The sequence below is a fragment of the Xenorhabdus sp. KK7.4 genome (assembly GCF_963876465.1).
GTDB lineage: Bacteria > Pseudomonadota > Gammaproteobacteria > Enterobacterales > Enterobacteriaceae > Xenorhabdus > Xenorhabdus stockiae.
Genome location: NZ_CAWNQF010000133.1, coordinates 1 through 115343, shown reverse-complemented (window position 1 = coordinate 115343; position 115343 = coordinate 1). Strand labels below are relative to the sequence as shown.

Annotated in this window: 98 protein-coding genes, 1 tRNA gene, 1 other RNA gene and 1 pseudogene (1 of these 101 running past the window's edge); 58 read left to right on the top strand and 43 right to left on the bottom strand. The window is 42.7% G+C overall.

Going from position 1 to position 115343, the window contains the following annotated elements; genetic code table 11:
* The 20 genes from pgk to AACS90_RS21310 form a co-directional block, all read right to left on the bottom strand.
* A protein-coding gene (gene pgk / locus AACS90_RS21405; RefSeq protein ID WP_099121433.1) for a phosphoglycerate kinase crosses the window boundary here: on the bottom strand, positions 1–432 show its start. The gene continues 633 nt to the left of window position 1, outside the view; 432 of the gene's 1065 nt are visible here — the first part of the coding sequence; its start codon is at positions 430–432; the stop codon falls past the left edge of the window.
* Entirely contained in the window at positions 429–1730 is a 1302-nt protein-coding gene (locus AACS90_RS21400; RefSeq protein WP_099121432.1) for an aminotransferase class III-fold pyridoxal phosphate-dependent enzyme, read from the bottom strand. Before AACS90_RS21400 ends, pgk begins: the two co-directional genes overlap by 4 nt.
* Before the next feature lie 114 nt (positions 1731–1844).
* Positions 1845–4025, bottom strand: coding sequence for an FAD/NAD(P)-binding protein (locus AACS90_RS21395; RefSeq protein WP_193757166.1), 2181 nt, complete (start codon positions 4023–4025; stop codon positions 1845–1847).
* A 95-nt stretch (positions 4026–4120) separates the two neighbouring features.
* Positions 4121–4972: a phosphoenolpyruvate mutase gene (gene aepX / locus AACS90_RS21390; protein ID WP_099121430.1), complete on the bottom strand. Its 852-nt coding sequence runs from the start codon at positions 4970–4972 to the stop codon at positions 4121–4123.
* A 60-nt stretch (positions 4973–5032) separates the two neighbouring features.
* A complete protein-coding gene (locus AACS90_RS21385) occupies positions 5033–5962 on the bottom strand; it encodes an NAD(P)-dependent oxidoreductase (protein WP_099121429.1) in 930 nt (309 codons plus the stop codon).
* Positions 5952–7019: an N-acetyl-gamma-glutamyl-phosphate reductase gene (argC, locus tag AACS90_RS21380; protein ID WP_099121428.1), complete on the bottom strand. Its 1068-nt coding sequence runs from the start codon at positions 7017–7019 to the stop codon at positions 5952–5954. Before argC ends, AACS90_RS21385 begins: the two co-directional genes overlap by 11 nt.
* Positions 7019–8017, bottom strand: a complete 999-nt coding sequence (locus AACS90_RS21375; RefSeq protein WP_099121427.1) for a zinc-dependent alcohol dehydrogenase — start codon at positions 8015–8017, stop codon at positions 7019–7021. Before AACS90_RS21375 ends, argC begins: the two co-directional genes overlap by 1 nt.
* Complete coding sequence (locus tag AACS90_RS21370) at positions 8014–9174, bottom strand: iron-containing alcohol dehydrogenase family protein (protein WP_193757165.1); 1161 nt, start codon at positions 9172–9174, stop codon at positions 8014–8016. The genes AACS90_RS21375 and AACS90_RS21370 overlap by 4 nt, the downstream gene beginning before the upstream one ends.
* A gap of 402 nt (positions 9175–9576) precedes the next feature.
* The gene (gene hpaC / locus AACS90_RS21365) at positions 9577–10095 is read right to left on the bottom strand and encodes a 4-hydroxyphenylacetate 3-monooxygenase, reductase component (protein WP_099121425.1); all 519 of its coding nucleotides are present in this window, start codon (positions 10093–10095) and stop codon (positions 9577–9579) included.
* A 21-nt stretch (positions 10096–10116) separates the two neighbouring features.
* A complete protein-coding gene (hpaB, locus tag AACS90_RS21360) occupies positions 10117–11679 on the bottom strand; it encodes a 4-hydroxyphenylacetate 3-monooxygenase, oxygenase component (protein ID WP_099121424.1) in 1563 nt (520 codons plus the stop codon).
* A 264-nt stretch (positions 11680–11943) separates the two neighbouring features.
* Positions 11944–12843, bottom strand: a complete 900-nt coding sequence (gene hpaA / locus AACS90_RS21355) for a 4-hydroxyphenylacetate catabolism regulatory protein HpaA (RefSeq protein ID WP_099121423.1) — start codon at positions 12841–12843, stop codon at positions 11944–11946.
* A 63-nt stretch (positions 12844–12906) separates the two neighbouring features.
* Positions 12907–14256: a 4-hydroxyphenylacetate permease gene (gene hpaX / locus AACS90_RS21350; protein ID WP_099121422.1), complete on the bottom strand. Its 1350-nt coding sequence runs from the start codon at positions 14254–14256 to the stop codon at positions 12907–12909.
* Positions 14257–14276: 20 nt separating this feature from the next.
* The gene (gene hpaI, locus AACS90_RS21345) at positions 14277–15086 is read right to left on the bottom strand and encodes a 4-hydroxy-2-oxoheptanedioate aldolase (protein WP_099121421.1); all 810 of its coding nucleotides are present in this window, start codon (positions 15084–15086) and stop codon (positions 14277–14279) included.
* 53 nt (positions 15087–15139) lie between these two features.
* Positions 15140–15943 (bottom strand): 2-oxo-hept-4-ene-1,7-dioate hydratase, encoded by an 804-nt coding sequence (gene hpaH / locus AACS90_RS21340; RefSeq protein ID WP_099121420.1) that lies wholly within the window; start codon positions 15941–15943, stop codon positions 15140–15142.
* Positions 15944–15963: 20 nt separating this feature from the next.
* Positions 15964–17436: an NAD-dependent succinate-semialdehyde dehydrogenase gene (locus AACS90_RS21335; RefSeq protein WP_099121419.1), complete on the bottom strand. Its 1473-nt coding sequence runs from the start codon at positions 17434–17436 to the stop codon at positions 15964–15966.
* Positions 17437–17522: 86 nt separating this feature from the next.
* Positions 17523–17921, bottom strand: a complete 399-nt coding sequence (locus AACS90_RS21330) for a 5-carboxymethyl-2-hydroxymuconate Delta-isomerase (RefSeq protein WP_099121418.1) — start codon at positions 17919–17921, stop codon at positions 17523–17525.
* Between the two features lie 12 nt (positions 17922–17933).
* Positions 17934–18809: a 3,4-dihydroxyphenylacetate 2,3-dioxygenase gene (gene hpaD / locus AACS90_RS21325; protein WP_099121417.1), complete on the bottom strand. Its 876-nt coding sequence runs from the start codon at positions 18807–18809 to the stop codon at positions 17934–17936.
* 111 nt (positions 18810–18920) lie between these two features.
* A complete protein-coding gene (gene hpaE / locus AACS90_RS21320) occupies positions 18921–20387 on the bottom strand; it encodes a 5-carboxymethyl-2-hydroxymuconate semialdehyde dehydrogenase (protein WP_099121416.1) in 1467 nt (488 codons plus the stop codon).
* Positions 20384–21148, bottom strand: coding sequence for a fumarylacetoacetate hydrolase family protein (locus AACS90_RS21315; protein ID WP_099121415.1), 765 nt, complete (start codon positions 21146–21148; stop codon positions 20384–20386). The genes hpaE and AACS90_RS21315 overlap by 4 nt, the downstream gene beginning before the upstream one ends.
* A complete protein-coding gene (locus tag AACS90_RS21310) occupies positions 21145–21792 on the bottom strand; it encodes a fumarylacetoacetate hydrolase family protein (RefSeq protein WP_099121414.1) in 648 nt (215 codons plus the stop codon). Before AACS90_RS21310 ends, AACS90_RS21315 begins: the two co-directional genes overlap by 4 nt.
* A gap of 386 nt (positions 21793–22178) precedes the next feature.
* On the opposite strand from AACS90_RS21310, the gene hpaR reads away from it, so the two are divergent.
* Positions 22179–22625: a homoprotocatechuate degradation operon regulator HpaR gene (gene hpaR / locus AACS90_RS21305; RefSeq protein ID WP_099121413.1), complete on the top strand. Its 447-nt coding sequence runs from the start codon at positions 22179–22181 to the stop codon at positions 22623–22625.
* 298 nt (positions 22626–22923) lie between these two features.
* Here hpaR and AACS90_RS21300 read toward each other — a convergent pair whose 3' ends face one another.
* Positions 22924–23100 (bottom strand): hypothetical protein, encoded by a 177-nt coding sequence (locus AACS90_RS21300; protein WP_193757164.1) that lies wholly within the window; start codon positions 23098–23100, stop codon positions 22924–22926.
* Positions 23101–23175: 75 nt separating this feature from the next.
* A complete protein-coding gene (locus AACS90_RS21295) occupies positions 23176–24009 on the bottom strand; it encodes a MurR/RpiR family transcriptional regulator (RefSeq protein WP_099121412.1) in 834 nt (277 codons plus the stop codon).
* Positions 24010–24335: 326 nt separating this feature from the next.
* On the opposite strand from AACS90_RS21295, the gene AACS90_RS21290 reads away from it, so the two are divergent.
* The 8 genes and pseudogenes from AACS90_RS21290 to iolB all read left to right on the top strand — a co-directional run bounded on the left by AACS90_RS21290 (position 24336) and on the right by iolB (position 35961).
* Entirely contained in the window at positions 24336–25847 is a 1512-nt protein-coding gene (locus AACS90_RS21290) for a CoA-acylating methylmalonate-semialdehyde dehydrogenase (protein ID WP_099121411.1), read from the top strand.
* A gap of 49 nt (positions 25848–25896) precedes the next feature.
* Positions 25897–27861, top strand: a complete 1965-nt coding sequence (gene iolD / locus AACS90_RS21285; RefSeq protein ID WP_099121484.1) for a 3D-(3,5/4)-trihydroxycyclohexane-1,2-dione acylhydrolase (decyclizing) — start codon at positions 25897–25899, stop codon at positions 27859–27861.
* 435 nt (positions 27862–28296) lie between these two features.
* Entirely contained in the window at positions 28297–29283 is a 987-nt protein-coding gene (gene iolG, locus AACS90_RS21280) for an inositol 2-dehydrogenase (protein WP_099121410.1), read from the top strand.
* A gap of 26 nt (positions 29284–29309) precedes the next feature.
* Positions 29310–30998, top strand: a complete 1689-nt coding sequence (locus AACS90_RS21275; protein ID WP_099121409.1) for a solute:sodium symporter family transporter — start codon at positions 29310–29312, stop codon at positions 30996–30998.
* Positions 30999–31028: 30 nt separating this feature from the next.
* Positions 31029–32160 (top strand): annotated as a pseudogene (locus AACS90_RS21270) (Gfo/Idh/MocA family protein).
* A gap of 73 nt (positions 32161–32233) precedes the next feature.
* Positions 32234–34207: a bifunctional 5-dehydro-2-deoxygluconokinase/5-dehydro-2-deoxyphosphogluconate aldolase gene (locus AACS90_RS21265; protein ID WP_099121408.1), complete on the top strand. Its 1974-nt coding sequence runs from the start codon at positions 32234–32236 to the stop codon at positions 34205–34207.
* Positions 34204–35094, top strand: coding sequence for a myo-inosose-2 dehydratase (gene iolE / locus AACS90_RS21260; RefSeq protein ID WP_099121407.1), 891 nt, complete (start codon positions 34204–34206; stop codon positions 35092–35094). The genes AACS90_RS21265 and iolE overlap by 4 nt, the downstream gene beginning before the upstream one ends.
* 36 nt (positions 35095–35130) lie before the next feature.
* Entirely contained in the window at positions 35131–35961 is an 831-nt protein-coding gene (gene iolB, locus AACS90_RS21255) for a 5-deoxy-glucuronate isomerase (RefSeq protein ID WP_099121406.1), read from the top strand.
* Positions 35962–36074: 113 nt separating this feature from the next.
* Here iolB and AACS90_RS21250 read toward each other — a convergent pair whose 3' ends face one another.
* Both AACS90_RS21250 and AACS90_RS21245 read right to left on the bottom strand, forming a co-directional pair.
* Positions 36075–37358, bottom strand: coding sequence for a cytosine permease (locus tag AACS90_RS21250; protein WP_099121483.1), 1284 nt, complete (start codon positions 37356–37358; stop codon positions 36075–36077).
* A 23-nt stretch (positions 37359–37381) separates the two neighbouring features.
* A complete protein-coding gene (locus tag AACS90_RS21245; protein ID WP_099121405.1) occupies positions 37382–38077 on the bottom strand; it encodes a helix-turn-helix transcriptional regulator in 696 nt (231 codons plus the stop codon).
* Between the two features lie 410 nt (positions 38078–38487).
* On the opposite strand from AACS90_RS21245, the gene AACS90_RS21240 reads away from it, so the two are divergent.
* The 4 genes from AACS90_RS21240 (at position 38488) to AACS90_RS21225 (ending at position 45409) form a co-directional block, all read left to right on the top strand.
* The gene (locus tag AACS90_RS21240) at positions 38488–39102 is read left to right on the top strand and encodes a helix-turn-helix domain-containing protein (RefSeq protein WP_099121404.1); all 615 of its coding nucleotides are present in this window, start codon (positions 38488–38490) and stop codon (positions 39100–39102) included.
* Complete coding sequence (locus tag AACS90_RS21235) at positions 39086–39943, top strand: queuosine precursor transporter (protein ID WP_099121403.1); 858 nt, start codon at positions 39086–39088, stop codon at positions 39941–39943. Before AACS90_RS21240 ends, AACS90_RS21235 begins: the two co-directional genes overlap by 17 nt.
* Positions 39944–41260: 1317 nt before the next feature.
* Positions 41261–44221 carry an SEL1-like repeat protein gene (locus AACS90_RS21230; protein WP_099121402.1) on the top strand — a complete coding sequence of 987 codons (2961 nt, stop codon included), beginning with the start codon at positions 41261–41263 and terminating at the stop codon, positions 44219–44221.
* 36 nt (positions 44222–44257) lie between these two features.
* Positions 44258–45409 carry a tetratricopeptide repeat protein gene (locus AACS90_RS21225; RefSeq protein ID WP_099121401.1) on the top strand — a complete coding sequence of 384 codons (1152 nt, stop codon included), beginning with the start codon at positions 44258–44260 and terminating at the stop codon, positions 45407–45409.
* 90 nt (positions 45410–45499) lie between these two features.
* On the opposite strand, the gene yegD is transcribed toward AACS90_RS21225, so the two are convergent.
* The 3 genes from yegD to AACS90_RS21210 form a co-directional block, all read right to left on the bottom strand.
* Positions 45500–46852, bottom strand: a complete 1353-nt coding sequence (gene yegD, locus AACS90_RS21220) for a molecular chaperone (RefSeq protein ID WP_099121400.1) — start codon at positions 46850–46852, stop codon at positions 45500–45502.
* A gap of 214 nt (positions 46853–47066) precedes the next feature.
* Complete coding sequence (gene fghA / locus AACS90_RS21215; protein WP_099121399.1) at positions 47067–47918, bottom strand: S-formylglutathione hydrolase; 852 nt, start codon at positions 47916–47918, stop codon at positions 47067–47069.
* A gap of 41 nt (positions 47919–47959) precedes the next feature.
* A complete protein-coding gene (locus AACS90_RS21210) occupies positions 47960–49069 on the bottom strand; it encodes an S-(hydroxymethyl)glutathione dehydrogenase/class III alcohol dehydrogenase (protein ID WP_099121398.1) in 1110 nt (369 codons plus the stop codon).
* A 1124-nt stretch (positions 49070–50193) separates the two neighbouring features.
* On the opposite strand from AACS90_RS21210, the gene AACS90_RS21205 reads away from it, so the two are divergent.
* From AACS90_RS21205 to AACS90_RS21185, 5 genes are all read left to right on the top strand, one after another.
* Positions 50194–50985: a HisA/HisF-related TIM barrel protein gene (locus AACS90_RS21205; RefSeq protein ID WP_099121397.1), complete on the top strand. Its 792-nt coding sequence runs from the start codon at positions 50194–50196 to the stop codon at positions 50983–50985.
* Between the two features lie 2 nt (positions 50986–50987).
* Positions 50988–52256, top strand: coding sequence for a hypothetical protein (locus tag AACS90_RS21200; protein ID WP_099121396.1), 1269 nt, complete (start codon positions 50988–50990; stop codon positions 52254–52256).
* A gap of 2 nt (positions 52257–52258) precedes the next feature.
* Positions 52259–52918, top strand: a complete 660-nt coding sequence (locus AACS90_RS21195; protein WP_099111782.1) for an HAD family hydrolase — start codon at positions 52259–52261, stop codon at positions 52916–52918.
* 201 nt (positions 52919–53119) lie between these two features.
* Complete coding sequence (locus AACS90_RS21190) at positions 53120–54379, top strand: adenylosuccinate synthase (RefSeq protein ID WP_099121395.1); 1260 nt, start codon at positions 53120–53122, stop codon at positions 54377–54379.
* Positions 54380–54395: 16 nt separating this feature from the next.
* A complete protein-coding gene (locus tag AACS90_RS21185) occupies positions 54396–54830 on the top strand; it encodes an NUDIX domain-containing protein (RefSeq protein ID WP_099121394.1) in 435 nt (144 codons plus the stop codon).
* Positions 54831–54909: 79 nt separating this feature from the next.
* Here the strand turns inward: AACS90_RS21185 and AACS90_RS21180 are convergent, their stop codons facing one another.
* On the bottom strand, positions 54910–56109 hold the full coding sequence (locus tag AACS90_RS21180) for an MFS transporter (RefSeq protein ID WP_099121393.1): 1200 nt from the start codon (positions 56107–56109) through the stop codon (positions 54910–54912).
* A 135-nt stretch (positions 56110–56244) separates the two neighbouring features.
* On the opposite strand from AACS90_RS21180, the gene AACS90_RS21175 reads away from it, so the two are divergent.
* Positions 56245–56832: a TetR/AcrR family transcriptional regulator gene (locus AACS90_RS21175; RefSeq protein WP_099121392.1), complete on the top strand. Its 588-nt coding sequence runs from the start codon at positions 56245–56247 to the stop codon at positions 56830–56832.
* Positions 56833–56864: 32 nt separating this feature from the next.
* Positions 56865–57740, top strand: a complete 876-nt coding sequence (locus tag AACS90_RS21170) for an EamA family transporter (RefSeq protein WP_099121391.1) — start codon at positions 56865–56867, stop codon at positions 57738–57740.
* 134 nt (positions 57741–57874) lie between these two features.
* On the opposite strand, the gene AACS90_RS21165 is transcribed toward AACS90_RS21170, so the two are convergent.
* Complete coding sequence (locus AACS90_RS21165; protein WP_099121390.1) at positions 57875–59464, bottom strand: ATP-binding cassette domain-containing protein; 1590 nt, start codon at positions 59462–59464, stop codon at positions 57875–57877.
* Positions 59465–59882: 418 nt separating this feature from the next.
* Between AACS90_RS21165 and mutT the strand changes: the two genes are divergently transcribed.
* Positions 59883–60284, top strand: a complete 402-nt coding sequence (gene mutT, locus AACS90_RS21160) for an 8-oxo-dGTP diphosphatase MutT (protein ID WP_099111411.1) — start codon at positions 59883–59885, stop codon at positions 60282–60284.
* A gap of 227 nt (positions 60285–60511) precedes the next feature.
* Here mutT and yacG read toward each other — a convergent pair whose 3' ends face one another.
* The 6 genes from yacG to ppdD form a co-directional block, all read right to left on the bottom strand.
* Positions 60512–60709, bottom strand: coding sequence for a DNA gyrase inhibitor YacG (yacG, locus tag AACS90_RS21155; protein ID WP_086955899.1), 198 nt, complete (start codon positions 60707–60709; stop codon positions 60512–60514).
* Between the two features lie 31 nt (positions 60710–60740).
* Positions 60741–61499 (bottom strand): cell division protein ZapD, encoded by a 759-nt coding sequence (zapD, locus tag AACS90_RS21150; protein WP_099121389.1) that lies wholly within the window; start codon positions 61497–61499, stop codon positions 60741–60743.
* Positions 61492–62115, bottom strand: coding sequence for a dephospho-CoA kinase (gene coaE / locus AACS90_RS21145; protein WP_099121388.1), 624 nt, complete (start codon positions 62113–62115; stop codon positions 61492–61494). The genes zapD and coaE overlap by 8 nt, the downstream gene beginning before the upstream one ends.
* A gap of 188 nt (positions 62116–62303) precedes the next feature.
* Positions 62304–63503: a protein transport protein HofC gene (hofC, locus tag AACS90_RS21140; RefSeq protein WP_099121387.1), complete on the bottom strand. Its 1200-nt coding sequence runs from the start codon at positions 63501–63503 to the stop codon at positions 62304–62306.
* A gap of 29 nt (positions 63504–63532) precedes the next feature.
* Entirely contained in the window at positions 63533–65041 is a 1509-nt protein-coding gene (gene gspE, locus AACS90_RS21135) for a type II secretion system protein GspE (RefSeq protein ID WP_099121386.1), read from the bottom strand.
* A 123-nt stretch (positions 65042–65164) separates the two neighbouring features.
* Complete coding sequence (gene ppdD / locus AACS90_RS21130; RefSeq protein ID WP_099121385.1) at positions 65165–65587, bottom strand: prepilin peptidase-dependent pilin; 423 nt, start codon at positions 65585–65587, stop codon at positions 65165–65167.
* A 333-nt stretch (positions 65588–65920) separates the two neighbouring features.
* Between ppdD and ampD the strand changes: the two genes are divergently transcribed.
* The 9 genes from ampD (at position 65921) to mscS (ending at position 80100) form a co-directional block, all read left to right on the top strand.
* Positions 65921–66472, top strand: coding sequence for a 1,6-anhydro-N-acetylmuramyl-L-alanine amidase AmpD (gene ampD, locus AACS90_RS21125; protein ID WP_099121384.1), 552 nt, complete (start codon positions 65921–65923; stop codon positions 66470–66472).
* Positions 66469–67323 (top strand): beta-lactamase regulator AmpE, encoded by an 855-nt coding sequence (ampE, locus tag AACS90_RS21120; RefSeq protein ID WP_099121383.1) that lies wholly within the window; start codon positions 66469–66471, stop codon positions 67321–67323. Before ampD ends, ampE begins: the two co-directional genes overlap by 4 nt.
* Positions 67324–68407: 1084 nt before the next feature.
* Entirely contained in the window at positions 68408–69172 is a 765-nt protein-coding gene (pdhR, locus tag AACS90_RS21115; protein ID WP_099121382.1) for a pyruvate dehydrogenase complex transcriptional repressor PdhR, read from the top strand.
* Positions 69173–69412: 240 nt separating this feature from the next.
* Entirely contained in the window at positions 69413–72076 is a 2664-nt protein-coding gene (gene aceE, locus AACS90_RS21110; protein ID WP_099121381.1) for a pyruvate dehydrogenase (acetyl-transferring), homodimeric type, read from the top strand.
* 13 nt (positions 72077–72089) lie between these two features.
* The gene (gene aceF / locus AACS90_RS21105) at positions 72090–73937 is read left to right on the top strand and encodes a pyruvate dehydrogenase complex dihydrolipoyllysine-residue acetyltransferase (RefSeq protein ID WP_099121380.1); all 1848 of its coding nucleotides are present in this window, start codon (positions 72090–72092) and stop codon (positions 73935–73937) included.
* Positions 73938–74139: 202 nt separating this feature from the next.
* A complete protein-coding gene (gene lpdA / locus AACS90_RS21100) occupies positions 74140–75567 on the top strand; it encodes a dihydrolipoyl dehydrogenase (RefSeq protein ID WP_099121379.1) in 1428 nt (475 codons plus the stop codon).
* A gap of 428 nt (positions 75568–75995) precedes the next feature.
* Complete coding sequence (acnB, locus tag AACS90_RS21095; RefSeq protein WP_099121378.1) at positions 75996–78593, top strand: bifunctional aconitate hydratase 2/2-methylisocitrate dehydratase; 2598 nt, start codon at positions 75996–75998, stop codon at positions 78591–78593.
* A gap of 164 nt (positions 78594–78757) precedes the next feature.
* A complete protein-coding gene (locus AACS90_RS21090) occupies positions 78758–79129 on the top strand; it encodes a YacL family protein (protein WP_099121377.1) in 372 nt (123 codons plus the stop codon).
* 98 nt (positions 79130–79227) lie between these two features.
* The gene (mscS, locus tag AACS90_RS21085) at positions 79228–80100 is read left to right on the top strand and encodes a small-conductance mechanosensitive channel MscS (RefSeq protein ID WP_099121376.1); all 873 of its coding nucleotides are present in this window, start codon (positions 79228–79230) and stop codon (positions 80098–80100) included.
* A 126-nt stretch (positions 80101–80226) separates the two neighbouring features.
* Here mscS and AACS90_RS21080 read toward each other — a convergent pair whose 3' ends face one another.
* Positions 80227–82113, bottom strand: a complete 1887-nt coding sequence (locus AACS90_RS21080) for an enterotoxin (protein ID WP_099121375.1) — start codon at positions 82111–82113, stop codon at positions 80227–80229.
* A gap of 350 nt (positions 82114–82463) precedes the next feature.
* Between AACS90_RS21080 and argO the strand changes: the two genes are divergently transcribed.
* Both argO and AACS90_RS21070 read left to right on the top strand, forming a co-directional pair.
* On the top strand, positions 82464–83087 hold the full coding sequence (gene argO, locus AACS90_RS21075; protein WP_099121374.1) for an arginine exporter ArgO: 624 nt from the start codon (positions 82464–82466) through the stop codon (positions 83085–83087).
* A 218-nt stretch (positions 83088–83305) separates the two neighbouring features.
* Positions 83306–84034 (top strand): oxidative stress defense protein, encoded by a 729-nt coding sequence (locus AACS90_RS21070; protein ID WP_099121373.1) that lies wholly within the window; start codon positions 83306–83308, stop codon positions 84032–84034.
* Here the strand turns inward: AACS90_RS21070 and AACS90_RS21065 are convergent.
* The gene (locus tag AACS90_RS21065) at positions 84031–84936 is read right to left on the bottom strand and encodes a LysR family transcriptional regulator ArgP (protein ID WP_099121372.1); all 906 of its coding nucleotides are present in this window, start codon (positions 84934–84936) and stop codon (positions 84031–84033) included. The two genes, AACS90_RS21070 and AACS90_RS21065, sit on opposite strands and share 4 nt — an antisense overlap.
* 195 nt (positions 84937–85131) lie before the next feature.
* Between AACS90_RS21065 and rpiA the strand changes: the two genes are divergently transcribed.
* Positions 85132–85791, top strand: coding sequence for a ribose-5-phosphate isomerase RpiA (gene rpiA, locus AACS90_RS21060; protein WP_099121371.1), 660 nt, complete (start codon positions 85132–85134; stop codon positions 85789–85791).
* 270 nt (positions 85792–86061) lie between these two features.
* Positions 86062–87303, top strand: coding sequence for a phosphoglycerate dehydrogenase (gene serA / locus AACS90_RS21055; protein WP_099111390.1), 1242 nt, complete (start codon positions 86062–86064; stop codon positions 87301–87303).
* 70 nt (positions 87304–87373) lie between these two features.
* Here serA and AACS90_RS21050 read toward each other — a convergent pair whose 3' ends face one another.
* The 3 genes from AACS90_RS21050 to zapA all read right to left on the bottom strand — a co-directional run bounded on the left by AACS90_RS21050 (position 87374) and on the right by zapA (position 88720).
* Positions 87374–87970, bottom strand: a complete 597-nt coding sequence (locus tag AACS90_RS21050) for a 5-formyltetrahydrofolate cyclo-ligase (protein WP_099121370.1) — start codon at positions 87968–87970, stop codon at positions 87374–87376.
* Positions 87971–88020: 50 nt separating this feature from the next.
* A non-coding RNA gene (ssrS, locus tag AACS90_RS21045) (6S RNA) lies at positions 88021–88205 on the bottom strand.
* Positions 88206–88414: 209 nt separating this feature from the next.
* Positions 88415–88720 carry a cell division protein ZapA gene (gene zapA / locus AACS90_RS21040; RefSeq protein WP_086955933.1) on the bottom strand — a complete coding sequence of 102 codons (306 nt, stop codon included), beginning with the start codon at positions 88718–88720 and terminating at the stop codon, positions 88415–88417.
* 374 nt (positions 88721–89094) lie between these two features.
* Between zapA and AACS90_RS21035 the strand changes: the two genes are divergently transcribed.
* The 8 genes from AACS90_RS21035 to AACS90_RS21000 all read left to right on the top strand — a co-directional run bounded on the left by AACS90_RS21035 (position 89095) and on the right by AACS90_RS21000 (position 99292).
* Complete coding sequence (locus AACS90_RS21035; protein ID WP_099121369.1) at positions 89095–89670, top strand: YecA/YgfB family protein; 576 nt, start codon at positions 89095–89097, stop codon at positions 89668–89670.
* A 47-nt stretch (positions 89671–89717) separates the two neighbouring features.
* Positions 89718–91028 (top strand): Xaa-Pro aminopeptidase, encoded by a 1311-nt coding sequence (pepP, locus tag AACS90_RS21030; protein ID WP_099121368.1) that lies wholly within the window; start codon positions 89718–89720, stop codon positions 91026–91028.
* Between the two features lie 90 nt (positions 91029–91118).
* Positions 91119–92309: a 2-octaprenyl-6-methoxyphenyl hydroxylase gene (gene ubiH, locus AACS90_RS21025; RefSeq protein WP_099121367.1), complete on the top strand. Its 1191-nt coding sequence runs from the start codon at positions 91119–91121 to the stop codon at positions 92307–92309.
* Positions 92310–92333: 24 nt separating this feature from the next.
* Positions 92334–93566: an FAD-dependent 2-octaprenylphenol hydroxylase gene (ubiI, locus tag AACS90_RS21020; RefSeq protein ID WP_099121366.1), complete on the top strand. Its 1233-nt coding sequence runs from the start codon at positions 92334–92336 to the stop codon at positions 93564–93566.
* Between the two features lie 369 nt (positions 93567–93935).
* Positions 93936–95033 (top strand): glycine cleavage system aminomethyltransferase GcvT, encoded by a 1098-nt coding sequence (gene gcvT, locus AACS90_RS21015; protein WP_099121365.1) that lies wholly within the window; start codon positions 93936–93938, stop codon positions 95031–95033.
* A 47-nt stretch (positions 95034–95080) separates the two neighbouring features.
* Positions 95081–95473, top strand: a complete 393-nt coding sequence (gene gcvH, locus AACS90_RS21010) for a glycine cleavage system protein GcvH (protein WP_099121364.1) — start codon at positions 95081–95083, stop codon at positions 95471–95473.
* 91 nt (positions 95474–95564) lie between these two features.
* Entirely contained in the window at positions 95565–98441 is a 2877-nt protein-coding gene (gene gcvP / locus AACS90_RS21005) for an aminomethyl-transferring glycine dehydrogenase (protein ID WP_099121363.1), read from the top strand.
* A 128-nt stretch (positions 98442–98569) separates the two neighbouring features.
* The gene (locus AACS90_RS21000) at positions 98570–99292 is read left to right on the top strand and encodes a type 1 glutamine amidotransferase (RefSeq protein ID WP_099121362.1); all 723 of its coding nucleotides are present in this window, start codon (positions 98570–98572) and stop codon (positions 99290–99292) included.
* A 69-nt stretch (positions 99293–99361) separates the two neighbouring features.
* Here the strand turns inward: AACS90_RS21000 and AACS90_RS20995 are convergent, their stop codons facing one another.
* Both AACS90_RS20995 and ygfZ read right to left on the bottom strand, forming a co-directional pair.
* Complete coding sequence (locus tag AACS90_RS20995) at positions 99362–99970, bottom strand: HD domain-containing protein (protein WP_099121361.1); 609 nt, start codon at positions 99968–99970, stop codon at positions 99362–99364.
* A gap of 15 nt (positions 99971–99985) precedes the next feature.
* Positions 99986–100984 carry a tRNA-modifying protein YgfZ gene (ygfZ, locus tag AACS90_RS20990; protein WP_099121360.1) on the bottom strand — a complete coding sequence of 333 codons (999 nt, stop codon included), beginning with the start codon at positions 100982–100984 and terminating at the stop codon, positions 99986–99988.
* 395 nt (positions 100985–101379) lie between these two features.
* On the opposite strand from ygfZ, the gene sdhE reads away from it, so the two are divergent.
* Together sdhE and AACS90_RS20980 are read left to right on the top strand one after the other, a co-directional pair.
* Positions 101380–101646 (top strand): FAD assembly factor SdhE, encoded by a 267-nt coding sequence (gene sdhE, locus AACS90_RS20985; protein WP_099111378.1) that lies wholly within the window; start codon positions 101380–101382, stop codon positions 101644–101646.
* The gene (locus AACS90_RS20980; protein ID WP_193757163.1) at positions 101627–102067 is read left to right on the top strand and encodes a protein YgfX; all 441 of its coding nucleotides are present in this window, start codon (positions 101627–101629) and stop codon (positions 102065–102067) included. The genes sdhE and AACS90_RS20980 overlap by 20 nt, the downstream gene beginning before the upstream one ends.
* Before the next feature lie 43 nt (positions 102068–102110).
* Here the strand turns inward: AACS90_RS20980 and fldB are convergent, their stop codons facing one another.
* Positions 102111–102629 (bottom strand): flavodoxin FldB, encoded by a 519-nt coding sequence (gene fldB, locus AACS90_RS20975; protein ID WP_099111413.1) that lies wholly within the window; start codon positions 102627–102629, stop codon positions 102111–102113.
* A 169-nt stretch (positions 102630–102798) separates the two neighbouring features.
* On the opposite strand from fldB, the gene xerD reads away from it, so the two are divergent.
* From xerD to AACS90_RS20905, 14 genes are all read left to right on the top strand, one after another.
* Complete coding sequence (gene xerD / locus AACS90_RS20970) at positions 102799–103677, top strand: site-specific tyrosine recombinase XerD (RefSeq protein ID WP_099121481.1); 879 nt, start codon at positions 102799–102801, stop codon at positions 103675–103677.
* 74 nt (positions 103678–103751) lie between these two features.
* Positions 103752–104453 carry a bifunctional protein-disulfide isomerase/oxidoreductase DsbC gene (gene dsbC, locus AACS90_RS20965; protein ID WP_099121359.1) on the top strand — a complete coding sequence of 234 codons (702 nt, stop codon included), beginning with the start codon at positions 103752–103754 and terminating at the stop codon, positions 104451–104453.
* Positions 104454–104536: 83 nt separating this feature from the next.
* Complete coding sequence (gene recJ, locus AACS90_RS20960) at positions 104537–106270, top strand: single-stranded-DNA-specific exonuclease RecJ (protein WP_099121358.1); 1734 nt, start codon at positions 104537–104539, stop codon at positions 106268–106270.
* A 214-nt stretch (positions 106271–106484) separates the two neighbouring features.
* A protein-coding gene (prfB, locus tag AACS90_RS20955) for a peptide chain release factor 2 (RefSeq protein WP_099111375.1) occupies positions 106485–107583 on the top strand; the annotation gives its coding sequence in 2 pieces (ribosomal slippage) (positions 106485–106559 and positions 106561–107583; 1098 coding nt in all).
* A gap of 9 nt (positions 107584–107592) precedes the next feature.
* On the top strand, positions 107593–109107 hold the full coding sequence (lysS, locus tag AACS90_RS20950; protein ID WP_099111374.1) for a lysine--tRNA ligase: 1515 nt from the start codon (positions 107593–107595) through the stop codon (positions 109105–109107).
* A 171-nt stretch (positions 109108–109278) separates the two neighbouring features.
* A tRNA-Gly gene (locus tag AACS90_RS20945) sits at positions 109279–109352 on the top strand.
* A gap of 285 nt (positions 109353–109637) precedes the next feature.
* On the top strand, positions 109638–110333 hold the full coding sequence (locus AACS90_RS20940) for an aspartate/glutamate racemase family protein (RefSeq protein WP_099121357.1): 696 nt from the start codon (positions 109638–109640) through the stop codon (positions 110331–110333).
* A 496-nt stretch (positions 110334–110829) separates the two neighbouring features.
* The gene (locus AACS90_RS20935; RefSeq protein ID WP_099121356.1) at positions 110830–111618 is read left to right on the top strand and encodes a DUF2829 domain-containing protein; all 789 of its coding nucleotides are present in this window, start codon (positions 110830–110832) and stop codon (positions 111616–111618) included.
* 171 nt (positions 111619–111789) lie between these two features.
* Complete coding sequence (locus tag AACS90_RS20930) at positions 111790–112098, top strand: phage holin family protein (RefSeq protein WP_099121355.1); 309 nt, start codon at positions 111790–111792, stop codon at positions 112096–112098.
* Positions 112095–112322 carry a hypothetical protein gene (locus AACS90_RS20925; RefSeq protein ID WP_099121354.1) on the top strand — a complete coding sequence of 76 codons (228 nt, stop codon included), beginning with the start codon at positions 112095–112097 and terminating at the stop codon, positions 112320–112322. The genes AACS90_RS20930 and AACS90_RS20925 overlap by 4 nt, the downstream gene beginning before the upstream one ends.
* Positions 112322–112756 (top strand): lysozyme, encoded by a 435-nt coding sequence (locus AACS90_RS20920; protein ID WP_099121353.1) that lies wholly within the window; start codon positions 112322–112324, stop codon positions 112754–112756. The genes AACS90_RS20925 and AACS90_RS20920 overlap by 1 nt, the downstream gene beginning before the upstream one ends.
* Positions 112757–112957: 201 nt before the next feature.
* Complete coding sequence (locus tag AACS90_RS20915; protein ID WP_099121352.1) at positions 112958–113647, top strand: Rha family transcriptional regulator; 690 nt, start codon at positions 112958–112960, stop codon at positions 113645–113647.
* A 2-nt stretch (positions 113648–113649) separates the two neighbouring features.
* On the top strand, positions 113650–114099 hold the full coding sequence (locus tag AACS90_RS20910; protein ID WP_099121351.1) for a lysis protein: 450 nt from the start codon (positions 113650–113652) through the stop codon (positions 114097–114099).
* A gap of 461 nt (positions 114100–114560) precedes the next feature.
* Positions 114561–115343: phage major capsid protein (locus AACS90_RS20905; RefSeq protein WP_099121350.1), on the top strand; the 783-nt coding region annotated here is incomplete at its 3' end.

Sequence of the window (115343 nt, the reverse complement as noted above, 5' to 3'; positions counted from 1 at the left end):
GGCAGAATTTGATGCATTTTCACGGTGTAATTTACAAAAACCACCAATGATAAGTTCATTACCTAATCGGGATAATTGTTTTGCAAAATTGATATCATTATTTTGCTCTTCTGCATGTAACCGGGTATTACTGAATAGTACAATATCTCCCTCCTGCATTTGATGTGCACGTTCTACAGCTTTTTTACCAATGGAGTGCTCAAAATATTCAACTTTTTGTTTTAGTCGATGTGAAAGGATTTCAGCAATATAAGGTGTCTGTCTGGCACTATTTTTTTTGAAATCACCTTGATGATTAAGGATCGCAATAGCCCTATTATTCTTCAACAAAGGTAATAAAGAATTCACCTCTTCCTCAATACGAGGATGACACGTGACCCCTTCATCAATATTTATCCCTGCACTGTATAAAATTACATTTCTATTATTCATAAGTTATCTCTGAATACTTTTCTGATTCTGGATACCAGTTCGTGTAATTCATTTTGGGTAATAATTAATGGAGGAGTAAGCAGTAATGTGAGTGAATCTTTAGTTTTTCCGGAAGAGCGGCAGGCATAGAGGTTAATACCGTGTTTGTGCCCTGTTGGTATGAATTTTGTACTCATGCTTTGGTGGAGGGTTGTTTCAATCGCCCATAGTAACCCTTGTCCTCGGATGTCAACTATACAGGGGATATCGGATAGCATTTCTTTCAGTAATAATCCGAAATATTTTCCCTTTTTTTTGATGGTATTAAGGCCAATTTCATGTGTCAGTACATCTAAAACTGAGAGAGCGATCCCGGTTGAGAGTGGATTGCCTGAATAGGTATGACCAATAAAATGTGGTGGTGATTGAGGTGCTAATACTTTTCCGATTTCTTCTGAAACTAATAATCCGGAAATAGGGGTAAAACCAGCACCAAGGCCTTTCCCAATTATTGTAATATCTGATTCAACATCCCATGTTTTCATATTGAACCATTCACCAGTACGTCCGAGGCCAGTTACAATTTCATCGGCTATCAGGAGAATATTTCTTTCCCGAAGGCCATCTTTTAGTGTTTGCATATATTTTTGATGTGGAACCAGAGCACCGCCGGATGATGCTGTGATTGGTTCAATGAAAACACATGCAATACGCTCAGGTCCGAATTTATCAATGGTGTTTAGTGATTCAGTAACACACTCAAGCTGGCAGCTTTCAGGTGATTTATTCAAGGGGCACTGAAAACAATAACAGGGCGTTAATTTGACAGTACTTGTTGCAGGATCAAGAGGATTGCCTAATAAGTTATTCCTGCGAGCTCGGTCATCCCCATAACTGAGGGACTGGATTGTGTTCCCATGGTTGGTTATTTCTCTTCCCAGAGCATAGACTTTTCCTTCTTGTCCTTGATAGCGAAAATAATCCAGTGCAATACGATATGCTGCTTCTGAGGCTTCTGAACCACCATTGAGAAAAAATGCATACTGTTTATTATCATCTGATAGTTGAACCAGACGTACAGCCAGAGCTTCAGGCTCATTACTGCGAAAATGAAAGCGATATGCAAAATGTAGACGTTCAGCCTGATTTTTTATTGATTCAATTATTGTCGGATGGCAGTGTCCTAAATTTACGGTCATTGGGCCGGATGAAGAATCAATATATCCTTTTCCGTTTTCATCAAATAACCATATTCCTTTGCCTGAAATAACTTTAGGCAATTCTGGAGCATAGTCTTTAAATGGGTACATGTAGCTCATAAATACACCTCAGTATTCAATGTTCATTGCTCTGTTTTGGCAATGTAATGTTTAAAGCTGTAGCCCGGTCTATAAGGGCTCAGCTAGTTAAGATCACATCTATTTTTCGAATTCTTAGGTTGAATGTTGTATTTCTTGTTTATCAGGTCGGGTGTTTGTATCAGATGTATTGGTATGCTTATCTAGTTCTCGTTTTACTGCACCTATACAGGCCAGTACATCATTGGCTACATGATGGTTTACATTTGGGCGAATGGAACCATTTTGAAAGAACATGATCCCTTCTGAGGGCTGGCCGATACAGAACATCAGTTCTTTTTCTCCATGATGGTTAATAAACTGAAATTCACGTGTGATATTGAAACTAGTTATGGGATTTTCAACACCATCCTGATCTTTATGGATCCAACGAGATGTTATTCCTTCATTAAGCAGGTTAGAAAATAGCGGATTTTTGGCTTTTTTGGCATCGAAATGATGTAATTTAGCATCGATCATGGCGTCAAGAGTGGTAAAACTTCCTGGATCGCTCAGGCTATGGAGGTAAACGATATTATTATCGATTTGGATGTTTGATTTTGCATAAGTAACATCAACAATGTCAGCTTCAATAAGGGCTTCTATCTTTTCCATTAGCTCAATGCAGTTGCCGTTAGCAGCACGGTTATGTACAGCATAAAAATCTTTCAGCATCCTGTAATAAGAAGTTGGTGTAATTCCTCCAAAATCAACTGCATAAACCACAATTTGGCGTAAATCCCTAAAAACATCATCGCAGGCACCCTTATATGGATTATCCAGATTACCCTGCTCTGACTGTAGACGATCTAACTCCAAGAATTTAAGTAGTCTTTCTCTGTATGGTGTATCTGAAGCAAAATCCATATGTGTAATGGGATCGACAATGAAATCCCAATTGAACAGGTGTTTTTCAGGTTCAGGGCTATGGCCCCAGGGACTGCTTATTGAGGCGAGTTGTTGAACAACTTGAGCAATATTACCGCTTTCTGCAATATGTTGACCATAAACCACATGAACAAACCGTTTAACTACGGATTCTATAGGAATATGTTGAATAAAGGTGGTGACTTGATTGTTAAGATAGCACCTGATTTTGAAAATAGTTTCTCTGGCTAAGATATCGACGGTTTTAGTTAAAAACTCAATAGCTGTTTCTTTTTGCATGTTGTGTTGATTATGCCCGGAGCTGAAAGTACTCACTAATGGCCGGGTCTGTTCGATCATGAGTTCTAATACTTCCTGACCGAATAGAATGCGGTAATAACACAACTTAAGTTCCAATAGAATGACAGGAAAAATATGGCGATCAAAATCCAGTTGTTGTGAATGGTTAACAGGGGAACTATCTAGATGAGAAGGTGCACCTAATTGTTCACGCAGCTTGTCCACAAATGGGCGGGTATAAAAATAGCCACTGTGTTCATATTTTTTTAAATCAACTTCTTTGAAGTTATGGGGACGGCTATAAGTAAAGTACCCAGAACGACTCAATGCAAAGATTTTTTCTGGTTCTTCCCCGGATGGCTGATATATCAGTTTGTTATTTTCCCTGAGAAATACTCCTCCTTTATTCTCAGTATAATAAAGCATGACATCGATGGCAGTAAGTCCCATGCCTATAATGCCGATTCTTTTTTTCTGCCAATCTGGAATATCAAATAAAGGATAAGCAAAATTATAATACTCTGTATATTTTCGCAATTTTTCTGATAATACAAAGTTATTTTCTGCTTCCTGATGCCCGGTCGCGAGGATCACAAATGTAAAGCGGTCATCATCTAACCCGTTTTGTGTCGTGATTTTATATTTGTTATCAGATTCTTTTTTGATTCCATTTACTTCATCTTTTATTAGCCTTATATCTGCACCAGCAGATAATAGTTCATTAACTAAGGCATTAAAGATTTCTTTTAATGATTCTCCATATAATTCACGAGTAGGAAATTCATCGGCATTTTTGTTATATCTTTCATCTCGTGTAAGAGAATATTTTCTTTTACACCATTCAATAAAAGTAGTCCTTGTTGATTTGGGATGAAACTCACTAATATTATTTGAGTTATCTGGAGCATAGGCAAGTTGGCCAACGATACGATTAAGCATACTGGTTTTAGGTTGGTGAGGGGAGTGGGCCCAACCGGAACCAAAATCTCCATATTTATCGAATAATGTTATACTTAATTTTTGTTCTGGTTTTTCATTTAATATACTTAATATTCCATTGAGTAGATACATGCCATTAGGGCCACCGCCGATTATTGCAATGCTAGTCATTTCGTTCTCCATATTTTAGACATACATAGGGGTATATCCATAATTAAAAAGGATATATAGAATACTTAATCTTAAAATGTATGTTTTTTAAATTTTTACGAGTTATATAGTTTATTTAATTTTTTCATATTTCTTTCATTGGTCAAATTAAATAATTCGTCTAATGTTGAAATATTATGTTCCACATTAATGAGAGACTTATCATTGTAAATTGTTTCGGCTGTTTTTTTCATGCTATAAATAGAGCTTCTGATAAGATGGTTGGCCCAGATTAAATTGTTAATTCCATGATCAACGAATTCTGAATATTTTGTGTTGTAATATTTTGTTGGGACGGCAAAGAGTGGTAGCTTTTCTTTCCAGTGCTGAGAAAACTCAAATACTTCGATTGCTGTATTCTGTTTCGAATGAATAAGAATAGCATCAGCACCAGCCTGTTTATAGGCCTCTGCTCTGTCTAATGCTTCTGCCATTGTTTTACCAGAAATTAATGCTTCTACTCTGGCTATTAATGTGAAATTATCCCCACCGGTATCCTTAGCTGCTTTAATTTTGTTACAAAATTCTTCAACAGAAGCAAGTTCTTGATTTTCTCCGATAAAAGAGTTTATTTTTGGGAAAAGTTTATCCTCAATGCACATTGCATTGATAGAGATATTCTTCAGTTTTTTTACAAAACGAATGACATTCAGGTAATTACCAAATCCTGAGTCACCGTCAACTAATATTGGAATTTCGATATTATCCGACATTTGTTCAAGTATATTGATTACTTGTGTCCATGAAGCTTCATTGCGATCCGAAAGTCCCATTGAAGCACTGATGGAAAGTCCTGATGCCCAAATAGCCTCAAAACCAACTTGCTCAACAATTCTTGCACTTAGACCATTATGTGCTTCCATAAATTGGGTTTGTTTTTTATTTTTTAATCTTTCTTGAATAGACATTATTACGACTCCTGAATTATCGCTTATTTATTTACATTTAATTATGACTAACTAAGGGATTTAATCTGAAAATTCCTGCTTCAAAAACTGAATAATCAAATCAGCAATCTTTTCTTGCGATTCATTTGTCATAGCACCAATATGTGGTGTTCCAATGAAATTATTTAGAGTAAATAGAGGAGAAATTTTTCTCTCATGTTCGAATACGTCACTGGCTGCACCATAAATATTTTTATTAATCAAAGAATGATAAAGGTCTTGTTCGGAAACAACTCCCCCTCTGGCGACATTGATTAAAATTGATGTCGGATTTAAGTAACATAAATTATCTTTATTTATTAGATTTTTTGTTGAGTTAGTGTATGGGCAACAGACGACTAGTATGTCATTAAATGCCATTAACTCCTCAAGATGGTTAAATAAAGTGATATTTTTTGTATTCATATCTGCTGCTCGTTTTGTCGAATAATGAGCCACTGTACAAGAAACTAACATATTATAGCCTTTGGCAATATTAGCAATTTCTTGCCCTATGCTACCAAAACCGATTAACCCCAATTTTTTATTGGTTAATTCAAATCCCATCAGTGATTTTTTATTCCAAATATTAGTTTCTATTTCATTACTTGCCCGTTTTATATGGCGAAAAAGGCAATGCATCAAACCAATACTCAGTTCCGCGACAGCTCTGGAATTAGTATTCGGTGTGTTATAAAAAAGAATCTTTGCGTTATATAAAGCGTGTAAATCAATATTATCTGTTCCCGTACCCGCGCGTATAATCGCCCTCAGGTTTTTTCCGTGACTAAGTAACTCACTATCCACTTGTGCTCCGCTACGAAGTATTAAAATATCGTATTTATTAATACATTGTATAATTTCTTGTTGTGTAATAGGATGTTTTACTGTAACGGTAAATTTTTCTTCTATATAGTTTCTTAGTTTTATATGAATAGGGTCTACAACAAGTATTCTCAGTTTAGAGACCATAACGTGTTAATCCTGTTGATTCTTTGATATCCAGCATAAGATTCATATTTTGAATAGCAGTTCCCGCTGCGCCCTTGACTAAGTTGTCAATGATACTGACAATACGTAATTCACCTGTTTTTTGAACAATATCTATAGAGATATGGCAGGAATTTGAACCAATAACTTTAGATAGTTGAGGATAAATACCATAATCTTTTTCAATACCTTGAGAACCTTGATTTAATCCAACAATGGAAACAAATTCATTATTCTTATAATAATCTTGTAAATATTCGAGAATTTCGTTTCTGTTATAGGTTACTTTTGTATTTAATTTCATGGCTTGTATCATGAAAATGCCTCTGGCGAAATTACCATGTGAAGTAACTAATGAGATATTTGCCTGTCTACCTGTCGTCTCTTTAATGATGTTTTCTATTTCGTCAGTATGACGATGGCCATTGAGCGAATAAGCCAGAATATTCCCAAATTGATTGTAATGAAGTAGTTCTTTTTTATGCTGATTACCTGCTCCTGAAGTCCCATTAATGGCACTGATGAAAATCATGTCAGTATTTATGATATCTTTTTTAATCAAGGGAATTAAACCACATAGAGCGGCATTGACATAGCATCCAGGGTTAGCAATATAGTGGCTTTTTTTAATTGACTCCCGATATTCTTCAATATAACCGTAAGTGAATTTCCCCTGTAATTCCTTTGCACCGTGCGGTTTTCCATAAATTTCTTCAAACAGGGCAGATTCGGAAAAGCGGAAATCAGCACCTAAATCAATAATTCTGGCGTGAGTATGGCTGAAAGCAAGGGCTACTGTATGTGATTCACCGGATGGAAGGCAAAGAAATATAATATCAGGTGTTATATGCTGTATTTCTTCTAGCGTATATGTTTTTTTAACAATGCCGGTTAAATTCGGATGTAGAGATTCAAGGTCAATACCTGACTCCCGGGAAATGGGACAAATTTCTTTTATGTAGGGATGATTTTCTAATAATCGAATAACTTCACATCCGGTCCAACCTGTTGCGCCTATAACAAATGCTGTTATTTTCATTATAAATATCCTATTGATTCAATTAATACTTTTCCGTCTGAATTACCCGTAATCATGTGATTTTTAAGTTCTTTAAAGTGAATTTTTTTAGTAATTATTTTTTCCAGTTTTGAGTGTGTGGTTGTAGATAGGTGTAATATATCGATGGCCTGTTTTAAGTCATCAAGAGTACTCAGGAATGAACCACTGAATTTTAACTCTTTCCGTACAATTGTATTCATATCTAATTGACTAATAGTGTCAAAATAGGAAATGAATAAGAGTTCACCTCCAACAACCGTTAATTTGAGTATTTGGCTGAAGTTCAATTTATTTCCACCTGCGACAATCATTACATCAAATTTATTTTCCACTACTGCGACTTGTTCATCGACTACGGTAAAACCCAACTCAATTAAAAAATTTTTTCTGGATACATTTTTTTCTATAAATGTGATGTCACAGGCACCATAGGTTTCCTGACAGGTAATGGCACTGAGCAAACCCATTGCACCAGCTCCAATAATTAGTATTTTTGTTGTTGGTGTAATACTGATTTTATTGAGTGCATGTATAACAATACTAAGAGGTTCAGAAAGAACGAATAAATCTGAATTATCAGGGAGAAATGCTAATGAACTATGATGAACAATCATATGATTAGAAAATGCACCACCACTGCCGGCAGTGTTATAAGTGATTTTTTTGGAACAATGGTTGTAACGCTTAACTCTACAGTATTCACAATATCCACAATAGCCATAAGATAATGCCGTTACCCATTGCTGTTCTTTAAATATTGAAATACCATTATTATTTATTACCTTTCCGATAAACTCATGACCAAGAATAGCTGGATATTTTTTATAAGGATGGCTACCGTGGAGAACCATATAATCTGAACCACAAATAGTCGCTTTTTGAATTTCCAGTAATAAAAAACCAGATTCAAGTTTGGGAATCGATTCTTTTTGATAGAATTGGCAGCCTTTCGCTGTGCATATTAATGAGTAACTCATGGGTTTATCTCTAAGTAATGAATAATCAGCATATTTACTGCTTCTTTACCTATCTTATTTACTATGGGATCGTTGGTTATATTACCTTTGATTCTTTTTAATATATCTTCTTTGCTTGTGGGTAATGATTTTAATCTATCCTTAAAGTTAAATAACTTTAACTTTTTAAGTGTTATTGAAATATATTTATCAAGAGGCATGTGTTGTGTAATTTTTTCTGGTAATGGTGTATTTGCATTATATTTTATCAATAACTTTATCCATTCTGGATAAAAAGCAGCTAAACCAGCGCCATGAGAGAGTTTATATATGGGGGAAAAAGCTTGTTCAAACCTATGGGGTAAACAAGTACTATTATGGCAGACACAGATACCACCTAATAGAGCAGCATAGGCAATATCATCATAAAATTGCTCATCAATATCGCCCTTGGAATATTGATCTACAATCTTGTTAATTAAAGTTAATGCTTCTAACGCAATTAATTCAATAATTCTGTTTTTCTTGATGGCCTGAGTTGCTTCAAAGGCGTGCGTAAAGCTATCAAATATTGTTTCCCGTAATACGTTATCAGGTAAAGTATGGCCAAAATTAGCGTCAATTAAAGCAATATCAGGAAAAATGGCCATTCCCCGAACTCCATCTTTATTACCATTGCTATTATCCAGAATAATTGCACCTTTGGTGACTTCAGCGCCAGTGCCAAACGTGGTTGGAACCGCAATATGAAATAGTTTTTTATTTACATATTCAAAGGTATTACCAACAACTGTTTCAATTTGTACTGCATCGTCGAGGCAAATTGAGGCTACTTTTCCTAAATCCAGTATGTTGCCACCACCCACTGAAATCAGCGAATCAAAATTGTCATTGTATAAACGATTCTTTATTTTTTGTAACTCTTCAGTTGATGCTTTGACATTACTTTCAATAAAATAGGGAATTATTTTTGTTTCTGAATTTTTGTTGCTTTGGGTAAATATACCCCTCAAGCCGGCAGATCTTTTAAAGGCTCCTAGAGAAGTAATTAGCAATGTTTTGGTCAGTTTATTTTCACTAAGATAACGACAGATTTTTTCTAGTGAATTTCGCTCATAAATTATTTTTGTTGGTAAATTAAATGGGATATTTTCAATTTTTATTGATCTGATTACCATGCTAGCCCTCATGATTCTTAATAGTTATTTTTTATAAGCATAGGAACAAATAGCATTGTTTATTTTTCATGGTGGTTTTATTTTATTATCATAATTTCAATTTCCTAATTGTGTTCGGTTTGTTTTTGATTTGTTCTTTTTGTGTTATATCGCGTTGCTTTTATCGTTGCAATGTTGATTGCGTAAAAAATTAAATATTTTATTAATTATTTTTGTCTTTATATTGCAGTTTTTTATTTTATTTATTTTTGAAAAGGTGAAGTAGATATTTAATTTTTGAACCATTCTTATTGATGGATATTATTATGTATTAGGAGGGGGGTATTGAAACTGAGCTCAAAAATAACCCCCATTATTTTCAATGGGGGTACCAGTGATAGAATACTAATTTTTAGCTTCACTTCAAACTGCGGTAGCCAGAGTTTTGTTCATCACCTGATGAAAAGCACGCTTGAAATAAATCAGCCCGTGGCCTTCTTCCAGAACATGAAGCTGTTTTATTTCGACCAGATAAACATTGTGTGTGCCGATTTCCTGCACCTGTTCGATGCTTCCTTCCAGACTGGCGAGTGTTCCTTTCAGCATGGGTTGTCCTAATGAGCCTGTGTGCCAGATATCCCAGCTAAAGCGTTCTTCCATACTGGCTTCAGTCATACCCGCAAAATGGCGGGCCAGCAATTCCTGCTCATGATTCAGGATATTGACACATAGCTGGCCATTACCCTGAAATACCTGATTCATAGCACTGTTACGGTTTATGCACACCATCAAAGTTGGCGGAGTATCTGTCACGGAGCATACTGCCGTCGCTGTCATACCGCAACGCCCGGCCGGGCCGTCGGTTGTAATAATATTCACCGCCGCGGAAAGGCTTGCCATCGCATTTCTGAATAGCAAGCGATGTTCATTTTCTAAAGACATCATAAGTCTCCTGCTACTCATTTATTTCAGTAGCGTATCTAATAAATTAATATCATTGTTGTTGTGTAAATGGGGGCTTACCCAGCCATTTACATCATAATCAGAGAGACACTGATCCACCAGCTCAGTCATTTTTTTCATATTGCCAGAACCATACGCATGGCGCAGGCATTGTAGACGAATTTCATCCTGACTGCCGGCATAGTTGATTTCATACAATTCATGACGCCCACCAAATTCACTGCCAATGGCATCCCACATTAGTTTCAGGATTTTAATGCGTTCAACATGATCAATGCCATTTGAACCTCGGACATATTTTTCAAGGTATTGACTGATTTCAGGGTTATTCATATCCCGTACACTGGAGGGCAAATAAATTAATCCACTGGTTACATTACTTTCAATGATATTTTTAATTTTTGTATAAGCCATTGGTGCCATGACCCGATAAGTCTGTATTGCCTGAGTGTCTGGCAGGTAGGCTCCACCTTCCCATGGTTTTGCTTCTGCCCACATTGCATCTGTCAGCGACCAGAACAAATTGCGCCATGCCACGACTTCACCCAAATCAGCCTGAACCCCTCTAAAATCCACCACACCAGTACATTCCAGGCTCTTTTGCAGCAATCCGGTGATGAAGTCCAGTTTAACGGCCAGACGTACACAGGCCTGCATAGGAAACAGGCGGGCGAAACCACTTTGAACGGCCCAATTACGTGCGCGATCAAAGTCACGATAAATTAACACGTTTTCCCACGGAATTAACACTTTATCCATCACCAGAATGGCATCATTTTCATCAAACCGGCTGGAAAGTGGATAATCAAAAGGTGATCCGGTCGCACCTGCCGTCAGCTCATAAGAAGCTCGGGAGATTAATTTGACGCCGTCAGAATCCATTGGGGCGACAAACATCAGGGCAAAATCAGGGTTATCACCCATGACCTGCGCCGAGCCGAAACCAATAAAATTATAATGAGTTAAGGCGGAATTGGTTGCCACGACTTTGGCACCGCTGACAATAATTCCTGCATCTGTTTCTTTTTCTATCTGGATAAAAACATCTTTAACCTGATCGGCGGGTTTATGGCGATCAATCGGAGGGTTGACGATTGCATGGTTAAAATAAAGCGCATTTTCCTGAATGCGTTTATACCAACTGCGGGCATTATCGGCGAATTGCCCATAAAACTCTGGATAAGCCCCTAAAGCACAGCAAAATGCCGCTTTATAATCCGGTGTGCGTCCCATCCAGCCATAGCTCTGGCGTGACCATTCAGCAATGGCATCGCGTTGCTGGCGGATGTCATCTGGGCTGGTTGCGAAACGAAAGAATTTGTGAGTATAACCGCCGCTGCCAGTATCAGTATCCCAACAGAGAATGTCATGAGTCTTTGGGTCATGCAGAGCGTCATATAATTGGCTGATAGAGGCAGCAGCATTGCGAAAAGCAGGATGCGTCGTCACATCCTTGACCCGTTTACCATAGATATAAATTTCCCGCCCATCCTGTAATGACTGCATATATTCTTTACTGGTTAACGGACGTGTTTTATCGGCACGAAAATCTTCTGGTTTCATAGCTACCTCATCATCCGAAGCCTTCCATTCTGATTTGTTATCTTAATGGTAGGTTAAGTGTTAAATAAATGTTGACTTATATATTTAATTGAAGCGACTGAGGGAGAATATCTGAAGAGACTTTCAGAAGAACCGCAGGTACTTTTCGGTAAAAACGGGTGATTTGTTACGTAAATGTGATCAGCCTTGTGTTTTGATATAAGCGCGCCCGATCAGAAGTTATATCTGAATGTGATTGTATTTTATGATGAAGGTATTTTATGGTTATTTGACGTTATTTTCTCGCCAGATACTCGGTGAACACCCTTCCAGCCGATTAAAAAACCGGGCGAAATAAGCCGGGTCTTTGAATCCTAACTGGTATGCCACTTCAAATACCGGACTATCACTGAACAACAGTAACCGTTTTGCTTCCCTTAATTGACGGTAAAAAATCAATCTCTTAGGAGGACGATTTGCAAACCGGCGACACATATCTTTCAGGCGTGATTCTGTAATTCCCAGAATCTGAGCATACTCCGGTACAGTAAGATGTTGGCTGTAATGCTGATCGACCAGTTGGTTAAAGCGCTGGAAGAGTTTCAGTTCTCCTCTGACTCCACCAGCACGATGATCTTCAAGGGGAATGCTGCGTAAAAGAAAAGTAAACAGGGATTGTGCCAAGAAAGTCAGTGACTGTTCGCGACCGGCAAATTGATTGGCTGATTCACGACTAATTAATGCCCAGTAGTGATTGAATGTTTCCAGTTCGTCCGGTTTATCGGCAATGGAAAGGCAGAAAGCCGGAATATCAATCAGTTCCCGATGTGCAGGATAGAGCGAATTAAGTAGGGGAGTAATTAACTCCTGACGCACAGTCAGTACATAACCATCGGTGCCTTCCTGCGTAAAAAATGCATGGGGTACAGAAGGGGGAGTCAGGATAAACAGCGGGGCCTGTACCGAGTAACGGAGATCGTCCAATTGTAATTCAATCCGACCGGTGACCAGATAGTGCAGCTGAAAAAAGCCATCATGGCGATGGGCTTGCATATCACGACCAAAAAATGCGGCCATTCGACCAAAAGTCTGATAATGGACATCGTCTGATCCCTGAGTTTCATCATAATCTTTACTGATATCAATATTGCTAATAACTTCGCTGTTTATCTGGCTGGCTGACATCAATTTATTCCCTTCAAGGTGGTCATCAGGATATTTTTTGAGACGTCGTAAATTAGACAAGTTTTATGATCTTGCGTGTTTCATTGGGATCAGCAGAACCATCAGTGCCCCGATCACCAGCAGCCCGGCGACAAAATAGAGACCAGAGTTAAAACTTCCGGTCTGATCTTTCAGCCACCCGATCAACAAAGGGCTGACAGCCGAACCTACATTACCCGTGGCATTGATCACCGCGATCCCAATGGCTCGCGCTCGCAGGCTGATGGATTGATCGGGTGTTGTCCAGAATACTGCCATCGCAGTAAACGAGCCGGTTGAGGCCATGATGATGCCTAAAAGCTGTATCATGCTGTTGTCTGTCAGTGACGTCAGGAGCCAGCCCGCAGCTGCAAACAGAAAAGGCAGAGCTGTGTGCATTTTTCGTTCTTGCAGGCGGTCTGACCGACGGCTCCAGTAGATCATTCCCAAAATGGTACAGAACTGAGGTATAGCTGTTAGCAGGCCAATAACGGTGTGACTGCTTCCCTGATTGAAACTCTGCATAATTTGTGGCGTCCAGATATTAATGGCGCTCAGCGTATTGGTCAGGCAGAAATAAGCGAAGGTGTACATCAGGACAATCGGGGTAAAAATTTCACGCCACAGGCTGGTTTTTGCGTGTGAAGGTTCAGGGTGTGCTAAAGAAACTTTATCGTTCTCTATCATTTCCTGTAGGCATTTTTTATCTTCATTTGTCAGCCACTTTGCTTTTTCTGGTGAATCATCCAAATAAAACCAGACGACAAAACCCAGGAGAACAGAAGGGAAGCCTTCCAGAAAAAACAGCCACTGCCAGCCACGCAGATCCCAGATGCCGTCCATTTCCAGAATATAACCGGATGCCAGTGAACCAAATGCCATTGTGACAGGCATAGCAATCATAAACAGGGCATTGGCACGGGCACGGTAATAAGCCGGAAACCAATATGTCAGATAGACCAGAATACCCGGCAGGAAGCCGGCTTCTGCAATCCCGACCAGCATACGCAGGATATACAGGCTGGTGGGACCGGTAGCAAACATTGTCGCGGTGGAAGCAATCCCCCACAGCACCATAATCGTGGCAATCCAGCGTCTGGCTCCCACAATACCCAGCATGATATTACTGGGAATACCAAAAGCTACATAAGTCACATAAAACAGTGTTGCAGCTAACCCGAACATGGTCGATGTAAGACCCAGATCTTTTCCCATCGTTAAACCGGCAAAACCAATATTGATACGATCCAGAAAAGAAAATATGAACAGGACAAACAGAAACAGGATCAGGCGGCGAAATAATTTTTTGATAACACTTTGCTGCTGTGCCGTGAGGTTTTTATGTGAATAGTCTGGTGCATCATGCTTCTGTATGGCTTCAGGTGAGCTGCTCATGGTTGTGACCTTTTTATTGATTAATATGCAGCGTTGGATACAGACGATACGGTGTTTTCCTGTCCTTTACCGAAATGTGCCGCCAGCGAACTGGCTGCATTGGAGAGCAGTGTGGTATCAACACCAACGGCAATAAACTTCACACCGAGAGCCAGATAGTGCTCAGCCGCTTCAGTATTGGTCATTAATATCCCGGCAGCTTTGCCTGCTGTGTTGATTTGCCTGATGGCTTGTTCTATCGCCGCCTTGACTTCAGGGTGTTGGGGGTTGCCGCTGTGCCCCATATCAGCACTGAGATCTGCGGGGCCGATAAATACACCATCAACACCCTCAATCGTCAGCATCTCTGACAAATTATTCAGAGCCTCACGGGTTTCCACCTGAATCAGAACGCACATTTCTTCATTGGCACGCGCCAGATAATTAGGGATACGATTCCAGCGCGAAGCTCTTGCCAGCGCACTGCCTACACCCCGAATGCCTTCCGGCGGGTAGCGGGTAGCACGCACCGCTTCACGTGCCTGCTCAGCATTCTGAATCATCGGGATGAGTAGTGTCTGAGCACCGATATCCAGCAGTTGCTTGATAATAACCGGATCGTTCCACGGCGGACGAACAATCGGCTGGCTTGGATAGGCAGCAATAGCCTGTAACTGATTCAGGGTGGAAGAGATATCATTGGGGGCATGCTCGCCATCAATTAATAGCCAGTCAAAGCCGGTTCCCGCCAGAATTTCAGCACTGTATGAACTACAAAGCCCAAGCCATAATCCGATTTGTGGCTGCCCCGATTGCAGGGCCTGTTTGAATCTATTTGTCAGTTGATCCATGAGTGCACCTTATGCTCCGAATTTTTAATTCATGTTTTATACCAGACTGATTTTTAAGAAAAATAACAGCTCACTGAACCTAATGCGCCATAATCCACATGAAATGTATCACCTTTGCGGGCTGCAACTGGTCGGGTGAAAGAACCACTCAGTATGATCTGGCCTGCTTCAAGCTGGACACCATGTGGCGCTAACTTATTTGCAAGCCACGCAACACCACTGGCGGGATGGTCAAGCACTGCTGCTGCTACGCCGGATTCCTCAACTACACCATTGCGATAGAGCAGAGCGCTGACCCATCTCAAATCCAGCTCATGGGGTTTGATGGGGCGTCCTCCCATAATGACGCCCCCATTTGCTGCATTATCAGAAATCGTATCCACGACTTTACGCGGACGCTGGGTTTCCGGATCGATGTTGTGACAGCGGGCATCGATCAGCTCCAGTGCCGGAATAACGTAATCGGTCGCATTGTAAACATCAAACAGTGTACAGTTCGGGCCTTGCAGCGGTTTTGCCAGTACGAATGCCAATTCCACCTCAATGCGCGGAACAATAAAACGTTCGCAAGGGATATGGCTACCGCTCTGAAAAAACATATCATCCAGCAGTGCGCCATAATCCGGTTCTTCAATTTGTGAACTGAGCTGCATGGCTCTGGATGTCAGGCCAATTTTATGCCCTTTCAATACCCGGCCTTCCGCCATTTTCATACTGACCCACTCACGCTGAATGGCGTATGCATCCTCAATGGTTATTTCCGGATAATCCAGTGAGATTTGACGGATCTGTTTACGGTCTTTCTCTGCCAGATATAAACGACGAGCAACCTGTGATACGACTTCTTGCTGTAGCATATGTGTCAAACTCCTTTGGTTTATAATCCTCCGAAACAGAGGTATTTCACTTCCAGATAATCTTCTATGCCGTAGCGCGACCCCTCACGCCCCAGACCAGACTGTTTTATACCCCCGAATGGAACAGCTTCGTTGGAAATCAGCCCTTCGTTAATGCCAACCATGCCGCTTTCCAGCGCTTCTGCTACACGGTAAATCCTGCCGATATCGCGGGAATAAAAGTAAGCGGCCAGCCCGTACTCTGTGCTGTTGGCAATGCGAATGGCCTCTTCTTCATCCCGGAATTTGAACAGGGCAGCCAGAGGGCCGAATGTTTCTTCATGGGCGACTTGCATTGTTTCATCAATATCAGCCAGTACGGTTGGCTCAAAGAACAGGCCACCCAGTTTGTGGGATTTTCCTCCGACCAGAAGCCTTGCACCACGGGAAACGGCATCACTGACATGCGCCTGAACTTTATCTATCGCAGCCTGATTAATCAGAGGGCCCTGCTGTGAGGAACTATCACTGGCTGGGCCAACATGCAGTTCTCTGGCTGCCTGAGCCAGACGCTCAGCAAATGCCTCGTAAATGTTTTCCTGAACCAGGATCCGGTTTGCGCAGACACAAGTCTGGCCGCTGTTACGGAATTTTGCTGCCATTGCACCTTTAACTGCGGCATCTAAGTCGGCATCATCAAAAACAATAAAAGGTGCATTGCCACCTAACTCAAGAGAGAGTTTTTTCACCGTATCGGCGCTTTGTGCCATGAGCAATTTCCCAACACGCGTCGATCCGGTAAAAGAGAGTTTGCGTACAATAGGGCTTGAAGTCAGGGCTTCCCCAATCGCTTTAGCGTCCATTCCGGTGACAATATTAAAGACCCCGGCAGGGATCCCTGCCTGCTCAGCCAGAACAACCAGAGCCAGTGCGGAAAGCGGGGTTTCTGCGGCAGGTTTCAGGACGACAGTACAACCTGCGGCCAGTGCCGGGCTGACTTTTCGGGTAATCATGGCATTAGGGAAATTCCACGGCGTAATGGCTGCAACCACTCCGATGGGTTGCTTGATGGTGGATGTGCGGCAACCCGGCATGGGGGAAGGGATAGTTTCACCGTAAATGCGTTTGCCTTCTTCTGCAAACCATTCGATAAAACTTGCACCATAAGCAATTTCACCCATCGCCTCTGCATGGGACTTCCCTTGCTCGATACTCAGCAGTTCGGCCAGTGTTTTCTGGTTATCGATGACCAGATTGAACCATTGCCTGAGTATCTGGCTACGTTTTTTGGCTGTCAGGTCACGCCATGCAGGAAGTGCTTTTTCGGCAGCTTTAATCGCACGATGAGTTTCTGCTGCACCCATATCACTGACATTGGCGATGATGTCACCAGTAGCAGGGTTGGTCACAGCAAAGGTGGCTTTATTGTCTGCATCAAGCCATTTCCCGTCAATGTAACCCTGCTGACGCAATAACAGGGAATCGTGTAATACAGCATCAAGATGGTTTGTCATGGTTTTCTCTTCATTTAACAAAAAGGTGAACTTAACGTTTTTGTACTTCAATTACGTTGAATTTCAGTCATATTGAATTATGGCACTCATAATGTCTTAGTTTTTGATTTAAAAAGTTTATGAACATTATTGGATTTATAATTCAGTATTGGATCAAGTTCTTCCATTGTAAAAGAGAGACCAAGGTAACGCTGTGCCATTAAATCGGCAAAATGAGCTTTGATGAGCGAAAACAGCATTTCCCCGACTTTCTGACAATCCTCAGAGCTGCGTCCTGCACCGATTTTCAGCGTCATGTGAACAAAAGCATAATCCTGTTTTCCATCTGCCATTTGCCACGTATCCAGCCAAATAGCCCGGCTGCGGATCCCGCCCTGAGGGAAAATGCCGGTATCGGCAAGCGCCTGATTCACTTTCGCAAACAGTTCCGGTAAGTTGGCTTCTTTGCGGATATTTTCGGTACATTCAGCATAAAAATGTGGCATAGCTAACTCCTGTCAGACGGACGTTGTCTGGTTAACAGAATGTGGTAATGGGAAAACAGCATTCACCTGTCCTGTCCCTGAACTGGCAAATAATTCCGTGAGAAACTCAACCTTGCCGTCATATTTATCCCAGCCAAGCAGCCCGAGTAACATGACGGTATCGTGCATATTGCCTTCCCCCCGACAGTAGAGGGCATATTCAGGCAGCATGTCGCAAAACTCCCTGAAGCGACCTTCTTTCCAAAGTTTGACAACCCGGTTATCCATCTGCTCATCAAACTCGCGGGTATAGCTGTTCATGCCTTCTTCGGCACGTTGATCATCGATAAAGCTGTGGGAGAGTGAACCGCTGGCCAGCACGGCAACGGTGCCATCATATTTCTCAATAGCCCGTAAAATGGCTTCTCCCAACTTACGGCTGTCTTCGAAAGCATGCACAGTACAAAAGGCAGAAATTGAAATAACTTTAAAATGACGGTCACTATTCATATAGCGCATTGGTACTAATGTGCCATATTCCAGTGTCAGGCTGGCAATCTCATGTGATTTTGCACGAACCCCCATCTGGCGCGCTTCTTCTGCGATCATTCGTCCCAGTTCGGGGTTTCCGTCATACTCATAACTCATATCACGGATAAAATGCGGTAATTCATTACTGGTATAAATGCCGGAGAAATGTTCCGCACAGTTAATATGGTAGGCACTATTTACCAGCCAGTGAGTATCAAACACGATAATGGTATCGACACCCAATTCCCGGCAGCGACGGCTGATTTCCTTATGCCCGTCAATCGCACTTTGCCGACAGCCATAGTGTTTACCCGGCAATTCGGACAGATACATGGAAGGTACATGTGTAATTTTTGCTGCTAACGCTAACTTGCCCATAAATCCTCACTCAGTATCAGGATGATGAAAAGCGGTTAACGCTGGAAGTGATATACCCGCCATCATTCAGTTTGTAGTCTGAAATCCTTCGGATATATCTCTTTTCTTAGATCAAAGTCCCCAGCGAGGAATGGGATGATTTCCCATTGAAATACAAACATTTTTCACTTCAGCAAAAACTTCAAAGCTATATTCTCCGCCTTCCCGTCCTACACCGGAGGCTTTGACACCACCAAATGGCTGGCGCAGATCGCGTACGTTCTGGGAATTGACGAAGACCATGCCGGCTTCAATTCCCTGTGCCAGACGCAGGACTTTGCTCACATCCTGAGTCCAGATATAAGATGCCAGCCCATATTCCACATCGTTAGCCATGCGAAGACCGTCTTCTTCACTCTTGAATGGCAACAGACAGGCGACAGGGCCGAAAATTTCTTCCTGTGCCACGCGCATCCGGTTATCCACATCGGCGAGGACGGTTGGTCGCAGGAAGTGACCATTTTTCAGATGATCAGGCAGATCTGCCGGTTTGTCCGGCCCTCCGGTTAACAGAGTTGCGCCTTCTTCAATACCCAGTCGGATATAACCGGAAACTTTTTCCCAGTGCTGGTGGCTGATCAGGCTGCCGACCTGAGTATTCAGATCCTGTGGATCACCAACACGCAGGCGGCTGGCTCGTTCTGCGAAACGCTTTACAAATTCAGGATAGATGCTTTCCTGAATGAAAATACGGGAGCCGGCTGTACAGCGTTCACCATTGAGGGAAAAAATGGTGAACAGGGCAGCATCTAACGCACGTTCAATATCGGCATCTTCAAAAATCAGTACCGGAGATTTGCCACCCAGTTCCATGGAGTATTTTTTCAGCCCTGAGTTCTGCATAATCAGGCGACCGGTAGCTGTCCCGCCGGTAAAAGAAACGGCACGGACATCATGATGTTTTACCAGCGCATCACCCGCAGTATTGCCATATCCCTGTACCACATTCAGCACTCCTGCGGGGATACCGGCTTCCAGAGCCAGTTCTCCCAGACGGTTTGCGGTCAGTGGTGAAAGCTCAGACATTTTCAGGATTGCGGTGTTTCCCAGAGCCAGGCAGGGGGCAACTTTCCATGTGGCAGTCATGAATGGCACATTCCACGGAGAAATCAGTGCGCAGACGCCTACAGGCTGGATAAGGGTATAGTTCAGCATCTTGTCATCGACGGGATAAGTGCGCCCGTTCATCTGCTGACAAGTTTCCGCAAAGAAATCGAAATTGTGGGAAGCGCGTGGGATAAGGACATTTTTTGTCTGATGGATTGGCAAACCCGTATCACTGGTTTCCATCGCCGCAATTTCAGGTACATTCTGGTCGATTAACTCGCCTAAACGCCGCATCAGACGCGCACGTTCTTTCATTGGGGTATTTGCCCATTTAGGAAAAGCGTCTTTTGCGGCAGCCACCGCCTGATCAATTTCTTCCTTTCCGCCAGAAGCGACTTCTGCCAATACCTCACCGGTTGCGGGATTGACTGTTTCAAAATAGGTACTGCTGACAACGTTTTTACCGTTGATCCAATGATTAATTGTGGTCATGACAGGCTTTCCTCATATGCTTGCTGGCTGACAATATGATTTACCAGACGTCCGATACCTTCGATTTCCACAATCACTTCATCTCCGGGAACAACATCGGATAAACCTTTGGGCGTGCCCGTGGCGATCATGTCTCCTGGCTGTAATGTCATGAAATCGCTCAGATAGGCAATCAGGAAGGGGATATCAAAGATCAAATCTGCGGTGGTGCCACGCTGGCGTAATTCACCATTAACCCAGGTACTCAGGATCAGATTATGCGGATCGGCAATTTCGTGCTTATCAACAATCCACGGCCCGATAGGCGTTAACGTGTCACGGCTTTTTACACGCAGATTGGGGCGATAATAATTCTCCAGATAATCACGAATGGCGTAATCGTTACAGAGGGTATAGCCTGCAACGTAATCCATGGCATCAGCTCTGGAAACTTTGTGGGCTGGCTTACCAATGACAACAACTAATTCTGCTTCATAATGCATATATTCCACATTATCAGGACGGACGGAAACCTGACGGTGGCCTGTGAAACTGTTGGCTGCCTTGATAAATACCAGAGGCTCCTCCGGCGGCTTAAATTCCAGCTCTGTGGCATGATCGGCATAATTCAGACCCAACGCGAACAGTGTTCCGGTGGCTGGCGGAAGCCATACAACATCAAGCCCGCTGATCCGGCTACCATCGGGCAGCAGCACATTCTCCTGCTCATCAACAGTGACATGCAGATCCTGACCCTGATAGTGAATTCTGGCGTGTTTCATGCCTGACCTCCGGCCAATACAACGGTGTTTTGTAAAATGGGAAAACCATCAGCCCTGATTGTGACAGTATCATTGGGGTGCAAAGTGGCACGCTGGTGAGGAGTTCCCAGCAGAATGACGTCCCCTTCATTCAGGGTGGTAAAATCGCTCAATGCGGATAAAAGCTCTGATGCGGAACGCACCAGATCATGAGTTGACCAGCGATCAACTTCCTGCCCGTTTATCTCGGTGATGATATCCAGTGAGTTTATAGACTTCACATCTGACATCTGACCAATTGGACAAAAACCATCGCGGCATTTTGCTTTTATGGCAGGGCGATAAAATGAAGTCTCCGGTAAGCTGACTTCGTTAGCCAGTGCATAACCGGCGATGTATTGTTCGGCATCTTTGGCAGAAACTTTGCGGGCAGCTTTGCCGACGTTATTTGTGCTGATAAACAGTGCCAGCGTCGCGCCACTTTGCACAGTTTCCCCAATGGGATGGGGAATAACATCACCGGATGTAATAACTGTATTACGGGGTTTGATAAACCAAACTGGAGTTTGAGGAGGCTCGTTATATGGCGCTTTGTGAAATGCCTTACGCCAAAAATCGAGCTGACTGTTGTGGTTGAGAGCGACGGCAAAGACGGTGCCTTTCATTAACAACTCCTTGCAAGCTGAGCGATATATCGCAAGATAAATTATTAATATATTAATAAAGCAAGAAGCGATGATGTTCAATATGTTAAGTTAATTGTTAATTTTAATTGTGATCTCTGTAACAACATTCTGTTAATGATTATTTTTAGTACATAAAGATCAAGCCGTTATATTATCTAATAGGGTCATTTGGTATTGCGTTTAACTTTCTGTTAACTTTTTATGGCAAAATAATTTTATTTATTTGTTAATATTGAATTCTTTTTCCTTTGTGGATAGTTATGAGCATGTTAGTCTTTTCGACTTTAATGTTGTCTATAATCGGTAGCGCATGCGTTCAACTTATAGAGAATTACCCGTGGTTAACTTAAGAGTCACCTTTACTTATGCATGAATCCCTGACATTAGCATTACTTCAAGCTCGGGAAACCTCGATGGGTTTTTTCCGCCCGATATTGAAGAGTTATAATTTGACTGAACAGCAATGGCGTATTGTTCGCGTACTCGCAAGCAGTCGCTCGATTGATTTTCATGATTTGGCTAACCTTACCTGTATCTTACGCCCAAGCTTGACGGGCATTCTGACCCGCATGGAGCGTGACGGTCTTATCTTTCGCTTAAAACCAATGAATGACCAGCGGAAGCTTTACGTTTCTCTGACTCCGGCAGGTCAGGAGCTGTATGAACAGGCAAAAGGAGAAGTCGATGAAGGCTATAAAGCAATTGAAGCTGCTTTTTCCCCAGAAAAGTTAGCTCAGTTGTTAGAATTGTTGGATGATCTTATTTCTATCGGCAACCATTCCCAAACCGATATAGATGAAAACGAAGAATAGTCAGCACATATTTGTATTAATATATTAATTAACCAAATCTCTCCATAATAAGAGAAAGAGCACCGGAATAAACTGGCTGTTATTTTTTTGAACAGTTTATTGCGGTGTTTTCTTTGATTTAAGAAAAATTTGGCAGCCTGATCGTATTATAGATTTTATTCATGATGCCGTATTTTCATAAAATATGTTTATGTTAAAACACCTCTGCATGAAATAACCCATAATAAATATTGATTATTGACTCAAAGAATAAATAGAGCGTGATTGGTGATTATTTGAATAAAAAAATAATCACAGTTTATAAGCTGACGGAAATAATTAATTTTTGATGAGGAATTATTTTCTGTTTCATTAAGCAATATATTTCAGGTTGCAACCCGTCAGCCAACAACCTGAAATTAATATCCCTGTCGTCTTTCAAGTTGCCTCTTTGTTGGCTGCGCTCATTCACCCCGGTCACCGTTTTTATAAACATACGGCTATCTATGCTCCCGGGGATTTTCTCCCTTGCCGCCGAGATGCAACTCGAAATCCATAGGGTATAGGATAATTATCCGGCATTTTCCTGCCGGTAAGCCAAAGCAACAGCCAGTGATTGCACCAGACATAACGTGGCAGACTGGGAGCGGAATGCATCAACTTTTGCTTCCTTCACCACAAAACAAACATCGTTAAAACTCGCTAATGGGCTGATTTGGCTGTCAGTAATCACAATCTGTTTTGCTCCAGCCTGTGCAGCTCTTTCACTGACCATCACGGTTTCTTCGGCATAGGGGGTAAAGCTGATGGAAACAACTACATCATTTGCCCCAATCATATTCATTTGTTCGCGGAACATACCTCCCAGACCATCTACCAGCAAAGGACGACATTCCAGATGGCTCAGGGCATAGGTTAAGTATGATGCGACACTGAACGAGCGGCGCAGCCCGATAATGTAGATATTTCTAGCATTTGCCAGTAAATCTACTGCCTTATTTAAGTCTTCTGCCGGAGTACGGGCGGCAAGTTGCTGCATAGCCTGCCCATTGGAATGGGCAAATTCCTGCAAAATATGTAGTGGGTCTTCCACTTGCTGGTTATCACCGTCCAGTGCCCTGAACAGACGGGCACGGTCAGTATAACTGGCGGTTTCTTCTACCAGATTCATGCGAAATAACTGTTTCATCTCATTGAACCCGTTGAAGTCAAAGGCATTGGCAAAGCGGATAAGCGTAGAAGGTGGAACATCGGCTTCTTTTGCAATAACCGCAACCGTATCAAATGCCACGCTATTGGTATTATCCAGAACATACCTTGCCACTTGCTGTAACCGCTTACTTAACTCGTCATAACGTGAGCGAATTTGTTCCTGTAGTTCGGGCAGATTCGATGCAGCAGACATAATGTCTCCCTAATAAATTGTAATTGCACAAAAATAGCGTGTTGATCACATTAATAAAATAGTATTTCAATTCCCATTGAAAATGAAATAAATATTTCATATATCTTTAGCATCGTGATTCAATTCATAATGATTCAACTCATCTTACGTGGTTCAGCCTGTATGTGGTTAGGCCTATACACAATGGATTTCAAGATGCATCGCGGCGGCAAGGGAGTTCATCCCCAGGAGCATAGATAGTTATGTGACTGGGGTGAGCGAGCGCAGCCAACAAAGAGGCAACTTGAAAGATGAAGTGTATATAATTGTATTGAGAGAGGCTCAAAATGGAACAGATTAAAAATTTTATTGGCGGGAAACTTATCAGTAGTCAAAGTGTACGAACCTTACCTGTTTTTAACCCTGCAACGGGGGAATCCATTCGGCAGGTTGCATTGAGCACAGCCCATGAAACAAAATCTGCTATCGAATCTGCCCATCAGGCTTTTGAGGAGTGGTCTAAAACCTCACCATTGAAAAGAGCCCGGATCATGTTCAAATTTAAGTCACTCCTTGAGGAAAATCAGGAACATCTGGCTCGCCTGATTTCTGAAGAACATGGGAAAATCTATTCTGATGCAGTGGGAGAACTGACCCGTGGCCTCGAAGTGGTTGAGTTCGCCTGTGGTATTCCTCACTTACAAAAAGGCGAGCACTCTGCCAATGTAGGGGCAGGAGTAGATAGCCATTCTCTGATGCAGCCACTGGGCGTATGCGCAGGAATCACCCCATTTAATTTTCCTGCTATGGTTGCAATGTGGATGTTCCCGATTGCGTTAGCAACAGGCAACACGTTTGTTCTGAAACCCTCCGAAAAAGATCCTTCTCTCTCTATTGAACTGGCTAAATTGTTACAGCAGGCGGGGTTGCCGGATGGTGTATTCAACGTCGTACAAGGGGATAAGGAAGCCGTTGATTTCTTGCTGACCGATCCGCATGTTCAGGCTGTAAGTTTTGTGGGCTCAACACCGGTTGCCGAGTATGTTTATGCAACGGCATCAGCACATGGTAAGCGTTGTCAGGCGCTGGGTGGCGCGAAGAATCACAGTATTCTTATGCCGGATGCTGATTTGGAAATGGCTGCAAATGCCATTATAGGGGCCGCCTTTGGTGCCGCAGGAGAACGCTGTATGGCACTGTCTGTTGTTCTGGCCGTAGGGGATGAAATAGCGGATGAGCTGGTAACAAAACTTCGGCAGCAAATTGACAGAATGGTTGTTGGTGCAGGGATCAGCGAGGGGCGGGAAAACGATATGGGGCCGGTCATTTCTGAACAACACAGGTCAAAAATTTGTGATTACATTAACAGTGGTGTGGAGCAGGGAGCAAAGCTGTTGGTGGATGGGCGAGGGTACCAGGTCACAGGCTATGAGAACGGTTATTTCGTGGGGCCAACTTTGTTTGATTATGTCACCCCAGAGATGAAAATTTATAAAGAAGAGATCTTTGGGCCTGTACTATCCATTGTGCGCGTACCTGATTATCACACCGCACTGAAATTGATTAACCATCATGAATACGGTAATGGCGCTGCTATTTTTACCCGTGATGGTGAAACTGCCCGTCAGTTCAGTGAAGATGTACAGATTGGTATGGTTGGCATCAATATCCCTATTCCTGTTCCTATGGCATTCCATAGTTTCGGGGGCTGGAAACGTTCTATTTTTGGTCCGCTGAATGTACATGGCAATGATGGTGTACGTTTTTATACCCGCATGAAAACAGTCACGAGTCGTTGGCCTGCAAGCGTTCGTCTGGAACACCATAGCAGTAGCTTTGTTATGCCAACGATGGAGTAATCCTATGAATACCAAGCCCATAAATACTGGTTCTGTAAATATCAGCTCCATGAAAGCATCGGCAACATCTTCTCAGGCAAAGCACACTCAAAAAATGACTATGGCTCAGGCTTTGGTCAGGTTTCTCAATCAGCAATATATCAACATTGATGGAGAGGAATTGCCCTTTGTCTGTGGTGTTTTCACCATATTTGGTCACGGTAATGTTGTGGGATTGGGGCAAGCACTGGAACAGGAGCCGGGGCATCTTCGAATCTATCAGGGGTGCAATGAACAGGGAATGGCACATATAGCCACCGGCTTTTCCCGGCAGAAAAAACGGCGACAGATTTTTGCCGTAACTTCCTCTGTCGGGCCGGGCGCTGCCAATATGGTTACAGCCGCAGCTACAGCGACGGCTAACCGTATCCCGCTACTGTTATTACCGGGAGATACCTTTGCATGCCGCCAGCCAGATCCGGTTTTACAGCAGGTTGAACAGTATTGGGATGGCACTATCAGTACCAACGATTGTTTCCGGCCTGTTTCCCGTTACTGGGATCGCATATCCAGACCTGAACAATTAATGGCTGCGATGATTCAGGCCATGCGGGTATTGACTGATCCGGCGGATACTGGTGCAGTGACTATCTGCTTGCCGCAGGATGTACAGGGAGAAGTCTGGGATTACCCTGATTACTTCTTCCAGAAACGGGTACATCATCTTGAACGCCGGCCTGCCTCCTTATCCCGTATTCAGGATGCGGTAGAGCTGATAAAACGTAAGAAAAAGCCATTACTGATTTGCGGGGGAGGAGTACGTTACTCCGGCGCACATGAAGCTTTCCGCCAGTTTGCAGAAACTTTTAATATCCCATTTGCAGAAACACAGGCAGGAAAAAGCGCCATTGTTGCGGCACATCCGTTGAATTGCGGTGGAATCGGTACAACGGGGGGGCTGGCGGCTAATTTACTGGCTAAGGATGCGGACTTAATCATTGGTGTCGGCACACGTTTTACTGATTTCACAACGGCATCCAAATCCTTGTTTCAAAATCCGCAAGCTGAATTTCTTACCATCAACGTGGCAGAGTTTGATGCCTACAAACTGGATGCTGTCGCAGTGATTGCTGATGCAAGAGAAGGGTTATCTGCGATGACTCAGGCATTAGCAAAAACGGGATGGCATTCCGGTTGGCAACAGGAGGTTGCTCAGGCTAAATCAGTCTGGCAGGAGGAACTGTCACGGCTGTTTTCTATCCAGTATCAGGCCGGAGACAAGCCAGAAATTGCAGATCATCTGGATGATAAATTAAATGAATACAGTGACACATTGCAGACTACTCTGGCACAGACGCGCGTACTCGGGCTGATGGATCAGTATCTGGAAGATAACGCCATTATTGTTGGTGCAGCCGGTTCTTTGCCGGGGGATTTACAACGCCTGTGGCAACCCAAAGAGCCGGATACCTATCACCTTGAATATGGCTATTCCTGTATGGGATATGAAATTGCCGCAGCACTGGGGGCAAAAATTGCCTGCCCTAACCAGCCAGTTTACGCAATGGTGGGGGATGGGTCTTATATGATGTTACACAGTGAGCTACAAACGGCGATTCAGGAAAACATCAAAATTATCGTGTTGTTATTTGATAATGCGGGGTTTGGCTGCATCAATAACTTACAGATGAGTCAGGGCATGGGTAGTTTTGTGACAGAAAATCGGTATCGCAATCAACAAAGCGGTCGGTTGGATGGCGCACTGGTTCCGGTGGATTTTGCCAAAAATGCAGAAAGTTACGGCTGCAAAAGTTATCGGGTGCATAATGAACAACAATTGATTACTGCTTTGCAGGACGCCCGTAAACAACCATGTGCCACTCTGATTGATATTAAAGTGATGCCGAAAACCATGACCCACGATTATGAATCATGGTGGAGAACAGGAACAGCTCAGGTTGCAGATAACCCGGCGATTACCACTGCGGCTGAAAATATCAGGCGGTATGTGGAGAAATATACTCGGCAGTACTAGTATTCTTATATACTGTTTCATGTCTTTCATCTGGCCGTGAAATTGCTCTTTTTATATAAGGCGTGGAATATTTATTTCATGCCAAACTCCTTCTTTATCTCTTCACTACAATTGTAATTTCAATGCGTTCAACTTTTCTGTAGTTGAGTGCTTTACTTTTATTATTGCATGATTTTAATGGATTTTTATTAATTCATTCAGATCTGATAGCTTATTTTTCGTGATAGATATAACACTAATTACATCATTTTCATCTCAAAATGCTAACCGCCTCTAAAAAATAAAATTTCCAATGTTTGTTAAATTGAAATAAATATTTTGGTTGATATATTTTTATTCAAACCCAAAGCAAATATACCCGATGGATTTCAGAAGATGGCTCATAACGAAGTAATCTGAAAGACGACGGGGATACAGAGGTATCAAGGAGCATTCATGTTTAATATTGCATTATTTGGTGCTGGCAGAATTGGTCTGGTGCATGCGGTTAGCATTGCCAGTCATAAAGAAACCTGCCTCTACTCTGTCGTTGATCCTTATCAGGTAAATGCTGAAACACTGGCACAGAAATATCAGGTCAAAATACAAACAACTGAAGAAGCAATGTCTGATCCGGAGGTTCATGGTGTACTTATTGCTTCAGCAACAGATACGCATGCTGATTTAATCGAACAGGCTGCCCGCAATAATAAAATGATTTTCTGTGAGAAGCCGGTCCACCTTGAGCTTGAACGGGTGAGGCAATGCCTTGCTGTGGTAAAAGAGTGCCAGGTTCCTCTGTTTGTCGGCTTTAATCGTCGCTATGACCCTCAGTTCCGTCAGATGAAAAATCTGTTTCATGCAGGAAAAATCGGTAAGGCAGAATCCCTGATGATCACATCCCGTGATCCTGCCCCGCCACCGGCTGAATATATCCGGGTTTCCGGTGGTATGTTTCGGGATATGACGATTCATGATTTTGACATGGCCCGTTTTATTATCGGAGAAGAGCCGTGTGCTATTTATGCACAAGGCAGCAATCTGGTTGATCCTGCCATTGGCTCAGCGGGTGATATTGATACTGCGTTTATTGTGATGAAATTTCCTTCCGGCGCTATGGTGAGCATCGCTAACAGCCGCCGTTCGGGGTATGGCTATGACCAGCGTCTTGAACTGCATGGTGAAAAAGGTTTACTGACAGCCGGTAATATTAAGGAAAATAGTGTGGAGTTATGGGGAGATAACGGATGTCTTTCCGCTAAACCCGAACATTTTTTCCTGCAACGTTATCGTGAAGCATATATCGCGGAATGGGATCATTTTGTCGATGTTATGGCTGGCAGAGCTACTCCAGAAACAACCGGTTTTGATGGTGAACAGGCATTATACCTTGCTGATAAGGCGCTGGAATCCCTGTTGTCCGGTAAAGAAATCAAATTATAGATCATAGAAAAACAGGGGAACATTACATGTCAGCTTTTCTTTCTTTTATTGGTTTTACCCTGCTGGTGGCAGGGATTGCTTATTATAAAACAAGGAATAAACATTTAATTGATTCCACTGAAGGTTATTTTCTAGGTGGGCGCTCTCTGACCGGAGTTTATATCGGCAGCTCAATGTTATTAATGAATTTGTCTACAGAACATCTGGTTGGTTTAAATGGACTGGCATTCAGAACGGGATTTATTGTTATGGCATGGGAAGTTATAGCAGCCTTAACTATTGTACTGTTTGCGATTTACTTCCTGCCCAAATATTTAAAATTGGGAATATCAACAATTCCAGAATATTTAGAACGGCGATTTGACAAAAATACTTTACTGATTACCTCTGTTTTGTTTCTGGCTATGTATGTTATTTCGTTATTGCCTATCGTGTTATATACCGGAGCTATTGCGCTGGAAAGTTTATTTCAGGTTTCTCAGGTATTCAATGTCGATAAAACCACTGCGTTATGGATTATGGTCTGGGGTGTCGGCGGGCTGGGTGCCATTTACGCTATTTTTGGCGGAATTAAAGCGATTGCTGTAGCCGATACCATCAATGGTATCGGGTTAATTATCGGCGGAGGCATCGTTACGATTTTTGCCTTACTGTATGTCGGGGATGGCAGTGCCTGGCAAGGCCTGACCGATGTTTATCAGGCTCACCCTGATAAATTTAACTCCATTGGCAGTGAAGATTCACTTGTCCCATTTTCAACCCTGTTTACCGGATTGATCATTTCCAATATGTTCTTCTGGTGCACCAACCAATCCATTGTACAAAAATCATTGGGTGCGAAGAATCTGGCGGAAGGGCAAAAAGGGGTCATGTTATGCGCTGTATTAAAATTGCTTATTCCTTCCATCATTATTTTACCGGGTGTTATTGCATTCCATATTTTTAATGGGCAAATAGATAACCCGGATAATGCCTACCCTGCATTAGTACAATTAGTTTTGCCTAAAATTCTGGTTGGCTTTTTTGCTGCGGTAGTTGTTGGGGCTGTATTCTCTACATTCAGTGGTGGCCTGAACTCCTCCGTTACTTTATTTACTGTCAATATTTACAAACAGAGAATTAACCCGAATGCCAGTGAAGCTCGAAGTGTAGCTGTAGGAAAATATTTGGGTATTGCTCTGGCGTTGGTAACGATGCTGATTGCTCCGCTCGTTGCAAATGCACCTGATGGTTTGTTTTACCTGATCCAACAATTACAGGGGATTTTTAATGCTCCTATTCTTAGTGTTGTGCTGGTTGGGCTGATGACAAAACGTGTTCCTCCGATTGCAGCAAAACTGGGGCTGCTGTTTGGTATGTCAGCATATATTGTTTGTAACTTTATCCTGCATATTGATATCCATTTCTTCCATCTGGTTGGCATCTTATTTGTGCTGAATGTCATTTTTATGTTGACAGTTGGTTATTTCTTCCCTGCTGAAAGTTATGAAGAAGTGTATACAAAACAGGTGGATATTACCCCGTGGTCAATGGTGAAACCTATGGGATGGCTAATTACACTGGCTGCTATCTCAATGTACGTTTTTCTGGCTCAGAATGTGCCGAATTATGTAATGACACTTTATTATCTGTTTGCAGCCGGAATTCTGGGATATGTCGCTTATCAAATCAGTAAAGTATTGTCTAAGCACTCCATTCATCGTGAAAACGCCTAGAAAATCTGAGTGATAGGGAATCCAAATAATATGAAAGAAATTAGGATTGGCCTGATTGGCGCGGGATATATCGGGCGTGCCCATGCTATAGCTTATGCGCAAGCACCGACGGTATTTCCATTAAAAGGAAAATTAATACGTGAAATGATTGCCGGGATCACACCGGAGCTTGCTCAGACTCAAGCAAAAGAACTCGGTTTTCTACGCTCAACGGGCGATTGGCGAGAACTGGTTGCTGATCCTGATATTGATGTAGTTGATATATGTACGCCAAACTTTTTGCACAAAGAAATGGCATTAGAAGCCATTAAGCACGGTAAACATATTTATTGCGAAAAACCACTGGCCCTGAATTCACATGATGCAAAACAGATGGTGGCAGCAGCCACTATCGCCGGAGTGAAGACGCTGGTGGGGTTTAATTATATGAAAAACCCGACTGCTCAGCTGGCTAAAGAGATTATATCGAATGGTGAGATTGGCGAAGTTGTGCATTTTTACGGCACACATAATGAAGATTATATGGCTGATCCCCTGAGTCCTATTCATTGGCACTGCTTTAAGAATGAGGCTGGTTTGGGCGCATTGGGTGATCTTGGCGCGCATATTATTAATATGGCTCAGTATCTGGTGGGAGATATCACAACGGTTTGTGGTGATATGAAAACAATTGTGAAAGTACGCCCTGAAATATCGGGTTCTTCTGTATTGATCCCCGTTGAAAACGAAGATCAGGCTCATGCAATGATACGCTTTGATAGCGGGGCTATAGGCGTGATTGAAACTTCCCGCATAGCCTGTGGCCGCAAAATGGGGCTGACTTATGTCGTTACAGGGACTAAAGGCACTCTGAGTTTTACTCAGGAACGAATGGCGGAACTGAAACTCTACCGGCACGATGAACCGGTCAATCGTCAGGGTTTTAAAACCATTTTGGTCGGGCCGGAACATCCGGATTATGCCCCTTTCTGTCACGGCGCCGGGCATGGTATTGGCTTCAATGACCAGAAAACCGTGGAAGTGAAAGATTTAGTTGATGGTATCGCGTTGGATCAGGATATCTGGCCTGATTTTACTGAAGGCTGGAAAGTCTCTCGCATTCTGGATGCGATTGTCTGCTCATGAACAAAAACGCTGGGTTAACGTCACTGAAATTAATTAAATCTCGCAGTTAGCGACATACATGGGTTAGCAACATAAGTTAGCAAAACGCACATTGGGTAAGAGGTGGAGCGATGGAGCAACATAGAAAGTTTGATGTTATCTGTATGGGACGTATTGCGGTTGATTTATATGGTCAGCAGATAGGGGCACGTTTGGAGGACATGACCAGTTTCTCTAAATATCTGGGAGGCTCTTCTGGCAACGTAGCTTATGGTACAGCGCGTCAGGGATTAAAATCATCCATGCTGGCCAGAGTCGGTGATGAGCATATGGGGCGTTTTCTGCGTGAAGAGCTGGAGAGGATAGGGTGTGATACCAGCCATTTAATTACGGATAAAGAGCGTCTTACGGCTTTGGTGTTACTCGGTATAAAAGACAAAGAAACTTTCCCGCTGATTTTCTACCGTGACAATTGTGCTGATATGGCGATTACCCGCGATGATTTCAGTGAGGAATATATTGCTTCTGCCCGCTGTTTGGCGATTACCGGAACCCATCTTTCTCACCCGAAAACCAGAGATGCCGTGCTGACTGCATTACAATATGCCCGCCGTAATGGTGTAAAAACAGTTATTGATATCGACTATCGCCCTGTTTTGTGGGGACTGACTTCACTGGGTGACGGCGAAACCCGCTATATCGCTTCAGAGCAGGTGACTGCTCAATTACAGGAAGTCCTCTCTCAATTTGATCTGATAGTGGGTACAGAAGAAGAGTTTCATATCGCTGGTGGCGCTAAAAACACCTTAGATGCCTTACGCAGAGTCAGGAAACTGAGTTCTGCCACTCTGGTCTGTAAACGTGGGGCACTAGGGTGCTCTGTATTTATCGGGAATATCCCCGAGACTCTTGATGAAGGGATCACGATTCAAGGCGTTAAAGTAGAAATACTGAACGTGTTGGGAGCGGGGGATGCGTTTATGTCTGGTCTGTTGCGAGGGTATCTGAATAACGAAAGTTGGGAACAAAGTTGCGCTTATGCAAATGCCTGTGGCGCTTTGGTCGTTTCACGGCATGGCTGTGCGCCTGCAATGCCGGATAAAACAGAACTAGATAACTATATCGTGCGAGCAAAAAAACTTGCATCAACAGCAACATCTTATCGCCCTGATTTAGATATCCACCTGAATCATCTTCATCGCGTGAGTAGCCGTCATAAGCAGTGGCAGGAATTGTGTGTCATGGCGTTTGATCACCGGATTCAGTTTGTTGAAATGGCACGTGAAGTGAATGCCAGTCTTGAGCTCATTCCACCTCTGAAAAAATTGTTATTCCAAGCCAGTCAGGAGGTGAGTACAGAAGCTAATCTAAAAGGTCACTCAGGCATATTATGTGACAGTACTTTTGGGCAGGACGTTCTTGATGCTGCGACCGGGCAGGGATTATGGATAGGGCGTCCGATTGAATTACCCGGCTCCCGTCCACTCTGTTTAGAACATGGAAATATTGGTTCCCAGCTGGTCAGTTGGCCATTGGAACATATCGTGAAATGTCTGGTGTTCTTCCACCCTGAAGATAACAGCACTCTGCGTCTGGAGCAGGAAGAAATAGTGAAGGAAGTTTATGCAGCCTGTTGCCAGTCAGGTCATGAGCTACTCTTAGAGGTGATCTTGCCATCAGGAATGACACGTTCAGATGAATTTTACCTGCGTGCACTCAAGCGTTTCTACAATCTTGGTATCAAGCCTGACTGGTGGAAATTGCCTCCTGTGCAATCCACAACGTGGGATCAAATTGAAAAATTGATTATGCAACGGGATCCTGATTGCCGTGGAGTTGTGATTCTGGGGCTGGATGCACCCGCAAAAACACTCAAGGCAGGTTTTAATGCAGCAGCAGGTAAATCCATAGTCAAAGGGTTTGCCGTTGGCCGAACATTATTCGGTAAAGCATCACAGAAATGGCTGGCTGGTGAAATTGATGATGAGACACTCGTTCTCCAAGTAAAAAAGAACTACCACAATCTGATTAATGACTGGCGTCAGCGTGATGAAAAAAATGCAAAAGAAGAACTGAATCCTCAATATACAGGAGAACCGTCATGACCGTTCAACTTGGCATCAACCCTCTGACATGGACTAATGATGATCTGCCTTCTCTGGGAGCAGAAACATCGCTGGAAACCTGTTTATCAGAAGGGCGTCAGGCAGGGTTTGCGGGTTTTGAATTGGGTAATAAATTCCCCCGCCAATCGCAGATATTAGGGCCTATTCTGGCTTCCCATTATCTGAAATTGGTATCTGGCTGGTATTCCGGGCAATTGTTGACACGCAGTGTTGAAGAAGAAATTGCAGCTGTTCAGTCACATTTAACACTGCTGCGTGAACTGGGAGCGACGGTGATGGTTTTTGCCGAAGTGACAGACTGTATACATGGTGACCAGACTAAGCCCGTGCATTTACGCCCCCTTTTTCCGGCAAAGCGCTGGCAGGAGTATGGAGAAAAATTAACAGAGTTTGCCCGTTATACCCAGTCTCATGGGGTTCAGATTGCTTATCACCATCATATGGGAACAGTGATTGAAAGTGCTGAAGACATTAATCATCTGATGGAAAACACGGGTGAAGAGGTTGGGCTGTTATTGGATACAGGGCATTTAACCTTTGCCGGAGACGATCCGCTGACCGTAGCAAAACGCTGGAGTAAACGAATTAACCACGTGCATTGCAAAGATATACGGCCGGAGGTACTGGAAGATGTCAAAAACCGGAAAACCAGTTTTCTGGATGCAGTGTTAAGTGGTGTTTTTACTGTGCCGGGTGATGGCTGTGTAAATTATTCCGATATTTTCAATGTATTGAGAGATAACGACTATCACGGATGGCTGGTTGTTGAAGCAGAGCAGGACCCTGCAGTTGCACACCCGCTGACTTACGCCACATTAGGGTATAAAAATTTACATCGGCTTGCTAAAGATGCAGGGCTGATGTGAACACTGACATTAAAAAGTGATCTTGAGGTAGATTGTATGTCTAAGCTGCTGTCAAAATATCATAAACCCGATCAAAACAAGCGAACACAACATATCTCGCCAGAAATCGCAAACTGGGGATATGTTCATTTTGATGTTTACGAGCTGGATACGGGGGAGTCAATAACATTGGCTGCTTCTGAAAATGAAACCTGTCTGGTTTTAGTTGCAGGAAAAGCAACAGTGAACACTGCTCAACAGCGATTTGAACAGATCGGTGATCGTATGAGTCCGTTTGAGCGTAAAAAACCTTATGCTGTCTATATTGCGCCACATGAGGTGATAGAGATTATTGCTCAAACCCATCTTGAACTGGCGGTTTGTCAGGCAAAAGGGAAAGGAAATTCTCCAACTCGCTTAATTACACCGCAGGATATTGGGGCTGAACAGCGGGGAAATGGGAATAATCGTCGTTATGTTCATAACATCCTTCCTGATCACCAGCCAGCTGATAGCTTATTGGTAGTGGAAGTTTATACTGATGAAGGTTGTACAAGCTCCTATCCCAGCCATAAACATGACACTGATAATGAACCTCAGGAAACCTATTTGGAGGAAACTTATTATCATCGTCTGAACCCACCACAAGGCTTTTGTTTACAGCGTGTTTACACTGATGATCGCTTATTAGATGAAACAATGGCGGTGTATAACAAAGATGTTGTGATGGTTCCGAGAGGGTATCACCCTGTAGCAACAATTGCCGGATATGATAGTTATTACCTGAACGTAATGGCTGGGCCTACGCGTAAGTGGCTGTTTACATGGGAAGCAGATCATCAATGGGTTAATAGTGACACATACGCTGAAAAGCACAGTAAGAGCTAAGAGTTTTTTATTACGAACACAATGAGCTTAAAGATCATACTTGATGGTTAAAGAATAAATTGAAAGACGAAAAGTAAATTGCTCCCTTAGTAGGGAGCAATATCTGGGGTGAATCATGGCAAGCGTTTAAGAGCAGATTTAGTGAACCAGTAAACCCCACTTGCTATTAATAATGAATTAAGTGCTGGTATTCCCCATTCAACAGTTAATCCAATAATACTGCCAACGAGACTGGCGATAATAGCAGCCCAGCCTATAACCGGTGTTTCAGGCGGAAGTTGTCCTTTTTGTCTACTTTCATCCAATACCTTTCGATAAGAACGCAAAATATAGTAATCAACCAGCATGACTCCCAAAATTGGTGGGAAGACGACGCCGAGTACAGTAAGGAAATCCACAAATCGATCTAGAATACCCAAAATAGAAAATAGGGTTCCCAATATCCCAATTACTATTGTTGTTGGAGGATAACGTAGTTTTTTCCCGGTAATTCCTTCGACAGCATTGATAACGCCCAATGATGAAGAGTACAGATTCAGGTCATTCACTCTTAATGTTGAAAACACTACAACGAACAAACCCGCACCACCCGCGGCCTGGGACATAATGGTGACAACATCGGCTGTATTTAGTGCTTTCGCGATTAAAATAGCCAGCCCATTAATAACAAACTCACCGGCAAGAATCGTCAACAGTGTGATCCCAAAAACATGTTGCCCTGATTTGGTATAACGAGTCAGATCAGGAGTCATCAAACTGGCAACAATTGCGCCACCGACAACTATGGTGATACCTGCACTGATAGATAAAGTTTCATCTGAATGAGGTAGCTGCATAATTTCATACCAATTCTGGGCAGAATCACCGGGCAGTACAATGGTGGAAATATAAACAACTAACAGGATAAACATGGGTACAGCAATTCTGGCAGTGAATCGCAATGCTTTAAAACCAAAAGCGACAAGAGTCGTCAATATAGTACCGGATATGATTGCCGCTAGACTAAAGCCAAGTTTATCCCCGCAAGCGAAGTTAAGGGATTTAGCGAAAATAGCATTCTGAATGCCAAACCAGCCTAATAAACTGACGGCAATAACAAGACCGATCAACACGGAACCTATTCGTCCAAAACCGCACCACCGAGCCAATAAACTACCGGATAAGCCTTCACGCATGCCGGCAAAACCGAGGCCAAAAGTGACAATACCAAATATCAGACTGCCAATAAAAATAGCAATAAATGCATCGGTCAGTGTCATAGCGTTGCCGAGGACAGCACCTAACATAAATTGATCCAATGCGGTTAACATGCCCATATGGACGATAGCCACGCTCAGCAAAGATAAACGTTGTTGTTGTGGTACTCGGCTTAGTGGGCTGTGTTCAATTTTGACCACTACCATCGATCATTCCCTGATTTTTAGATAAATAGAACGCCTTTCTCAATTAGACGTTCAGGAATATAACTATCTAATTGTAAATGCCTGCAAAATTCCTCAAATTGCTGATGCGAGTGAACATTCGCTTTCTGATAGATGTTATATATCCGATTTTCTATTGTCTTAGGCGTGACATTGTAAATCTGAGCTATTTCCTTACTTGAACGCCTTTGCAACATCAAAAAGATGACATCCAGTTCCCCTTTGGTAAACAGGTCTGTTTCAGCCTCAGTTGTTAACACGCTGGGTTTGTGTTGATTAATATATTTCAGAGGGGAAAGACTACTGAGTGGCTTGGCATTCCAGACAATGCCAATGCATTCTTTTTCATCGTTGTACACAGGGAATTTTTCGCTGATAAAAGGGGCGAGGCTATTTTTTCCATACCAATAATGGGTTTCGATGATGGAAACCCTGTCTTTTGATTCTTCGGTTCTCCGGTCATGCTCTTTTAAATCTTGTGTAAATTGATCTTCAGACCAGTGAGCCGGAAATTCACAATCAAGTTTACCCTCTACGTCAAAATTTTCAGGTGTATTAGTATATAGATAGGCTGCTTTATTCATATAGATATGACGGGACTCTAAATCCTTTATGCCCCAAGGATCGCTGAGATGTTCCATCATAGCGATCAACCCTTTCAAGTAGGTTTCATTATTTTTATAGAGTGAACTCATTTTTATCTCATATAGTTTACATGTGGTAAATTTTATTATGTAAATAGTAACCAATATATCTATATGTTATTCCTCATTGATCTTTAAATAGAAGTCATAATTTTGATATGGAATGGGCGAGTTTTTGATAAAAAGCATTGGCATAAGTCATATTTACTTTATTTAATATTATTTTTGTATTTTTATTATTATTTTTTAATGGTGTTAATCAAAATATAACTCGAAAAATTAATATTTTCCATAAAAAACAATTTAGTTGTATTATTAAATAATAAGGTTAGAAAATAAATTGCTATCATTTTTTATGCTTTATAGCAAGAGTGTTCTTCACTCTTCCGAAATTTAATAAAAAATGTTTATCCTAAAAGGTCATATAAATTAGATGGTTACATATTTTCCTGGGCATTGCTATGTATAAAAAACAAAAAATGGAATACCTGAGAAAAAATTTACAGTATTTACTTGATTCTAGAGGGGAAACCCGGGTGTCACTTTGTGACCGGACGGGGCTTAATCGAACAACGATCTACAATATTTTAGATGGTCGGGTACAAAGTGTTCACTCCTCAACAATCCAAAAAGTATCTAATTTTTTTGGTATTTCTTATAGTGAGATTGAGGCGATTGATATCGCAGAAAAAGAGCGCATTGATGCAATTGTTTCTTATGAGGGGAATATGAATCCGTGTGCTGTCCCGCTGTTTATGCAATCTGAGTGTGTTACTGCCGAGTTTTATGAAAGTAAAATTGGCACACTTATTGTCGGAAGAACATTAACTTATTATTTTGGTTCTGGCCCTAATGTTGTTGCTATTTTACTTGAGAATGATTTTTCGGGTAAATATAATGCTGGTGATTTACTAATAGTCAGGAGAGGTAATTATCAGAGCGGCAACCCTAAATTATGTTTCGATCCAAAACAGAAAAAGTTTCATATCAATGAGTATTGTGTTGAGAATTCAGACGATTTTGCAGTGATTGGAGATATAATGGAAGAGCGGTTTGGGTATGGGAAAAAAATATAAATTATTGGGATTTAACAGTTACGATAATACAGCCAATGTATTGATTTTATCAACAGGAAAAGTTTTAAAAATCAATGTGAAGGAGTTAGAAAAGAGTGAAATCGCAGATGACTTAGATAGTCACGAAACGAAATCGCTCTACAGAAAAATATATTCTAGTTTTCCAAATTCACCCTCAATCTATGAAATTGAGGAGCGTAACGAAAAATCCTGGGTTGTTTATTCACTTCTCGCCCTGTTACTAACAATTTTCTATACTTTCAGTAATATAGCGGCAGCGAAACCTGTCTATATCGAATATTTTGATATTATTGTGACTCCGGGTACTTTCATTTATCCGTTCTCATTTTTAGTTATTGACTTGCTCAGTGAGTTTTACGGATTCCGGCTGGCAAGAAAAGCAATATACATGTCTCTGGTTTCTAACCTGATTATTGTCTCGTTATTAAGCATATCGACGGGTCTACCGGCCATTCCGGGCTGGGGTTTGAATGAGCAGTATAATGCTTTGATGAATCACATCTTGTCGGCGATTTTTGCTTCTTCATTGTCATTTTTAGTCTCAGAGCTGGTTAATTCGTATGTCTTGTGTAAGTTAAAAGACATGACAAATTCTCGGTTTCTGGCACTAAGGGTGTTTTTTAGTACGTTTATAGCATCAATCCTTGATAGTTTTGTTTTCTGTTTTGTTGCATTCTACGGAAAACTTCCTACCAATCAGATTATTGGAATGATGGTAGTTCAGATCTTAATTAAAATCTTCTTTGCTTTGTTTAACGTCTTTCCTGCTTATGGCTCGCGTTATTTGTTCAATCGCTGGGTTGTTAAGGCTGCACATTAATCAACCGCATGGAGAGCATTTCTCCATGCTATTTCATCGATAAAATCCTGCCTAATGTAGTATAACATCCTGCTATATCCCCTGTTTTCTATGTTGATTTTTTGTTGTCTGTGCTCCTTTATTGTCTTAATACAACTCGAAACTCATGGGGGATATTGATGAAATTGCTGATGGTTAGCCTTCAATTTAAACTTTATCGTGATTAAAAGGATACTATAAATTCCGTATATTTATACAGTAGTACTTTTCATATTCACGTTACCTATGCAATAAATTTCGTAAAATATGCTTATTTTTTTGTATTTAGTAAAAAACTCAGCAAATTAAATTTTTATTGATATAAATCAATAAGATAAATTAACGTTAATCATTTTGTATTTTTTGCTAGTTAAATAAAAACGCGAATATTGTGTAGCTAAATCAACATTTGAGCTTTTATTTGTTGATTTTGTCATGAGTCTGGTGTATTAATTTGGCTGTAAAAATATAAGTTATAATTAAGATTTTGTCAGATAACCGGGGAGTGAGTTATCACTGCCTTTTATTTAGACAAATAATTTTCATTATTTTGAATATACCTAATGGATTTCGAGTTGCATCGGGCGGTAAGGGAAAGACTCTCAGGAGCATAGTCAACTATGTGACAGGGGGAAGTGAACGAAGCCAACAAAGTAGCAGCTTGAAAGACAGAAGGTAATTAGCTTTAAACTAACCCAACACCAGGGTAATCTCTGAACGTTTTTTGTTCTTATGGTAATCGGTCTCTTGGTCAGCATCGCTGGCTAAGAGACCGAAAAACCTTCATCTGGTAACACATTCTAAATGAATCGTTCTGCCATTGTTCGATAACATTCTTCCTGGCCTGAAATCTCACCAAACTCAGCTCTTATTATCATTCCTTCTATAAATGTTATCAGTGCTTCTGCTTTGCTCTCTGCATTTCCCTTATTGGTTGAGTAAATAGATAACAATAGTGATTTTATCCATGCCTTATGTTGTAGGGCTTGTACAAAAATCTCCGTACAGGCTCACTAGTTTTGGATAGATCATAATCTGTCGATTTTCGGTTGAATTAACTTACTTTTTCATTTCAGTCTGTTTTGACTGATAATTTTCTTTTGGGTATTACAATATTTTATTTCATTCTGGTTTTTTAAGTTATTATTTCTTCAATAGACTGTTTTTATAAAAAGATAATAAACCCCACTTTTTAACATTTATTGAAATAATCAACATTATTCCCCCATCATATAATATTTGTTAATGTGTATTCACTTTGCCCTCCTACTGAACTCCCAAAAATAAGGAATTAAAGACATGGAACGCGTTCCCTTGCTTGCTCTTTTATTCACTCTGACTGTTTCTATCTCAGCATGTAAGCCAGCAGATCCGTGCCAGGTTGATGGATCTTCTTTTCTCACTTGTCTGAGGTTAGCTGATGAAGGTGATGCAGTTGCGCAATATAAGATCGGGAAAATGTATGAAAAAGGACTAGGAGTTCCATTAGATAATCAGGAAGCAATCAGGTGGTATACCGAATCTGCTCAACAGGGAAATACTGATGCTCAGGCGGATCTTCATGAGCGCTATAAGGTAGAGGCTGAAAAATACAAAATTGCTGCCAATCAGGGGGATATCGAGGCACAAAATACTCTTGCTGGTCTCTACCATAAAGGATGGGGAGTAGAGCAGGATTATAAAGAGTCTTTCAAATTGTATCTCGCTGGTGCTAATCAGGGGAATGTTTATGCCCAGTATTTTGTAGGGTATTACTATAAGGAAGGATTAGGCGTCGAGCAGAATTATCAGGAAGCGTTCACATGGTATGCGAAATCGGCTGAACAGGGAGATCCCGATGCACAAGTGGACATAGGGTATCTTTATGAGAAAGGGTTTGGTGTACAGCAGGACTATCAGGAAGCAGTCAGGTGGTATCTCCAGTCGGCTGAACAGGGACACGCTTTTGGGCAGGTCAGCCTTGGCAATCTTTATAATCAGGGACTGGGAGTTGACCAGAACTATCAGGAGGCCGCCAAATGGTATCTCTCCGCAGCTGAGCAGGGCAGTGTTGATGCTCTGAATCATCTGGGGTATTTCTCCTTTAAAGGAATGGGTGTTTCTCAGGATTATAAAGAAGCAATGAAGTGGTTCAGTCAGGCTGCTGAACAGGAGAATGCCTATTCACAGTATTTTATTGGCTACTTATATAAAGAAGGACTAGGAGTAGAACAAAACTATCCGGAATCGGTTAAGTGGTACCTCAAAGCCGCTGAGCAAGGGGATGTCGATGCACAGTTTGATCTTGGTAATCTTTATCGGGATGGATTGGGCGTAGAAAAAGATCATCAGCAGGCAATGAAATGGTATCAGGCAGCGGCTGATCAGGGAAATGCCTATGCACAGGTCGAACTGGGTGATTTCTACAAGGATGGATTGGGTACAGAGCAAGATTATCAGCAGGCGCTGAAATGGTATCAGGCAGCGGCTGGTCAGGGAAATTCTTATGCACAGGCTGAACTGGGTGATTTCTACAAGGATGGATTGGGTACAGAACAAGATTATCAGCAGGCGATGAAATGGTACCGCGCTTCCGCTGCACAGAAAAGCCACTATGCGCAGTATTATGTGGGGGAGTTTTATTACTACGGATTTGGCGTTAAGAAGGATTATCAGGAAGCACTCAAATGGTATAAGCAATCAGCTGAGCAGGATGATCCTGATGCAATGTTTAGTATCGGATATCTCTATGATAAGGGGCTGGGAGTAGAACAGAACTATAAGGAAGCCGCCAAATGGTATACCGAGGCCGCTGAACTGGGGCATACGAAGAGTCAGGATAATCTTGGCGATTTTTATAGACGAGGTTTTGGTGTAGAACAGAATTATCAGGAAGCGATTAAATGGTATCTGCCGGCCGCAGAAAAAGGTAATACCAATGCGCGGGATAATATCGGGTATTTATATTTTAAGGGGAAAGGAGCCCCTCAGGATTATAAAGAAGCCGCGAAATGGTTCAGTCAGGCTGCGGAGCAGGGAAGTGCCTACTCACAATATTTTATTGCCTATTTATATAAAGAAGGCTTGGGGGTAGAACAAGACTATCCGAAAGCTGCTAAATGGTATCTTAAATCAGCCGAACAGGGAGATGTTGATGCGCAGTCTGATCTTGGCAGTCTTTATCGGGATGGATTAGGAGTAGAAAAAGATTATCAACAGGCGATGAAATGGTATCGGGCTGCGGCTGAACAGGGAAATTCCTATGCTCAGTATTATGTGGCTGATTTCTATTTTGATGGTTCCGGTGTCGAACAGGATTATCAGGAAGCGCGTAAACAGTACTTGAGAGCTGCTGAGTTGGGAAGTACTGATGCGCAAGTTAGCATCGGATATCTTTATGAGAAAGGATTTGGCGTAGAGCGGGACTATCAGGAAGCCGCCAAATGGTATGCCGAGGCGGCTGAACAAGGAAATTCGGTTGGTCAGACTAACCTTGGCTTGCTTTATGAAGAAGGATTAGGTGTCGGAAAAAACTATCAGAAGGCAGCCAAATGGTATTTTCTTGCTGTTGAACAACAGTACGCCAGAGCCCAGTTCAATATGGGGATTTTATATCTGAAGGGGCTGGGGTTTACACAAGATTTTGAAGAGTCAGCCAAATGGTTCATTAAAGCGGCTGAGCAGGGCTATTCAGACGCTCAGTTTAATCTTGGTTATCTGTATAGATATGGATTAGGCGTACCAAAAAACTATTCCAAATCAGCTAGGTGGTATACAGAAGCGGCTAAGCAAGGAGATTCTGATGCGCAGGCTGTGATGGGTGAATACTACGCATCAGGGTTAGGAGTGCAACAAGATTATAAAAAATCGGCTGAGTGGTATCTGAAAGCGGCTGAGCAAGGAGACATCGGTTCACAAGTTAATATCGGTTATTTCTACATAGATGGATTAGGGGTACCGAAAAATAGCGCTATTGCGATGGAATGGTTATTGAAGGCAGCAGATCAAAACTCAACATTAGCAGCGAATAATATCGGTGTACTTTACCTGCATGGTGATGGTGTCAAAAAAGACGGTAAAAAAGCGCTAGAGTGGTTTATCAAAGCGGCTGAACAAGGTGATGCTACTGCACAATTAAATCTGGGCCGAATTTATGAACAGGGCCAAATTGTGCAACGAGATAACGAAAAAGCACTTTTTTGGTATCAAAAAGCGCAGGAAAACGGAGCGGCAGGTGTCGGGAAGAAAGTGGAAATATTAATGAAAAAGCTCAGGAAATAACGAAGCTCTCCACAATAATCAATCAGGAACAACAACATGGAACGATTACTCTGTATCAGCTTTTTTCTGGTTTTCAGCGTATTAACCACAGCATGTAAACCCCAGGATCCCTGCCAGATAGAAGAAGGGGCTTTTTCAGCCTGCTTACGATTAGCGAACGATGGTAATACGCAAGCGCAATTTAAAACCGGGCGATTGTATGAAAAAGGATTAGATGTCCAGCAGGATTATAAAGAAGCTGCTAAATGGTATAGAAAGGCTGCTAATCAAGGAGATGCAGGGGCACAATATTATCTGGCTTCTCTTTATCATAAGGGACTCGGAGTAACACAGGACTCCAAAGAAGCAGCTATATGGTTTCTCAAAGCGGCTAAACAAGGAAATTATGATGCTCAGTCAAATATTGTCGGTCTTTACCTTGAGGAATTAGATGTTGGGCTGGATGATAGCGATATATACAAATGGAATATTCGCTCTGCTGAACGGGGAAAGGCGATTGCGCAGGCTAACTTAGGATATATGTACTTTAATGGATTAGGTGTATCACAAGATTATAATGATGCCATTAGTTGGTACGTTAAAGCCGCAGAAAAGGGAGATCTCCATGCTCAAAAGATATTGGGCCATATTTATGCTGAAGGATATAACGGGCAGAGCAACTATTCCAACTCAGCAAAATGGTATGCTGAAGCTGCTAAACAGGGCGATGCCGAATCACAAGTAAAATTGGGCGATTATTACCGAACTGGTACCGGCGTGTCTCAGAATTATAAATTAGCGTACAAATGGTATGAAAAAGCAGCCAAACAGAAAGATGCTACTGCTCAGAACGCGCTGGGTTATTTATATATGGAAGGGCTGGGAGTAGAAAAAAGTGGCTGGATAGCAATGGGATGGTTTTCAAAAGCATTTCTGCAAAAAAACCTTCAGGCTTCAGAAAATATTGGTCATCTTTACTGGACCGGCAATTGGATAGGAAAAGATCACAATAAGGCCATGGGATGGTATCTGAATGCTGAAGAGTCTCTGTCGGCTTTAGCTCAGCGAAATCTGGGGATAATTTACGAATTGGGTGAGGTTGTCCCGAAAGATGAGAAAAAAGCACTTGAATGGTATCAGAAAGCGTTTGATAACGGATTCACCGATTTAGATATCAAAATTCAGGATATGAAAGATAAACTCAAATAAAATTGTTGATCCTGTATACAAATTTATAAACTCCCCCGTCATATTGAACGGGGGAATTCAAAACAGTGAAGTATTAACTTGCTCGTGATATCAAGAAAAACAAACTTTCGCCCAGCGTGCCAGACCTGTCGTCACAGACCCAAAGTAGTTACCACTGACCAGAGGCACTTCCGGTAATACCTGCTCAACCGCCTGACGCAGAATAGGAGAGCTGGCTGAACCACCGGTCATAAAAATGACGTCCGGTTGGATGCCACCTTGAGTGACTGCCTCGCTGACCAGTCTGGTCATTTTATCTTTCGTAGATTCGATAGCAGTTATCATTTGATCGCGCTGAATATCGACTTCAATAATTTCTGATAATAAATTTAACTGAGCACGGTATTCACTGTTATTTGACAGTGCAATTTTCGCTTCTTCAGCACTGCGTACCAGACTGTAGCCCAGTGTTTCGTGGTGAACTTTCAGTAACCGTGCCAGTTTTTCCGGCTCTTGTGCATCTCGGTGTAAAGATTTTAATGCGGCTAGGTTCTGGCGAGAATAAAACTCTTTTTGTGCCTGCACATCATTGATGGCAATCGGGTTCCAGAACTGGGTGAGGGGCATCTCAATACCTGATGCAAATTTACTGCCTAAGCCAAAAGGGTGCATCAGTTGTTTAAAGGTCAGATTGATATCCAGATCGTTACCACCAACACGTTGACCGGTGTGCGCCAGTAAACTGTCACTACGTTCAGATTTACCACACCAGTCTGGCCCCATCTGAATGAGCGAACAGTCTGTTGTTCCGCCGCCAATATCAACGACTAAAACGACTTTATTTTCAGTCAGGGTGGATTCATATTCCAGCCCCGCCGCGACAGGCTCAAACTGGAATTCTATATTGCGAAAGCCTGCCCGTTTCGCTGCCTGTAACAAAATCAACTCGGCCTGCTGGTTCGATTTTTCACCACCACGTCCGTGAAAGTTAACCGGCCGGCCAATAACGACTTCTTCAACACATTGCTGGGTTTTGCTTTCTACCTGCTGCTTAATGTTGGACATCATGGCGCAAACCAAATCTTCGAAAAAGCTGATTTGCACTTCTCTTAGCCCCATGGCACCGAGGAAAGATTTTGGTGATTTGACGTAATAAATATCCTGAGGGTCTTCCAGATATCGTGCCAGTGCAGCCTGACCGAATACGATATCTTCAGGTAAAAGTTCGATACCTTCCTCACGATTTGCCGTAATTGCGCTGCGGAGTAACTGCTCACCGACTGGAGAACCCGGAGTAATATTTCTGTGGCGGAACAAGTGCTCAGAAACTGATTCTCGGGTTGGTGCTGCCAGTGCAGAAGGCATATAAAAATTGTCATTTTCAATAGCGATCAGCTGTGGCGTATTCCCGATCATTTCTGCTACTGCGCAATTTGATGTGCCATAGTCAAAACCGATGAACATAGGTTTCCTCGTCTTCAATTGTCGAAAAATCGTAAAAAGGGCGCAGATGCTATCGCAAATTAAATTCAAAGGCGAGTGACTTCGATAAGATTATCTGGATGGTTTTGTCAGGCTGGTTTCCAGTAAGTTAAAATATGTGCTGGAAACCAGTTTATTATCAGAAAGGCGGTGGGTATTTACCGCTTTCAGGAAAGGTAGATTATGGCGTTAAAATTTATTGCCTTTCAGCCTGTTTTTGCATTGCTCTGGCATGATAGGCGATATGCTCCTCAATAAAGCTGGCAATGAAATAGTAGTTGTGATCATAACCCTGACGAAAGTTGATTGTTATCGGGTAATTTTCTTCATTACAGGCATTCAGTAATAAGTCGGGGCGCAACTCGCGATTCAGAAAATCGTCACCCGTTCCTTGCTCAATTAAAAGTGGTAATTGTTCTTTTACTTCACCATTTTTAATTAATTCTACCGTATCATATTGTTTCCATAGCGATCGGTCTTCGCCCAGATAAGCAGAAAACGCTTTTTCTCCCCACGGAACCAGACTCGGGGCTACGATTGGCGCAAATGCCGACACACTGCAATAACGTTCCGGGTTTTTCAACGCAATAACCAACGCACCATGTCCACCCATAGAGTGCCCACTAATGGCCCGTATATCGTTAACATTAAACTGCTTCTCAATTAACTCAGGTAACTCTGAAACAATGTAATCATACATCTGATAATGCGCTGCCCAGGGTTGTTTCAGTGCGTTGAGATAGAACCCGGCTCCTTTTCCAAGATCGTAAGCAGGATCGTCAGGAATATCATCGCCTCGCGGACTGGTATCCGGAACAACAATAACGATGCCATGTTCTGAGGCGTAACGCTGAGCACCGGCTTTGGTAATGAAATTCTGCTCAGTACAGGCTAATCCGGAGAGCCAGTACAATACCGGTAATTTCTTGTCTTTTATCTGAGGCGGCAGAAAAACTGCAAACTTCATCTGACAGTTCAGAGTACTGGATTCATGTTGGTAGACATCCTGCCACCCGCCAAAGGATGCGCGATGTTCAATTCTTTCCATTACTTTTCTCTCTAAAACGGTAGAATGTGGAGACTGTGCAATTAGTAGTGAATTACCGTCCGGATAGATTTACCTTCATGCATCAGCTCAAAGGCTTCATTAATATCTTCCAGTGGCATTTTATGTGTCACGAAAGGTTCCAACTCAATTTCACCCTTCATTGCATCTTCAACCATTTCCGGTAGCTGGCTGCGCCCTTTGACACCGCCAAAGGCTGTTCCTTTCCATGTCCGACCGGTAACAAGCTGGAATGGACGGGTAGAAATCTCCTGTCCGGCACCTGCAACACCGATAATGACTGACTGACCCCAGCCACGATGAGCACTTTCAAGCGCTGCACGCATGACATTGACGTTACCAATACATTCGAAAGTATGGTCAACTCCCCATTTCGTCATATCCAGAATAACCTGCTGAATAGGTTTGTCATGATCGTTGGGATTGATGCAATCTGTAGCACCAAATTGTCTGGCTAATTCAAACTTAGTCGTGTTGGTATCAATAGCGATAATACGGCCTGCTTTAGCCTGACGTGCTCCCTGAAGGACGGCAAGCCCGATACCACCCAGCCCGAAAACAGCCACAGAATCTCCCGGTTGAACTTTAGCCGTATTATGTACAGCACCGATACCTGTCGTTACGCCACAACCTAATAGGCAAACATGTTCATGATTTGCTTCCGGGTTGATTTTTGCCAGTGAAACCTCGGCTACAACGGTATATTCGCTGAATGTGGAACATCCCATATAGTGATAAACAGGTTGTCCGTTGTAGGAAAAGCGGGTTGTTCCATCAGGCATCAGACCTTTTCCCTGAGTATCGCGAACGGCAATACAGAGGTTAGTTTTACCGGACTGGCAAAAATCACATTGACCACATTCAGCTGTATACAATGGAATGACATGATCGCCGGGTTTAACACTGGTAACGCCTTCACCAACTTCAATAACGACTCCAGCACCTTCGTGTCCAAGCACAACAGGGAATAAACCTTCGGGATCATCACCTGAAAGCGTAAAAGCATCAGTATGGCAAACACCGGTATGACTAACTTTGATCAGTACTTCACCGGCTTTCGGCGGTGCTACATCAATTTCAACAATTTCGAGTGGTCTGTTTGGCCCAAAGGCAACGGCAGCACGTGATTTCATAACATCCCTCTTTTTGATGAGATAAACACAGTAAAGGTGAGATAGTGCGCATATGGCTATGGCGCACACAGAAAAACTCGTTTTATAGTTGTATCGCAAATTTGCTCATCAATTGATTGCGCCTGATGAAAATTATGCACGATATTGCATTCAGTTTACCTGATTGTGAGTGATAATCATCATGTACTGTCTAATCGCTTTGTTGCGATAAATTACCAACACTCTTTAGCCAAAGATGATTTGCAAGAATCAAGACTGCAAATGTCTCGTCCGGATAAATCCTCCCAAGAGTTCACGATTAATTATTCCTTCTCTTAGAATAAAAGGAGCGAGTGTTCCACCTGCGTAAAGAATCAGCATATACACTTCGTCTTTCAAGTTGCCTCTTTGTTGGCTGCGCTCATTCACCCCAGTCACCGTTTTTATAAACATACGGTTATCTATGCTCCCGGGGATGAACTCCCTTGCCGCCGCGATGCATCTTGAAATCCATTGTGTACAGGTAGTGCCATCGCTAGTATTAGAATAATTCCCAGAGATAGTTTCTCTTTTTTATTATTTCCTTCCATTTTTCTCGCCATGGTTTTCCTCATAAAAATAATTATTTTTAATAAATGTATCTTTATAATTGATATGGTTTTAACTAATTTATAGTAAATATAGCCTTCGTATTTCAAGTTTATTCTCTGTTAGCTTTGTTCATCCCTTTGGTTACTATGGTTATAAATAGGGAGTTATCTATGCTGAATGGATTCGTTTTTTCCCCGTTCAACGTAATCTGAAATCCATTGAATATACCATGTTAAGAATTTTATTCTGATAACAAGATAATGACTGGATAGAGTGAGTGTTTATTTTTGTTTGTTGGTTTTTATTTCTGTCTTTATTTTATTTGTTTGCTATAAAAAAATAAAAATGCGTAACAAAATAACTTTATTGAAAAGTCATTTCTTTTTCTTATTATGATTTTTTGAAATGGTTAACTGAAATTATTAATATAAACTAATGTGAATGTCATTGGTTATTCAGGATGAACGTTGTTTATTCAGCAATGAGTAGTAATCACATTAATGATTTTTGTTATTAAGCTCCGGAAATATATTTGTAATAAATCAGGTGGGTAAATGATAGGTACGAAAACGTTCGAGGTATTCCCTTCTGTTGATATTGTCGATGGAATAGCGATGACATCAAATTCTGCAATTCGCTTAACTCGTGGTGAAAGTGCAACATTACGGCGGCCTTTAGGTACTCCGGCAGAAGTCGCGTTGGCCTGGCAAAATGCCGGAGCAAAATGGATACATGTAGTTGATCTTGATGCTGCGTCAGGCCGGGGTTCAAACAGTCATTTGATTGCTGATGTTATCGAGGCGGTCGATATTAATGTACAAGTCTGTGGCGGTATCAGAAATGAAGAGATCTTGAGCCGGGTATTGGCAACCGGATGCCAGCGGGTAAATTTAGGAACCGCTGTATTAGAAAATCCGGACTGGTGTGCCAGAGCTATTGGTGAATATGGCGATAAGGTTGCTATTGCGTTGGATGTAAGGAGTACGCCGGAAGGTTATCAACTGGCAACTCATGGGTGGAATGTCAACAACGGCAAGCTTTGGGATATTCTTGAAGATCTGGAAAGGCAGGGATGCCAGCGTTATGTTGTCACTGATGTTGAACGGGGCGGCATGATGAGTTCCCCCAATTTTACCCTGCTGAGTGAAGTATGCGCAAAAACCTCATCGCCGGTCATTGCTGGTGGTGGAGTCTCAAGCATAGATGACCTGCGTGTTTTAGCCGATATGTATGATCAGGGTGTTGAAGGTGCCATTCTTGGTCAGGCGCTACATATCGGTAAAGTGCCACTTGAAGAAGCAATTGCCGCAACCCGAACACCAAAAGCGCAAGCTCAGAGAGGTTAAATATGGCTGAGTTTCTTTCACCTTCTTCAGTTATTCCATCAATTTTAGACCTGCATGCTGTTGGTTTATTAGGCGATTTACGCGGTATCTCCGGAACAAGTCACTTGATGAAAGAAGTTATGGAGCTTCCGGGAGTCGTCGCGAAGAAACAGAATTTCCTCAGTTCCCGAGGTATTGCTTATTACGAACCCAAAACCTGTGATGAGTTATTGGCAACAGTAAAATATTATGCAGACATCATCATTAAATTGCAGTGCACAGATAAACAATGCGCAGTGCCTTCAAAATATATATTGGCTGATCATTGTCTGGTGAAACTGTTACGTATTATCGACAGTTTATTAGGTGCTCCACAGGTTACTAATGAAGACATTGTACCTTTTATTGATGGGGTAAAGGCGTGTGCTGAAATTATCTGTTCAACACTGACGGGAAGAAAATCCGGTTTTTCTCCTTCTTTACTTCAAAACTTGAAACTTCCGGCTGATACGGGGCATCAGGTACCAAGAACATATATCGAGGGAGATAATCACTTGTTAACACTGGCTGCTGCGCAAATAGATGCATGTCCTAACTCTTCCGTTATCGGGGTTATGTTAGGCGGTGCAGCGACAGCGGCAGTCACTGCCGCAGCATGGAATAGTGAACTCAATTTAGTGAAAGTTTCCCGCTATGATGATGCATGTAGCAATAATCATAATATCTGGGGACGTAACATCCCATCCGGGCATTCTATTTCGATTATTGATGATAATTGTGGAACCGGGGATACCTTACGACAGGTCAGGGAGCTGGTTATAACTCAGACAGGAATAAGGCCAAAGTTACGGGCTACTGAATTACATTGGGAAAAACTCTTGCGTACCCGTGTGTATGGATATTCTGATCGTGTATTCAGCCCTGAATTTTTAGATGTACTGACTCCTTGGTGTTTCAGGCATCATAAGGTGCTGAATCATTTAGTTAATCAGCTCTCAGCTGATGAAGGTAAACATGTCCATACGGTTCATTCCCATACAACTACAGCGGATTGGGTCAGCTATTCATACAGTTTATTGTCGGTTTTGTATGACACACTAGAAGATTCTACCTGGGTACCTGAATTGCTGGATTTTTTATCGACTCTGGTATCTCGCCAAAAAATGGATTGTGACCAACCCATTGATGCATTTAGAGATATAGCGCAGCAATGCCCTGAATGTTTATCCCGTAACCGTGAGTTTGGAGCAAATCGTTCGGAACAGGCAAATACAGCTAAGGAAGTTAATTGATTATGGCAACAGCACATATTATTTGGGACTGGAATGGCACACTACTGAATGATGTTAGTGTCTCAGTCAGTGCAACAAATTTAGCACTTGCAGAAATTGGTATTGAACCACTGACGCTGGAACAATATCGGGAATATTATTGTGTGCCGGTGCAAATTTTCTATAAACAGGTTATTGGACGCGAACCATCCTCTGCTGAATGGTCAATCATAGGAAAAACATTTAATACCCATTATCGGCCCGGCATACAAAAAGCAAATTTAGCCGAAGGAGTGAGTGATCTGCTGGCTGCCCGCTATCAGTCAGGAGCGACCCAATCACTATGTTCACTGATGCAGCATGAAGAATTAGTTCCGATGATTAATAACCACGGTATTACTAAATTTTTTACCCACGTTGATGGCAGAAATACACCGTTATTGACTACCGGAAAGTCGGAACAATTAGCTAACCATATTAAAAAGATCAATATCGCTCCTGAAAAGAGCGTTGTGATTGGTGACGCAACCGATGATGCCATTGCAGCATTAGCCGCAGGTACTCATGCCATTCTTTACACTGGTGGAACGCATAGTCGTTTAAGCCTTGAAGCTGCAGGTGTACCTGTTGTTGATACATTAAATGAGGCTTTATTAATGGCCGATTACTTAGTCAGTAAATAAGAAAATATTAATCCACTGAAATAAATTATTTTTATTATTACTATCATTTTAAATGACGTATTCTTTATTGTTTTTTTAAATGAAGCTGTTAATGCTTTTGTGTAAATAGCGGAATAATATAAACCATTAAAGTTGTTTTTTATTAAAATATAAAAGAAAACACCATTTAAAAAAATATTTATAAATGGGAGATGCGCACGTATGTTAATATCTGTAGTTGGGCTTCAATTTGGAGATGAAGGAAAGGGTAAATTTGTTGATTACTTATCTGGTGGTGTAAATAACATTGCCAGATTTAATGGGGGAGCTAATGCAGGCCATTGTGTACAATATGGGAATGTGAGAGGGTCTTTTTCTCAATTACCGGCATCACTTAATAAAAAGAATCTCTATATTTGTCAGGGTGCATTAATTAGTCTTCCGGTGCTTGTGAAAGAAATTGATTTTATAAAAAGAGAAAATATTAACTCCAGCATCTCAATTGATCCCCGATGCCATATTGTATTGCCATTACATGCAGAACTAAATAAAGCATCTGAAAAATATAAAGGTAAGAATAAAATAGGATCTGTAGGAGTGGGTGTTGGTGCCTGTGTTGAAGATAAATCGAACAGGCATGGCATTCGGCTTATTGATACTCTGGATAAAGAAAAACTCAGAAGCAAATTAGAATTTCTTTGGGGCATCAGGGAAAAACAAATCAACCACGTTTTTAATGATAATTCGACTTTAGATTTTGAGGAAATGTTAGAAATAACGCATCAATATGGAAAAAAGATCGAGCCTTATTTCACATTTACTAATGAAGCCATCCGTGACTTATTGAGTGCCGGAGAAGATATCTTACTTGAAACATCACAAGCCACTTTTTTGGATAACAGTTTTGGTACGTACCCTTATACTGTAGCGTATCAGACTCTGGTTCAAACCTGTTTTGCCATGATTGGTATACCAGCACAGAAAATGCATATTGTCGGTGTGATGAAGGCCTATATGATCCGGGTCGGTAATGGCCCGTTCCCGACAGAATTACAGGCTGAGCAGGCTGATTATATCCGGGAACGTGGAAACGAGTATGGTACTGTTTCCAAAAGGCCAAGGCGCTGTGGCTGGCTGGATCTATGCTTGATCAAGCATGCGGTAAAACTTAACGGGGTAACAGAACTGGCAATAACTAATACTGATGTTTTAGCAGGGTTGGAAGAAATAAAGGTAGCTATTGCATATGAAATTGATAATGAACAGGTTTGCTGTGATAACGCCTTATTGCAGCTTGAGAAAGTTAAACCTGTCTATAAAGTTTTTAAAGGCTGGGGAGAGCTGAACGCATCGTATGCTCACTTTACAGAATTGCCTGCTGAACTAATTGATTTTCTCAATTTTATTCAGGATTATGCTGGAGTCCCAATTAAATATATTTCACATGGGCCTGATAGAGAACAAACATTAATAGTGCAGTAATGAGGAAAGGAAGATAATGATTCACTATGTGACTGGTTTTATGTTTTCTGAAGATAAGAAGCATGTTGCTCTTATTTCTAAATTACAACCTAGCTGGCAGAAAGGGCAACTCAATGGTATTGGCGGAAAAATAGAAACAGGTGAAACGCCTCAACAGGCAATGGCAAGGGAATTCGCGGAGGAAGCAGGAATTAATACTCAGCCTGAAGAATGGAAATTATTTACTGTGCTAACCCGTCCTGATGCTTATCAGGTGAACTTTCTCTATACGTATGATGACAGAATTTATTCTGCAAAATCTGTTGAAAAAGAAATTGTTAATATTTATGAAGCACAATCATTACCTGATAATGTTATCTACAATTTACGCTGGCTAATTCCAATGGCTCTTGATGAACATTTACGCTTTGACAGGTCTATTGAGATTATAGAAATGAGGGAAAGCTCATAACCTGTCTCTGTAAATTTTTTATTCTAATATTGCTCGCTTTACAGCGAGCACCTTTTATTATTTATAAGAGCATGTGCTTTTATTGAATGCTTTCTTTTGAGTTAGTCAGTGTAAAATAACCATAATATGTGGCTATAATAATCCCTATTCCGGCAATCAAAGACACTATAAATCCACCATGAGAGCCATATATATCGACAAACTGTCCTGCAGCAGTTGCTCCTAAAGCGGCACCAGTATTGAGACCGGAAAGCAACCAAGTGAACCCTTCCGTTAATCGTTTTTCCGGAACTATTTTTTCAATTAATGCCATCGAGATGATCATTGTTGGTGCAAAGAATAAACCCGCCATGAAAACAGTGAAAGCTAAGCCGGAAATGCTGTTAACCATTAAAAAAGGAAGGGTAGTTAAAGCAGTGCCTAACCCGCCTATAAGAAATAATTTGTATAGTGGCGTTTTCAGTTTAACTGCACCAAATATCAATCCGGCAAGGCAAGAGCCTACAGCATAAGCTGATAACACTAAACTGGCTGCAACCGGACGCCCTAATTCTTTGGCAAAAGCAACACTCGCTATATCAACAGTTCCGACAATAATCCCCATAAAAATAAACAGTAATGATAAAACCCATACACCCGATATTTTAATAATTGAACTGTTTGTTTCTTTCATGGTTTTTGGAATTTCAATAGGAGGTTCTGTCCTGCGAAACATCACAAATAAACATACACCTATAGCTAGCAGAAGAGCGGCCACTAGAGGCCCGGCTTGTGGGAAAAAGGCTACGCTCAGGCCAATTGATATCGGTGGGCCAATAATGAATGATATTTCATCAAATACTGTTTCGAGGGAATATGCGGTTTGTAGTTGAGGTTGACCACGATAGATAGCTGTCCAGCGGGCACGCACCATTGCCGACATACTAGGCATAAAACCAGCCAGAGAAGAACATAAAAATAATGTCCAGGTAGGTGTCTGCCAATACGCACAGACTAAAAGGGCTAATATACCCAAAACGCTTATAGTTGTAGCAATGGGTAGGACAATATATTGCCCACGATGATCTGCTAAGCGAGAAATTTGTGGGGATATCAGAGCATAGGTTAATACAAAAATTGCTGATACAGATCCCGCTAATCCGTAGCTACTACTTAGCTGTGATAACATGACTATGATGCCAATTCCGGTCATAGGAAGTGGCATACGAGCTATAAAACCCGCCAAAGAAAATCTTGCTGCACCAGATGCTTTGAATAACTCACTATAAGGATTGCTCATATTGCTTCTCATTGTGATAATTGGTTGCATAAAAGTTAGGTTGCCAACAAACATACGATACGTATGTAAAATTAACATGCCAGCATACGCAGCGTATGTCAATGAGTTGTAAATTACATATTAACGGAAGGATAAATGGCCCGGCGAACCCGTACAGAAATGATAGAAGAGACACGTAGCAAATTATTGGCTGCTGCGCGCAATGCCTTTGGCTCTTTAGGTTATGCTAATACTTCAATGGATGATTTTACGGCTAAGGCTGGTCTTACACGTGGTGCTTTATATCACCATTTCGGTGATAAAAAAGGCTTATTAATGGCTGTAGTGGAACAAATCGATTCAGAGATGGATCAACATCTCCAGTCGATATCTGATAACGCAAAAGATTCATGGACTGGATTTCGTGATAGATGTCGGGCTTATTTAACAATGTCACTTAATCGGGAATTCCAACAAATCGTATTAAAAGATTCGAAAATTATTCTTGGCGATCAATTCAGAGAATCTCAATCTTACTGTATTTCATCAATGAAAAAACTACTGGAAAAAATGATTCTTGAGAAGAAAATAAAAGATGTTGATGCCGAATCTTTGGCTTGCCTAATAAATGGAAGCTTAGTTGAAGCCGCTTTGTGGATTGCTGATGATACAGATCAAAAAGCTAAACTTGAAAAAATCATTCCTGCTTTTGATTTATTACTTGATGGTTTGAAATGTGATTGATTTTATAACTAATTTAATACATGGATATAAAAATGAAATTATCAGATTTACTGCTAGCCATAGCAGTAACCGGGGTATGGGGATTAAATTTTAGTGTTATTAAGTTAGGGCTAAATACGCTAGATCCATTTTTATTAGCTGGGTTACGTTTCTTATTATGTGCTTTACCAGCTGTATTCTTTATTCGTCGACCTGATGTGCCAATGAAAATTGTTGGGTTATATGGACTAATCTTTGGTGTGGGTCTATGGGGAATGGTGAATCTGGGTGTCAAAATGGGAGTTTCTGCGGGTGTTTCCTCTCTATTGTTACAATTTAGTTCATTTATTACTATCGCAATGGGGTATTTCTTTCTCAAAGAGCGCATTCATTTTCATCAAATAATAGGTTTTATACTGTCAGTTATTGGTTTAGGGTTTATTATGGCTTTAACTGATGGCTCAATTACCTATTTAGGTGTGATTGTAATACTATTTGGCGCTGTGAACTGGAGTGTCGCTAATATTATTGTAAAAAAATCAGGTGGGAAAAATATATTTGGTTTTTTAGTCTGGTCATGTGTTTTCTCCCCTTTACCTCTATTTCTTATGGGGTATGGGATTAATGGTCCTACGGTATTATCTAATTTTGTTGAAAATTTGAATGTGACTGCTATATTTTCCATTCTATTCCAAGCCTATCTTACAACTTTAATAGGGTATTGGATATGGAATTTATTGTTGAAAAAATATCCCGTTTCCAAAGTTGCTCCGTTGTCTTTATTGGTTCCGGTTTTTGGTTTTATTGGAAGTGCAGTTATTTTTGGTGAAGTGATGAGTAATGAAAAAATAATTGCATGTGTTTTTATTTTGATTGGACTGGCCATATCGCTATATGGGAATAAGTTAGTGAAAAAACCTCGAGCATGAATAGTTTGGTTTTCGGGATAGCTTATCATCATTTTGTATTCCCCAATTTTCGGGGAATACAAGTGTTACATTAGCAATTTATATTTAAATGATTTCTATATATTTATAGTAGTGCATAAAATCACATAGTCAGATTAACCTCCCAGTATGAGTTCCTGCATATTGCCTATACTCTCAATAAATTGATCATCATGAGAAATTAATACCATAGCACCAGTGTAATCATGTAGTGCTTTCTGGAGTAACTCACGGGATTCAATATCCAGATGATTATCCGGTTCATCTAACAGCAGGAGTGCCGGTGCTGAAGGCCCACAAAATAAACAGGCAAGGGCGACTTTCAATTGTTCTCCTCCACTTAGATAACCGACAGGTTTTAGAGCCTCTTCACCTCGCATACGCAGTTGCGCCAGCCGAGTACGATAACGATCTTCCGTCCAGCCTGGTGACTGTAATTGAAAGTTATACAAAGCTGACTGGGTTTTATCGAGGAATGAGAAATGCTGGTCCATTAAACGATGTGAAGGTGTAATGCGACAAGCGCCCTGTTTTGGCATCAGTGAGCCAGTTATGACTTTCAGTAAAGTCGATTTTCCGCTGCCATTTTTCCCTGTGATAGCGAGGCGCTCACCGTTATTGATGGTCAAGCTGATAGGGGAATCTGACCCAAAGGGTAAAATAATATCCTGTAGATAAAGTAACGGAGGTGTTGCTGCCTGAGGGGTTGCAACAGCAATTGACAGCGGATCAATAATGTCGAGTTTTGCTCTGGCATCAGTCGCTAAGGAAGAACTGCGCTGTAGCCTTTCTTCATTCTGTTTTGCCAGCCGTGACAGTGTGGATTCAGAGCGGTTCAATGCGCGATCCAGCAGAATTGTAGCTTGATTAGCATTTTCCCTACGTTGTTTCCCCTGACTCTGTCTTTTATCAGATTTTTCTCGATCTCTTTGTTTATCCCGTATGGCTTGTTTGAGGTTTTTTCTGGTCTGATCTACATCGCGCTGTATACCTAGTCTTAGCTGTTCTTTACTGTCCAGCCATGTTTCCCAACCACCCATACTACGTGATAATCCTAACCCGTTCAGCTCATAAACAACGGAAACATGCTGTAAGAGCTTAGGATCATGTGTAACCAGTAAAATGCCACCGTTGAAAGTTGCCAACCATTGGGCTAACCAGAGACGCCCCTGTCTATCAAGGTGATTACTTGGTTCATCCAGAATCATAAAGCCGGCCCCCTGTTTTTTGAGAGACAGTAGCCGAAGTCGGGTTTGTTCTCCTCCGCTGAGTAAATTAAAGGGCTGGTTTAATATCTCTGGAGCCAGTTCACCTTCTGCCAGTAAAGATTCGATCTGAAATTGCCAATCCCAGTTTCCTTCCATAACATCAAAATCTGCGGCTTCACCAATACCAGCAAGAATACGTTCATTCGCATTGATAATATCAGTAAGTCCGAATATGTTGGCTGAACTACCTGTAAAAGCAGACAGGCCTTGTGACAGATAACCTACATCACAAAAATGTTTGACACTTCCTTCCGATGGTGGAGTTTGTTTTGCCAATATTGATGCTAACCAGGATTTACCAATACCATTACGGCCTACCAGTGCGTGTTGCCCTGCATGCAGAGTAATATCAATATCGGAAAATAGTGGTTTGAGTTCACCCGAAAATTGATGGGCTATTTTTTTTGCTTCGATTAATGGTTGACCTTCATATTGCATGAATGATGCTCCCTCAATCTTTATTGTATGATTTAATTATTTTTATTCTTGGATAAAACCTTATTTGACGTTTTTTCCATTCATTTTCTAGCTGCCTTCTTTTTGTCGTATTGTTTGGTTAATGTAAGTTTGTTGTTCTTCAAATTGCTTTTATTATCTGCGTTGTTCATCCGGTTAGCGTAGTTACAAGCATAGATTATCTAAGCGCCTAAGGAGTGTTTTTTTGCCGCAGTGATACATTTTGAAATCGATTGAATATACTTCTTATGAATAGAAATGCATCAAGTATATATAATATTCTTTTATGCATGAAGATACAGATAAAAAGAAATGTGAATTGATGCAGGTCTCGTGAGATTATATCTTCCCATAAGGCTGTTTATTATGGCCTGTAAGAACGACCATCATGGAAAACGTTATGGAAAAAAAACATCTGCATATTGCGGCAGGCATTATTAAAAACAGCAATAATGAAATTTTTATTACCCAACGTCGTGCCGACTCACATATGGGCGGATTTTGGGAATTTCCGGGAGGAAAGCTTGAACAGGGAGAAACACCAGAACAAGCTTTAATAAGGGAGTTAAAAGAAGAAGTTGGTATCACGGTAACTCATTGTGAACTGACGGAAACTATCACTCATGAATTTACGGATAGGAATATCACTCTTTACTTTTTTATGGTTGATCAATGGGAAGATGAGCCATTTGGAAAAGAAGGGCAGCCTTCCCGCTGGCTCCTGCAAACTGAATTAGTTGCTGATGAATTCCCGCCAGCAAACCGTAGTATCGTTGGTTTATTGACTAAATCTGCGGGCTAACTTGAGCAAAGATAGCGTCGAACTCATCCGACGCTATCTACACTTCATCTTTCAATTGCCTCTTTGTTGGCTACGCTTGCTCACCCTAGTCACCGTTTTTATAAAAAGACGGTTATCTATGTTCCCAGGGATTACTGAGAGGCCAGCCTTTGGCTGGGCAAATTCGTTCCCGACGAATTTGTTACTCCCTTGCCGCCGCGACGCATCTTGAAATCCATCAAGTGATTTTACTGTTCAGGCAGTTCACTCCATTCATCGTTTTCTGTGCTGTCGCCCTGACTTGGTATTTTCTTTTCTTCATTAGCCCATTCGCCTAAGTCGATTAATTGACAACGCTTACTGCAAAACGGTCGGTGTGGGCTAATTTCCCCCCAGATTACGGCCTGACCACATGTAGGACATGCGACAGTCAATATTTCAGACATGCTGTTTTCTCCTGCTTAGTTTGAGGGTATGTTAACAGCAGGCCAACTCAAATGACAAATGTGCAGGTACCGTACCATTTTCACTGTCCATTGGCAGAAACCGGATAGCAAAGCGGGTTTTGTGGCCAGAAACTTGCGGATAAATTAATTGGTTTTCCGAAATATCTAGTTTTAACCTTAGCAGATCGGCATCACCAGCATTCCCCTGAAAAAATCCGTTATGGCTTACCTGAGAAGAGAACATTGTTGACTGTCGTATCAGCTCCAGAATGCTTTCTAATGCCTGCTTTAGTGGTAGAAGACTGTTTAGCCAAGAACTGACGGTTTCATCCCGGGTAGACTGTGGCAGATGAAGCCACAGATACAATGTCGGCAGATCAAAACTACAACATCCGCCCGGAATACTTAGTCGTTGGCGAACCATGCTGATGATTCGGTCTTCTTTAATCTGTTGGCTAAGGCGGGGAGCATGGTGTAATGCAAGGCTCCGTTCCTTCAGTTGTTCTACCAGACTGTGAACCATCGTCGCATCTACATTGGGAGCATTGAGCCATTGTCTTAATTTTATTTGCTGGCGTTCCAGTTCCTTTAATAACTCAGAACGTACTTCACCACGTTCCAGTATCTCAATTAACTCGGCGATTGTGCGAAAAAATGCCAAGCTGTTTGCTTGTGAATCCAGATGAGACTGTTTTTCGAGTTGTTGCAGTGAAGATTCAATCCTCAACCATGAACGCATCTTTTCATTTAGCGGGTGTTCAAAAATAATAGTAGAGGTTGCATCATTCATTGCGTTCTTCCTGTCTGACTGATTCTGCTTGTTTCAAATATTGTTGATGTAGTTCGGCTATACGTACAGTGAGATCTTGCTCTTTTTGATCGTTTAATATGACATCATCTGCTTTTTCCAGACGTTCATTGCGGTCAGCCTGTGCAGCCAGAATATTTTCAACCTGTTCCCGGCTGACGCCATCACGCGTGATTGTCCGGCTGATTTGTACTTCAGGGGAAACATCAACTACTAAGATTCGGTCAGCTAAATGCATTAAATTATTTTCTATTAACAGAGGTACAACCCAAATAGCATAAGGGGTATTGATTTGGTTCAGTTGTCGTTGTGTTTCTGCGTGTATTAGTGGATGAAGAAGTGAGTTGAGCCACTGTTTTTCTTCTGGCGCAGCAAAAATTTTTTGGCGTAGCACGGCGCGGTTTAAACTACCATCCGATAATAGGATATCCGAGCCAAAGTGTTCAGCGATTGTTTGTAATGCGGGAGAACCAGGGGCAACAACTTCTCTGGCAATAATATCTGCATCAACAAGCGGGACACCAAGGGATGAAAATACATTAGAGATAGTTGTTTTACCACTACCAATTCCACCTGTGAGTGCAACAATATAAGTCATTCTATCCTTCAAATATTCTGATAGCCTATATAAATAAATTGTAACTCAAGGGAGGCATATGGGCTATAAACAAACATATATAATTCTTGTTATTACAATCATGCTCCACTTACGTAGTTACCGATCCCCTTGGAAGATTGATATCAGTGCCGCCGTAACATAACTAGAAATTCAGTGTATATAATATGTTACGTCAAAATAGTACCCAATTGAAAAATTGGCAAATACATAGCGAGTAGTAACAGGCCTACAATTATTGCCATGATCAGCATTAATACAGGTTCAAGTAAGTTAGCTAAATTATCAGCGCAGTTTATAAATTGCTCTTGATACCATATCGCTAGATTACCTAAAAATAACTCAAGTTCACCTGATTCTTCACCAATTATGACGAACTGTTTACATAATGGGGGAAAACAATACTCTTTTTTTAAGGCATGACTCATTGGTACACCTTGCTGTATTTTTCGATGAAGGTTTTTGATTCCAGCTATAAATAAAGGATGATGGGTTGCATTCATTGCACATTCCAAACCAATGGTTAACGTTAATCCCGCTTTTTGAGTCATAAATAGAATATGAAATATCTGGCTGGTATGCCGATATGTTATGAGTTTTTTGAAAAGTGGTAGTCGGATAAAAAATATTTTTTCTTTTTCGTACAATGTAGGAAACCGAGAGCGTAATCCTAAATAACTAATTGTCATTATTAATGTTGTTATGAAAATAAAGAAACCATGATTAATCAGAAAGTCAGAGGCAGATAAGAGCAGCTGTGTTAATAAAGGTAGTGAGGCACCAAATGCAGAATAAACCTGTTTGAATTCAGGTAGAACGAAAATCAGCATTAATAAGATAACGATTATAGCAACAAGAGAAATTATCAATGGATAACGATACGCTTTTTGGAATTTTTTATGCAATATATTCTGCTGCTCTAGTCGATTAATAAGCAACTGACAGCAAGATTCAAGTTGACCTGTTTGTTCTCCTACTGCAATAAACTGACAGAATAAAGGAGAAAACAGTTGTGGATAATTCTGTAAAGCGATAGAGAATGATTCTCCCTGACTAATCTTATAGATAATATCAGCTAATATGCATCTCCAAATAACATTTTTACATTCTGGTAAGAGAATATTAAGAGCCTGTAACAAGGGAATACCTGATGTCAGCAGTGTATTTAGTTGCTGGGTAAAATGTAGCCGATAAGACATTTCTTTTTCACTGTAATAAATAATCTGTCGGCGTTTAATGGTGTAGGGTTGTAGTTCAAGCTGGCTCAGATAGTTGAAAATCACTTGTCTGTTCTCACCTATATTTTCTCCTGTTACAATATTTCCTTTTTTATTCACAGCCTTCCAGTGATAAATAAATTCTATTTTCATTATTTGCCTTCTATATGGATATTTATTGATTATGCTTCCTGGCCTAGAGTCTGATAAATCTCTTCCAGCGTTGTTATACCTTGCCCGACCAATGTTAATCCGGCAGATAAAAGCGTGGATTTTTGTTGCAGGGTTGGTAAGCAGGGTATCTTGTCAGAAGGTTGTTCTGATAAGGTCTGTTGAAGTTCAGGTTTTATTTCGAGAAATTCATAGATGGCTGTTCTGCCATAATAGCCAGAAAAGCAGTGCTCACAACCAACAGCGACCCATGTTTTTACTGCTATATTTTGTTTTTTATCGTTATTTTCAGTATGTATAAATTCAGATTTTTCTGCGGGTTGGCGGCAATGGGGACAAAGCTTACGGACTAATCTCTGAGCAATAATTAATTTAACACATGAAGCGGTGGTATAACCTGAAATCCCCAGATGTTGTAGGCGTGATAAAGTATCTATCGTCGAATTGGTATGTAGGGTGGATAAAACCAAGTGGCCTGTTTGAGCAGATTTCATCGATATTTCAGCAGTTTCGTTATCACGAATCTCACCAACCATGATGATATCGGGATCCTGTCTGAGTAATGCCCGCAAAACTTTGGCAAAATCTAGCCCGATTTTATTATTTACTTGTGTTTGATTAATTCCCTGTAAGGGGATTTCTATAGGATCCTCAACGCTACAGATGTTTTTCTGAGTTTGATTTAAATATTTCAGGCAACTGTATAATGTGACGGTTTTCCCGCTTCCTGTTGGGCCAGTTACTACAATCATTCCTTGTGGTACATGAAGTTTTTGAACTAAAAGCTGTAGCTGAGATTCAGACAGGCCAAGTTGTTCCAATGATAGTTGCTGTATGGTGCTGAGAATACGTAGAACAATTTTTTCTCCATATAGGGTGGGTAATGTTGAGATGCGTATTGCATAACGGTTTTTATTATCATTCCAGTCAAATTGCCCATCTTGTGGCTGACGTTTTTCCGCAATATTGAGTTTCGCCATAATTTTTAAACGGGCAGGGATGCCTGTATTCATTTGAGGAGGAGGTGGTGGCATAAAATGTAATGAACCATCAACCCGAATACGTATTTGATAGTTATTTTGTAATGGCTCAAAGTGAATATCTGACGCTCTTTTTTTTATAGAGATAGATATTGTTTGATTAATTAACTGAATAACAGGAGTGTCAATATTTTCTGGATTGCTTTCAATTATTTGTTTTTCATTGTAATTGTTATTTTGAGTGGTTAAATTTTCTATCCGATAGGTTTCTGTTTCACCATTTTCTGAGCAGTAGTTTCCTGTGTAGTTAGGTAGTATGTGTTTTTGTGTCAACATGGATTCTATTTTGGCTTTTGGCCAAATATTAAAATCAATTATTGCACCAGAAATAAAACGTAATGCAGTAATAAACTCTTCATTAGGTGATTGGCTACAGGCAATAGTGATAGAATAACTATTTCTTTTTATAATTATTGCTTGATGTTTCTGGCATAATTCGTCAATTTCTTTTTCCATTAAATTGCTTTCCATGTTTCTCATTTAACTTATTCCTTAGGTTTTAAAAACGAATGGCTGTTTTTGTAAATATAAGGCTGTTTACATTTTCAGTGGAGGTTTATATTTGCTCTTTTTTAAATGCTAATGTTTTTTTACTTGTTTTTTTTAAAACTTAAATGTTTCCTGACATTTTGTTTTTAACGATTCACTTTCAGAATTGCACATAACTTGCCAATGAGTCATACCAGTTTTGGTATCTTGATCTGGTTTTAAGGTGATATTCAGGTCACTGAGGTTTTTCTGGCCAATAATATTTACTTCTCCTTCTTTTACTGTAATTGTATTGATGTAACGGCTATTAAACCCTGATGGAATTGATTTATGCCCAGAACTGCATTCTTTGTAATTTCCGGTTTCAAAATGACAAATATCAATGCCAGATTTATAAGGAACAATAGCTTGTAGCATATCAGTCAGTGCTGCCTTTTGGATATATCCCTGATAGCTAGGAATACCAATCGCACCGAGGATAGACACTATTGCCATTACCACCATAACTTCCATTAATGTAAATCCTTGTTGATTCATATTATTGCTTCCTCATTTTGTGTTTTTCATTCGATCTCTACATGGCTTCGTTATTTTTTAAATAAAAGCATGATATTTATTATTTGCTGATGCCAGTTAGCATGAATGTTTTTTTAAAAACTAAAATAAGATAAATGAAATTTATGGAAGCGATTCAAAGAAAATAATTATTAATTACATTTAATACCGGGAAATTTTCGAGCTTGCTCGCAAATGAAAACATGAACAACAATACTCCTCGATTGAAAAATCTAACCTGTTACACTTTGGCTGCATCTTGAAATTCATAGGGTATATACTCAATAGATTTTGAAAGATGGAGGAATCGAGGGTATGAGGTTACATGAAGGGTGGATTGTTGATGCCAGAAAGGTGATTTCACCGCATTATGATCTGCGCCCAGCAGGGGAAATCCCATCATTATTGGTTATACATAACATTAGCTTACCGCCCGGTAAGTTTGGCGGACCGTATATTGATCAGCTATTTATGGGGACGTTGGATCCGAATGAAGACCCTTTCTTTCAGGAAATAAAAGGATTAAGGGTTTCTGCGCACTGTTTGATTCGTCGTGATGGTGAAGTTGTGCAATATGTTCCTTTCGACAAAAGAGCCTGGCATGCAGGGGTTTCCTGTTATTGTGATCGGGAAACGTGCAATGATTTTTCAATAGGCATTGAGTTAGAAGGTACTGATTACGAGCCATTTACTGAAATTCAGTACACTAAGCTGGCGGAGGTGACTGAGTTACTTATCAGTCATTATCCTGATATCCGTAATAATATTACAGGTCATAGTGATATCGCTCCGGGCAGGAAAACTGACCCAGGGCCTTATTTTTACTGGGAACAGTATCGGCAGCTATTAAAGGAGCGAGTTGGATGACTCTCTTTATTCTATTGTTAATACTGGCATGGGAACGCATTTTTAAGATGGGAGACCATTGGCAGTTAGAACATTATCTGTCTCCTTTTTTTGCCAGAGTAAAAGTATATTCACTGTGGGTCAGTTTAGTGATGGCATTTGTAGTTGCTTTTTTGACCTGGAAAATTATTGATGTACTGAGTGTTATTGCTTTTGGTATCCCTGCGATCCTGTTATGCATCATGATTAGCTTGTTATGTATTGGTGCCGGCTCTTTGCGCCATAGTTATCGTGAATATCTCCGTTCTGTACGCACTGGTGATTTAGAGCAACAGAATATTCATCTTACAAATTTACTTATAGGGCAACAGAACCCGCCTGAGATGACAAAAGATGATCGCTTGCGCGAAATACAGAACACATTGATCTGGATAAATTTCCGCTATTATCTTGCCCCTATTTTCTGGTTAGTTGTTATGGGGGAGTTTGGTCCGGCCATTTTAATGGGATACTGTTTCCTGAGAGCTTATCAGAGATGGTTGGCGCAATGCAGAACTTCTGTGCAGCGTGCGCAATCCGGGGTTGATGCGCTATTAAATTGTTTGGATTGGATACCAGCACGTTTGGCGGGTATTGCTTATGCTTTGCTAGGCCATGGGGAAAAAGCGTTACCGGCCTGGATTGCATCACTTAGTGATTTGCGGACATCACAATATAAAGTGGTCAGTCAATTGGCTCAATTTGCATTGAGCAAGGAACCTCATTTAGATCTTTTGAATAGCCCCCTTGCTGCGGTAAAAATTGCGAAAAAAGCAACATTTACCATTGTGATTATTGTCGCACTGTTAACGATTTATGGGGCGTTAGCATAAAAAAATCCCGCCTGTGTCTATATGTGACATCTGGCGGGAATTACTTTAAAAGGATTTTTATACCGTTCATTTTTTCAGGTTGTAGTTTCCGCTAGTGATACTGCTAATGGGCATCTTGATCCCAGTTAGACAACTTGAAATATGTTGGTATATATCAAATTAGCCTGAGTATACCCTTAATCTTTAGAGTAACTTCTGCGTTGGCTGGTTTTTCAGTTACATATACATAGTTCTCTATGTTACTGATAACCGACTCTATTTGCATTTGCCGACGTGACTCAACTCGAAATCTATTGGGTATATATTCATCCTGAAACGTTAGAATATTCCCTGAGTTGGCAATTAAATTAACCAGTTAAGAAATGTCCATAACATTTTTGTTATTCCTGGGGGAGGGGTATTGTATTTAACGCTTTTTATATGTGTTTTTGACTACTTGTTGCTGCCACTGCATTGGTTTGCCACTGCTATCTTGTCTGCAACTGTAATAAAATGATTCAGTATGAAATCCGCACGGTAGATTGGCTTCATAGTAAAATACTTAAGTTATTTTTGTTATTAACTATTTTAAATTAAGTTCTGTTAATAGCATAATCATGGTGCTGTCTTGATAAGAAACAAGTGCTATGGCCCTTATTTTATTCACTATATTGTGTAAGTTATATGTTATATCGTAACGTATAAATTTAAATAACAAATAAACAAAAGAATCAATATATTAAATAAATTATAACAATGGCTAATGAATTTAATCTGTATCTTTACCACTCCTACCTGTTTTACTGCCTAAAAATTCCATTTGGTTATAATTTTCTGATAAAAATTAAAATAATTTGTTAAAATTTGCAGGTTTTTATGATTTAGCCCAAGGTCTTTATAGACAGCTAGTGAATACTTTGTTACTTTATGGCCTGTATTCTAAATTGGTATTACCAATTGACTAAATCCCAGCTAAACGAGGTTAATTGAATGAGGTCGATCAACTGAAGGTTAGTCTGAATACTTTGTTAAACAGGGTATAGGGGTATAGTTCACCATAAATTGTTCAAAGCAACACTTACTTACTGAATGGCTTACAGCAGATATGGCTTATAGCAAAATTCGCCAACCAAAGTTATCAGATGTGATTGAGCAGCGTCTGGAAAACCTCATTCTCGAGGGCTCGTTGCGCCCCGGGGAAAAGCTGCCGCCTGAGCGTGAGCTGGCGAAGCAGTTTGAGGTATCACGTCCTTCATTGCGCGAAGCCATTCAAAAACTAGAAGCCAAAGGGTTTCTTTTCCGTCGTCAGGGTGGAGGAACTTTTGTACAGAATAATCTCTGGCAAAGTTTCAGTGACCCGCTCGCCCAACTTATTGCAGAGAATCAGGAATCACAGTTTGATCTCCTCGAAGCACGTCATGCGCTGGAAGGTATCGCAGCTTATTATGCGGCGCTCAGAGGAACAGATGAAGATTTTAAACGCATTAAGGAAAGCCATCTCGCGATTCAGGAAGCACAGCAAAGCGGGAATATTGGTGCGGAGTCTGATGCAGTTCTGCAATATCAACTTATTGTCACAGAAGCAGCACATAATGTGGTTTTGCTGCATTTACTGCGTTGTATGATCCCGATGCTGGAACAAAATATCCGGCGCAATTTCGAGTTCATTTATACCCGTAAAGAAATGTTGGCGGCAGTGAGTGACCATAGGGCAGCGATTTTTCACGCAATAATGGCGAAAGAACCGGAAAGAGCCCGTGAAGCTTCGCATCGTCATTTGTCTTTCATTGAAGAAGTTTTATTGGATCTGACTCGTGAGCATACCCGTCGTGAACGCTCACTGAGACGGCTCCAACAACATCAGGAATAAGAGCCTATCCTCCGGGGCGTCATGGATTAAAACAACTCCCAAATGGGGTAGGTCCTAAATTGACTGTGCAGATCCTGGCTGCTGCGTCTGTACAGTCGTTATGCTCTTTTTGAAGAGTTTTAGCGGCAACATATAGCAGGGCCTATCTTCCGGTCATGACTGACTGAATGTCAAAGGGTATGACCAGAAGATAGGCTCCAAAACAACCATTAGAAATAGATAACAGATAAGGAACACACCATGTCAGATATTTTGAAAAATGACGTGGATCCGATCGAAACTCGCGACTGGTTACAGGCGATCGAATCGGTCATCCGTGAAGAAGGTGTTGAACGCGCTCAATTCCTGATTGATCAGGTTTTGAACGAAGCACGTAAAGGTGGTGTTAGTGTAGCAGCTGGTACTGCAAGCCGTGATTACATCAACACTATTCCGGTTGAGGATGAGCCGGCTTACCCTGGTAATCTGGATTTGGAGCGCCGTATTCGTTCCGCAATTCGCTGGAATGCCATCATGACTGTTCTGCGTGCATCCAAGAAAGATTTGGAGCTGGGTGGTCACATGGCTTCATTTCAGTCTTCCGCTACTGTTTATGAAGTTTGCTTTAACCATTTCTTCCGCGCTCGTAATGATAATGATGGCGGCGACTTGGTTTACTTCCAGGGCCATATTTCTCCGGGCGTTTATGCTCGTGCATTCCTTGAAGGTCGTCTGACTGAAGAGCAGATGAACAACTTCCGTCAGGAAATCGGCGGTAACGGTCTGTCTTCTTATCCGCATCCTAAACTGATGCCTGACTTCTGGCAGTTCCCGACTGTTTCAATGGGTCTGGGCCCAATCTCTGCAATTTATCAGGCTAAATTCCTGAAGTATCTGGAAAACCGTGGTCTGAAAGATACGTCTAAACAAACCGTTTATGCATTCCTGGGCGACGGTGAGATGGATGAGCCAGAATCCAAAGGTGCGATCACTATCGCAACCCGTGAAAAACTGGACAACCTGGTATTCATCATCAACTGTAACTTACAGCGTCTGGATGGCCCAGTAACTGGTAACGGTAAAATTGTTAATGAACTGGAAGGCATCTTTGCAGGCGCTGGCTGGCAGGTACTGAAAGTCCTGTGGGGCGAGCGTTGGGATGCACTGCTGCGTAAAGATACCAGCGGTAAACTGGTTCAGCTGATGAACGAAACTCTGGACGGTGACTATCAGACATTCAAGTCTAAAGATGGTGCTTATGTCCGTAAACACTTCTTCGGTCGTTACCCAGAAACTGCGGAATTGGTCAAAGATATGACTGATGACGAGATTTGGGCTCTGAACCGTGGTGGTCATGATCCTAAGAAAGTTTACGCTGCACTGAATAAAGCGCAGGAAACTAAAGGCCAACCAACTGTAATCCTGGCTCAGACCGTTAAAGGTTACGGCATGGGTGATACCGCTGAAGGTAAAAACATTGCTCACCAGGTTAAGAAAATGAACATGGAAGGCGTTCGCCAGTTCCGTGATCGTTTCAATGTGCCTGCATCTGATGAGCAAGTTGAAAACCTGCAATACGTGACTTTCGACAAAGACTCAGAAGAAGCCAAATATCTGCATGAGCGTCGTAATGCACTGGGTGGTTACCTGCCAAGCCGTCGTGTTAACTTCGACGACAAACTGGAAATCCCAGCACTGGAAGAGTTCAACTCTCTGCTGGAAGAACAATCCAAAGAAATTTCTACCACTATCGCTTTCGTTCGTGCCCTGAACGTAATGCTGAAGAACAAGTCTATCAAAGATCGTCTGGTTCCAATCATTGCTGACGAAGCACGTACTTTCGGTATGGAAGGTCTGTTCCGTCAGATTGGTATCTACAGCCCGAATGGTCAGCAGTATACTCCGCAGGACCGTGAGCAGGTTGCATACTATAAAGAAGACGCGAAAGGTCAGATCCTGCAGGAAGGTATCAACGAACTGGGTGCTGCATCATCTTGGTTGGCGGCTGCAACTTCTTACAGCACCAATAACCTGCCGATGATCCCGTTCTACATCTATTACTCCATGTTCGGATTCCAGCGTATCGGTGATCTGTGCTGGGCTGCTGGCGATCAGCAGGCTCGTGGCTTCCTGGTTGGTGGTACTTCCGGTCGTACGACTCTGAACGGTGAAGGCCTGCAACACGAAGATGGTCACAGCCATATTCAGTCTCTGACTATTCCTAACTGTATCTCTTATGATCCAGCGTTCGCTTATGAAGTGGCTGTTATCATGCATGACGGTCTGGATCGTATGTATGGTGAGAAACAAGAGAACATCTACTACTACCTCACCACTCTGAACGAAAACTACCACATGCCAGCAATGCCAGAAGGTGCTGAAGAAGGTATCCGTAAAGGTATCTATAAACTGGAAAGCATGGAAGGCGCGAAAGGTAAAGTTCAGTTGCTGGGCTCTGGTTCTATCCTGCGTCACGTTCGTGAAGCAGCTAAGATCCTGTCTGACGAGTACGGTGTTGCTTCTGACGTTTATAGCGTAACTTCATTCACTGAACTGGCTCGTGATGGTCAGGATTGTGAGCGTTGGAACATGCTGCACCCATCAGAAGAACCACGCGTTCCTTATATCGCTCAGATCATGAACGAAGCACCAGCAGTTGCTTCTACCGATTACATGAAGCTGTTTGCTGAGCAGGTTCGTAACTTTGTACCAGCAAGCGAATTCCGCGTACTGGGTACTGACGGCTTCGGTCGTTCTGACAGCCGTGAAAACCTGCGTCACCACTTTGAAGTTGATGCTTCTTACGTGGTTGTTGCTGCTCTGGGTGAATTGGCTAAACGTGGCGAAGTTGATGTGAAAGTGGTTGAAGAAGCCATCAAAAAATACAGCATCAACCCAGAAAAAGTTAACCCACGTCTGGCATAAGAGGTAAAGATTAATGTCTATCGAAATTAACGTGCCTGATATTGGTGCAGATGAAGTTGAAGTTACCGAGATTCTGGTGAAAGTTGGTGACACAGTAGAAGTAGAACAGTCACTGATCACTGTTGAAGGTGACAAGGCTTCTATGGAAGTTCCTTCTCCACAGGCGGGTGTGGTTAAAGAGATCAAAGTTACAGTTGGTGACAAAGTTGAAACTGGCAAACTGATTATGATCTTTGAATCCGCAACTGGTGCAGCAGAAGCAGCACCTGTACAGCAGGAAGCGGCTCCGACAGCAGCGCCTGTTGCAGCTGAAAGCAAAGAAGTTGCTGTACCGGATATCGGTGGTGATGAAGTTGAAGTTACCGAAATCATGGTAAAAGTCGGTGATACCATCACTGAAGAGCAATCTCTGCTGACTGTTGAAGGTGACAAGGCTTCCATGGAAGTGCCTGCGCCATTCTCAGGTACTGTGAAAGAGATCAAAATCGCGGTTGGCGATAAAGTAAAAACTGGTTCTCTGATCATGGTATTTGAAGTTGCAGGTTCTGGTGCAGCGCCAGCTCCAGAAGCAGCGCCTGCGGCATCTGCGGCAAAAGAAGTTAATGTACCGGATATCGGTGGTGATGAAGTTGAAGTTACCGAAATCATGGTAAAAGTGGGTGACACCATTGCTGAAGAGCAGTCACTGATCACTGTTGAAGGTGACAAGGCTTCCATGGAAGTGCCTGCGCCATTCGCAGGTACTGTGAAAGAGATCAAAATCGCGGTTGGCGATAAAGTAAAAACTGGCTCTCTGATCATGGTATTTGAAGTTGCAGGCGCAGCACCTGTGGCAGCACCTGCAGCGGCTCCGGCTCCTGCGGCTGCACCTGCGAAAGCAGCACCAGCTCCGGCTGCGGCTAAGCCAGCAGAAGGCAAAAATGAGTTTGCAGAAAATGACGCCTACGTTCATGCAACTCCGGTTATTCGCCGTCTGGCTCGTGAATTCGGTGTAAACCTGGCTAAAGTTAAAGGTACTGGTCGTAAAGGTCGTATCCTGCGCGAAGACGTTCAGGCTTACGTGAAAGATGCGATCAAGCGTGCTGAAGCTGCACCTGCGGCTGCGGGTGGTGGCTTGCCTGGTATGCTGCCTTGGCCGAAAGTTGATTTCAGCAAGTTTGGTGAAATCGAAGAAGTTGAAATGAGCCGTATCCAGAAAATCTCCGGTGCAAACCTGAGCCGTAACTGGGTAATGATCCCTCATGTTAACCTGTTCGATGAAGCGGATATCACTGAAGTTGAAGAATTCCGTAAACAGCAGAACAAAGAAGCAGAGAAGAAACAGCTGGGCGTGAAAATCACTCCGCTGGTATTCGTCATGAAAGCGGCTGCAAAAGCACTGGAAGCAATGCCTCGCTTTAACAGCTCTATCTCTGAAGATGGCCAAAAGCTGATCCTGAAAAAATACGTCAACATCGGTATTGCGGTTGATACGCCTAACGGTCTGGTTGTTCCTGTATTCAAAGATGTTAACAAAAAAGGCATCATGGAACTGTCAAGAGAACTGGCTGAAGTTTCCAAGAAAGCTCGTGCTGGTAAGCTGACTGCTTCCGACATGCAGGGCGGCTGCTTCACCATCTCCAGCCTGGGTGGTATCGGTACAACCGGCTTTGCACCAATCGTGAACGCGCCAGAAGTGGCTATTATGGGTCTGTCCCGTTCTTCTATGAAGCCGGTCTGGAATGGCAAGGAATTCGTTCCTCGTCTGATCCTGCCAATGTCTCTGTCTTTCGACCACCGTGTGATCGATGGAGCTGATGGTGCTCGTTTCATCACTTATATTAATCAGTTGATGAGCGACATTCGCCGTCTGGTGATGTAATGCAAAGGCCGGTGAATAGCCGGCCTAATAATTACGACAGTGATGGAAATTTTATACTTGTATCTGACAGGTTGAGATTTCCGTCACGTTAACGCGCTTTTCAGGTTATTTACAATTCTGTAAACTGCTCGCGGTGTGTACGTCCCGGTGGAATATGGTTTTTTTTCGTCTGACCCGCCGGACAAACAATTAAGAGGTCATGATGAGTACTGAAATTAAAGCCCAGGTAGTGGTGCTTGGAGCAGGCCCAGCAGGGTATTCTGCTGCTTTTCGTTGTGCAGACTTAGGTTTGGATACCGTTCTGGTTGAGCGCTACTCTACTCTGGGTGGTGTTTGTCTTAACGTTGGTTGTATCCCATCTAAAGCATTGCTTCACGTTGCTAAAGTAATTGAAGAAGCAAAAGCGCTGGCACAACACGGTATCGTGTTTGGTGAGCCACAAACTGATATCGATAAAATCCGTCTCTGGAAAGAAAAAGTTATTTCCCAGTTGACAGGTGGTCTGGGTGGCATGGCTAAGGGCCGTAAAGTTAACGTTGTTAACGGTGTTGGTAAATTCACAGGTGCTAACACTCTGGTAGTTGAAGGCGAGAATGGCGCAACAACGATTAATTTTGATAATGCCATTATTGCAGCGGGTTCACGCCCAATTCAGCTGCCATTCATTCCGCATGATGACCCTCGCGTATGGGATTCTACTGATGCGCTGGAGCTGAAAACAGTTCCGGAACGCATGCTGGTTATGGGCGGCGGTATCATCGGTCTGGAAATGGGCACTGTTTATCACGCTCTGGGTTCTCAGATTGACGTGGTTGAAATGTTCGATCAGGTTATCCCTGCTGCGGACAAAGACGTTGTTAAAGTATTCACTAAGCGTATCAGCAAGAAATTCAATCTGATGCTGGAAACCAAAGTGACTGCTGTAGAAGCCAAAGAAGATGGTATCTACGTAACAATGGAAGGTAAAAAAGCACCGGCAGAACCTCAGCGTTATGACGCAGTTCTGGTTGCTATCGGCCGTGTACCAAACGGTAAACTGATCGATGCTGGTCAGGCAGGTGTTGCTGTTGATGAGCGTGGCTTTATCAATGTTGATAAGCAAATGCGTACTAACGTACCTCATATCTTCGCTATCGGTGATATCGTTGGTCAGCCAATGCTGGCACACAAAGGTGTTCATGAAGGCCATGTTGCTGCCGAAGTTATCTCCGGTAAGAAACATTACTTCGATCCAAAAGTGATCCCATCCATTGCTTACACCGAGCCAGAAGTTGCATGGGTTGGTCTGACTGAGAAAGAAGCGAAAGAGAAAGGCATCAGTTACGAAACTGCAACTTTCCCATGGGCAGCTTCCGGTCGTGCAATCGCATCTGATTGTTCAGATGGTATGACTAAACTGATTTTCGATAAAGAAAGCAACCGTATTATCGGTGGTGCTATTGTTGGTACTAACGGCGGCGAACTGCTGGGTGAAATCGGTCTGGCTATCGAGATGGGTTGTGATGCAGAAGATATCGCTCTGACTGTTCACGCTCACCCGACTCTGTACGAATCAATCGGTATGGCTGCTGAAATGTACGAAGGCAGCATCACTGACTTGCCAAACCCTAAGGCAAAGAAAAAGAAATAATGCATTAGATTTTGCGTTATTTTTGCAGTGAATATAGGCGGCTTCTATTGTAGAAGCCGTTTGTTTTATTTTTTCGTTAATTGGCTCTTGCATGGAGAGTCTGCTGTTTTCCTCATCTAATTATTTTCATAAATATAAATAGAGATAAGAGGTTTTCAGGACAAAACATCAACAAATAGTATTTAAATCTTAAATACACACTTTATGCACCTCTATCCAGAACTTTACTGCACTCCAATGTTGATTTTATGTGAATGAATTAACATGCCATTCAAATTTTGGTATGCTAATTGCCCGAAGCTCGGCATAATTTTGATGTTATGTGAGCAAATCCTCTGACCTGGCATCCCTGATGGTCATTTCATGGTGATCGTTACCGGGTGCAGACAGCCGGGCATATAAAAGACAATGAGAGCGAGGAGTTAGTCGTGCTAGAAGAATACCGCAGGCACGTAGCCGAACGTGCAGAGCAAGGCATCGTCCCTAAACCATTAGACGCAGCTCAAGCAGCCGCGCTGGTCGAATTACTGAAGAACCCACCTCAAGGTGAAGAAGATTTCCTGCTAGATCTGTTGACTAACCGTGTTCCCCCCGGTGTTGATGAAGCCGCTTATGTAAAAGCGGGTTTTCTTGCTGCAATCTCGAAGAGTGAAACGACTTCACCACTTATTACACCGGAAAAAGCGATTGAATTATTGGGAACCATGCAGGGTGGGTACAATATCCATGCTCTGATTGACGCTCTCGATGATGAAAAACTGGCACCCATTGCCGCTAAGGCCCTGTCTCACACGTTGCTGATGTTCGACAGTTTCTATGATGTGGAAGAAAAAGCGAAAGCAGGTAATCCACATGCCAAACAAATTATCCAGTCATGGGCAGATGCAGAATGGTTCCTGCAACGCCCGGCACTGGCTGAAAAAATTACTGTTACGGTCTTCAAAGTCACTGGTGAAACTAATACAGATGACCTTTCCCCTGCACCAGATGCGTGGTCACGTCCTGATATTCCATTACATGCGTTAGCCATGCTGAAAAATGCCCGTGAAGGGATCGTGCCTGATCAGGCTGGTGTTGTTGGCCCAATTAAGCAAATTGAAACACTCAATGAAAAAGGTCATCCTCTGGTCTATGTAGGGGATGTTGTGGGAACTGGTTCTTCCCGTAAATCTGCTACAAACTCCGTTTTGTGGTTTATGGGTGAAGATATCCCGTTTGTGCCGAATAAACGTGGCGGCGGTGTTGTATTGGGTGGAAAAATTGCGCCAATCTTCTTCAACACAATGGAAGATGCTGGCGCATTGCCGGTTGAGGTTGATGTATCCCGACTGAATATGGGAGATGTGATTGATATCTACCCATATAAAGGTGAGATCCGTCTTCATGATACCAATGAAGTACTGTCAACTTTTGAACTGAAAACAGATGTACTGATTGATGAAGTACGTGCCGGAGGCCGAATTCCATTAATTATTGGCCGTGGCCTGACAACCAAAGCCCGCGAATCTTTAGGGTTGCCATACAGTGAGGTTTTCCGTCAGGCAAAAACTGTTGAGAAAAGTAACCGGGGTTTCACACTGGCACAGAAAATGGTTGGCCGTGCCTGTGGTACTACCGGGATCCGTCCGGGAGAATATTGTGAACCGAAGATGACTTCTGTTGGTTCGCAGGATACAACCGGGCCAATGACCCGTGATGAGTTAAAAGATTTGGCCTGTCTGGGTTTCTCCGCGGATCTGGTTATGCAGTCATTCTGCCATACTGCGGCTTATCCAAAACCTGTTGATGTGACGACCCATCATACATTACCTGATTTCATCATGAACCGTGGCGGCGTATCTCTGCGCCCGGGTGATGGTATTATCCACTCATGGCTGAACCGTATGTTACTGCCGGATACCGTAGGTACAGGCGGTGACTCCCACACCCGTTTCCCTATTGGTATTTCTTTCCCTGCGGGTTCTGGTTTGGTCGCATTTGCAGCGGCAACGGGAGTTATGCCGTTGGACATGCCGGAATCTGTATTAGTGCGTTTTAAAGGGAAAATGCAACCGGGTATCACTTTGCGTGATCTGGTTCATGCCATTCCTTACTATGCGATTCAGCAAGGTTTATTAACCGTAGAGAAAAAAGGTAAGAAAAATATTTTCTCTGGCCGTATTCTGGAAATTGAAGGTTTGCCAGAACTCAAAGTTGAGCAGGCATTTGAACTGGCAGATGCATCTGCCGAACGTTCTGCGGCGGGCTGTACGATAAAACTGGATAAATCACCGATTATTGAATACCTGCAATCCAACATTGTTCTGTTGAAATGGATGATTGCAGAAGGTTACGGCGATCGCCGGACGCTGGAACGCCGTATTATTGGTATGGAAAACTGGCTGAAAGATCCTCAGTTACTCGAGGCGGATACAGATGCAGAATATGCCGCAGTGATTGAGATTGATCTGGCTGAGATCAAAGAGCCTATTTTGTGCGCCCCCAATGATCCGGATGATGCTCGCCTGTTATCAGATGTTGCTAACAGCAAAATCGATGAAGTGTTTATCGGCTCCTGCATGACAAACATTGGTCACTTCCGTGCTGCCGGTAAGTTACTCGATCAGCATAAAGGCCAGTTACCAACTCGTCTGTGGGTTGCTCCGCCAACTAAAATGGATGCGGCTCAGCTAACTGAAGAAGGCTATTACAGTGTCTTTGGTAAGAGTGGGGCGCGTATCGAAATTCCTGGCTGTTCATTGTGTATGGGTAACCAGGCTCGGGTTGCTGATGGTGCTACGGTGGTTTCTACTTCCACACGTAACTTCCCGAACCGTTTAGGTGCAGGAGCTAATGTTTATCTTGCTTCTGCGGAACTGGCGGCTGTTGCTTCATTACTGGGTCGTCTGCCAACGCCTGAAGAGTATCTGCAATTCATGGAGAAAGTTGATGAGACTGCTGCAGATACATACCGCTACCTCAATTTTGATCAATTGAACGAGTATACTGAAAAAGCGGATGATGTTATCTTTCAAACTGCCGTGTAAAAAAGTATATTGTTGAATGAATAAGGGAGGCGGATGCCTCCCTTTTTTGTGCCTGATTTTTGTGGCAGATTTTGTGTCAGTTTGTGGGCTGGCTCTGAGGTGGGAGCATCGGAAATGTTTAAAATCCGGATGTGATTGAGATAAGTAAAATGTGGAGGTATGTGATGGAATATGAATTTATGCAGGATATCACTGGTCAGGTTACAACGCGTTTTTCAATGGATCATGAAGCTATTGGTCATTGGCTTAATGAGGAGGTGAAAGACGATTTGAGCATATTAGATAAAATAACCTCAGCGTTGATAGAAATAAAAGGCAGTGCACGCCAGTGGCAGTTGAATGGTCATGAATACACACTGTTAATGAATGAAGAAGAAATCATGATAAGAGCCAATCAACTCCAGTTTGATACTGAAGAGATGGAAGAGGGTATGAGTTACTACGATAACGAAAGTCTGGCATTTTGCGGTACAGATGATTTTATCGATATGCTGGCAAATTATAGAGACTTTGTTTTGCAAAAAAATAAAGGGTAAGTGGTTATGTTCAATCCATGGCCGCTTTCTGCCATAATTTCTATTCCATCGCTTTCGTGTTCATGTAGATAGGTTCCAACAAAAAAAGGTAGGCTTTTATGGAAGAGATCAATCTGTCCGGTGAGATAGATAAAGCAACACATTGGCTGGTCAATAATCAAGAAATACTGATCCAGTATGCAATGAATATCGTATTTGCCATTTTAATTCTGATCGTCGGTCTGTCTATTGCCAAGCTGGCATGCAAGGCAGTGAAACGCGTTATGTCGTTACGTGGTGTTGATACGACTATTTCTGACTTTTTATCAGCCATAATTCGTTATGCCATTATCGCGTTTACTATCATTGCCGTTCTCGGAAGGTTAGGGATCCAGACTGCATCTGTAATTGCGGTTATTGGTGCTGCCGGTTTAGCTGTTGGTCTGGCATTACAGGGTTCATTATCAAATTTTGCGGCAGGTGTGCTGCTGGTTATTTTCCGCCCGCTTCGTGTTGGTGAGTATGTCATCATTGGGTCAGTGGAAGGGACTGTTGTACAGGTACAGATTTTCTCTACAACATTACGTACAGCAGATGATCGTATCATTGTTATCCCTAATGGAAAGATTATTACAAATAATATAATCAATACCAGCCGTGAACCAAACCGCCGTACTCAGATTATGGTCGGTGTGGCATATGACGCAGATATTGATGAAGTTAAGAAAGTATTGGGTGATGTTATTCAAGCGGATAACCGTATTCAGCATGACAAAGGTGTAACTATTCGGTTGCATGAAATGGCACCTTCATCACTTAATTTTATTGTACGTGTATGGACAACCAATGGTGATGCCTGGAGTGTTTATTGGGATCTGATGGAAAACTTCAAGCGAGCTTTAGATAAACATAAGATTGGTATTCCTTTCCCACAAATGGATGTTTATCTTCATCAGCAGCAGATTGCTTTGCAGAAGAACACAGACAATTAACCAAAACTTTTGATGTAAGAAAGAATTGATGTGAGAAATACTTGGTGTGAGGAATAGATACACTCACACCAAGTCAGAGTTTGCTTAAACGGCATTTAAATTTTTAATCAGAGAAGTCGGTGTTGTTTACTTCATAGGTACGGCTTCAAATACAAGCATTTCCAGCGGTTTTAGTGTCACGGTGACAGCTTTGGTATAGTTTTCCGGTACAGTGGCGTTATTGCCGTATACGGGGATTAGTCTGAAATGCGAGGTTTCTCCTCGCGGAATTTCAAAATCTTTTGCCATATCCAGGTAATATGTTTGTGCTTTATCTGACGGATTGCGAAGACCGAGAATTGCTTTACGTTTATTCCATGATGCCCAGCCGTAAACTTTCAGTGCATGAGGATCGCCGCCTATCCAATGGCTATCTATCAGTACATCTGAATTACTCTGTGACCACTTAGCCGCTTTCGCCAGCGTATCCCATTTGGCCTTATTCAGCATAGACGGTGTGATATATAGCTCCTGTAGCTGTGAGCCGGTGGCGAAGTAGCTCCAGACCTGATCGGCGAAATCGCCATCCGTTTGCACCTTCTCCAGCCCATCATAGGAGCTTTTCGCGCTGACGATGCCGTGGTACATCAATGAATTAAGCGGTAATAACGGACTCTTTTTCACAATCGAGCGATAAGTTTCTGCATCACGGTAAGTGACCCATTTCTGAGCTGGTGAACCTTTACCGTCTAAATTGATATCAGCACCCTGACGCCAGATAGAATCGGCGTAGAATAGCCAGGAAGGGCTGGCAGTGGTACCGGTTGTCAGGTTGATGAACAGATCCTTGTTAGCCGCTCGCATATTATTAATGAGGGCAATCGAGGCATCGAAATCGGAAGCAAACGGGCTACCTTCAATATGCGAATCGGCGTTACCCATACCGTCCAGCTTGAAGGAAGTAATGTGTTCATTTTTGATGAGGTTGAGAACTTGGGCGTTAAAGCTTTTGAAATAATTTGGACCGGAGAGAGCGAGCTTTCCATCAGCTGTTTCAAAACCATACTCTTTGGCATGCGAGACGCGGATTTGGCCTGATCCACCATAGCCGCCCCACGGGGAAAGCCACAAACCTATTGAACTGTGCAGGCTGGCTGCTTTGTTTCTAACGGTATCGAAATGGCTGAAGGCCGGGCTAAACAACCATCTGCCAGTGAGGTCATCCCAGCCATCATCCAGTAGAAAGGCATCAAGTTTCACACCACGCCCGGTAATGAATTCTTTATTCCACTCATCTATCCGTTTCAATACATCTTGTTCGGTGTAAGCGGAGCCAAAGCCTATATCCATCCAGCTATTGTAGTGTAGATAGGGTTTATATGGACGTGGACGCAGTGCGTTGATCAGTTGGTTAACACTGCGGCGTAGTTGATTGGTTTCCGGAAAGGTGCCAAGGAAGATAGTGTAGCTGAGCGGAATTTTAGGCTGGATAGCCATTTTCAGCTCGACGTTCAGACTACTGCTTGCTTCATGGACATTGGTGTTCACAAAAGGTTTTTTGGGCAGAATAACAAATGGGTTGGCAATGATTGGTGAGCTGTTGATTTCTCCATCAATATAAGGTGTCGGAGATTGCTGCTTAGTTGGGAAGAAGGTGATGCTAGTAATTTCTCTGGGCTTACCTACCGCAGCGATAGTGTAATTAATGCTGGCATATTTCTTTTTCAGCATGCTCAGTACGACGGTGACGTTAAAATCCTTGTGAGAATAATCAATCTTAATTGCGTTATCCAGTTGCTCTATATGTTTGATTTTAAAATCAGAGGTATGAATCACATCTTGATTTGGCAGCGTTAGAAAAAAGAGTTCCTGTGATGTGATCTGGCGGTGGAACGGTTTATCCTGAATCGTAACTACAGACTTCGGCTCTTCAAACGAGATCTTAATATTGTCGTTGGTCAGGACATAATTTGCGGCAAAAGCGCTATTCGAAATAAGCAGACTAAGTAATGAAACTTTTGTGATATTTTTCATAGGAGTGCTCTTTATTTTTATTTAGAAAAAGAAAACATTTCAGTAATTGAAATAAGAATAAAAAATGAAAAATGTTTTTTAGCTTGGCAGCTGCGTTCATGTTCAAATAAAAATAAACCGGAAGGGGAAGAGTATGTCTCTATCCCCCCTTATCAAAGGCTATATGTAGCATGGTGTACTTCAACCGTCTGTCACACGCGGAAGGAAATAATCAGGCGGACTGCTTACCTGCTTAGTGCTTTATTAATTTTATTAATGATGAATAAGAATAATTAATTTTTACTAATGAATGTATATGCCTAATATGCAGATAGACCTTATTTTATTGAATAATTATTAGGAATTTCTGCATGTTTTCGACGTTAATTCAGGGCTTTTTTCTAAGTGCTGCAATGATCATCCCACTTGGACCACAAAATGTTTTTGTGATGCAGCAGGGCAGTAAAAAACAATTTCATCTGATGAGTGCCGCATTATGTGCCATCAGTGACATTATTCTGATTATGGCTGGGATCTTTGGAGGAAGTGCTCTACTTGGGCAATCTACTTTTCTGTTACAGGCGGTGACATGGGGAGGCGTTGCATTCCTCTTATGGTATGGATGGGGGGCTTTTCGGGTCGCATTATCTGCGAACTTTACACTTTCTAATAAAGATGTGGTTGTTCAAAGCCGCTGGCGGATTATTGTGACATTATTTGCAGTCACCTGGCTGAATCCTCATGTTTATCTGGATACCTTTATTGTATTAGGTAGCATTGGAGGTGGATTATCAGCTGAGTTGAGGCCGTGGTTTACTATCGGTGCAGTGACTGCCTCTATCAGTTGGTTTTTCGCATTGGCGATACTCGCCGCGTGGTTTTCTCCAATCCTTAATCAACCGCGTTCTCAACGGATCATTAATCTGTTTGTGGGATGCGTAATGTGGTACATCGCATGGAATTTATTGAAACAGGGATTACAGATTTTTAATTAACTGAAACAATTCTTTATAATTTAAACAATTCTTTATAAATAGTGTGCTAATGTTTCTGAAAATTGCTTGTCTTACTGTCTATTGGGATCTTCTAGCCTATTAGATTGTTACAGGTTATTAGAGTCTGACCAAAATGCTTATTTATTTGCTGTATATCCAGTTTGTTTCGAGTTAACAGTGGCTTGAAAGAGGGTGGGTATATCCGAAAGGAGGTTTTAGTGAAACGTAACTCACTGATATTTGCTGTTATGCTGGCTGTAGGCTGTATGTCAGTTTCAGCGGCGGAATTACCATCTGTCCCACATATATCTACTTCTGGTAGTGCAACAATCAAAGCAGCCCCGGATATGGCAACTCTGATGATTCATGTCAAAGTGAGCCAGAAAAGCGCGACCGAGGCCAAGCATAAAGTTGATGCACGTGTCGCCAAATATTTTGATTTTTTGAAGGCGAGTGGTATCGATAAAAAGGATATTAATGCGGCTAATATCCGGACTCAGCCAGAATATCAATATGATCAGAAAAATGGTAAATCAACCATTATAGGGTATAGCGCATCTCGCTCAGTTGAAGTCAAAGTACATAAATTGGATCAACTGAATCCGTTGCTGGATGGAGCTTTGAAAGCAGGACTGAATGAAATTAATTCTGTGCAATTCAGCGTTGCTGATCCTCAGCTATATCGTAGTGAAGCCAGACAGAAAGCGATCGCAAATGCGATTCAACAGGCAACTGAACTGGCAAAAGGCTTTAACAGTAAGTTAGGTGCTGTATATAGTGTCACTTATCGTCCCCCTGAAGCTGTACCTTATCCAATGAATAGACTGCAATTAAGGACAACTCAGATGGCCGCTGCGCCAGCAGGGGATTCAGCAGATGAAACTTATGAACCACAAAGCATAGAGTTTTCTGATCACGTTGATGCAGTTTTTGAATTACAGCGTTAATTAATCTCATCTTCCTGACGTAACATCTGGCGCCCAAGTTTTAACAGGGCGTCAGTGACTTTTCTCATTGCACTGCTTTCTGGGGCAAACCGGTGCCAGTAAAGCATACGGCGCTGGTATAGCCCGGGTGTTAAATCAACTAATTCACCTGCTTTTAGTTCTCTGTCAATTTGTAAATGAGGGATCATACAGCATGTTGTGCCTTGTTTTGCTAATTGAACAAAGGCTTCAGATGAGTTAACGATATGGCAGGGCACACTACCCGGCGATAAATCAAAATACTGCTGTAAAAAGGCCTGATGCATATCATCCAGATGATCAAATGCAACCGCCGGAGCTTTCAATAATGCAGAGCGTGTCACTCCATTAGGGAAAAAGCGATCGGCAAATTTAGGAGAAGCGACGAAGAGATAATCGAGAGCGCCTAATTTATCCACCAGACAGCTTGGCAATGGTTGTGACTGAATACTGATGGCACCGACAACTTCCCCGCGTCTCAGGCTTTCCTGTGTCCGGGTTTCATCTTCCACCTGAATATTGAGCCGGATAGGTAAATCAGAAAGCACCGGATGGAGTGCGGGTAAAAGCCAGGTAGCCAGACTATCTGCATTGACCGCAAGAGAAAGTAGCAGCGGAGTTTCATTGCCATTCTCATCACCGAGCCATTGTGCTTCGAGTAATTCCACCTGATGTAATAACGCCAGCAATTTCTGTCCCTGCTCTGTAGGACGGGGCGGAACAGTACGCACTAAGAGTGGTTGACCAAATAAGTTTTCTAATTGCTTGATACGCTGGGATACGGCGGATTGAGTAATACAAAGCTTTTGGGCTGCACGTTCGAAGCCGCGTTCGCGGATCACGGCGTCTAACGCCTGTAAGGATCGGTAATCAGGACGTTTCATTGAAAATCAGGCTCTCCGTTTGTCATTAACTCTTCGATTATTCTGGAATGGTATTTATTCTAGAATGATATTGTGTGCCCAAAATATTTTTCGGTCTAGGTAGCACTATGCCATATTTTTTCACAGGGTAAGATAAAATATTGTTTATACTGGCAGCTGGATTTTTCTTGTAATTGATTATAGGCAGTGATTGATATGACACAGGATGAACTGAAAAAAGCGGTAGGCTGGGCAGCGCTGGAATATGTTAAACCGGGAACAGTTGTGGGAGTAGGCACCGGTTCAACGGCATCTCATTTTATTGATGCTCTGGGAACAATGAAAGATCAAATCGAAGGTGCGGTATCCAGCTCGGAAGCATCAACTGAGAAATTGAAAAGCCTTGGCATCCCTGTGTTTGACTGTAATGAAGTTGACTCTTTAGACATTTATGTTGACGGGGCTGACGAAATTAATGCTCAAATGCAGATGATTAAAGGTGGTGGTGCGGCACTGACCAGAGAGAAGATCATTGCTGCGGTAGCAAAGAAATTCATTTGTATTATTGATGAATCCAAACAGGTTGACGTGTTGGGTAAATTCCCGTTACCTGTGGAAGTGATTCCGATGGCTCGTTCTTATGTTGCCCGTGAGCTGGTAAGACTCGGAGGAACACCGGTTTATCGTCAGAATGTTATCACTGATAATGGTAACGTTATTTTAGATGTTCACAATCTTGCCATTCTGAATCCTATCGAGTTAGAAAATAAAATTAATGCTATTGCAGGAGTAGTAACGGTAGGCTTGTTTGCGAATCGTGGCGCGAATGTCGTGCTGGTTGGCAGCTCCAACGGAGTGAAAACGATTACAGAGTAACCGCTTGCGAAGGGCAGAATATTCTGCCCTTAAAAAATTTTCTGACTTTTTCAAAAAATAAAATTTAGAGATATATATTGTATTATTGATTAAATCTTCCTCAAAATCCTGATTTTACCTTGTAACGAAACCCTTTACTTTGTGTAACAACTTTTTTACTGTTTCTTATGCTGTTTTACAGGCAAACGATTATATTGCTGTTGACGTTTTTTTTGTTATTTTAGTGAAATCTATCGGCATTATGAAAGTTAGTACAACTAGGGCGGGTAAATGGTTAAGGTATCTTTAGAAAAGGAAAAAATTAAGTTTCTGCTGCTGGAAGGTGTTCATCAAAGCACAGTCGACAATCTGCGGGCAGCAGGGTACAGCAATATTGAATATCATAAAGGGGCATTAGAGCCGGAAGAGCTGAAAGAAGCTATCCGTGATGCCAAATTTGTTGGGATCCGTTCCCGTACTCAGTTAACTGAAGAAATTTTTGCGGCGGCGGAAAAGCTGGTGGCAGTCGGGTGTTTCTGCATAGGTACTAATCAGGTTGATCTGAATGCAGCTGCAAAACGCGGTATTCCCGTATTCAACGCCCCATTCTCTAATACACGCTCAGTGGCTGAAATGGTATTAGGGCAGCTGTTGCTGCTGTTACGCCGGGTTCCTGAAGCTAATGCAAAGGCCCATAAAGGTATATGGAATAAACAGGCTGCGGGCTGCTATGAAGCACGTGGTAAAAAACTGGGCATTATTGGTTACGGTCATATCGGCTCACAGCTAAGTGTTCTGGCTGAAAGTATCGGCCTTAATGTTTATTTCTATGATTTGGAACACAAACTACCACTGGGCAACGCTCAGCAGGTTCATCACTTATCTGAATTGCTAAACATGAGTGATGTTATCAGTCTGCATGTTCCTGAAACTCATTCAACCAAAAACATGATTGGTGCAGCAGAATTAGAGCTGATGAAACCGGGCTCGATTTTGATCAATGCATCACGTGGCACGGTGATTGATATTCCTGCACTGACTGAAGCGCTGGAAATCGGGCACCTTTCTGGTGCTGCGATTGATGTTTTCCCTGAAGAGCCGGCAACAAACAGCGAGCCTTTTGTCTCACCGCTAATCAAATTTGACAACGTATTGCTGACGCCTCATATCGGTGGTTCTACACAAGAAGCACAACAGAACATCGGTTATGAAGTTGCAGGTAAACTGGTTAAATATTCTGATAATGGTTCTACATTATCCGCAGTAAACTTCCCGGAAGTTTCATTGCCTCTGCATGCGAAGGATACCAATCGATTACTGCATATCCACGAAAATCGCCCGGGTATCTTAACCAGCATTAACCAGGTTTTCACCGATCAGGAAATCAATATCGAGGCACAATATCTGCGTACTGAAGGCGATATGGGTTATGTTGTTATCGATATTATGACGCAAAATCCGGCTCAGGCGGAATTAGTCCTGCAACAGCTAAAAGCTTTGCCTGGTACTATTCGCTCTCGTATGCTTTACTAACTTAAATGATATAAGGGCTATAATAATAGCCCTTATGCATTGAAATTTAAGTATAAATAATTTTCAGCGGTTATACCCAGCGCCATGTTTTTTCTGGAGTAATTATTTCGGGTAAAGGAATATCCCAACTTGCGCTGGGTAATGAGTCAACCAATTGAAAATTATGTGCTAACCCAATCGGATAAAATTTTTGCTGTTGCCATTTGGCAAGTGTTCTGTCGTAGAAACCTCCGCCCATCCCTAAGCGCTGCCCGCTACGATCAAAAGCAACGAGCGGAATAAACATAATATCCAGCTCAGAAACAGGTAAAACCTGCCGGATATCCAGTGGCGGTTCTTCTATCCTGAATTGATTCCGGATGAGAGGAGTGTCAGGCTGATAACGAAGAAACAGCAAATGATTCCGACTGAAAGGGTGTAATACAGGCAAATAGACCTGTTTATTTTGTTGCCAGAGTTGCTGAATCAACGGGCGTGTATCTAGTTCACCATCAAAAGAGAGATACAGGGCAATTTTTTTTGCTTGCAGGATTTTAGGGTGTTCCATAACCCGCTCAGCTGCCTGTAGGGCGAATCGCAATTGTTGTTCAGGGGAGAGGTTTTTACGTAGTTGACGAATGTCTTGTCTGATGCTTTTTCGAAGAGAGAAAAAGGAATCTGATTGCATAGTACCTGCCTATTAAAGTAGTGCAGAAAAGGATACAAAACAGATAGATAGGGTTCTCCAAGATGCCGCTGCAGGTGGTAACCCTTGAACCCTTGGTTCAAGGTGAACATGGTGTCGCCCCTATTAGGCTTCTTGGACTAGCCAAGCATGCTCACAAGAAACGGAGCACCACATTCTATCAGATATGAAATATCGGCTCAGGGGACATCCCCGCTCACGAACACCTCAGAGAAATTTTTTATTACTTTAAACTAATTAGCCAGGAATCTTCAATCAGAACCTACCCATTTAGTCTTAAGTAATATCATGTAGCCTATTGTATGGAACTAAATGGAGAAAGCAACTGCTTATGTTCATCTATCGTGACTACTGCCTGATTTCTAAACAAGGATAAGTCTACTGACGATATAAAGCTGGCTAATTTCGGGTTTTTGTTACTTTGCCCTAACTTTTGTTACCTTGCTCTAACAGTGCCTGCTCAATCGTCTGCTGAAGCATTTTAATTTTTTGTTCCATATTATAGGCGTAATCACGGGTTTTCATTTTTTCCTGTGCCAACTCGTGACAGATATTCAGCGCCACAATAAAAACCAGTTGCTCAGTGTTAGTCACTCTGGTGCGTTCTTTGAGGTTATGCAAACGCTGATCAAGTTCATCCGCAGCAGCCTGCAATGCTTCTATCTGCTCTGGTGGACAATTGACACGTAATGACCGCCCAAAAATCTGAATATCTACTGGTTGTGCAGACATGACACCTTCCTGATTTATTACTGTGCCGATACCTTAATTTTGACATACACCCTTTATACCCTTCGTCTTTCAAGTTGCCTCTTTGTTGGCTGCGCTCACTCACCCCGGTCACATAGTTAGCTATGCTCCCGGGGATGAGTTCCCTTGCCGCCGCGACGCAACTCGAAATCCATTGGGTATATCTTTCCAGATTCCAGAGCGGTAGTAATCTGGAAAAATAAAGGGTGTAAAAACATATTCTGGTATAAAAGTAAGGCCGACACCAATCATTACCGTGCAATACCAAAAAACAACCTGATTATGTTGTCTGGTATAGCGACTCCCCTTGATGGTAGCATAGCATGAACTTATATCGCCAACGATGATCAATATACATGTCTATACAAAACTCATTACCTAATTATCAGTCATTTGATGAAATTTTGCATCAACAGTCCGTAGCTTTAACTGCCGCGGAAATGCACGGTTTAATCAGCGGGTTACTGTGCGGTGGAAATCACGACAGTAGCTGGCAGGCTCTTGTCCATGATCTTGCCAATGACGGTCTGGCATTTTCACAGATCCTCGCGCAGCCAATCAGAGAATTGTATGAAACAACCTTCGAGTTATTGGATGACAGTAATTTCCACTTTAATTTACTGCTTCCTGATGATGAAGAGGGTATTTTTGCATGTGCCGATGCGTTGGCAGGTTGGGTAAACCACTTCTTGTTAGGGTTAGGCGTAGCTGATCCTAAGTTAACAGAAAGAAAAGAAATTCAGGAAGTTATTACGGATTTACGTAATATAGGGATGCTGGGATATGACGAAAGCGAAGATCAGGAAGAGTTAGCTCAGGCACTGGAAGAAGTACTGGAATATGTTCGTGTTGCAGTGCAACTCTGCTACATCGCACTGGCGACACCTAAAAAAGCAGGCAATACCAAAAACGAAAAACCAACGCTGCATTGATTGGTGATTAATTAATAACTAATAATAATGAGATTGCAGGAGAGGGTATGACCAAACAAGAATATTTGTCCCGTCGTCAGGTATTATTGTCGAAAATGGCACCGGCCAGTGCGGCCATTATTTTTGCAGCCCCGCATGCGACACGCAATTCAGATAGTGAATATCCTTATCGTCAACATAGTGATTTTCTTTACCTGACTGGATTTAATGAACCAGAGTCGGTTCTTATCCTGATCAAAAGTGATGAAACTCATAATCACAGTGTGTTGTTTAACCGGGTGCGTGATTTGACGGCGGAAATCTGGTCTGGTCGCCGGCTCGGGCAAGAAGCAGCGCCGGAAAAACTGGGCGTTAATCGCGCTTTACCCTTTGATGCTCTTGACGAGCAACTCTACCTGCTGCTGAACGGGCTGGACGTGGTTTATCATGCGCAGGGCGAATTTGAATATGCGGATGAGATAGTCTTCAGTGCCCTGGATAAATTACGGAAAAACAGCCGTCGTAATCTCACTGTGCCATCAATCATGGCTGACTGGCGCCCGTGGCTGCATGAAATGCGTCTGTTTAAATCAGAAGCTGAATTAGAAATCATGCGTAAAGCGGGGCAAATCAGTGCACAGGCTCATACCCGAGCAATGCAGCGTTGTCGCCCGGATATGTTTGAATATCAGCTTGAAGCGGAAATTCACCATGAATTTACCTATCACGGTGCACGCTATCCTGCTTATAACACTATTGTTGGTTCCGGCGAGAATGCCTGCATTCTGCATTACACAGAAAATGATCGCTGTATGAAAACTGGCGATTTGGTGCTTATCGATGCCGGTTGTGAATATAAAGGTTATGCGGGCGATATTACGCGGACATTTCCGGTCAATGGTAAATTTACCCGCCCTCAGCGAGAAATTTATGACATTGTGCTGAAATCCATCAATGTCTCGCTGGAGCTTTATAAACCGGGCACCAGCATGAGAGAAGTGACGGGGCAGGTTGTGCGTATCATGGTTGAAGAATTGGTTAAGCTAGGCATTCTGCACGGCGAAGTCGAATATTTGATCGAGACCAATGCTTATCGCCAATTTTTCATGCATGGTTTAAGTCACTGGCTGGGTCTGGATGTTCACGATGTAGGGCACTATGGTGTGGATCGTGATCGTATTCTGGAACCGGGCATGGTACTGACTGTTGAACCGGGGCTGTATATCGCACCGGATGCTGATGTGCCACCGGAATATCGGGGAATTGGGATCCGTATTGAAGACGATATTTTGATTACAGAATCAGGTAATGAAAATTTAACCGAATATGTCGTTAAAGATCCTGATGAAATTGAAGCACTGATGGCACAGGCAAAATAGAGTTAGAGTCATACACCCGATGGATTTCAAACGGTATCGCAGTTAGCAGGTAGTTTGAAAAACGAAGGGGAAAGTAATCAGGAAGTGATAATGAGCGTGATTATCGTAGGAGGAGGAATGGCTGGTGCAACACTGGCGCTTGCCATTTCTGCTTTAAGTCGGGGGCAGTTGCAGGTTTCTTTAATTGAAGCGGCAGAGCCGGCACAGGAACATCCGGGTTTTGATGCAAGGGCAATTGCCTTAGCTTATGGCACATGTCAGCGTTTAAACCAGATAGGCATCTGGTCTGCCCTGAAAGATTGTGTGACGCCAATTACTCACGTTCATGTCAGTGATCGCGGTCATAGCGGTTTTGTGAATATCCGAGCGGATGACTATAACATTCCGGCATTGGGCAACGTGATTGAATTGCACAATGCCGGAAGTTGTTTATTTGGTTTATTAAAACAGGCACCGAATATCCGGCTTTACTGTCCGGCAAAAGTGAATTCTGTTGAGCGTTTCGACTCTTCTGTCTCCATTACTTTGGATAACGGTGAAAAACTGACGGGAAAACTGCTGGTAGCAGCAGACGGAAGCCAGTCCGCTGTGGCCAGTGCCTGTCATATTCCGTGGCAACGGCAAAATTATGGTCAGGCGGCCATTATTGCCAATGTTCTGACATCTGAAAATCCTCAGGGACGGGCGTTTGAGCGATTTACCAAGCATGGCCCGTTAGCATTGCTGCCAATGTCAGAAGGGCGCAGTTCACTGGTCTGGTGTCATCCATCAGAAAAACTGCCCGAAATCAGTCAGTGGAAAGATAGTGAATTTCTTCACCAGTTACAGAAAGCCTTTGGCTGGAGACTGGGTAAAATGTTGGAAACAGGTCAGCGACACTGTTATCCGTTGGCTTTATCCACTGCCGGGCAGCAGATTAGCCATCGTCTGGCACTGGTAGGTAACTCATCGCAAACGCTGCATCCGATTGCAGGACAGGGTTTTAATCTGGGTATGCGTGATGTTATGGCGCTGGCTCAGGTGATTTCTGAAGCTGCGATTGAAGGGCTAGATATTGGTTCTTATAACGTTCTGGCGCGCTACCGGCAGCGACGGGATGTTGATCGAGAAGTAACAATTGGTATTACTGATGGGTTGGTCAGGTTGTTTGCCAATGATTATTTTCCGTTGAAGGCCGGGAGAAATCTTGGGCTGATGGCGATGGAAATGTTGCCATTGACGAAAGGAACACTGGCTCGCCAGACACTCGGGTGGGTCAACCATCATTCAACGGCAGAGTAAGTCAGATTAAGAGGAAATAAAAACATGCAGTCATTTGATGTGGTGATCGCAGGAGGCGGTATGGTTGGCCTTGCGCTGGCCTGTGGTTTACAGGGTAGCGGCTTGCGTATTGCGATTGTTGAAGAACACCCGCCAACCGGTAAATTTCATACCAATGATGAGCATGCGCTGCGTGTTTCTGCCATCAATGCTGCCAGTGAAAGATTATTAACTCATCTTGGCGTCTGGCAGAAGATACTGGCAATGCGCGCCAGCCCTTATCAGGGAATGGAAGTCTGGGATCTGGATAGTTTTGGGCGCATTCAGTTCAGTGCAGCAGAAAATGGTCTGAGTCATCTTGGGCATATCATCGAAAACCGGGTTATCAGGCAGGTGTTGTGGGAACAGGCCGAAAGTCTCTCTGATATCACGGTGTATTCTCCTGTTTCGCTGAAAAATGTTGCATGGGGAGAAAATGAAGCCTTTATTACTCTGTCTGATGAAAGCATGTTGACTTCACGGTTGGTGGTTGGTGCGGATGGTGCTCACTCATGGTTGCGTCAGCATGCGGATATTCCACTGACGTTCTGGGATTATGAACATCATGCACTGGTGGCTACCATTCATACAGCAGAACCCCATCAAGGTGTTGCCCGTCAGGTCTTCCACGGGGATGGCATTCTTGCTTTTCTACCACTGTCTGATCCACATTTATGCTCTATTGTCTGGTCGTTACCCGCTGAAGCAGCAAAACAGCGTAAAGCAATGGATACTGAGTTATTCAACCGACAGTTGAGCGCTACCTTTGATATGCGTCTGGGGCAATGCGAGCTGGTTAGTGAGCGGCAAACCATTCCTTTGATGGGGCGTTATGCGCGTAATTTTGCGGCCCATCGGTTAGCTTTATTAGGGGATGCCGCACATACGATCCATCCGTTAGCCGGTCAGGGAGTCAATCTGGGGTTTATGGATGTAGCAGAGCTGATTGGCGAACTTAACCGGCTGAATCAGGAGGGCAAAGATATCGGGCAATATCTCTATCTTGGTCGTTATGAGCGTCGTCGTAAACACAGTGCAGCTGTCATGCTGGCTGGTATGCAGGGTTTTCGCCAGCTATTTGATGGAAATAACCCTGTCAAAAAGCTGGTTCGTGATGTAGGGCTGGCTATGGTTGACCGTTTACCCGGAGTGAAACCACAATTGCTTCGTCATGCAATGGGCCTTCATGATTTACCGGATTGGTTGATGACTCAGCCCCATTCAGTTGAAAAATTCTAATGCCGACTTCAATTTAGGATTAGTTTTTTTTATATCAGGCTAAAGTGTATTCAGTCAATTTGCTTCGCGCTTTAGTCTGTTTCTAATAAAAAAAGTATATATTTTGTATTTTACTGCCAGTTTTTAGCGTCCTTCCACAATAAATTAGAAAAAAATCCTGCATGATAGTGAAGCATTTTTGAAGCTATCACTACAGTGTTAATAATTTATCCTATGGTTCATTTCCCTTTTCAGTGATAACTTCTAGTCCAAGGTATCGTTTGCGCTGTTAACCGTTTTTCTGCTTCATGATCCAATATTTGTCGGTTAATACGCCGTATTTACTCAGATCAAGAACATCTTCATGTCAAGAATGGAAAGAGGGAAATAATGTCAAAACACACCCCATTGTATGAGCAACATCTGGCATGCGGAGCGCGCATGGTAGATTTTCATGGCTGGATGATGCCCCTTCACTACGGCTCACAAATCGACGAGCATCACTCGGTGCGTACTGACGCGGGTATGTTCGATGTTTCCCATATGACCATCGTGGACTTACACGGCACTGGCTGCCGCGATTTCCTCCGCTATCTTCTGGCAAATGATGTTGCCAAACTGACTGAAAAAGGCAAGGCACTCTATACCGGCATGCTGAATGCTTCCGGCGGTGTTATTGATGACCTGATTGTCTATTTTTTCACAAACGATTTTTATCGCATGGTTGTTAACTCAGCAACACGCGAGAAAGACTTAGCATGGATAAAACAGCATGCTGAAAAATATCCGGTTGAGATCACCGTGCGTGATGATTTGGCGCTCATTGCGGTGCAAGGCCCGAATGCACAATCTAAAGTTCAATCTTTGTTAAGTGATGAACAAAAACAAGCCATTACAGGTATGAAGCCATTTTTTGGTGTGCAGGCCGGTGATTTATTTATTGCAACTACCGGTTATACCGGTGAGGCTGGATATGAAATAGCCATGCCTCAAGAACAGGCTGCTGATTTTTGGCAACAATTACTGAAAGAAGGCGTCAAGCCGGCAGGATTGGGGGCGCGGGATACATTGCGTCTTGAAGCCGGAATGAACCTTTATGGTCAGGAAATGGATGAATCCATCTCTCCATTGGCGGCTAACATGGGATGGACAATCGCATGGGAACCCGAAGATCGCCAGTTTATTGGCCGCGAAGCTCTTTTAAAACAACGTGAGGCCGGAACAGAACAACTAGTCGGATTAATCATGCGTGAGAAAGGTGTATTGCGCAGTGGGTTAACAGTTGGTTTTACAGATGAAACGGGTGCAACACATTTTGGTGCTATTACCAGTGGAACATTCTCCCCTACATTAGGATTCAGTATTGCCCTTGCACGGATACCGCGAGGGGTTGGAAAGCAGGCGGTTGTCCAGATCCGTAATCGTGAGATGCCCGTTCAGGTTGTGAAACCGGGCTTTGTGCGGATGGGTAAATCGCTTGTAGGATGATTTTGATCGCAACATTTTAATTAATAAAAAATAAGGAGATGGAACCGATGAGTCATGTACCCGTTGAATTAAAATATACCGAGTCACACGAGTGGGTTCGTTCTGAAGGGAATGGCGAATACACCGTGGGTATTACCGAACATGCCCAGCAGTTATTGGGCGACATGGTGTTCATTGACTTACCTGAAATCGGAATGCAGGTAAATGTTGGTGATGATTGCGCTGTTGTTGAATCAGTTAAGGCTGCTTCTGATATTTATGCACCACTGAGTGGCGAAGTCATTGCTGTTAACCCGGCTCTGGAAGGCTCGCCGGAATTAGTGAATAGCGAACCTTATAATGATGGCTGGTTGTTCCGCATCAAGGTGACTGATGAAAGTAAATTGTCCGAGCTGCTTGATGCAGAAAAATATCGGGCATTACTGGTAGAAGAAGAGTAAGCATTTATCGCCCCGCACCACTGGAACTATACCGTGAGCGGGGCGTTTTTTATATGTGCCGTTTTTAGCTAGTTTCAGGAAATTATTATCAATGACCCAGACTCTAATCCAACTTGAAAATCAAGGTGAATTCATTCGTCGTCACATTGGTTCTTCTGCCGGACAGCAAAAAGAAATGTTGGCAATGGTAGATGCAAGCTCCCTTGACGATCTCACTAATAAAATTGTTCCCCGTGATATCGCACTGGCAGAACCACCAGCAGTAGGAGATGGTGCGACAGAACAACAGGCACTGGCTGAACTGAAGGCAATTGCAGGTCAGAACAAGCGTTACCAGTCTTATATTGGTATGGGATATGCTCCTTCAATTCTCCCGCCGGTCATCCTGCGTAACCTGTTGGAAAACCCGGGTTGGTATACTGCATATACACCATACCAGCCGGAAGTTTCTCAGGGGAGACTGGAAGCCCTGCTGAATTTTCAGCAAGTCACCATCGATCTAACCGGATTAGATCTCGCTTCAGCATCACTATTGGATGAAGCAACTGCGGCGGCAGAATCAATGGCAATGGCAAAACGTGTCAGCAAACTGAAAAATGCTGAGCGTTTCTTTGTTGCTGATGATATTCACCCGCAGACACTGGATGTGGTTCGTACACGAGCGGCGACATTTGGATTTGATGTCATTGTTGATAAAGCAGAAAAAGTCCTGGAACTGGAAGGCATCTTTGGTGTTCTGCTGCAACAGGTAGGTACTACCGGTGAAGTCCATGATTACAGTGATCTCATTACAAAACTGAAACAGCAAAAAATTATTGTCAGCGTTGCTGCTGATATCATGGCATTAGTCATGCTGACAGCACCGGGTAAGCAGGGTGCTGATATTGTCTTTGGATCAGCGCAGCGTTTTGGTGTTCCGATGGGTTACGGTGGCCCATATGCCGCGTTCTTTGCCTGCCGTGATGAATACAAACGTTCAATGCCTGGCCGAATTATTGGCGTTTCCCGTGATGCTGCCGGAAACCGGGCATTACGTATGGCGATGCAGACACGTGAGCAACATATTCGTCGTGAAAAGGCGAACTCTAATATTTGTACATCGCAGGTATTACTGGCAAATATTGCTGGTATGTATGCAGTTTATCATGGTGCCGAAGGTCTGAAAAGAATAGCAGAGCGTATTCACCGACTGACTGATATTTTAGCATCAGCTCTGCAAAAAGCGGGTTTAACCCTGCGCCACAATACGTGGTTCGATACATTGACAGTAGAAGTCACCGATAAGACACCAGTATTGACACGTGCTGAAAAAGCACACATCAATTTGCGTACAGATATTCTTGGTGCAATTGGTGTGTCATTAAGTGAAAAAACCAGTCGTGAAGATTTGATAACCTTGTTTCAGGTTTTAACTGGCACTGAAACGGTATTAGATGTTGATGCAATTGATCTTGAAATTTCAGAAGGCAGCCAGTCTGTTCCGGTTTCAATGTTGCGTAATGATGAAATTCTGATCCATGACAACTTCCGCCGTTATCACAGTGAAACAGATATGATGCGCTATCTGCACAGTCTGGAACGTAAAGATCTGGCATTGAACCAAGCAATGATCCCGTTGGGTTCATGCACAATGAAATTGAACGCAGCCGCCGAAATTATGCCAATCACATGGCCTGAATTTACGGATCTGCACCCTTTCTGCCCTCCAGAACAGGCACAGGGCTATCAGCAATTAATTAACCAGCTCTCCAACTGGCTGGTATTGCTGACGGGTTATGATGCCGTATCTATGCAGCCAAACTCAGGTGCTCAGGGAGAATATGCCGGTCTACTGGCTATTCGCCATTACTATGCCAGCCGTGGCGAGCAACACCGTCATATCTGCCTGATCCCAAGCTCTGCACATGGTACAAACCCGGCATCCGCACACATGGCTGGCATGACCGTGGTTGTGGTCGATTGTGATAAAGATGGCAATATCGATCTGACTGACCTGCGGGAAAAAGCCGAAAAACATCGTGATGAACTAGCTTGTATCATGGTGACATACCCATCAACCCACGGTGTATACGAAGAAACAATTCGCCAAGTTTGTGACATCATTCACCAAAATGGCGGGCAGGTTTACCTTGATGGCGCAAATATGAACGCTCAGGTAGGGATCACTACGCCGGGCTTTATCGGTGCTGATGTCTCACACCTTAACCTGCATAAAACCTTCTGCATTCCACACGGTGGTGGCGGGCCGGGCATGGGGCCAATTGGTGTGAAAAAACATCTTGCACCGTTCCTTCCGGGGCACTCAGTGGTGGAAATGGATTCATTAACCTCGCAGGGAGCAGTATCCGCCGCGCCATTTGGTAGTGCGTCCATTTTGCCGATTAGCTGGATGTACATTCGTATGATGGGTGCAAAAGGTCTAAAACAGGCCAGTCAGGTTGCGATCCTGAATGCAAATTACATTGCTGCTCGCCTGAAAGGGGCTTATGACATCCTCTATACCGGTCGTGATGGTTATGTTGCTCACGAATGTATTCTGGATATTCGCCCATTGAAAGAAGAGTTCGGTATCAGTGAAATGGACATCGCCAAGCGTTTGATTGACTATGGTTTCCATGCACCAACTATGTCATTCCCTGTTGCGGGAACTCTGATGGTTGAGCCAACTGAATCTGAAAGCAAAATGGAAATTGATCGCTTCATTAATGCCATGCTGGCAATTCGTGAAGAAATCAACAAAGTGGCAAAAGGTGATTGGCCACTGGAAGATAACCCGCTGGTGAATGCACCGCACGTTCAGGCTGAGCTGGTTTCTGAGTGGGATCACGCGTATAGCCGTGAAGTCGCCGTTTTCCCAACCATAGAGACAAAAGAAAACAAATACTGGCCGACAGTAAAACGTCTGGACGATGTGTATGGTGACCGCAATCTGCATTGTTCCTGCGCACCTATCGAAGATTATCGTTAATATAGACATAACTTTATTAATTTAAAGAAAAAAAGCAGTATTGAGAGGAGTCTCATACTGCTTTTTTAGATTTACCTGATTTTAAATTTACAAGAAATAGTTTGACTTTTTTCTAAGGCAATAACGTAATGCGAATTCATTTTGTTGTACATGAGTATTTTGAAGCGCCGGGCGCATATGAAGACTGGGCTAAGGCGAGGGGATACCAAACCACATTTTCACGGGTTTATCTTGGGGAAAAGTTACCGGATTCACTGGATGATATTGATTTTCTGATAGTGATGGGTGGACCACAAAGCCCGGCAACCACAATCGCTGAGTGTCCACATTTTGATGCGGCATCAGAGAAGCAGCTTATTTTAAAAGCCATTTCATCAAATAAAGCCGTTATTGGAGTTTGTCTTGGTGCACAATTAATTGGTACAGCACTAGGCGCCGGTTTTGAGAATAGCCCTGAAAAAGAAATTGGTAAGTATCCAATTATGCTCACTGAAGAGGGTTTGAAAAATAACAAATTTAGCCATTTTGGTGAAGTGCTTGAAGTAGGGCATTGGCATGGTGACATGCCGGGTTTAACGCCAGATGCAAAAGTTATCGCTTTTAGTGAAAGTTGCCCCAGACAGATTATTGAATATCAACATCTGGTTTATGCTTTCCAATGCCATATGGAGCTGACCACAGAGGTGGTTGAGCTACTTATCCAAAACTCAGAAAAAGAACTGAGTAAAGCGAATGAATATAAATTTGTTCAGACACCAGAAGTATTACGCACTCATGATTATAGTGAAATGAATAATAAATTATTTGTTTTTCTCGATAAGCTGGCTGAACAATATCTCATGATGAATTAATACAGATAAAAAATATCGCTTATAAAATTGCACCGTATATTACGGTGCAATTGAGGTTATGATAAACAATTACTCTTTTAACCAGCCTTTCTCTCTTGCTGCTTCTAACTGTGGTAGTAAATATTGCCAGAATTCAGGATAACTCTCAGAAATGAAACTGAGTAAATTAAAGGCTTGTTCAAAACGAATGCCGTTTTCTACCCAGCTTTGACCGTTGTTATGCAGGTTCATCAACACCGGCATAACTCTGTCGAGCATTTTAGCAAAGCATGCTTCCGGTGTTTCTCCGTCTTCGTATTCGTGCCAAAGAGCCAGAAAATGATCTCTTTGCGATTCCGGCAGTAAACCGAAAATACGTTTAGCAGCTTGTACCTCCTGCTCGTGGATGGCTTCACGGGCCGCCAAGTCAAACGCGATAACATCCCCTGCATCGATTTCGACAATATCGTGGATCAGGGCCATCTGGATGACTCGGCTGATATTTACATTGCCGGCATAGGGAGCAAAACTGATAACTGCCAGTGCAAAGTGCCAGCTATGCTCCGCAGAGTTTTCATGACGCTCATTACTCAGGATCTTTGTTTTGCGGTATACATTTTTTAACTTGTCCAGTTCCATGATAAAGGAAATGACATCAGTAAATGGCCCAAAATCAACAGCGGTTACAGTTTTTGACATAAAAGACCTCAATTATTATTTTTCTTCCAATGAATAGGGTAATGCCTGTATAGAAAGGGAGGAGTGTTCATCCTCACGAACGCGGAATACGCTGTCTGCCTCCATATCATTATTCATGACGGCTTGTATCCAGACTGAATCATCAGCCAATCTGACTGAAGCGAGAACTGTACCAGTCCTGCGCCATTTATCACCTAGCTGCCACTCCAAATCATCACCAGCCACCGGCAGGGAAGAAGCGTTGCCAGCCAGCCAGTACATAGCCCGCTTATTAGCTCCGCGATATTTAGCCCGGGCTACCATTTCCTGACCGGTATAACACCCTTTCTGGAAATTGATACTGCCTTCAAGAGCCTGAAGATTGGTGGCCTGCGGAATAAATTGCACACTGTTAGCTTCATCAATAACAGGGAACCCCGCTTCAATTTCCAGCGCCAGCCATTGTGGGCTATTGTTCATCTGTGCCTGAGATTGCTCTACTAACGTTTCGGTTAACTGAGCTGCGGTTGCACTATCTGTTATGAGAAGAAAGCGTTCTGTTGGAAGAGAGAAGTGGAGAAGGGTTGTGGTTTCATGCTGGATAACGGCTGTTTCTGTATCAGGCAGTACCGGAAAAAATGCCGCTAGTGCTTCCCTGCTTCCTGAACCTGCGATACCAAGTAAGATACTTTCTTCATCTTTGGCGAAGGTGACTTTAGAGAATACAGCATATTTCTTCAATTCAGCCAGTTGAGTATCCAATATGGAACGACGTCCGATATAGGCAAAACCTTCTCCGCGATGAAACAACCGCAGATTACTCCACATCTTACCTTTGGCATCACAGTGTGCGCATAACACATGCTGGTTTGCATCCAGAGAATGAATATCCGCAGTTATCTGACCTTGCAGATATTTTTCGGCATCAGCTCCGATTGCAGTCACTATTGCCCAATCATCAAGGGAAATTAACGTGAGGGGGAGCGTTGCGGAAGGCGATGGGGATTGTGCAGAAAACGGAATTTGGTAAGCCATAACAGCTCCTGCCATAAGCTATCTGAGAAATAACGTTAATGGTAAAAGAGATGAAGCCCAATGCAAAGGGGTTATTCCGGTTATTTTTCTGTTGAATGTTTATTGTTAACCTGTTGCGAAGCTTCTCGCATATTGTAGATATAAAACGGAATCCAGGGCTGTAATTAGTGAAAAACAGTACGGAATCGCTGATAATTATGCCTGAATGTGAAATTTTGCAATCGTGATCATTTTTGTAATAGCGGTAAACTTGTTAACCTTTCACTCTATTCTTACAGCCGTTGTTTTTACAGGGGCAACAGTAATTTCTTGTGGTAGAGGTTCTTTGCAGCAATCGAGTAAAAGCCTTACCGCACCAATGGCACGAATGAAAATAATCAAGAGGCTTTTTAAACATGGATATTAACAATAAAGCGCGTATTCACTGGGCATGTCGTCGTGGAATGCGTGAGCTGGATATTTCTATCATGCCATTTTTTGAATATGAATATGATTCTTTAAGTGATGATGAAAAGCATATTTTTGTTCGTTTGCTGGAATGTCCGGATCCTGATCTGTTCAACTGGCTAATGAATCATGGTCGTCCGGAAGATGAAGCGCTTTTCGGTATGGTGCAACTGATCCAAAGCAGAAATCAGGCTCGTGGCCCTGTGGAACAGTAAACTGAGGTTATCCCGCCAGACGCGATGGTTCTCTTCCTGTGTACATGGAATGATTGCGCTGGCTGCTTTATTCGCACCGTGGTCCGCTAAAAACCTTTATTTCGGGTTCCCAGTGCTTGTTATCCCAATCCTTGCCATGATTATGGTGAGTTGGGTACGAAGCCAGAAAAATATTCAACAGTGTCAGGGGCAATTGATACTGTTGCAGGGCAATAAAGTACATTGGCAAAATGTAAGGTGGGAAATGACTCAGCCGCCGTGGCTTACCCGTTATGGAATGATGCTTTCACTGTGCGCGCTTGAGCAACCGAAAGGTTTTCGTCATAAGTCTGCTATTCGGTTATGGGTGGCATCAGACAGTATGCCACCGCAAATGTGGCGCTATCTCAACCAGCTGATGCGTCAATACCCCGATACATAACCAATAAAGAATAACTAATCTTATGTCCGGTGGACTTCGTATATTAAAATAGCGCTTCCATCTCTGCTAATATCTGCATACACCACTGACTCAGACGTTCATCGGTTTCTTCAAACTGGTTCACATCATCCAGAGCAAGGCCGACAAACTGTTTGCCATCATCAGTCAGTGGTTTTGGGCTGGTGAATTCATAGCCTTCAGTTGGCCAGAAACCAATAAACTGTGCGCCAGTAGGCAGCAGATGGTGATACAGCATTCCCAGCGCATCCAGAAACCATTCACTGTAATCAATTTGATCACCCATACCATACATAGCAACAATTTTGCCTGATAAATCCAGTGATGGAAGTTGATCCCAAATAGCCAGCCAGTCTTCCTGTATTTCACCGAAATCCCATGTAGGCATACCGAGAATTAAGACGGAATACTCTTCCATCAATTGAGGGTCACAATCTTTGACGTTATGCAGATCAATCAGATCTTCACCAAGAATATCGCGTATTTTTTCTGCTACCATTTCAGTGTAGCAAGTGGTAGAACCGTAAAATAGACCAATTTTCATCATTAATTATCAGTGAATTTTTAATATCAGAAGAGGCATTGTAACAGAAGAATTGCTTTTTCAGGCATAATAGCTGACCGGAAAGCACGGATACAAAGGAGGGCTTGTGCCAAAAAAACATGACTTATCAAAAAATGATGTACCGGAACAAAGCCCGTTACCTGATCCTCTGATAGAGCAATTTTTGGATGCGATCTGGCTGGAAAAGGATCTGGCAGAGAATACACTTGCTTCTTATCGGCTGGATTTACAGTGCCTGAATAACTGGTTAGTTCATGGGGGCTATGATTTACTTTCTGTTCAGTCTATTGAATTACAATCATTTTTGGCTGAGCGGGTAGATGGCGGTTATAAAGCCAGTAGTTCAGCGCGTTTGTTAAGTGCAATGCGCAGATTATTTCAGTATCTTTATCGTGAAAACATTCGGGCGGATGATCCTACTGTACTTTTATCTGCCCCTAAATTACCTAAGCGCTTGCCGAAAGATTTAAGCGAAAAACAGGTTGAAAATTTGCTGAATACGCCTTCGAGTGACCAACCGATAGAGTTACGGGATAAGGCAATGCTTGAAGTGCTTTATGCTTGTGGTTTACGGGTATCCGAATTAGTCGGGCTGACATTATCAGATGTGAGTTTGCGTCAGGGAGTTGTCAGAATAGTGGGGAAAGGGAACAAAGAAAGGTTAGTTCCTTTGGGGGAAGAAGCACTGTACTGGCTGGAACAATATCTTGAATATGGACGTCCGTGGCTGCTGAATGGCATAGTATCCGATGTATTTTTTCCCAGTAAACGTGGGACACAGATGACGCGCCAGACCTTCTGGCACCGGATCAAGTATTATGCAGTATTGGCTGGCATCGATTCGGAACGTTTATCTCCCCACGTTTTACGTCATGCTTTTGCAACACATTTAATTAATCATGGCGCTGATTTACGGGTTGTGCAGATGTTACTGGGTCACAGTGATCTCTCCACAACGCAAATTTATACTCATGTGGCAACTGAGCGTCTCAAAGTGCTGCACCAACAACATCATCCTCGCGGATAACTCATTTATAAATAGCGGCTCAACGGACGTTATTTGTGGAGAAATTGCGAAGCAGGATGAAAAAGGAACAAAAAATGAAAAAGATTGCGTTTTGTCTTTCCTTAATACTTACTGCTTTTATCGGTAATGCATTTGCTGATAATAGTATGATTAATCAGTCATTATCAAATATGGGCCTCAAAGCAGAAAGTATTAGTCCATCAGGGATTGCTGGTGTAAGTAGTGTTTTAACTCAGCATGGAACGATTTATCTATCCAACGATGGCCATTATATGTTTCAGGGCCCGCTTTATGACATCAGCAGCAAAATTCCAAAGCAAATTGTCAATAAATCACTGGTGGAAAAACTGGAAGCCCTGAAAGGTCAGATGATTATTTATAAAGCACCGAAAGAAAAATATGTCGTCACGGTGTTTACAGATATCACTTGTGGTTACTGCCGTAAGCTGCATGAAAATATGAAGGAATATAACGACGAAGGAATTACGGTCCGTTATCTGGCATTCCCGCGTCACGGTCTGGAACATCAATCAGCTAAAGATATGCAATCAATCTGGTGCAGTGCGAAAGCTAACAAGGCACTGGATGCTGCTTTCAAAGGGGATAAAATTTCACCTATTGAGAGTTGTAAAAAGGATATCGCCAAGCATTACGAGCTGGGTTTACAGTTTGGCATCAATGGAACACCGGCAATTGTACTCAAAGACGGTACTCTGATTAGTGGTTTTTTACCGCCAAAAGATTTAGCTAAGGCATTGGCACAGCATGGTGAATAATCACCAGAGTATCTTGCTGTAAGCAAATAATACGCGGTGAATTAAACTCAGTAATCATTAAAATCCAGTGATGAATTAATCCAGTGAATAGAAAAACACAGCTCCGCCGCCGTCCAGCGGCGGATGATAGTCTCCTTCCTGATAGTATCCATCCACTATTACGCCGTCTTTATGTCACACGAGGCATACGTCAGGCTGATGAGTTAGAACGCGGTGCTAAAGGATTACTCAATTATCAGTCCCTCAGTGGTATAGACAGGGCTGTTTCTCTGCTTGTTGAAGCATTACAGCAACGTTGGCGCATTGTTATTGTTGGTGATTTTGATGCTGACGGCGCGACCAGTACCGCATTAAGCATTCGGGCGTTACGTGCAATGGGGTATCGGGATCTGGATTACTTTGTGCCTAATCGCTTTGAAGATGGCTATGGCTTGAGTGTGCAGGTTGTAAACGATGTTGTGAAAAGAGGCGCAGATCTGATCATCACCGTGGATAATGGGATCTCTTCCCATGATGGTGTCATGGTTGCCCATCAGCACGGGCTTAAAGTGATCGTTACAGATCACCATTTGCCGGGAGAAACGTTGCCAACCGCAGATGCCATTGTTAACCCGAATCTGACGGATTGCTCCTTCCCTTCAAAAGCGCTGGCAGGTGTCGGTGTCGCTTTTTATCTGATGTCAGCTCTCAGGGCCGAATTACGTAAAATATCGTGGTTTGAACAACAGGATATTCCTTTGCCCAATCTGGCGGAACTGCTTGATCTGGTTGCTCTGGGAACAGTAGCTGATGTGGTTCCGCTTGATACCAATAATCGCATTTTGGTGTATCAGGGATTGAATCGGATCCGTGCCGGGCGCTGTTGTGCCGGTATCCGGGCATTGCTGGAAATTTCTAAACGGGAAGCAGCAAAATTATCAGCCAGTGATTTGGGATTTTCCCTTGGGCCACGGTTAAATGCCGCAGGACGGCTGGATGATATGTCCGTTGGGGTCACGCTGTTATTAACTGACGATATGGCTCAGGCCCGGCAGATTGCCTGTGAACTGGATGGCCTGAACCAGACACGGCGCGAAATCGAGCAAGGAATGCAGCAGGAAGCCTTGCAAATTTGTGACCAGATTGAGCGCACTCATACCGAATTGCCTTATGGGCTGGCTATTTATCATCCAGAGTGGCATCAGGGAGTAGTCGGCATTCTGGCATCTCGCATCAAAGAACGCTTTCATCGGCCAGTGATTGCTTTTGCTCCGGCGGGTGATGGCACACTGAAAGGTTCAGGCCGTTCCATCAACGGGCTGCATATGCGCGATGCTCTTGAGCGCCTTGATACTTTATATCCCGGATTAATGCTGAAATTTGGTGGTCATGCAATGGCTGCCGGATTATCGTTAGAACAGGATAAATTTGAATTGTTTCAGCGCCATTTCTCTGCCTTGGTCGCTGAGTGGCTGGATATAGCACAGCTAGAAGGCGTTGTCTGGAGCGATGGTGAGCTGACGCTGGGAGAACTATCACTGGAGATCGCAGAGGTTCTTCGGGATGGTGGCCCTTGGGGGCAGGCATTTTCTGAGCCGGTATTTGACGGAAAATTCAGGCTGTTGCAACAGCGGATTGTGGGTGAAAAGCATCTGAAAGTCATGATTGAGCCATTAAACGGAGGGCCAATGCTGGATGGTATTGCTTTTAACATTGACACCAAGTACTGGCCTGACAATAGCGTCAAAACGGTCGAATTGGCTTATAAACTGGATATTAATGAGTTTCGTGGTAATCGTGATGTTCAGCTTTTGATCCAGCACATCTGGCCCTGTTAAATAAGCCAGAGTGATTGCTCGGATTACATCGCCGAAATGATAAGACAAAACCTGAATCCATTGCCACATAATCAGGTTTGATTATGTGGCAAATCAATTGAAATGCTATAAACCCTGTGTCAGATCCGTTACAATGCACGGTTCGACAATCTCTATGGTCATCTTTCTATAAAAACCATCGTTTTTATAAACCACAACGTATAAGACACGAAATATGTTTGAAATTAATCCGGTAAAAAACCAGATTCAGAACCTGTCTGAGCGGACAGCAGTTCTGAGGGGGTATCTTTGACTATGATGCCAAGAAAGAACGTTTAGAAGAAGTTAATGCTGAATTAGAGCAGCCTGATGTCTGGAATGAGCCGGAGCGGGCACAGGCGTTAGGCAAAGAACGTTCATCATTGGAAGGCATCGTTGAAACGATTGATCAGCTTGAACAGGGACTGGAAGATGTGAGCGGCTTGCTGGAGCTGGCCGTTGAAGCTGATGATGAAGAGACTTTCAATGAAGCAATAGCTGAATTGGAACAACTGGAAGAAAAACTGGGTCAGCTTGAATTCCGCCGTATGTTCTCAGGCGAGTATGACAACGCGAATTGTTATCTGGATCTACAGGCTGGCTCTGGTGGTACAGAAGCACAGGACTGGGCTAGCATGCTGATGCGTATGTATCTGCGCTGGGCCGATTCCAAGGGTTTCAAGACTGAAATTATCGAAGAATCTGATGGTGATGTAGCCGGTTTGAAATCCGCTACCATCAAAATCATCGGTGAGTATGCTTACGGCTGGCTGCGTACTGAAACAGGTGTACATCGCTTGGTACGTAAAAGCCCGTTTGATTCCGGCGGTCGTCGCCATACATCATTCAGCTCTGCCTTTATTTACCCTGAAGTTGATGATGACATTGATATTGAAATCAATCCTGCTGATTTGCGTATTGATGTATATCGTGCTTCTGGTGCTGGTGGTCAGCATGTCAACAAAACCGAATCTGCGGTGCGCATTACCCACGAACCGACAGGCATTGTCACTCAGTGTCAGAATGATCGTTCTCAGCATAAAAACAAAGATCAGGCGATGAAACAGTTGAAAGCCAAACTGTATGAGCTGGAAATGCAAAAGAAAAATGCTGATAAACAGGTAATGGAAGAGAACAAATCGGATATCGGCTGGGGTAGCCAAATCCGCTCTTACGTTTTAGATGATTCCCGCATTAAAGACCTGCGTACAGGTGTTGAAACCCGTAATACGCAATCTGTGCTGGATGGTGATTTGGACAAATTCATTGAAGCAAGCTTAAAAGCTGGCCTATGAGGAACTAAAATGTCGCAACAACAGCAGGGGGCTGAGCAGGCTCCTGACTTAAATAACGAACTGAAAACACGCCGTGAGAAACTGGTTACACTGCGTAGTAACGGTATCGCATTCCCGAATGATTTTCGTCGTGAAAATATTTCTGAAGATCTGCATGCAAAATACGATGATAAGACGCAGGAAGAGCTGGAAGCACTGAATGTTGAAGTCACTGTTGCTGGTCGTATGATGACCCGCCGTATCATGGGCAAGGCCTCTTTTGCGACCTTGCAGGATATGGGCGGTCGTATTCAGATCTACGTTTCTCGTGATGATCTGCCGGAAGGCATCTATAACGAGCAGTTCAAAAAATGGGATTTGGGTGACATTTTAGGCGCACGCGGTAAGTTGTTTAAAACCAAAACGGGTGAGCTTTCTATCCACTGTAGTGAGTTGCGTCTGCTGACTAAAGCACTGCGCCCATTGCCGGATAAATTCCACGGCCTAGCGGATCAGGAAACGCGTTATCGTCAGCGTTATCTGGATCTGATTTCCAATGATGAATCGCGCAAGACATTCCAGATCCGCTCCCGCGTTATGGCTGCACTGCGTAATTTCATGGTCAGTAAAGACTTCATGGAAGTCGAAACGCCAATGATGCAGGCTATCCCGGGTGGGGCGAGTGCACGTCCATTCACTACCCACCACAATGCGCTGGATATCGACATGTATCTGCGTATTGCACCAGAGCTTTATCTGAAACGCCTGGTGGTTGGTGGTTTTGAACGCGTGTTTGAAATCAACCGCAACTTCCGTAACGAAGGTATTTCTCCACGTCATAACCCAGAGTTCACCATGATGGAACTCTACATGGCTTATGCGGATTATCAGGATCTGATCGTTCTGACTGAAGAACTGTTCCGTACCTTGACTCAGGATGTACTGGGAACGACGTTGGTCAAATACGGCGAACAAGAGTTCGATTTTGGCAAACCTTTCGTCAAAATGACCATGAAAGAAGCAATCTGCAAATATCGCCCGGAAACCAACATGGCGGATCTGGATGATATGGATAAAGCAGTGGTTATCGCTGAATCTATTGGTATTGAAGTTGATAAAAGCTGGGGATTGGGTCGTATTCAGTGCGAAATTTTTGAAGAGACCGCAGAAAGCCACTTAATCCAGCCAACATTCATTACTGAATATCCGGCAGAAGTTTCTCCGTTGGCACGCCGTAATGATGATAATCCATTCATTACTGATCGTTTTGAATTCTTCATTGGCGGACGTGAAATTGGTAACGGTTTCTCCGAGCTGAACGATGCAGAAGATCAGGCTGAACGTTTTGCTGAGCAGGTTCGTCAGAAAGACGAAGGTGACGACGAAGCGATGTTCTACGATGATGACTACGTCACTGCATTGGAACACGGCATGCCACCAACAGCAGGTCTGGGCATCGGTATCGACCGTATGGTGATGTTATTCACTGACAGCCATACCATCCGTGACGTGATCCTGTTCCCGGCTATGCGTCCGAATAAATAATCATTTTTGATTAAAACCTATAATAAGCCCTGCTCAGTTAAATGTGCAGGGCGTATTTTTATCTAATAAGATAAATTGATGTAGTTGAATGAAAAATTGAACCGCGTTTAATTGATAAGCAGTTGCTGATATTCGGTAAGAGGTATATATTTGACTGCGTCATACTGCTATGCGGATGTAGCTCAATGGTAGAGCAGAGGCTTCCCAAGCCTACGACGAGGGTTCGATTCCCTTCACCCGCTCCATATAAACATCTCCCTCAGTCAATCAAAGTCTACTAAGTCCAGTAAAATCAAAGAATAGTTCAAAATAATACTCTATTATCGTCTACTGTTATCTATTGAAATGTATCCAAGTAGGGGATATGGTTTTTTTGTTTTCTGGTACCCACTAATAACTGAATTAAGATCTATATAATAAATTTTATTTGTATTAAAAATCTTCAATGCTAATGTCATTAGCTAACCTCTCTTTTATTAAGATTAATTACAAATTGCGACAAGATCATTTAAAAACATTGAGGATAATGAATGAAAACAATCGGTATGCTAGGGGGAATGAGCTGGGAATCGACGGTTAGCTATTACCAAGCAATTAATCGGGGAATCAAGGAGGAATTAAAAGGCCTTCATTCTGCCAAAATATGTTTGTTTAGTGTGGATTTCGATGAAATTGAAAAATTACAACGTTCTTCCCGCTGGAATGAAGCAGCTACGTTATTGAGTGCTACGGCTAAATCTGTTGAAGCTGGTGGCGCTGATTTTTTAGTGATATGCACCAATACAATGCATAAGATTGCTGATGATATAGAAAAATTCATTTCTATTCCCGTACTTCATATCGCGGATGCAACCGCAGAAGTATTGATTGGTGACGGCATCAAGAAAGTAGGTTTATTGGGAACGCGATTCACAATGGAAGAAGATTTCTATAAAGCAAGATTAACTAATAAATTTAATATTGAAGTCATTGTGCCAGACGACGAGCAGAGGGATTTAGTTCATAGTGTAATTTATGATGAGTTATGTGTTGGTGAAATTCGACCAAATTCACGTCAGAGCTATTTGAATATCATCCAAGACCTCTATTCCAAAGGTGCTGAAGCCATTATTTTAGGATGCACTGAAATTGGCCTGCTTGTGAGCCAACTTGATACAAATATTCCATTGTATGACACGGCCGCTATACATGCTGAGAAAGCAGTGAAGATGGCATTGGAAAATTAAACATCATTAATATCCTACAGCCTCGCGTTTTGCGGGGTTTTTTGTTTGTGTCAAAAGTAATATCCTAGACAATCATCTATGCCATTTGTTGACCGTTCACACCTGTTAAAATCTCGCCACACGGGGGTGTAATGAGACTCTAATCACGTGAGCGGTCAGCCAATGGTGTAGCAGGAACAAAGTCAAGCAGTTAGATCAGGGTCGGACAGCGCCATATACCATATTAAATCAGTATCTTAGATGTTATTTTGGTTGATATGAGCAGCATCTCGATCCCTACAAATTAAGTCATAGTAGCACCAAACTTCAAATATACACCTCACTGAATCACGCACTCGACTAACAGACAAACTTTATAATACGCTGCCCTATTTTAAGGCGTATTGATTCTGTTACAGGCTATTCAATTGAGATAACAACCTGACCTCAGTAATATTAACTGGCTAGTTAGCAGTAGGATGAAATGACCTTTAACGAATAATAAAGTGAGGTGTTTATGTCTGATGTTAATAAGCTGGATAGTACGCAATGTCCGTTTGATCCTGAGCAATATAAGGTTAAGAAGACGAAGGCCGTTAATGTTGAATTTGAAGTTGACGGTGTACCCCCAGTCGGTACTTTTCCATGGGCAATAATTCAAGTGTATTTAGGGCATTGGGTTCGTCGTGATGGTTGGAGTCCCTCTAGTGAATATATAAAACTTATTCCTAGTTCAACGAGCAATGATGGTAAAAATATTCCGCCTCAGATAGGAATAGTTGAGAAAAATAGTGAACTTACATCTTGGCAGCCTACACAAGACGATATGATGGCTTGTGATTGGGAGTTAGTGAAGGCAGAAATAAAGCCAATATGCCCAGAAGACACAATGCTGTCTTTTGATCTTAAGGTAGGTACTAGCCAATATCTTTATGTTCAGCAACAGGCTCAAGATTGGGGATATTTGACCGAGGGTGTAGATAAGGGGGAAAATGAATCCACTTTTGGTACTCTGACTAATCTTCAAAGCACTATAGGTATTGGAAACATCTTATCGTTCACATTGACTGAGAACCCCATTGGTACTTTTTATATTATAGCATTACAAGTTGACACTCAAAACCAACCGAACTTAGGGGGTAAAACTCTTGAAGTAGTGGTGAATGGCTCAACTTATAATCTGGGTGCCTATGCCAGTAATGCTACAAATGTTTTTTTATATATGTCTGACGGAGCAAAGCAGCTAGGCGACCTACTAAAACAAAACGTAGGTAAGACACTGCACTTTTGCTTCAACTGGAAATAAATCTACACACTGAATTCAAGGCTGCTAATGCGGCCTTTTCTATTTATGCCACCGCAATCACTCCCATAACCTCAATATCTCCTATTGCGGCTGGCATCCTATTCACTACAACTCACAGGGGCGACCACAGACTCACCCCACGGACGCCCATTGTTCTGATGGGGTGGAAATATGCGTATGCCAAATAAAGACCCAAGCAGCTTTGAGTTACATCAATGGCTGATACTTTTGCTGCTTTCTGCATGGGGCGGGATAGTCCGCTACATCATTGATATAAAAACCAGCAACGCCCGCTGGAGTTGGCTTGGGGCATTTGCCCAAGTCATTGTTTCAGGATTTACCGGACTGATAGGCGGCTTTATCAGTTTGGAGGCAGGGCTGAGCTTATACATGACATTCGCCAGTGCAGGTATGTGCGGGGCAATGGGCAGTATCGCTCTCACGTATTTCTGGAACCGACTGACAGGTGCTCACAGATGATTAAGGAAATATACGGTGTGAAGATATTTCCACTGGTTGTAATGTTTTATCAGGTTCGCCGTTGGTGGGTGCTGCGTAAATTGCGGAACTGGTGGCGAGCTGATATGCGTTTTCTGAAAGTCATGCGACAGCGCAACTGGACGTGGGCTCACTTCAATTTCTACAAACGTTATCGGTTTCTCAGGCTACTGACTAAAGCTGAGCAACAGCGGGGTAATATCTGATGGAAATCAGCAATAAAGGTCTGGAGTGCATCAAGCAATATGAAGGCCTGAAACTGAAAGCCTATCCCGATCCGGCTACAGGTGGTACTCCGTGGACGATTGGCTACGGTCACACAAAATACGTTAAGCCGGGGCAAGTCATCACCGAACAGCAGGCCGAAGCATTCCTGCATGATGACCTTCAGCCTATTTACCTCACCCTTGAATCAGCCGTGAAGGTATCACTGACTCAGGGACAGTTTGATGCGTTGTGCTCATTCATCTTCAATTGCGGTGCGGGTAACTTTGCTCGCTCTACTTTACTGAAGAAGCTCAATACCGGCGACTACCAAGGTGCAGCCGATGAATTCCAGAGATGGAATAAGGCAGCGGGTAAAGTGATGAACGGTCTGACTAAGCGTAGGGCATCTGAACGTCAGGTGTTTTTATCATGAGATCTTACGTGATATTCGAAAAAATCTACTTTGAATTCTGAGCCTCGCTTTTGCGGGGTTTCTTTTTATCTGCGTACTGACGTGCGCTAAATCCAATCATGAGCTTATAGAAATAGAGCCTGAGAAGTATCGCTAGGTGGCGACCTCTCATGGGCGATATTTCTACGTCAGCAGGCTCTTATTTCTATAGGAATACGCAAGATGAGACTTTTAGTTAAAAAATCCAATGGACAACCTGTTGTCACAACAGATGTTATTGCCAGTGAGTTTGGACGCGATCACTTCAGGGTAATGAGCAGCATCGATTCATTGATAGCTTCTCAGCATTTAGGAGGCTCCGATTTCAGAGGCTCCTCATATATAAGCAAACAAAACAAAGAATTGCCTTGTTATGAATTAACTGAGCGCGGCTTCTTGATTGCTATGCCATTTATCGGTGGCGAAAAAGCCCGTGACGGACAAGTACGCTTGGTTGACAGTTTCATTAAGTTTCGCGAAAAGGCAGCAAAAGAATCTCAGATTCGGCTTGAGCGGGAAAGGGCTAGAGTTGAATACCGACCGATGACTGATGCGATCAAAAACAATCGGGAGCAGGTCGGGAAAGTTACGGAGCATTTTCATTATAGCCTCGAAGCCGACCTGATTAATGACATCGTGCTTGGTATGAAATCCGCCAAGTTTAAGAAATCTAATGATATTGGGAAAAGTGAAGCCATCAGAGATTACCTGACTGAATGGCAGATTAAAGCCATTACCGAATTACAGAGGGCAAACACTGTTTTTATCTCAATGGGTTGGGATTACCACCAAAGGAAACCAGCATTAAAAGGCATTTTTGATAAAAATTATCGTCAACTTCTGATAGAAGAGCAAGCAAGGTTAAATTCATAGTGATGAAACTCAACAGCCAGTACTTCACTCTCGGTGCTTTGGTGATGGTCTCTGGCTTGTTCTGGTTCTACTACAGCGAGTATCAGGACAAGGCCGAAGAATACAGTAGGTTAAAGCGACAGTATGACATACAGGTCATCGCGATAAATCAGCAGCAAGAGCGCATCCAGCACCTCGCTGAACTGGACAAGATTCACACTCAGGAACTCGTCAATGCCAAGACTGAAATTGACCGGCTGCACACTGCTTCTCTTGCTCACCCTGAGCGGGTGTACATCAAAGCCAAGTGTCCAGTGCCTGAAGCCACTGCCACCTCCGGCATGGATGATGCAGCCACCGCCAGACCTACAGACTCCGCTATCAGAAATTATTGGTTACTCAGAGACCGCATTGCCACCTCTGAGCAAATAATTCAGGGATTGCAGGAGTATGTTAGGACACAGTGTGGGTGAGAGGACGGCGGGAGTACCGTCCTACTGATTGTAGAATTATAAACATAGTAGTTCATCAGGAACTAATAGGCATAATGCCGTGCATTCCTTCCAATCATCACTACCTACAGGATATAACGCAGAACAAGTTAGAGCATAAGTCTGCATTGAAGCTAAAAGCGTTGTGCTAGCTACTAAGCAAAGAAGAAGATACTTTTTCATAGTTATTCTCCGCATCATTTATCACGTTATCATCACAAAAACTGGTAAATCTAATAAACCCATCATGCCGTAACAACAAGCGAATAATGCTTAACAATTGATTAACACTTGAAACTAAACCCAATATTTCTTTACCCATTCCCTGAGTGGTTAAAGGAATACAGATAACTCATGCTGCCACTTCGTTCTCACCGCGTAGCCAAACTGGCGACCGCTGTTAATAACTTTACTCCCAACTCACGATAATGCGGGATCTCACCATGTCTAATACGATTGAAATGTTACAAAACCTGTCCGCCAAAATTGAAGCGGCCAACAGTCAGTTCAATGCGAAAGCCGAAGAAGCCCTGAACGAAGCGAAGAAAGTCGGTGGTCTGTCCACGGAAACCAAAGCGTCCGTTGACAAGATGGCAGCGGAACTGAATACCCTGCGGGAAGCGGAAAAATCCCTCAAAGCTGAGCTGGGTGAACTGCAACAGCATGTGGCGCAAATGCCCCTGCAAAATGCGGTACACGTTGCACAGACATTAGGCCAGCAAGTGATTTCTGCGGAGCTGATGAAGGCAGTTAACGGCAATATCTCTGCCAACCGCCGTCTTTCCGTGCCGGTGCAGGCCGCCCTGACGACCCCGCAACTGCCGGATCGCGTGATCGAGCCGCACCGGTTGCCTGACATTGACGTCAAACCCAAGCACCGTTTGTTTATTCGCGATTTGATTGCCGGCGGAACCACCACGTCGAACGCCATTTTCTGGGTGCAACAAACCGGCTTTACTAATAAAGCGGCGGCGGTCCCGGAAGGCACGGCAACGCCTTACAGTGATATCACCTTCGCCACGCAAATTACCCCGGTGGCGACACTGGCGCACATGTTCAAGGCGTCCAAGCAGGTGCTGGACGATTTCGGTCAGTTAAAATCGCTGATTGACAGTGAAATGCGCTACGGCCTGAAATTTGTGGAAGAGCAGCAGATCCTGTTCGGTGACGGGGCGAACGGCAATATCAAAGGGATTGTGCCGCAGGCCAGTCAGTACAAGGCGGAA

Bases quoted from the DNA above. Each gene is read 5' to 3' on its own strand.
- AACS90_RS21400 (WP_099121432.1), bottom strand. From the start codon at position 1,730: ATGAGCTACATGTACCCATTTAAAGACTATGCTCCAGAATTGCCTAAA.
- AACS90_RS21395 (WP_193757166.1), bottom strand. From the start codon at position 4,025: ATGACTAGCATTGCAATAATCGGCGGTGGCCCTAATGGCATGTATCTA.
- aepX (WP_099121430.1), bottom strand. From the start codon at position 4,972: ATGTCTATTCAAGAAAGATTAAAAAATAAAAAACAAACCCAATTTATG.
- AACS90_RS21385 (WP_099121429.1), bottom strand. From the start codon at position 5,962: ATGGTCTCTAAACTGAGAATACTTGTTGTAGACCCTATTCATATAAAA.
- argC (WP_099121428.1), bottom strand. From the start codon at position 7,019: ATGAAAATAACAGCATTTGTTATAGGCGCAACAGGTTGGACCGGATGT.
- AACS90_RS21375 (WP_099121427.1), bottom strand. From the start codon at position 8,017: ATGAGTTACTCATTAATATGCACAGCGAAAGGCTGCCAATTCTATCAA.
- AACS90_RS21370 (WP_193757165.1), bottom strand. From the start codon at position 9,174: ATGGTAATCAGATCAATAAAAATTGAAAATATCCCATTTAATTTACCA.
- hpaC (WP_099121425.1), bottom strand. From the start codon at position 10,095: ATGTCTTTAGAAAATGAACATCGCTTGCTATTCAGAAATGCGATGGCA.
- hpaB (WP_099121424.1), bottom strand. From the start codon at position 11,679: ATGAAACCAGAAGATTTTCGTGCCGATAAAACACGTCCGTTAACCAGT.
- hpaA (WP_099121423.1), bottom strand. From the start codon at position 12,843: ATGTCAGCCAGCCAGATAAACAGCGAAGTTATTAGCAATATTGATATC.
- hpaX (WP_099121422.1), bottom strand. From the start codon at position 14,256: ATGAGCAGCTCACCTGAAGCCATACAGAAGCATGATGCACCAGACTAT.
- hpaI (WP_099121421.1), bottom strand. From the start codon at position 15,086: ATGGATCAACTGACAAATAGATTCAAACAGGCCCTGCAATCGGGGCAG.
- hpaH (WP_099121420.1), bottom strand. From the start codon at position 15,943: ATGCTACAGCAAGAAGTCGTATCACAGGTTGCTCGTCGTTTATATCTG.
- AACS90_RS21335 (WP_099121419.1), bottom strand. From the start codon at position 17,436: ATGACAAACCATCTTGATGCTGTATTACACGATTCCCTGTTATTGCGT.
- AACS90_RS21330 (WP_099121418.1), bottom strand. From the start codon at position 17,921: ATGCCACATTTTTATGCTGAATGTACCGAAAATATCCGCAAAGAAGCC.
- hpaD (WP_099121417.1), bottom strand. From the start codon at position 18,809: ATGGGCAAGTTAGCGTTAGCAGCAAAAATTACACATGTACCTTCCATG.
- hpaE (WP_099121416.1), bottom strand. From the start codon at position 20,387: ATGACCACAATTAATCATTGGATCAACGGTAAAAACGTTGTCAGCAGT.
- AACS90_RS21315 (WP_099121415.1), bottom strand. From the start codon at position 21,148: ATGAAACACGCCAGAATTCACTATCAGGGTCAGGATCTGCATGTCACT.
- AACS90_RS21310 (WP_099121414.1), bottom strand. From the start codon at position 21,792: ATGAAAGGCACCGTCTTTGCCGTCGCTCTCAACCACAACAGTCAGCTC.
- hpaR (WP_099121413.1), top strand. From the start codon at position 22,179: ATGCATGAATCCCTGACATTAGCATTACTTCAAGCTCGGGAAACCTCG.
- AACS90_RS21300 (WP_193757164.1), bottom strand. From the start codon at position 23,100: ATGTTTATAAAAACGGTGACCGGGGTGAATGAGCGCAGCCAACAAAGA.
- AACS90_RS21295 (WP_099121412.1), bottom strand. From the start codon at position 24,009: ATGTCTGCTGCATCGAATCTGCCCGAACTACAGGAACAAATTCGCTCA.
- AACS90_RS21290 (WP_099121411.1), top strand. From the start codon at position 24,336: ATGGAACAGATTAAAAATTTTATTGGCGGGAAACTTATCAGTAGTCAA.
- iolD (WP_099121484.1), top strand. From the start codon at position 25,897: ATGAAAGCATCGGCAACATCTTCTCAGGCAAAGCACACTCAAAAAATG.
- iolG (WP_099121410.1), top strand. From the start codon at position 28,297: ATGTTTAATATTGCATTATTTGGTGCTGGCAGAATTGGTCTGGTGCAT.
- AACS90_RS21275 (WP_099121409.1), top strand. From the start codon at position 29,310: ATGTCAGCTTTTCTTTCTTTTATTGGTTTTACCCTGCTGGTGGCAGGG.
- AACS90_RS21265 (WP_099121408.1), top strand. From the start codon at position 32,234: ATGGAGCAACATAGAAAGTTTGATGTTATCTGTATGGGACGTATTGCG.
- iolE (WP_099121407.1), top strand. From the start codon at position 34,204: ATGACCGTTCAACTTGGCATCAACCCTCTGACATGGACTAATGATGAT.
- iolB (WP_099121406.1), top strand. From the start codon at position 35,131: ATGTCTAAGCTGCTGTCAAAATATCATAAACCCGATCAAAACAAGCGA.
- AACS90_RS21245 (WP_099121405.1), bottom strand. From the start codon at position 38,077: ATGAGTTCACTCTATAAAAATAATGAAACCTACTTGAAAGGGTTGATC.
- AACS90_RS21240 (WP_099121404.1), top strand. From the start codon at position 38,488: ATGTATAAAAAACAAAAAATGGAATACCTGAGAAAAAATTTACAGTAT.
- AACS90_RS21235 (WP_099121403.1), top strand. From the start codon at position 39,086: ATGGGAAAAAAATATAAATTATTGGGATTTAACAGTTACGATAATACA.
- AACS90_RS21230 (WP_099121402.1), top strand. From the start codon at position 41,261: ATGGAACGCGTTCCCTTGCTTGCTCTTTTATTCACTCTGACTGTTTCT.
- AACS90_RS21225 (WP_099121401.1), top strand. From the start codon at position 44,258: ATGGAACGATTACTCTGTATCAGCTTTTTTCTGGTTTTCAGCGTATTA.
- yegD (WP_099121400.1), bottom strand. From the start codon at position 46,852: ATGTTCATCGGTTTTGACTATGGCACATCAAATTGCGCAGTAGCAGAA.
- fghA (WP_099121399.1), bottom strand. From the start codon at position 47,918: ATGGAAAGAATTGAACATCGCGCATCCTTTGGCGGGTGGCAGGATGTC.
- AACS90_RS21210 (WP_099121398.1), bottom strand. From the start codon at position 49,069: ATGAAATCACGTGCTGCCGTTGCCTTTGGGCCAAACAGACCACTCGAA.
- AACS90_RS21205 (WP_099121397.1), top strand. From the start codon at position 50,194: ATGATAGGTACGAAAACGTTCGAGGTATTCCCTTCTGTTGATATTGTC.
- AACS90_RS21200 (WP_099121396.1), top strand. From the start codon at position 50,988: ATGGCTGAGTTTCTTTCACCTTCTTCAGTTATTCCATCAATTTTAGAC.
- AACS90_RS21195 (WP_099111782.1), top strand. From the start codon at position 52,259: ATGGCAACAGCACATATTATTTGGGACTGGAATGGCACACTACTGAAT.
- AACS90_RS21190 (WP_099121395.1), top strand. From the start codon at position 53,120: ATGTTAATATCTGTAGTTGGGCTTCAATTTGGAGATGAAGGAAAGGGT.
- AACS90_RS21185 (WP_099121394.1), top strand. From the start codon at position 54,396: ATGATTCACTATGTGACTGGTTTTATGTTTTCTGAAGATAAGAAGCAT.
- AACS90_RS21180 (WP_099121393.1), bottom strand. From the start codon at position 56,109: ATGAGCAATCCTTATAGTGAGTTATTCAAAGCATCTGGTGCAGCAAGA.
- AACS90_RS21175 (WP_099121392.1), top strand. From the start codon at position 56,245: ATGGCCCGGCGAACCCGTACAGAAATGATAGAAGAGACACGTAGCAAA.
- AACS90_RS21170 (WP_099121391.1), top strand. From the start codon at position 56,865: ATGAAATTATCAGATTTACTGCTAGCCATAGCAGTAACCGGGGTATGG.
- AACS90_RS21165 (WP_099121390.1), bottom strand. From the start codon at position 59,464: ATGCAATATGAAGGTCAACCATTAATCGAAGCAAAAAAAATAGCCCAT.
- mutT (WP_099111411.1), top strand. From the start codon at position 59,883: ATGGAAAAAAAACATCTGCATATTGCGGCAGGCATTATTAAAAACAGC.
- yacG (WP_086955899.1), bottom strand. From the start codon at position 60,709: ATGTCTGAAATATTGACTGTCGCATGTCCTACATGTGGTCAGGCCGTA.
- zapD (WP_099121389.1), bottom strand. From the start codon at position 61,499: ATGAATGATGCAACCTCTACTATTATTTTTGAACACCCGCTAAATGAA.
- coaE (WP_099121388.1), bottom strand. From the start codon at position 62,115: ATGACTTATATTGTTGCACTCACAGGTGGAATTGGTAGTGGTAAAACA.
- hofC (WP_099121387.1), bottom strand. From the start codon at position 63,503: ATGAAAATAGAATTTATTTATCACTGGAAGGCTGTGAATAAAAAAGGA.
- gspE (WP_099121386.1), bottom strand. From the start codon at position 65,041: ATGAGAAACATGGAAAGCAATTTAATGGAAAAAGAAATTGACGAATTA.
- ppdD (WP_099121385.1), bottom strand. From the start codon at position 65,587: ATGAATCAACAAGGATTTACATTAATGGAAGTTATGGTGGTAATGGCA.
- ampD (WP_099121384.1), top strand. From the start codon at position 65,921: ATGAGGTTACATGAAGGGTGGATTGTTGATGCCAGAAAGGTGATTTCA.
- ampE (WP_099121383.1), top strand. From the start codon at position 66,469: ATGACTCTCTTTATTCTATTGTTAATACTGGCATGGGAACGCATTTTT.
- pdhR (WP_099121382.1), top strand. From the start codon at position 68,408: ATGGCTTATAGCAAAATTCGCCAACCAAAGTTATCAGATGTGATTGAG.
- aceE (WP_099121381.1), top strand. From the start codon at position 69,413: ATGTCAGATATTTTGAAAAATGACGTGGATCCGATCGAAACTCGCGAC.
- aceF (WP_099121380.1), top strand. From the start codon at position 72,090: ATGTCTATCGAAATTAACGTGCCTGATATTGGTGCAGATGAAGTTGAA.
- lpdA (WP_099121379.1), top strand. From the start codon at position 74,140: ATGAGTACTGAAATTAAAGCCCAGGTAGTGGTGCTTGGAGCAGGCCCA.
- AACS90_RS21090 (WP_099121377.1), top strand. From the start codon at position 78,758: ATGGAATATGAATTTATGCAGGATATCACTGGTCAGGTTACAACGCGT.
- mscS (WP_099121376.1), top strand. From the start codon at position 79,228: ATGGAAGAGATCAATCTGTCCGGTGAGATAGATAAAGCAACACATTGG.
- AACS90_RS21080 (WP_099121375.1), bottom strand. From the start codon at position 82,113: ATGAAAAATATCACAAAAGTTTCATTACTTAGTCTGCTTATTTCGAAT.
- argO (WP_099121374.1), top strand. From the start codon at position 82,464: ATGTTTTCGACGTTAATTCAGGGCTTTTTTCTAAGTGCTGCAATGATC.
- AACS90_RS21065 (WP_099121372.1), bottom strand. From the start codon at position 84,936: ATGAAACGTCCTGATTACCGATCCTTACAGGCGTTAGACGCCGTGATC.
- rpiA (WP_099121371.1), top strand. From the start codon at position 85,132: ATGACACAGGATGAACTGAAAAAAGCGGTAGGCTGGGCAGCGCTGGAA.
- serA (WP_099111390.1), top strand. From the start codon at position 86,062: ATGGTTAAGGTATCTTTAGAAAAGGAAAAAATTAAGTTTCTGCTGCTG.
- AACS90_RS21050 (WP_099121370.1), bottom strand. From the start codon at position 87,970: ATGCAATCAGATTCCTTTTTCTCTCTTCGAAAAAGCATCAGACAAGAC.
- zapA (WP_086955933.1), bottom strand. From the start codon at position 88,720: ATGTCTGCACAACCAGTAGATATTCAGATTTTTGGGCGGTCATTACGT.
- AACS90_RS21035 (WP_099121369.1), top strand. From the start codon at position 89,095: ATGTCTATACAAAACTCATTACCTAATTATCAGTCATTTGATGAAATT.
- pepP (WP_099121368.1), top strand. From the start codon at position 89,718: ATGACCAAACAAGAATATTTGTCCCGTCGTCAGGTATTATTGTCGAAA.
- ubiH (WP_099121367.1), top strand. From the start codon at position 91,119: ATGAGCGTGATTATCGTAGGAGGAGGAATGGCTGGTGCAACACTGGCG.
- ubiI (WP_099121366.1), top strand. From the start codon at position 92,334: ATGCAGTCATTTGATGTGGTGATCGCAGGAGGCGGTATGGTTGGCCTT.
- gcvT (WP_099121365.1), top strand. From the start codon at position 93,936: ATGTCAAAACACACCCCATTGTATGAGCAACATCTGGCATGCGGAGCG.
- gcvH (WP_099121364.1), top strand. From the start codon at position 95,081: ATGAGTCATGTACCCGTTGAATTAAAATATACCGAGTCACACGAGTGG.
- gcvP (WP_099121363.1), top strand. From the start codon at position 95,565: ATGACCCAGACTCTAATCCAACTTGAAAATCAAGGTGAATTCATTCGT.
- AACS90_RS21000 (WP_099121362.1), top strand. From the start codon at position 98,570: ATGCGAATTCATTTTGTTGTACATGAGTATTTTGAAGCGCCGGGCGCA.
- AACS90_RS20995 (WP_099121361.1), bottom strand. From the start codon at position 99,970: ATGTCAAAAACTGTAACCGCTGTTGATTTTGGGCCATTTACTGATGTC.
- ygfZ (WP_099121360.1), bottom strand. From the start codon at position 100,984: ATGGCTTACCAAATTCCGTTTTCTGCACAATCCCCATCGCCTTCCGCA.
- sdhE (WP_099111378.1), top strand. From the start codon at position 101,380: ATGGATATTAACAATAAAGCGCGTATTCACTGGGCATGTCGTCGTGGA.
- fldB (WP_099111413.1), bottom strand. From the start codon at position 102,629: ATGAAAATTGGTCTATTTTACGGTTCTACCACTTGCTACACTGAAATG.
- dsbC (WP_099121359.1), top strand. From the start codon at position 103,752: ATGAAAAAGATTGCGTTTTGTCTTTCCTTAATACTTACTGCTTTTATC.
- lysS (WP_099111374.1), top strand. From the start codon at position 107,593: ATGTCGCAACAACAGCAGGGGGCTGAGCAGGCTCCTGACTTAAATAAC.
- AACS90_RS20940 (WP_099121357.1), top strand. From the start codon at position 109,638: ATGAAAACAATCGGTATGCTAGGGGGAATGAGCTGGGAATCGACGGTT.
- AACS90_RS20935 (WP_099121356.1), top strand. From the start codon at position 110,830: ATGTCTGATGTTAATAAGCTGGATAGTACGCAATGTCCGTTTGATCCT.
- AACS90_RS20930 (WP_099121355.1), top strand. From the start codon at position 111,790: ATGCGTATGCCAAATAAAGACCCAAGCAGCTTTGAGTTACATCAATGG.
- AACS90_RS20925 (WP_099121354.1), top strand. From the start codon at position 112,095: ATGATTAAGGAAATATACGGTGTGAAGATATTTCCACTGGTTGTAATG.
- AACS90_RS20920 (WP_099121353.1), top strand. From the start codon at position 112,322: ATGGAAATCAGCAATAAAGGTCTGGAGTGCATCAAGCAATATGAAGGC.
- AACS90_RS20915 (WP_099121352.1), top strand. From the start codon at position 112,958: ATGAGACTTTTAGTTAAAAAATCCAATGGACAACCTGTTGTCACAACA.
- AACS90_RS20910 (WP_099121351.1), top strand. From the start codon at position 113,650: ATGAAACTCAACAGCCAGTACTTCACTCTCGGTGCTTTGGTGATGGTC.